118 protein-coding genes and 1 pseudogene (1 of these 119 running past the window's edge) are annotated in these 110,571 nt (G+C 64.8%); 41 read left to right on the forward strand and 78 right to left on the reverse strand.

Annotation, left to right across the window (positions count from 1 at the left end; translation table 11 throughout):
* Positions 1-363 precede the first annotated feature (363 nt).
* The 7 genes from shn_RS18195 to shn_RS18220 all read right to left on the reverse strand — a co-directional run bounded on the left by shn_RS18195 (position 364) and on the right by shn_RS18220 (position 10,311).
* The gene (locus tag shn_RS18195; RefSeq protein ID WP_064331665.1) at positions 364-738 is read right to left on the reverse strand and encodes a hypothetical protein; all 375 of its coding nucleotides are present in this window, start codon (positions 736-738) and stop codon (positions 364-366) included.
* A 728-nt stretch (positions 739-1,466) separates the two neighbouring features.
* A complete protein-coding gene (locus shn_RS36460; protein WP_168168928.1) occupies positions 1,467-1,613 on the reverse strand; it encodes a hypothetical protein in 147 nt (48 codons plus the stop codon).
* 329 nt (positions 1,614-1,942) lie between these two features.
* Entirely contained in the window at positions 1,943-2,347 is a 405-nt protein-coding gene (locus shn_RS18200) for a single-stranded DNA-binding protein (protein WP_064331666.1), read from the reverse strand.
* 712 nt (positions 2,348-3,059) lie between these two features.
* Positions 3,060-3,476 carry a hypothetical protein gene (locus tag shn_RS18205; RefSeq protein WP_064331667.1) on the reverse strand — a complete coding sequence of 139 codons (417 nt, stop codon included), beginning with the start codon at positions 3,474-3,476 and terminating at the stop codon, positions 3,060-3,062.
* Between the two features lie 163 nt (positions 3,477-3,639).
* A complete protein-coding gene (locus tag shn_RS18210; protein WP_064332690.1) occupies positions 3,640-4,578 on the reverse strand; it encodes a DUF2493 domain-containing protein in 939 nt (312 codons plus the stop codon).
* Positions 4,579-4,906: 328 nt separating this feature from the next.
* Entirely contained in the window at positions 4,907-5,953 is a 1,047-nt protein-coding gene (locus shn_RS18215) for a toprim domain-containing protein (protein ID WP_064331668.1), read from the reverse strand.
* Positions 5,953-10,311, reverse strand: coding sequence for a strawberry notch family protein (locus shn_RS18220; protein WP_064331669.1), 4,359 nt, complete (start codon positions 10,309-10,311; stop codon positions 5,953-5,955). Before shn_RS18220 ends, shn_RS18215 begins: the two co-directional genes overlap by 1 nt.
* Positions 10,312-10,574: 263 nt before the next feature.
* Here shn_RS18220 and shn_RS18225 point away from each other — a divergent pair, with 263 nt between their 5' ends.
* Positions 10,575-10,970, forward strand: a complete 396-nt coding sequence (locus tag shn_RS18225) for a hypothetical protein (protein ID WP_064331670.1) — start codon at positions 10,575-10,577, stop codon at positions 10,968-10,970.
* 54 nt (positions 10,971-11,024) lie between these two features.
* Here the strand turns inward: shn_RS18225 and shn_RS18230 are convergent, their stop codons facing one another.
* From shn_RS18230 to shn_RS18285, 14 genes are all read right to left on the reverse strand, one after another.
* The gene (locus shn_RS18230) at positions 11,025-11,441 is read right to left on the reverse strand and encodes a hypothetical protein (RefSeq protein WP_064331671.1); all 417 of its coding nucleotides are present in this window, start codon (positions 11,439-11,441) and stop codon (positions 11,025-11,027) included.
* Positions 11,442-11,609: 168 nt separating this feature from the next.
* Positions 11,610-12,032, reverse strand: a complete 423-nt coding sequence (locus shn_RS18235; RefSeq protein ID WP_064331672.1) for a hypothetical protein — start codon at positions 12,030-12,032, stop codon at positions 11,610-11,612.
* Between the two features lie 69 nt (positions 12,033-12,101).
* A complete protein-coding gene (locus shn_RS18240; protein ID WP_064331673.1) occupies positions 12,102-12,296 on the reverse strand; it encodes a hypothetical protein in 195 nt (64 codons plus the stop codon).
* Between the two features lie 9 nt (positions 12,297-12,305).
* Positions 12,306-12,707: a hypothetical protein gene (locus tag shn_RS18245; RefSeq protein WP_064331674.1), complete on the reverse strand. Its 402-nt coding sequence runs from the start codon at positions 12,705-12,707 to the stop codon at positions 12,306-12,308.
* A 289-nt stretch (positions 12,708-12,996) separates the two neighbouring features.
* On the reverse strand, positions 12,997-13,161 hold the full coding sequence (locus tag shn_RS35895) for a hypothetical protein (RefSeq protein WP_168168929.1): 165 nt from the start codon (positions 13,159-13,161) through the stop codon (positions 12,997-12,999).
* Between the two features lie 277 nt (positions 13,162-13,438).
* Entirely contained in the window at positions 13,439-13,567 is a 129-nt protein-coding gene (locus shn_RS37450) for a hypothetical protein (protein ID WP_256388478.1), read from the reverse strand.
* A 153-nt stretch (positions 13,568-13,720) separates the two neighbouring features.
* On the reverse strand, positions 13,721-14,143 hold the full coding sequence (locus tag shn_RS18250) for an antirestriction protein (RefSeq protein ID WP_064331675.1): 423 nt from the start codon (positions 14,141-14,143) through the stop codon (positions 13,721-13,723).
* Positions 14,144-14,234: 91 nt separating this feature from the next.
* Entirely contained in the window at positions 14,235-14,534 is a 300-nt protein-coding gene (locus shn_RS18255) for a hypothetical protein (RefSeq protein WP_064331676.1), read from the reverse strand.
* Entirely contained in the window at positions 14,531-14,800 is a 270-nt protein-coding gene (locus shn_RS18260; RefSeq protein WP_064331677.1) for a DUF6117 family protein, read from the reverse strand. Before shn_RS18260 ends, shn_RS18255 begins: the two co-directional genes overlap by 4 nt.
* Before the next feature lie 69 nt (positions 14,801-14,869).
* The gene (locus shn_RS18265; RefSeq protein WP_064331678.1) at positions 14,870-15,346 is read right to left on the reverse strand and encodes a hypothetical protein; all 477 of its coding nucleotides are present in this window, start codon (positions 15,344-15,346) and stop codon (positions 14,870-14,872) included.
* Between the two features lie 101 nt (positions 15,347-15,447).
* Positions 15,448-17,616 (reverse strand): hypothetical protein, encoded by a 2,169-nt coding sequence (locus shn_RS18270; protein ID WP_064331679.1) that lies wholly within the window; start codon positions 17,614-17,616, stop codon positions 15,448-15,450.
* A 107-nt stretch (positions 17,617-17,723) separates the two neighbouring features.
* On the reverse strand, positions 17,724-17,888 hold the full coding sequence (locus shn_RS37090; protein WP_245337324.1) for a hypothetical protein: 165 nt from the start codon (positions 17,886-17,888) through the stop codon (positions 17,724-17,726).
* A 172-nt stretch (positions 17,889-18,060) separates the two neighbouring features.
* Positions 18,061-19,014, reverse strand: coding sequence for an ArdC family protein (locus tag shn_RS18280; RefSeq protein WP_064331680.1), 954 nt, complete (start codon positions 19,012-19,014; stop codon positions 18,061-18,063).
* 167 nt (positions 19,015-19,181) lie between these two features.
* Positions 19,182-20,603: an IS1182 family transposase gene (locus tag shn_RS18285; protein WP_064331681.1), complete on the reverse strand. Its 1,422-nt coding sequence runs from the start codon at positions 20,601-20,603 to the stop codon at positions 19,182-19,184.
* A 205-nt stretch (positions 20,604-20,808) separates the two neighbouring features.
* On the opposite strand from shn_RS18285, the gene shn_RS18290 reads away from it, so the two are divergent.
* The 9 genes from shn_RS18290 (at position 20,809) to shn_RS18335 (ending at position 27,736) form a co-directional block, all read left to right on the forward strand.
* Positions 20,809-21,180 (forward strand): helix-turn-helix transcriptional regulator, encoded by a 372-nt coding sequence (locus shn_RS18290; protein WP_046845536.1) that lies wholly within the window; start codon positions 20,809-20,811, stop codon positions 21,178-21,180.
* Positions 21,173-21,700 (forward strand): arsenate reductase ArsC, encoded by a 528-nt coding sequence (locus shn_RS18295; protein ID WP_064331682.1) that lies wholly within the window; start codon positions 21,173-21,175, stop codon positions 21,698-21,700. The genes shn_RS18290 and shn_RS18295 overlap by 8 nt, the downstream gene beginning before the upstream one ends.
* 8 nt (positions 21,701-21,708) lie before the next feature.
* Positions 21,709-22,134 (forward strand): arsenate reductase (glutaredoxin), encoded by a 426-nt coding sequence (gene arsC / locus shn_RS18300; protein ID WP_064331683.1) that lies wholly within the window; start codon positions 21,709-21,711, stop codon positions 22,132-22,134.
* Positions 22,135-22,143: 9 nt separating this feature from the next.
* Positions 22,144-23,199: an ACR3 family arsenite efflux transporter gene (gene arsB, locus shn_RS18305; protein WP_064331684.1), complete on the forward strand. Its 1,056-nt coding sequence runs from the start codon at positions 22,144-22,146 to the stop codon at positions 23,197-23,199.
* Complete coding sequence (arsH, locus tag shn_RS18310; RefSeq protein ID WP_064331685.1) at positions 23,199-23,915, forward strand: arsenical resistance protein ArsH; 717 nt, start codon at positions 23,199-23,201, stop codon at positions 23,913-23,915. Before arsB ends, arsH begins: the two co-directional genes overlap by 1 nt.
* Positions 23,916-23,981: 66 nt before the next feature.
* Positions 23,982-25,181, forward strand: a complete 1,200-nt coding sequence (gene chrA, locus shn_RS18315) for a chromate efflux transporter (RefSeq protein WP_064331686.1) — start codon at positions 23,982-23,984, stop codon at positions 25,179-25,181.
* Between the two features lie 291 nt (positions 25,182-25,472).
* Positions 25,473-26,072: an SOS response-associated peptidase gene (locus tag shn_RS18325; protein ID WP_064331688.1), complete on the forward strand. Its 600-nt coding sequence runs from the start codon at positions 25,473-25,475 to the stop codon at positions 26,070-26,072.
* A gap of 177 nt (positions 26,073-26,249) precedes the next feature.
* Complete coding sequence (locus tag shn_RS18330) at positions 26,250-27,212, forward strand: hypothetical protein (protein WP_064331689.1); 963 nt, start codon at positions 26,250-26,252, stop codon at positions 27,210-27,212.
* The gene (locus tag shn_RS18335; protein ID WP_064331690.1) at positions 27,209-27,736 is read left to right on the forward strand and encodes a hypothetical protein; all 528 of its coding nucleotides are present in this window, start codon (positions 27,209-27,211) and stop codon (positions 27,734-27,736) included. Before shn_RS18330 ends, shn_RS18335 begins: the two co-directional genes overlap by 4 nt.
* A 134-nt stretch (positions 27,737-27,870) precedes the next feature.
* Here the strand turns inward: shn_RS18335 and shn_RS18340 are convergent, their stop codons facing one another.
* From shn_RS18340 to shn_RS35900, 11 genes are all read right to left on the reverse strand, one after another.
* Positions 27,871-28,692 carry an AbiJ-NTD4 domain-containing protein gene (locus shn_RS18340; protein WP_064331691.1) on the reverse strand — a complete coding sequence of 274 codons (822 nt, stop codon included), beginning with the start codon at positions 28,690-28,692 and terminating at the stop codon, positions 27,871-27,873.
* A 12-nt stretch (positions 28,693-28,704) separates the two neighbouring features.
* Complete coding sequence (locus shn_RS18345) at positions 28,705-30,450, reverse strand: DUF2326 domain-containing protein (protein WP_064331692.1); 1,746 nt, start codon at positions 30,448-30,450, stop codon at positions 28,705-28,707.
* On the reverse strand, positions 30,447-30,674 hold the full coding sequence (locus shn_RS18350) for an ABC-three component system middle component 6 (protein WP_003497278.1): 228 nt from the start codon (positions 30,672-30,674) through the stop codon (positions 30,447-30,449). Before shn_RS18350 ends, shn_RS18345 begins: the two co-directional genes overlap by 4 nt.
* A complete protein-coding gene (locus shn_RS18355; RefSeq protein ID WP_064331693.1) occupies positions 30,671-31,414 on the reverse strand; it encodes an HNH endonuclease in 744 nt (247 codons plus the stop codon). Before shn_RS18355 ends, shn_RS18350 begins: the two co-directional genes overlap by 4 nt.
* The gene (locus shn_RS18360) at positions 31,404-31,787 is read right to left on the reverse strand and encodes an XRE family transcriptional regulator (protein WP_145925959.1); all 384 of its coding nucleotides are present in this window, start codon (positions 31,785-31,787) and stop codon (positions 31,404-31,406) included. The genes shn_RS18355 and shn_RS18360 overlap by 11 nt, the downstream gene beginning before the upstream one ends.
* A gap of 1 nt (position 31,788) precedes the next feature.
* On the reverse strand, positions 31,789-32,157 hold the full coding sequence (locus tag shn_RS18365; RefSeq protein ID WP_064331694.1) for a type II toxin-antitoxin system RelE/ParE family toxin: 369 nt from the start codon (positions 32,155-32,157) through the stop codon (positions 31,789-31,791).
* Between the two features lie 12 nt (positions 32,158-32,169).
* Positions 32,170-32,472 (reverse strand): helix-turn-helix domain-containing protein, encoded by a 303-nt coding sequence (locus shn_RS35125; RefSeq protein ID WP_084438150.1) that lies wholly within the window; start codon positions 32,470-32,472, stop codon positions 32,170-32,172.
* Positions 32,462-33,877: a site-specific integrase gene (locus tag shn_RS18370; protein WP_064331695.1), complete on the reverse strand. Its 1,416-nt coding sequence runs from the start codon at positions 33,875-33,877 to the stop codon at positions 32,462-32,464. Before shn_RS18370 ends, shn_RS35125 begins: the two co-directional genes overlap by 11 nt.
* 879 nt (positions 33,878-34,756) lie before the next feature.
* Positions 34,757-35,347 (reverse strand): PIN domain-containing protein, encoded by a 591-nt coding sequence (locus shn_RS18375; protein WP_064331696.1) that lies wholly within the window; start codon positions 35,345-35,347, stop codon positions 34,757-34,759.
* A gap of 2 nt (positions 35,348-35,349) precedes the next feature.
* The gene (locus tag shn_RS18380) at positions 35,350-35,802 is read right to left on the reverse strand and encodes a helix-turn-helix domain-containing protein (protein WP_064331697.1); all 453 of its coding nucleotides are present in this window, start codon (positions 35,800-35,802) and stop codon (positions 35,350-35,352) included.
* 143 nt (positions 35,803-35,945) lie between these two features.
* Positions 35,946-36,458, reverse strand: a complete 513-nt coding sequence (locus shn_RS35900; RefSeq protein ID WP_145925960.1) for a hypothetical protein — start codon at positions 36,456-36,458, stop codon at positions 35,946-35,948.
* A 120-nt stretch (positions 36,459-36,578) separates the two neighbouring features.
* On the opposite strand from shn_RS35900, the gene shn_RS18385 reads away from it, so the two are divergent.
* Positions 36,579-37,220 (forward strand): hypothetical protein, encoded by a 642-nt coding sequence (locus shn_RS18385; RefSeq protein ID WP_145925961.1) that lies wholly within the window; start codon positions 36,579-36,581, stop codon positions 37,218-37,220.
* A 106-nt stretch (positions 37,221-37,326) separates the two neighbouring features.
* Here the strand turns inward: shn_RS18385 and shn_RS18390 are convergent, their stop codons facing one another.
* Entirely contained in the window at positions 37,327-37,587 is a 261-nt protein-coding gene (locus tag shn_RS18390; protein WP_064331699.1) for a hypothetical protein, read from the reverse strand.
* A 47-nt stretch (positions 37,588-37,634) separates the two neighbouring features.
* Here shn_RS18390 and shn_RS35905 point away from each other — a divergent pair, with 47 nt between their 5' ends.
* Positions 37,635-37,934: a hypothetical protein gene (locus shn_RS35905; RefSeq protein ID WP_145925962.1), complete on the forward strand. Its 300-nt coding sequence runs from the start codon at positions 37,635-37,637 to the stop codon at positions 37,932-37,934.
* Positions 37,935-38,053: 119 nt separating this feature from the next.
* Here the strand turns inward: shn_RS35905 and shn_RS18400 are convergent, their stop codons facing one another.
* A complete protein-coding gene (locus tag shn_RS18400) occupies positions 38,054-38,764 on the reverse strand; it encodes a hypothetical protein (protein ID WP_064331701.1) in 711 nt (236 codons plus the stop codon).
* Between the two features lie 146 nt (positions 38,765-38,910).
* Complete coding sequence (locus tag shn_RS18405) at positions 38,911-39,195, reverse strand: hypothetical protein (RefSeq protein WP_064331702.1); 285 nt, start codon at positions 39,193-39,195, stop codon at positions 38,911-38,913.
* Between the two features lie 394 nt (positions 39,196-39,589).
* On the opposite strand from shn_RS18405, the gene shn_RS18410 reads away from it, so the two are divergent.
* Positions 39,590-39,853, forward strand: a complete 264-nt coding sequence (locus tag shn_RS18410) for a BON domain-containing protein (protein ID WP_064331703.1) — start codon at positions 39,590-39,592, stop codon at positions 39,851-39,853.
* Positions 39,854-39,929: 76 nt separating this feature from the next.
* Complete coding sequence (locus shn_RS18415; protein WP_064331704.1) at positions 39,930-41,573, forward strand: AMP-binding protein; 1,644 nt, start codon at positions 39,930-39,932, stop codon at positions 41,571-41,573.
* Between the two features lie 41 nt (positions 41,574-41,614).
* Here the strand turns inward: shn_RS18415 and shn_RS18420 are convergent, their stop codons facing one another.
* The 3 genes from shn_RS18420 to secA all read right to left on the reverse strand — a co-directional run bounded on the left by shn_RS18420 (position 41,615) and on the right by secA (position 47,270).
* Positions 41,615-42,883, reverse strand: a complete 1,269-nt coding sequence (locus shn_RS18420; RefSeq protein ID WP_084438152.1) for a GNAT family N-acetyltransferase — start codon at positions 42,881-42,883, stop codon at positions 41,615-41,617.
* Positions 42,873-44,300, reverse strand: coding sequence for a lipopolysaccharide biosynthesis protein (locus shn_RS18425; RefSeq protein ID WP_064331705.1), 1,428 nt, complete (start codon positions 44,298-44,300; stop codon positions 42,873-42,875). Before shn_RS18425 ends, shn_RS18420 begins: the two co-directional genes overlap by 11 nt.
* A gap of 243 nt (positions 44,301-44,543) precedes the next feature.
* A complete protein-coding gene (gene secA, locus shn_RS18430) occupies positions 44,544-47,270 on the reverse strand; it encodes a preprotein translocase subunit SecA (RefSeq protein WP_064331706.1) in 2,727 nt (908 codons plus the stop codon).
* 237 nt (positions 47,271-47,507) lie between these two features.
* Between secA and shn_RS18435 the strand changes: the two genes are divergently transcribed.
* The 6 genes from shn_RS18435 (at position 47,508) to shn_RS18460 (ending at position 51,605) form a co-directional block, all read left to right on the forward strand.
* Positions 47,508-48,407, forward strand: a complete 900-nt coding sequence (locus shn_RS18435; RefSeq protein ID WP_064331707.1) for a peptidylprolyl isomerase — start codon at positions 47,508-47,510, stop codon at positions 48,405-48,407.
* Positions 48,408-48,455: 48 nt separating this feature from the next.
* Positions 48,456-49,688 (forward strand): bifunctional glutamate N-acetyltransferase/amino-acid acetyltransferase ArgJ, encoded by a 1,233-nt coding sequence (gene argJ / locus shn_RS18440; RefSeq protein ID WP_064331708.1) that lies wholly within the window; start codon positions 48,456-48,458, stop codon positions 49,686-49,688.
* 67 nt (positions 49,689-49,755) lie between these two features.
* The gene (locus tag shn_RS18445) at positions 49,756-50,535 is read left to right on the forward strand and encodes an N-acetyltransferase (protein WP_064331709.1); all 780 of its coding nucleotides are present in this window, start codon (positions 49,756-49,758) and stop codon (positions 50,533-50,535) included.
* A complete protein-coding gene (gene mutT / locus shn_RS18450; protein ID WP_064331710.1) occupies positions 50,532-50,954 on the forward strand; it encodes an 8-oxo-dGTP diphosphatase MutT in 423 nt (140 codons plus the stop codon). Before shn_RS18445 ends, mutT begins: the two co-directional genes overlap by 4 nt.
* 112 nt (positions 50,955-51,066) lie before the next feature.
* Positions 51,067-51,384 (forward strand): hypothetical protein, encoded by a 318-nt coding sequence (locus tag shn_RS18455; RefSeq protein WP_064331711.1) that lies wholly within the window; start codon positions 51,067-51,069, stop codon positions 51,382-51,384.
* Positions 51,385-51,422: 38 nt separating this feature from the next.
* Positions 51,423-51,605 carry a Flp family type IVb pilin gene (locus tag shn_RS18460; protein ID WP_064331712.1) on the forward strand — a complete coding sequence of 61 codons (183 nt, stop codon included), beginning with the start codon at positions 51,423-51,425 and terminating at the stop codon, positions 51,603-51,605.
* A gap of 4 nt (positions 51,606-51,609) precedes the next feature.
* Here the strand turns inward: shn_RS18460 and shn_RS18465 are convergent, their stop codons facing one another.
* Positions 51,610-52,479 carry a methyltransferase domain-containing protein gene (locus shn_RS18465; protein WP_064331713.1) on the reverse strand — a complete coding sequence of 290 codons (870 nt, stop codon included), beginning with the start codon at positions 52,477-52,479 and terminating at the stop codon, positions 51,610-51,612.
* Between the two features lie 62 nt (positions 52,480-52,541).
* Between shn_RS18465 and shn_RS18470 the strand changes: the two genes are divergently transcribed.
* The 5 genes from shn_RS18470 to shn_RS18490 are packed head-to-tail and all read left to right on the forward strand — an operon-like array spanning position 52,542 to position 55,497.
* The gene (locus shn_RS18470; protein ID WP_064331714.1) at positions 52,542-53,333 is read left to right on the forward strand and encodes a ComF family protein; all 792 of its coding nucleotides are present in this window, start codon (positions 52,542-52,544) and stop codon (positions 53,331-53,333) included.
* A 35-nt stretch (positions 53,334-53,368) separates the two neighbouring features.
* Entirely contained in the window at positions 53,369-53,626 is a 258-nt protein-coding gene (gene grxC, locus shn_RS18475) for a glutaredoxin 3 (protein ID WP_064331715.1), read from the forward strand.
* Positions 53,627-53,636: 10 nt separating this feature from the next.
* Positions 53,637-54,494 carry a carbon-nitrogen hydrolase family protein gene (locus tag shn_RS18480; protein ID WP_064331716.1) on the forward strand — a complete coding sequence of 286 codons (858 nt, stop codon included), beginning with the start codon at positions 53,637-53,639 and terminating at the stop codon, positions 54,492-54,494.
* On the forward strand, positions 54,491-54,919 hold the full coding sequence (locus tag shn_RS18485) for a DUF1178 family protein (protein ID WP_064331717.1): 429 nt from the start codon (positions 54,491-54,493) through the stop codon (positions 54,917-54,919). The genes shn_RS18480 and shn_RS18485 overlap by 4 nt, the downstream gene beginning before the upstream one ends.
* On the forward strand, positions 54,919-55,497 hold the full coding sequence (locus shn_RS18490; RefSeq protein WP_064331718.1) for a DUF3291 domain-containing protein: 579 nt from the start codon (positions 54,919-54,921) through the stop codon (positions 55,495-55,497). The genes shn_RS18485 and shn_RS18490 overlap by 1 nt, the downstream gene beginning before the upstream one ends.
* Before the next feature lie 24 nt (positions 55,498-55,521).
* Here shn_RS18490 and ubiG read toward each other — a convergent pair whose 3' ends face one another.
* The 4 genes from ubiG to shn_RS18510 form a co-directional block, all read right to left on the reverse strand.
* Positions 55,522-56,271, reverse strand: a complete 750-nt coding sequence (gene ubiG, locus shn_RS18495; protein ID WP_064331719.1) for a bifunctional 2-polyprenyl-6-hydroxyphenol methylase/3-demethylubiquinol 3-O-methyltransferase UbiG — start codon at positions 56,269-56,271, stop codon at positions 55,522-55,524.
* A gap of 94 nt (positions 56,272-56,365) precedes the next feature.
* Complete coding sequence (locus tag shn_RS18500) at positions 56,366-57,490, reverse strand: mandelate racemase/muconate lactonizing enzyme family protein (protein WP_064331720.1); 1,125 nt, start codon at positions 57,488-57,490, stop codon at positions 56,366-56,368.
* Positions 57,491-57,515: 25 nt separating this feature from the next.
* Positions 57,516-59,015, reverse strand: a complete 1,500-nt coding sequence (locus shn_RS18505; protein WP_064331721.1) for an aldehyde dehydrogenase — start codon at positions 59,013-59,015, stop codon at positions 57,516-57,518.
* 8 nt (positions 59,016-59,023) lie between these two features.
* Positions 59,024-60,166: an iron-containing alcohol dehydrogenase gene (locus shn_RS18510; protein WP_064331722.1), complete on the reverse strand. Its 1,143-nt coding sequence runs from the start codon at positions 60,164-60,166 to the stop codon at positions 59,024-59,026.
* Positions 60,167-60,257: 91 nt separating this feature from the next.
* Between shn_RS18510 and shn_RS18515 the strand changes: the two genes are divergently transcribed.
* The 4 genes from shn_RS18515 to shn_RS18530 all read left to right on the forward strand — a co-directional run bounded on the left by shn_RS18515 (position 60,258) and on the right by shn_RS18530 (position 63,524).
* Complete coding sequence (locus shn_RS18515) at positions 60,258-61,181, forward strand: LysR substrate-binding domain-containing protein (protein WP_245337325.1); 924 nt, start codon at positions 60,258-60,260, stop codon at positions 61,179-61,181.
* A gap of 145 nt (positions 61,182-61,326) precedes the next feature.
* Positions 61,327-62,088: a DUF6030 family protein gene (locus tag shn_RS18520; protein WP_064331723.1), complete on the forward strand. Its 762-nt coding sequence runs from the start codon at positions 61,327-61,329 to the stop codon at positions 62,086-62,088.
* A 23-nt stretch (positions 62,089-62,111) separates the two neighbouring features.
* On the forward strand, positions 62,112-62,717 hold the full coding sequence (locus shn_RS18525; RefSeq protein WP_145925963.1) for a thermonuclease family protein: 606 nt from the start codon (positions 62,112-62,114) through the stop codon (positions 62,715-62,717).
* Between the two features lie 57 nt (positions 62,718-62,774).
* A complete protein-coding gene (locus shn_RS18530; protein WP_064331725.1) occupies positions 62,775-63,524 on the forward strand; it encodes a metallophosphoesterase family protein in 750 nt (249 codons plus the stop codon).
* Here the strand turns inward: shn_RS18530 and shn_RS18535 are convergent.
* From shn_RS18535 to shn_RS18575, 9 genes and pseudogenes are all read right to left on the reverse strand, one after another.
* The gene (locus shn_RS18535) at positions 63,521-64,948 is read right to left on the reverse strand and encodes a mannose-1-phosphate guanylyltransferase/mannose-6-phosphate isomerase (protein WP_064331726.1); all 1,428 of its coding nucleotides are present in this window, start codon (positions 64,946-64,948) and stop codon (positions 63,521-63,523) included. The genes shn_RS18530 and shn_RS18535 overlap by 4 nt on opposite strands.
* Positions 64,949-65,170: 222 nt before the next feature.
* On the reverse strand, positions 65,171-65,578 hold the full coding sequence (locus tag shn_RS18540; RefSeq protein WP_064331727.1) for a F0F1 ATP synthase subunit epsilon: 408 nt from the start codon (positions 65,576-65,578) through the stop codon (positions 65,171-65,173).
* 97 nt (positions 65,579-65,675) lie between these two features.
* Positions 65,676-67,205: a F0F1 ATP synthase subunit beta gene (atpD, locus tag shn_RS18545; protein ID WP_084438154.1), complete on the reverse strand. Its 1,530-nt coding sequence runs from the start codon at positions 67,203-67,205 to the stop codon at positions 65,676-65,678.
* Between the two features lie 26 nt (positions 67,206-67,231).
* On the reverse strand, positions 67,232-68,113 hold the full coding sequence (locus shn_RS18550) for a F0F1 ATP synthase subunit gamma (RefSeq protein ID WP_064331729.1): 882 nt from the start codon (positions 68,111-68,113) through the stop codon (positions 67,232-67,234).
* 115 nt (positions 68,114-68,228) lie between these two features.
* Entirely contained in the window at positions 68,229-69,758 is a 1,530-nt protein-coding gene (atpA, locus tag shn_RS18555; RefSeq protein ID WP_064331730.1) for a F0F1 ATP synthase subunit alpha, read from the reverse strand.
* Positions 69,758-70,324, reverse strand: a complete 567-nt coding sequence (locus shn_RS18560; RefSeq protein ID WP_084438156.1) for a F0F1 ATP synthase subunit delta — start codon at positions 70,322-70,324, stop codon at positions 69,758-69,760. Before shn_RS18560 ends, atpA begins: the two co-directional genes overlap by 1 nt.
* Before the next feature lie 262 nt (positions 70,325-70,586).
* Positions 70,587-70,970: a hypothetical protein gene (locus tag shn_RS18565; protein WP_064331732.1), complete on the reverse strand. Its 384-nt coding sequence runs from the start codon at positions 70,968-70,970 to the stop codon at positions 70,587-70,589.
* Between the two features lie 103 nt (positions 70,971-71,073).
* Positions 71,074-73,277 (reverse strand): annotated as a pseudogene (locus shn_RS18570) (primosomal protein N').
* Between the two features lie 61 nt (positions 73,278-73,338).
* Positions 73,339-74,475 (reverse strand): AAA family ATPase, encoded by a 1,137-nt coding sequence (locus shn_RS18575; protein ID WP_064331733.1) that lies wholly within the window; start codon positions 74,473-74,475, stop codon positions 73,339-73,341.
* A 146-nt stretch (positions 74,476-74,621) separates the two neighbouring features.
* Between shn_RS18575 and shn_RS18580 the strand changes: the two genes are divergently transcribed.
* A complete protein-coding gene (locus tag shn_RS18580) occupies positions 74,622-75,557 on the forward strand; it encodes a tyrosine recombinase XerC (RefSeq protein WP_064331734.1) in 936 nt (311 codons plus the stop codon).
* Between the two features lie 190 nt (positions 75,558-75,747).
* Positions 75,748-76,830: a TraB/GumN family protein gene (locus shn_RS18585; RefSeq protein ID WP_064331735.1), complete on the forward strand. Its 1,083-nt coding sequence runs from the start codon at positions 75,748-75,750 to the stop codon at positions 76,828-76,830.
* A 3-nt stretch (positions 76,831-76,833) separates the two neighbouring features.
* Here shn_RS18585 and shn_RS18590 read toward each other — a convergent pair whose 3' ends face one another.
* The 17 genes from shn_RS18590 to sdhC all read right to left on the reverse strand — a co-directional run bounded on the left by shn_RS18590 (position 76,834) and on the right by sdhC (position 94,253).
* A complete protein-coding gene (locus tag shn_RS18590; protein WP_064332694.1) occupies positions 76,834-77,331 on the reverse strand; it encodes a DUF2867 domain-containing protein in 498 nt (165 codons plus the stop codon).
* A gap of 83 nt (positions 77,332-77,414) precedes the next feature.
* Complete coding sequence (gene lpdA / locus shn_RS18595; RefSeq protein ID WP_064331736.1) at positions 77,415-78,821, reverse strand: dihydrolipoyl dehydrogenase; 1,407 nt, start codon at positions 78,819-78,821, stop codon at positions 77,415-77,417.
* A 24-nt stretch (positions 78,822-78,845) separates the two neighbouring features.
* Positions 78,846-79,598, reverse strand: a complete 753-nt coding sequence (locus tag shn_RS18600; RefSeq protein WP_064331737.1) for an SDR family oxidoreductase — start codon at positions 79,596-79,598, stop codon at positions 78,846-78,848.
* Positions 79,595-80,083 carry a hypothetical protein gene (locus shn_RS18605; protein WP_064331738.1) on the reverse strand — a complete coding sequence of 163 codons (489 nt, stop codon included), beginning with the start codon at positions 80,081-80,083 and terminating at the stop codon, positions 79,595-79,597. Before shn_RS18605 ends, shn_RS18600 begins: the two co-directional genes overlap by 4 nt.
* 3 nt (positions 80,084-80,086) lie before the next feature.
* Positions 80,087-80,731: a LysE family translocator gene (locus shn_RS18610; protein ID WP_064331739.1), complete on the reverse strand. Its 645-nt coding sequence runs from the start codon at positions 80,729-80,731 to the stop codon at positions 80,087-80,089.
* Positions 80,732-80,745: 14 nt separating this feature from the next.
* Positions 80,746-81,159, reverse strand: a complete 414-nt coding sequence (locus shn_RS18615; RefSeq protein WP_064331740.1) for an MAPEG family protein — start codon at positions 81,157-81,159, stop codon at positions 80,746-80,748.
* A gap of 12 nt (positions 81,160-81,171) precedes the next feature.
* Positions 81,172-82,410, reverse strand: coding sequence for a 2-oxoglutarate dehydrogenase complex dihydrolipoyllysine-residue succinyltransferase (odhB, locus tag shn_RS18620; RefSeq protein ID WP_064331741.1), 1,239 nt, complete (start codon positions 82,408-82,410; stop codon positions 81,172-81,174).
* Between the two features lie 51 nt (positions 82,411-82,461).
* Complete coding sequence (locus shn_RS18625; protein ID WP_064331742.1) at positions 82,462-85,458, reverse strand: 2-oxoglutarate dehydrogenase E1 component; 2,997 nt, start codon at positions 85,456-85,458, stop codon at positions 82,462-82,464.
* 137 nt (positions 85,459-85,595) lie between these two features.
* Positions 85,596-86,498, reverse strand: a complete 903-nt coding sequence (gene sucD, locus shn_RS18630; RefSeq protein ID WP_064331743.1) for a succinate--CoA ligase subunit alpha — start codon at positions 86,496-86,498, stop codon at positions 85,596-85,598.
* A gap of 17 nt (positions 86,499-86,515) precedes the next feature.
* Positions 86,516-87,709, reverse strand: coding sequence for an ADP-forming succinate--CoA ligase subunit beta (gene sucC / locus shn_RS18635; protein WP_064331744.1), 1,194 nt, complete (start codon positions 87,707-87,709; stop codon positions 86,516-86,518).
* 67 nt (positions 87,710-87,776) lie between these two features.
* Positions 87,777-88,739, reverse strand: coding sequence for a malate dehydrogenase (mdh, locus tag shn_RS18640; RefSeq protein WP_064331745.1), 963 nt, complete (start codon positions 88,737-88,739; stop codon positions 87,777-87,779).
* Positions 88,740-88,905: 166 nt separating this feature from the next.
* Positions 88,906-90,099, reverse strand: a complete 1,194-nt coding sequence (zapE, locus tag shn_RS18645) for a cell division protein ZapE (RefSeq protein ID WP_064331746.1) — start codon at positions 90,097-90,099, stop codon at positions 88,906-88,908.
* A gap of 38 nt (positions 90,100-90,137) precedes the next feature.
* The gene (locus tag shn_RS18650) at positions 90,138-90,680 is read right to left on the reverse strand and encodes an AprI/Inh family metalloprotease inhibitor (protein WP_064331747.1); all 543 of its coding nucleotides are present in this window, start codon (positions 90,678-90,680) and stop codon (positions 90,138-90,140) included.
* 143 nt (positions 90,681-90,823) lie between these two features.
* Positions 90,824-91,603, reverse strand: a complete 780-nt coding sequence (locus shn_RS18655; protein ID WP_064331748.1) for a succinate dehydrogenase iron-sulfur subunit — start codon at positions 91,601-91,603, stop codon at positions 90,824-90,826.
* A gap of 18 nt (positions 91,604-91,621) precedes the next feature.
* Entirely contained in the window at positions 91,622-93,463 is a 1,842-nt protein-coding gene (sdhA, locus tag shn_RS18660) for a succinate dehydrogenase flavoprotein subunit (protein ID WP_064331749.1), read from the reverse strand.
* Between the two features lie 6 nt (positions 93,464-93,469).
* Positions 93,470-93,850 (reverse strand): succinate dehydrogenase, hydrophobic membrane anchor protein, encoded by a 381-nt coding sequence (gene sdhD / locus shn_RS18665; protein ID WP_064331750.1) that lies wholly within the window; start codon positions 93,848-93,850, stop codon positions 93,470-93,472.
* Positions 93,851-93,860: 10 nt separating this feature from the next.
* Positions 93,861-94,253, reverse strand: a complete 393-nt coding sequence (gene sdhC / locus shn_RS18670) for a succinate dehydrogenase, cytochrome b556 subunit (RefSeq protein WP_064331751.1) — start codon at positions 94,251-94,253, stop codon at positions 93,861-93,863.
* Between the two features lie 300 nt (positions 94,254-94,553).
* Between sdhC and shn_RS18675 the strand changes: the two genes are divergently transcribed.
* On the forward strand, positions 94,554-95,012 hold the full coding sequence (locus shn_RS18675; protein WP_064331752.1) for a hypothetical protein: 459 nt from the start codon (positions 94,554-94,556) through the stop codon (positions 95,010-95,012).
* Between the two features lie 15 nt (positions 95,013-95,027).
* Here shn_RS18675 and shn_RS18680 read toward each other — a convergent pair whose 3' ends face one another.
* From shn_RS18680 to tsaD, 5 genes are all read right to left on the reverse strand, one after another.
* Complete coding sequence (locus tag shn_RS18680; RefSeq protein WP_064331753.1) at positions 95,028-95,690, reverse strand: methyltransferase; 663 nt, start codon at positions 95,688-95,690, stop codon at positions 95,028-95,030.
* A 64-nt stretch (positions 95,691-95,754) separates the two neighbouring features.
* The gene (locus shn_RS18685) at positions 95,755-96,186 is read right to left on the reverse strand and encodes an EVE domain-containing protein (protein WP_064331754.1); all 432 of its coding nucleotides are present in this window, start codon (positions 96,184-96,186) and stop codon (positions 95,755-95,757) included.
* A gap of 5 nt (positions 96,187-96,191) precedes the next feature.
* Positions 96,192-96,485: a YciI-like protein gene (locus shn_RS18690; RefSeq protein ID WP_064331755.1), complete on the reverse strand. Its 294-nt coding sequence runs from the start codon at positions 96,483-96,485 to the stop codon at positions 96,192-96,194.
* Positions 96,486-96,519: 34 nt separating this feature from the next.
* Positions 96,520-97,506 (reverse strand): NAD(P)H-dependent glycerol-3-phosphate dehydrogenase, encoded by a 987-nt coding sequence (locus tag shn_RS18695; RefSeq protein ID WP_064331756.1) that lies wholly within the window; start codon positions 97,504-97,506, stop codon positions 96,520-96,522.
* On the reverse strand, positions 97,503-98,597 hold the full coding sequence (tsaD, locus tag shn_RS18700) for a tRNA (adenosine(37)-N6)-threonylcarbamoyltransferase complex transferase subunit TsaD (protein WP_064331757.1): 1,095 nt from the start codon (positions 98,595-98,597) through the stop codon (positions 97,503-97,505). Before tsaD ends, shn_RS18695 begins: the two co-directional genes overlap by 4 nt.
* A 73-nt stretch (positions 98,598-98,670) precedes the next feature.
* Here tsaD and hemC point away from each other — a divergent pair, with 73 nt between their 5' ends.
* From hemC to shn_RS18740, 8 genes are all read left to right on the forward strand, one after another.
* Positions 98,671-99,600 (forward strand): hydroxymethylbilane synthase, encoded by a 930-nt coding sequence (gene hemC / locus shn_RS18705; protein WP_064331758.1) that lies wholly within the window; start codon positions 98,671-98,673, stop codon positions 99,598-99,600.
* A 5-nt stretch (positions 99,601-99,605) separates the two neighbouring features.
* Positions 99,606-100,331 (forward strand): uroporphyrinogen-III synthase, encoded by a 726-nt coding sequence (locus shn_RS18710; protein ID WP_064331759.1) that lies wholly within the window; start codon positions 99,606-99,608, stop codon positions 100,329-100,331.
* 98 nt (positions 100,332-100,429) lie between these two features.
* A complete protein-coding gene (locus shn_RS18715; protein ID WP_064331760.1) occupies positions 100,430-101,704 on the forward strand; it encodes a COG4223 family protein in 1,275 nt (424 codons plus the stop codon).
* A 13-nt stretch (positions 101,705-101,717) separates the two neighbouring features.
* The gene (locus shn_RS18720) at positions 101,718-103,325 is read left to right on the forward strand and encodes a heme biosynthesis protein HemY (RefSeq protein WP_064331761.1); all 1,608 of its coding nucleotides are present in this window, start codon (positions 101,718-101,720) and stop codon (positions 103,323-103,325) included.
* A gap of 179 nt (positions 103,326-103,504) precedes the next feature.
* Entirely contained in the window at positions 103,505-103,990 is a 486-nt protein-coding gene (locus shn_RS18725; RefSeq protein WP_064331762.1) for a TerB family tellurite resistance protein, read from the forward strand.
* 3 nt (positions 103,991-103,993) lie between these two features.
* Positions 103,994-104,710 carry a glutamine amidotransferase gene (locus shn_RS18730; RefSeq protein WP_064331763.1) on the forward strand — a complete coding sequence of 239 codons (717 nt, stop codon included), beginning with the start codon at positions 103,994-103,996 and terminating at the stop codon, positions 104,708-104,710.
* Positions 104,711-104,834: 124 nt separating this feature from the next.
* Positions 104,835-105,131 (forward strand): YggT family protein, encoded by a 297-nt coding sequence (locus tag shn_RS18735; protein WP_133034532.1) that lies wholly within the window; start codon positions 104,835-104,837, stop codon positions 105,129-105,131.
* Positions 105,128-105,454 carry a DUF167 domain-containing protein gene (locus tag shn_RS18740; RefSeq protein ID WP_064331765.1) on the forward strand — a complete coding sequence of 109 codons (327 nt, stop codon included), beginning with the start codon at positions 105,128-105,130 and terminating at the stop codon, positions 105,452-105,454. The genes shn_RS18735 and shn_RS18740 overlap by 4 nt, the downstream gene beginning before the upstream one ends.
* A 4-nt stretch (positions 105,455-105,458) precedes the next feature.
* On the opposite strand, the gene ppa is transcribed toward shn_RS18740, so the two are convergent.
* Entirely contained in the window at positions 105,459-105,995 is a 537-nt protein-coding gene (ppa, locus tag shn_RS18745; protein ID WP_064331766.1) for an inorganic diphosphatase, read from the reverse strand.
* 135 nt (positions 105,996-106,130) lie between these two features.
* Between ppa and shn_RS18750 the strand changes: the two genes are divergently transcribed.
* The gene (locus shn_RS18750) at positions 106,131-106,736 is read left to right on the forward strand and encodes a hypothetical protein (RefSeq protein WP_064331767.1); all 606 of its coding nucleotides are present in this window, start codon (positions 106,131-106,133) and stop codon (positions 106,734-106,736) included.
* A 3-nt stretch (positions 106,737-106,739) separates the two neighbouring features.
* On the opposite strand, the gene shn_RS18755 is transcribed toward shn_RS18750, so the two are convergent.
* The 3 genes from shn_RS18755 to shn_RS18765 all read right to left on the reverse strand — a co-directional run.
* Positions 106,740-107,246, reverse strand: a complete 507-nt coding sequence (locus shn_RS18755) for a GNAT family N-acetyltransferase (RefSeq protein ID WP_064331768.1) — start codon at positions 107,244-107,246, stop codon at positions 106,740-106,742.
* 215 nt (positions 107,247-107,461) lie between these two features.
* On the reverse strand, positions 107,462-109,291 hold the full coding sequence (gene typA / locus shn_RS18760) for a translational GTPase TypA (RefSeq protein WP_064331769.1): 1,830 nt from the start codon (positions 109,289-109,291) through the stop codon (positions 107,462-107,464).
* 134 nt (positions 109,292-109,425) lie between these two features.
* Positions 109,426-110,571 carry the 3' portion of an alkaline phosphatase gene (locus shn_RS18765; protein ID WP_064331770.1) on the reverse strand. The gene runs 417 nt beyond the window's last position, so the window shows 1,146 of its 1,563 coding nt (coding positions 418-1,563); the start codon falls outside the window, past its right edge — the gene reads right to left on this strand; the stop codon is at positions 109,426-109,428.

Below are 110,571 nucleotides of genomic sequence, written 5' to 3' on the forward strand. Positions count from 1 at the left end.
CCCATTCGGACCTACGCGCACGCCAGAACTACGACTATTTTAGTCGCCTGCGCTCGATATTGCGACCGAAATTTACCGATAGCACAAGCTTCAAGGGAAATCCTCGGCAACTGATTCGGTCGCCACCAAAGCCGGGGGCCTTACCGGGAGAGGGAAAGGGGTTTGGGGAAAGGGAGGAGGGAACCGTCCTCTTTCCCCAAGGGAGGATGTTTGAAGGAGGGCTTGCCCTTCCTTCATGGGGTGAGTTTGAGAGGGGCGGCTTGCCCCCTTTCATAAGCCAGGACAGTCGGTCGAACCGGCTGCCCTGGCTCCCGGCACAGAGATAAAGGCGAGAGGCGGCCGTGGCCGCCTCTCGCCTGGACCTTAATCGGTGTCGGGACCCCAGAGCGGGTTGCTCGCGGGGTCCTCGATGTCTCCGTCGTCGGGCGCCAACTCGCGGACCACCGCCCTGATCTCGTAGTCGCCGATCTTGGTGCGGCCCTGCGCGACGAGGATGCTAACCGCAGTCTCATTCGCCTCGATCGCCCGGATCGCATCCTCCATGTCGTCATACGGCCCGAGGTTCTCGATGGCGATGACGTCTCCGTCCTCGTCGTAGCCGCCGTGAAGGTACATCGGCGCGTCATTCAATCGTTCGAGAGCCCGCTCCGCGTCGTGGATAAGGCGAAAGCCCTCCGTTCGCTGCCTCCAATATTCCGCGCTGCCGCCATCGATGGTGATGATCTTGCGATGTGTCATGGAAAATCTCCTTTTCGTCTCTGACGAAAGGTGTCCACGCTGTAGCCCAGAGGGGTCAGGGACCGCCTTAGCGGCCGCCGTGCGGCAAGCGGAGGAACCGATTTTCTGGTTCGGCCCATCGGGTCGGAGCGGAAAATTGGAGGGGCCGCGCTGTCCTTGACGCCGGATGGGCTGGCGTACACTGGGAAGTCAGAGAGAGAGAGGAGTAGCCACGGCGTCGACCAGACGCCGTGTCCGAATAGGAATGGGGATGGTTTGGAAGGGGGTGTGACACCCCCTTCCATGGGAGGATGTTTGAAGGAGGGGCTTCGCCCTTCCTTCATGGGGAGAGATTGAGAGGGGCGGCTTGCCCCCCTTTCATAGGGCATCCGGCCGGTCGATCCGGTCGGAGACCCTGCGCTACGTCCCCCGGCAAACACTGCGGTCGAAAAGAATGGGAAGGTGGCCGCAACCACCTTGCCGGATACCCAAGAGATTGGCGCATCGGGATCAAACGGCGTCATCGGCCGCGCTGCAGGTCGGCCGGGATCGGGCCAGTAGTAGATGACGGCGGTCGGGATGTTCAGCCCGGTTTCCTCGGCGAGCCGGTCGAGGATCGGTCGTAGGCCGCACAGTTCGTTGTCCGTGCGCGTGGCGACTCCGTCCGAAGTTCTCGTGAAGGCCGCGAGGCGGCCCGAGATCCCGCCCATGCGATCCGCGGCCGCCGTCGCCGACAAAAAAGAGGGAGCTTAAGCTCCCTCCCTCGCCCGCTCCCGGCGCTCGGCCTCCGCGCGCGCGGCTTCGAGGCGTCGCAGCGTCTCGGCGCGCTCCTCGCGGGTGAGGATGCAGTGGTCGAGCTCGGCGATTTCGGCGTAGATGTCGAGAACCTGCGTCATGTGAACCTCCTTTGTCTCGATGACGGAGGCGATTGTCCGGGCGTTGGAGGGATGGGTCAGGGATCGCGAAGCGACCGGAGAATCCGGCGTCTGGGGGAGCCGATTTTGTCGTTGCGTAGCGGCGGCAAAATTGGGGGCACCGGGCGTCCTTGACGCGGCCCGACTGCCGGTATGATCGGCTTCTCATTGAGAGAAAGACGGTTGGGCACAGCGCTGCAACCGCGTTCAGCGACAGATGCGCGACGGTGGGGAAGCCCGGCGCGGCCGCGCTCCGCCATGAGCATGAAGGAACCCGGCGGCTCGCGCCGCCGGGTCTTTGGACCTCCCGCTCAGAACGGGATGTCGTCGTCGTAGTCGGGAAGCCCGCCGTTTTCGTTTTCGGTTTGCTTCGCCCGGCTCAGGAAATCGACCGTCTCGGCGATGATCTCGCATCCGTAGCGATCGTTGCCCTCCTGGTCCTTCCACTTCGAGTAGTGGATGCGACCGCGAACCAGAACCTTCATGCCTTTCTCGCAATAGTCCTGGATCGTCTTGCCGAGGCCGTTGAAGGCGGTGATGCGGTGCCATTCGGTGTCCTGGACCCGGTAGCCCTTCTCGTCCCGGACGACCTTGCCGTCCGAATAGCGGGGGCGCGAGGTGGCCAGCGTGAAGTGGGTGATCCGGGTGCCGCCCTGGGTGGTGCGGGTTTCGGGGGCCTGACCGATGTTGCCGGCGAGAATGACGATGTTCTGCATTGTAAGTCTCCGTTGCTTCTCGGAGAGACCATCCCTCCGACGAGACCCGGCCAAGGCCGTCGGGAGACTCCTGCACTGACGCCTTCGGCGGCAGCTTGACCCCCAAGGCCCCAGGTGGAGCGGGCAGCCGCGCCTGCGCGGCAACACGGGTGGGAGCTGCGGGGGTTGCCGGAGGAAACAGAACGGACTTAGGGGATCAGTCAGTCGGAGGGATTGGTGCCTCTGAAAGCACGAACACGGGGACACACAGCAGAACCATCGTCCTTGCCGGCAACAGCGAAGAGGCAGGCCCCATGGACCTGCGCCGCCTTCGAAAGACACCCGTTCATCTCTCCTTCCGGCCACCCGCGCCCTTCCTCGGACAGGCTGGACGGAACGAGAATAAAGAGGCTACCGGGCTCGTAGACGCGGAACAGCGCCGCGTCGCCACTGTCGATGGCAGAAGGCTCGATCCACTCGACCTGCGGAAAGGTTCGTGAAGGTCTCCGCGGCCGTATCCACTTTACGAAATGAATGAGCTGGCTGGCACGGCCTGTCTACGGCCTGCAGACCTCACGCCAACGACAGACTTCCTGAGCCGGGCGAAGCAAACCGAAAGCGAAGTATGGTGTGGGCAGCAGTGTCGTGGCAGCGCGTCAGTGCGGGAAATCCAAGCCCGGCGGCGCGAGCCGCCGGCTTTCTTCGCTGAGACCGGCGGGTCGCCGCCGGCCCATCACCGAGAAAATATCGACACGCCGAGGGCGTTCAGATTGACCATGGCCGCGATGCCGATGAACAGACCGGCGCTGGCGGAAAGTAGATTGAGCATCAAGCCGGGGTCGATCGCGTTTTTCGCTACACCATGGATGAGCGCATAGCCGGCGATGACGGCCGGTACGGCGAAGACGGCGAGAGCGATCAGCCGCAGCGCCGGATTCCTGGCAAAGCCGAGAACCGCGAGTACGAGACCGATCGACAGCAATGCCGCGCTGACGGCGGCCAGCCCCGACAAGAAGATGCCGGCTCCAGCGCCCCAGGCATATTGGGCGGCCGACAGGCCAACCATGAACGGCAAAGCGTAGATCGCGAGATTGTAGGCGAAGACGCAGAAGGCGATCGTCAAGGAGATGGCGAGAAGGATGAGCGACATGGAAACCTCCACATGATCGGTTGAGGATCACGACAGGCTGCCTGTAGATACGCTCCGCCTGCGACTATGCGACTTTTCCGGTTCTGCAAGGATGTTTCATAAGAGCCATCAACCTCTCCGATAGTCAAGTATTGGCGGCTGGAATAGCCGCCAGCGGCGGCGCTTACGCGCCGCCGTCGAACTGCATGGTGGGAATGCCGAGCTTGCGGGCCTTGTCCGCGAGGTTTCCCTGAATGCCTCCGCCGCCGAAGACGAGGACGCCGACCGGCAGCACCTCCAACATCGTGTCGTTACGCTTGTATGGAGCCTGCTTCGCCGGATACTTCTCGAAGTCGGGCGTGAAGGCGATCTGCGGCACCTTGCGGTTTTCTGCCCAGCGGGCGGCTATGCGTTCCGCGCCAGTCTTCGCGCCGCCGTGAATGAGCACCATGTCGGCGTGCTTCGCACGGACCTGATCGAGCTTCGCCCAGATCAGGGTGTGGTCGTTGAAGTCGGTTCCGCCCGAGACGGCGACTTTCGGACCGGCGGGCAGCAGCACCTCTTTCTCAGCCCGGCGCTTCGCGGCAAGGTAGTCTCTGGAGTCGATCATCGCGGCGGTCAGATTGCGATGGCTGACCTTCGAGCCGGTGCGGGGCCGCCAAGCGCTGCCGGTGTGGTGCTCGAAGGCTTCAGCGGCGACGTCGCGGAAGAGTTCCATGCTGTTGCGCCGTTCGATCATGGTCTGGCCCTCTGCCGTGAGGCGTTCGAGCTCGACCGACTTCACCTCGCTGCCGTCCTGTTCTTTCTGAAGCCGGCGCTGCGCCCGCTCGTTGTCGTCCAGCTCGCGCTCCACCCGGCCCGTGGCGCGGTGGAAGAGATTGACGGTTCCCCAAAGCAGTTCTTCGAGATCGGGTTCGAGGCGGGTGTCGCCGAGTGTCGCGACGAGGGAATCGAAGATATCTGCGACGGCTGCGGCGACGGCGTTGCCCTCCGGAAGCGGCCTCGGATCGGGTTCGTCCTGATACGGCCGCCAGCCGTAGAGCTGGAGTTCATTGAGGACATGATCGGTGGGAGAAGAGGTGTGGATCGGCTCGTAGCCTGCGATTTCGTCTTCGTTCGTCATCGTGAGCGTCCTTGCTTGGAGACCGCGCCCATCGCGGCCTTCGCAGGCGTCGACGCCCACAGGCGGCCCGGACTGGCAGCCCTCGCCTCTCGCGAGGGCCTCGATGGCCAAGCCCGGCTATTTTGCTTCGCGCTGCAAAGGCGGGGCTCGCCCCGCCGGCGGAAAATAGCCGGGCGCCGCGCCATTGCCCGACCGGGCCGTTTGTGGGCCGATCGCCCTTTCAGAAGGCCGTGGGCGTGGGCTCTCCGACAGCAAAGGTCGCTTGCGGTGATGAGAGGAGACGGCAGGTGAAGACGCCTGTACCGCGCCGCGTCCCCTGCCGATCGCCTCAGCCCTCCACGAAGCGGCGGACGTCAGCGGGATGAACCTGCTCCAACAGGGTCGCCCGGAGGGCGTCGACGCCGCGCCAGCGCAGATCCTCGTTGAAGTCCTCAAGCTTCGGCGACAGTGAAATCGCCTCGATTCCGAGGCTCGTTGCTCTGGCGACCAGGCTGTCTCGCGCACCGTCCCCTGCCGGATCGCGATCCCGGAGGACATAGAGCCTGCGAAGGCTCAGTGGGAACAGGACGGCAGCGAGATGTGCGGCCGAAAGCGCCGCCATCATCGGCATGTGGGGCAAGACCTGACGGGGCGACAGCACGGTCTCGATGCCTTCGCCGGCCGCCAGCACCTCACCGGCGACGCCGAAGCGGACACCGTGCCCGAGAAGATCGCCCATCGCCCGCCGCGGTGAATCGACGGGCGCCTTGCCCGAACCGTCCGGTGAAAGCCAGGTGCGGTGCGCGCCGGTCTGCCTGCCGTCGAGATCGGTGACGGACGCGACGATCGCCGGCCAGATCTCGGTGGGCGAATGCGCGTCCGGTTTATAGTAGCACCGCCCATGGTAGCGCAGCGCGGCGACGCCGGAGAGGGACGTGATCGCCCGCCCGTTGAGGTAGATTTCCGCAAGCGTGCCGTCGATCGGCTGCGACATCGCGAAAAGCCGGCGGGAGGCTTCCGGCGATCCCGACGGCGCGGGGCTGGAGGTGCTGCCGGTCGGCGTCCCCGTCTCCTCCGGCTCGGGATGCGGGAGCGAGAGGAACCGGCGTGCTTCCTCGGCCACGTCCTTGAAGTCGACGAGGCCGAGCGCCTCGCGGATCACGTCAAGCAGATCGCCATGCTCGCCCGTCGATGCGTCGGTCCATTTTCCCGCCGCGCCCTTGCCGGTTTCCGGCCCGGTCAGGCGCACGAACATCGAGCGTCCGGGGCTGTTGCGCGCATCGCCGACCTGCCAGTAGCGTCCGGCGCGCCGGCCAGACGAAAGGTATTCGCGGCAAACCGCTTCGGCGTGATGGCCGAGACGGACCGCCAGCTCGGAGGCGTCGTGACGGGGCATCACGCCGCCTCCCTCTCGCCGATGCGCTCGACCGGCCAGCGGTCGAGCACCCTGGCGAGCACGTCCGGGCCGTTGGCGTCGGTCGGCACGAACATGCGCAGCTTCCACGAGATGATCTCGTGGAACAGGCCGTAGGCCGTCAGGCGCTCGCGCATCGTGTCGTCGAAGCCCGACAGTTCGATGCGGTTCGCGCCCATGACGCGCGCCCGGCGAAGCTGAAGCCCCTCGGTGAGGTCGAGGATGGTGCGGCCGTCCATCAAGGCCGTGAAGGCGTCGTCGGGCGTGATCGACGCGGCGCTGGTCGTGGTCGCGGTCGCCGCCCATGCTGGGGATACCTGGCGGCCGATGATGCGCTCACCCTCGTCGGTCTGGAGCCGGTAGACGCGCGTCGAGTCGTTCGGCAGCCGCTTCCAGATCGGGAGAAGCAGGCCCGTGACCATGTGGAGCGTCGCGTCGGTGAACTCCGGCACCTCCGCGATCTCGGCGCTCCAGGCCGAGGTGAAGGTCTCCCGGTCGGCTTCGACCCAATGGGTCTCGCCCATGAAGCGCACCGGGATATTGTGCGCCTCGGTCGGGCGGATCAGGCGGACGCGCCGTTCGACCTCGCCATCATCGAGCATCACGCTGCTGGCCGGGATTTGCACGGCGGCCCGGCCTGAGCGCTCATTGACGAGGAGCTTCGCACGCGGATCGCCGAGTTCGGCGAGAGCCGTGTCGAGCGTCACCGGCCGGTTGCGCCTGCGCTCGTTGATCGTCAGCAGGCTGGTTTCCGCGCCGGTGCGCGGATGGGTGTAGATCGTCTGGCGATCGACGACGACGAAGCTTTCGGCGCGCAGCGTCTCCAGCCCGGCATCATAGATGCCCGATGCGATCGCGCCCTCGATGCGGGCAGTCAGGAGCTGCTCGAAAGCCGTGAAGAGGATGCCCTGAAGCTCGATGGTGAGCGCGAGCAGCCGGTTGAGGAACGTCGTGATCGGCGGCAGCTCGTCCTTGATGCCGGTCGAGTCCATCAGCTTCAGGCCGGTGGCGGACTCGAAGCGGTCGAGCGAGCAGCCCTCGACCTTGCCGCGCACCAGCAGCATATAGAGCTGACGTAGCGCATCGCGGGCGTAGTGGCTCTCCAGATTATCCTCGGGCCGGAACAGTCCTTGGCCGCCGGTCTGGCGCTGGCCGCGCGTGATCGCGCCCAGCGTGTCGAGGCGGCGGGCGATGGTGCTGAGGAAGCGCTTCTCCGCTTTCACGTTGGTCGAGATCGGCCGGAAGAGCGGCGGCTGCGCCTGGTTGGTGCGGTGCGTGCGGCCGAGGCCCTGAATGGCGGTGTCCGCCTTCCAGCCCGCCTCGAGCAGATAGTGGACGCGCAGTCGCGTGTTCTTCGCCGCCTTCTCCGCATGGTAGCTGCGGCCGGTGCCGCCGGCATCCGAGAAGACGAGCACGCGCTTGGCGTCGTCCATGAACGCCTGCGTCTCCGCGAGATTGGCGGCCCCGGCGCGCGTTTCGACGACCAGCCGGTCGATGGTGACGCTGCCGCCGCGCTTGCGGACGATGCGCCGCGAGCGGCCCGTTACCTCGGCGACCATGTCGGCGCCGAAATGCTGGACGAGTTGGTCGAGCGCGCCGGGAACCGGCGGCAGGCTGGCGAGCTTGGCGATCAGCGCGTCGCGGCGGGCGACGGCTTCGCGGCTTTCGACCGGCTGACCGTCGCGATAGACCGGGCGCGACGACAGGTTTCCTTCCGAGTCCGTGAACGGCTCGTAGAGCTGGACCGGGAAGGAATGGGCAAGATAGTCGAGGACGTATTCGCGCGGGGTGATATCCACGCGCACATCGTTCCACTCCTCGGTCGGCAGTTCCGCCAGCCGCCGTTCCATCAGCGCCTCGCCGGTCGAGACGATCTGGATGACGGCCGAATGGCCAGCTTCCAGATCGGCGGCGATCGAGCGAAGCAGGGTCGGCGTCTTCATCGAGGTCAACAGATGGCCGAAGAAGCGCTGCTTGGCGCTCTCGAAGGCCGAGCGGGCGGCGGATTTCGCCTGCCTATTGAGCGTGCCCGACCCGCCTTCGCCGCCGCCGGTGATGTTGGCGGCCTGCATCGCGGCATCCAGATTGTTATGGATGATGGCGAAGGCCGCGGCATAGGCGTCGTAGATGCGGACCTGCTGGGGCGTCAGCTCGTGCTCGACCAGCTCGTATTCGACGCCGGCGAAGGAGAGCGAGCGGGCGGTGTAGAGACCGAGCGCGCGAAGGTCGCGGGCGAGTACCTCCATCGCCGCCACGCCGCCGGCCTCGATCGCCTCGACGAACTCGGCGCGCGTCGCGAACGGGAAATCCTCGCCTCCCCAAAGGCCGAGCCGCTGCGCATAGGCAAGATTGTGGACGGTGGTCGCGCCGGTGGCGGAGACATAGACGATCCGGGCGTTCGGCAGCGCATGCTGGAGACGCAGGCCGGCGCGGCCCTGCTGCGAAGCGGCCACATCGCCGCGTTCTCCCTTGCCGCCAGCGGCATTCTGCATCTGGTGCGCCTCGTCGAAAATGATCACTCCATCGAAGTCGGAGCCGAACCATTCGACGATTTGCCTGACCCGCGAAACCCTTTCTCCGCGGTCGTCGGAGCGCAGCGTGGCATAGGTTAGAAATAGGATGCCCTCGTTCAGCGTGATCGGCTTGCCCTGCGGGAACCGCGACAGCGGCGTGACCAGCAGGCGCTCCATGCCGAGCGCGCCCCAGTCGCGCTGCGCGTCCTCCAGGAGCTTGTCCGACTTCGAGATCCAGACCGCCTTGCGGCGTCCCTGGAGCCAGTTGTCGAGGATGATCGCAGCCGATTCACGTCCCTTGCCGACGCCGGTCCCGTCGCCGATCATGAAGCCTTGACGGAGTCGGACGGCGCCCTTGGCGTCCTCGGCCGCGACGGTCAGCTTGTCGAAGGTGTCGTCGACCGTCCACGCGCCGACGAGGAAATCGGAATGCGCCTCGCCGGCATAGATGACCGTTTCTAGCTGCGCGTCCGAAAGCAGGCTGAGCATGTTCCCCGGCAGCGTCGGGCGATAGCTCGGCCGCGGCGGGGCGACGCTCGCCATCGACGCCGACTGCACGAGCTGGGTCGGATGCGCCTGCGCCCCTGTGATCCGGATGGTCTGGAGGCTGTATTCTTCATAGATCGCGTCCGACAGACGCCCGACCTCGGCGGGCGTCCAGTCGACAGTCTCGTAGAAGAGCGGAATGCCCTCCGGTTCGGTATGCGGCACAGCCGGCGCGGCCCTGGCCGCCCGGTTGATATAGGCGCGCACGGTGCGGGGCGCGGCTGGCGCGGCAACCGGCACTGCAATAGCGGGATCGATAGGCAGGCGGGCCGGAAGATGCTCGGTCAGCCATCCGATGAGCGTGGCGACGTCCGGCGCGACGCCGGGCGCGGCCGGGAACACGTACGGATCATCGGCCGGAAGCTTGTCGATGACGGTCAGCCGCGTCGGAATGGTCGTGCCATGCTTGGCATAGACCGAACCGTCGATCGCGGCGGAGAACACGACGCGGCCGTGTTCCTGCAACCGGGCATAGGCCGAGGACCAGGCCGGAGCGTCGGGCGCGAAATTCGCCCCGGTGATCGCCACGAGCCGGCCGCCGGGCGCAAGGCGCGACAGCGCCGAGGCGACATGGCGGAATGCGGCGTCCGCCATGCGGCCCTCGACATTCGCCATGACCGAGAATGGGGGGTTCATGAGAACGACGGTCGGGTGGAGGTCCCGTTCAAGGTGATCGTCGATCTGGGCCGCGTCGAAGCGCGTGACGGCAAGGGCCGGAAAGAGGTGGGAGAGAAGATCCGCGCGAGTTTCGGCCAGCTCGTTGAGCAGCAGCGAGCCGCCGGCGATCTCGGCCAGGATGGCGAGGAGGCCGGTGCCGGCCGAAGGCTCCAGCACGCGGTCGGCCGGCGTGATGGCCGCGGCAAACGAGGCTGCCAGGCCGAGCGGGATCGGCGTCGAGAACTGCTGGAAGGTCTGCGCCTCCTCGGAGCGGCGCGTATGCGTCGGCATCAGGCCGGCGATCTTGACGAACTGCGGCAGGATCGCAGCGGGTGATCCGGCTTTGCGGAAAAGCGGCTTTCCGTATTTGCGCAGCAAGAGGACAGTCGCCGCCTCGCAGGCGTCATAGGCCGTCTTCCAGTCCCAGGCACCGGTGGTGTCGGACGCGCCGAACGCGGATTCCATTGCAGCGCGCAGTGTGGCGGCGTCGACGCGCTGGCCGCGTTCGAGATGAGGAAGGAGGAACTGTGCCGCCGCGAAGACGGCGGCGGAGATATCGGTATCGGCGGCGAGCGCGATCGGCGCGGTGGCGGATGCCGCCGCGGACACGGAGATCATGGTCATCGGAGAAGCCTCGGGAGAGCAGGGCGGGATCGAGCCCGCGCAGCGCTCTCTCTCGACCGCACCGGCTCAAACCCGTCCCGGCCTCGCTCTCCCTCTCATGCCATCAACCAGATCGCCGAACGCCGCCGATCGCGGCCCGCGGTGCTCTACCGTGACGTCGTCGCGGCGAAGCCTTTGGTTTACTATTGGAAGAAAGGATTTGAGGCGAATTCGGCCTCGCAGATCTGGAGAATATGAGAGTATTTGAAAGGAATACGCGCGTGATGAAGTCACTGCTCCCGCGAGCGCCGAGATTCTATTGGCTGGTTATCCTTGCGTTCGCCGCGTCGGTGATCATGTCCGACCTGCCGGGTTTCGGTGACGAGCATTGGTCGACCTCGGTCGCGTTCCGTGGGAGCGTCATCGCGGTTGCGGCTATTCTGGCAGTCCTGTCCGAGGTCTGGGACATCGCGCCCGCGGTCATTGTCAACGCGGAGGCCCGTTACCAGAACCGGCAGGCTTGCGAGGTCTACACGATCCCGGTCGCTTTCGAGGCAGCACGGACTTTCATGCCGGGGATATCGCGGCTGCGCGTGACGCGGACGGATGACCATCGGGCGATCCGACCGTGGACTTTGCGCTTCGAACACGCCGCAGAGGGACGAAAGGGTGAGTGGTAGCGCGGCCGATACCCGGTAAGGTAGCCATCACGAGCATGACGAGAGGCGCTCGGGTCAGGCATCGTGATCACCATCTCCGACAGCCTGATCGAGCCAGCCATCGGTATAGGTCCAGGCGACGGTCTTCCCCGTGGCAAGATCGAGCACATGTGCGCCGCCGCCGAACGCGCCGACGCGCGGCCGGTCGCAGGTATTGGCATATTGAAAGCCCCAGCGGCCGGTCAGACCGAAGTTGGTGGCGCACAACCTGACGAACTGGATCAGGCGCTCGGGGTCGCCGGTGCCGTTGTCGCGCATCCAGAGTTTGGTGCCGCCGTGCTCGGGTTGGATCGACAGGAGGAAGCCGTCGGACGGGGGCTCTTCCGAAGCGCCCTCTAGGGAAAGCTGATTGTAGAGGTCGAGCGCGCGAGCGGCGTTGTCGGGTGTGCCGACGTCGAGCAGGCAGGAGAAATGGGTGAAATAATTGGCCATGTCAGGCTCCTGAAACAGGAAAGCCCGGCGCGAAGCCGGGCGGAACGAATGAAGGGGAACGGCGGTCAGGCCGCTGGTGGGGGATGGATGCGGTCGTCGTCGATCGCGACGACCTCGGCAATGGGCTCGCGGCAATCTGCCGTGATCAGATCTTGAAGAAGGCATGGCTCAAAGCCGATCCCCCTCGCCGGGAGCGTCAGGATCGCGAGCGCCCGCGATGATCGCCTCGCCGCGCGCGACGGCCCAAATGGCGCGGCCGATCCATTCCTCCGACGATGCTCGGCCAGCCTGTACGTCCGCGAGCATCAGCTTCAGTAGGCCAAGCAAAATCTCGAAATGTCCGGCCTTGCGTTGGACCGTCTCGGCGAATTGCGAGGGAACGGGAGCAGCCTCGCCGGCATACGCAGCATCGGCACCCTGCCAGATGCCGGTGACATAGGTCTCGCCGGACGTGTCGACGTCCTCCTTGGCATCTTCCCAGCCATCGTCATCGATGGCTTTGCGGCATGCCTCTGCGATCGTCTCGGCGCTGTAGGTTCGCGAACGGTAAACCGGCAGGTGGTAGGTGGTCTCAATGGTGTAGTCGGGCATATCAGGCTCCTGAAACGACAAAGCCCGGCGCGAGGCCGGGCCGGGATGGGGAATGGGACGCCGACGGCGTCAGAGGCGGAAGTGCGCCACGAGCCGCTGGGCAGCGGCATGGTGGCGGAGCATGTCGCGGTAGAAGCGTTTGCGGGCCTCCCGCCTCGCGGGATCGCGGCGCGCCGATCGAGCGAGCCTGCGGCGCGCAGCGCGGATCACGGTCCGGTCGCTGTCCCACACCATGATGTCGAGACGCAGATAGGTCGCGTACATTGGCGCCTCCTAGACGTTGATGCGTTCGCACAGGACGTCGATCTCGGGCAGATCGAGGCCCGCATGCGCGCCGTCATTGGTGAGGATGGTCATGAAGACCGGATCGAGAGGCCCATTCACGAGAGCGAGCTGAAGGGTACGAAGGCCAGCCAGCAAGGCATCGCGTTCATGGGCCGTCACAGTGACGGTGTGAAAGGCCTCGACCGTCTCGCCGCGTTCGAGCAGGCGCACGCCGCTGTGCTCGTCGATTTCGTAGTCGTCGAACTCCTGCACATATCCGGTGGCGAGCCATTCGCCATCGTAGTGGACGCTCTCGGCAAGCTTCTGCGCCTCTTCGGGCGTATCGGCCTCGACGACGGTTTCGTAGTAGACGAAGGCGTCGTGGCCTTTGCTGACGACAAATTTCGGCATGGGAATCTCCATAGGAAACGCGTCCGGCGCGCGGCCGGTCGAGCTGGTGGGAACAAGGGTGAGAGATCAGGCGGCTTGCGGCAGCCGAAGCAGCTCGGCGGCGGTCTCGCGCCAGACGGGCGCCGAGAGCCTCTCTCTCAGCTTCGACCCGTCACCCGGCCAAGGGCCTGCCCTCGCCCTCTCTTGTGGGGGCTGCCGGCGCGGCGATGTTGCCGGCGCCGGAGCCGCCGACAACAAGGGAGGCCCGGTCGCTCCGCGCTCCGGGCCGTTGATGTGAGGCGCCTGCGCCTCACTGGAAGGGATCGATTTCGAGTTCGATCATGTCCTCGTCGCCGTCGAATTCCCCGGCAGGCATGGCGACGTGGGTTCCGTCCCCGGCCTGGAACACGACGATCGACACCATCAGCGTGGTGGCGAGGCTGGCGGCGAAGGCGGTGGCATCTGCATAGGACATGGGTTCCGGCTCCTGTCTTGGGAGGCGGGGGACCATCCCCCGCGCGACAGGCGCCCGAAGTGTCCGAACGGATCGGCAATCACCCTTGCGGTTCGGGCATGTCCCGATCCGCGAGGGCGGCACGCTGGCGTAAGCCGACCCCTCGTGGGTTGATTGATAAGGAGACGGCTCGGACCAAGGTCGGCGAATGGAAGCGGGGGTGGTGTTCTGCCTTCGACAGCATGCCGCTAACCCGACGCAGATGACGCGCCGCGCCAGCCTTGCCGCTACTCCGATGTCAGCCTGACGGGAGTTTCGGGCCGGGGGTGGAATCCATCTCCGTTTCCAGGCCGGCGGAGCGACGAAGGGCGTCGTCCAGCGAGGCGTACGCGTCCAGTTCGATGATGCGGGTGAAGCAGTCGGCCATGTCGGCTTCTCCGCGACGGGCGGCGGAAGCCACTCTCCCGATCCCATCCCGTCACGGCTCAGCCGGCCTTTTGCTCGCTCTCCAGCCGCCGGCGACGGCGGCGATGGCCGCATAAAAAAAGCGCCCCGCCATGCGGAGGGGCGCTTGCGTCGATCAGTCGATGGCCGCGTAGATCGCCGAGGCCTCGGAATGTCCGTCGACATAGGCATGGAGGCGATCATAACCGAGCGGCAGCAAGTCGGAATCGGTCTGGAAAGCGAGATGCGAGAAGGTGAACAGCGTGGCGATGATGCCGGCAGCCTCCGCTGAGACCTCACCCCGGAACTCGGTGATGTCGCTTTCGATCCGGAAGCGCCGATCTGAGGCCGGTGCGAGGAACAAGGGGTATCCCCGGCGCTCGTAGAAATTCCAGAAGCCGCCGCCGTAGTCGCGCGGGCTGAGCCGGTCGATGAAGGTGTAGACCGTATTTTCGGCGACGATCAGAAGCCGGATGCCGAACAAGGTCGGCAGGAACATTTCGCGACGGTCGTCCGGAACAATCGTTGCGGCATCGGGTCGGTTGGTTTCGAGTGTCATGGCCTGGTTCTCCAGAGAGGATGAGGACAGGTCCGGACGGCTCTCTCTCCATCTGTCCGGACCATCCTGGCCCGGCAGCGCTCTGCCTCTCTCAGGCCCTCCAGAGGCCACGCGCGATTTCGCGTTCGAGCATGGCGCGCGCACTTGCCATCACGTCGTCGCCTCGCGTCTCGGGATGTTCGAAGAACCGCGCTTCGGGACCGTGCTCGATCCAGTCGGCGTAGTAGCAATACGCCCGATCGCCGAGCCGGAAGGCCGCCATGTCGGCGGCCCAATGCGGCTTCGGCTCGACGACGACGGTAACGCCGTCGCGGGTTTCCTGCCATGGCAGCGAGCGTCTGGAGGGAGGGCAATGGAGATCGGCGGCGAAGATCTCTTCGACGGTGATCATGACGCTGCTCCTCCCTCCGATCTCGCGACGAAGCCGTTCGGATCGTTGGGATCGGGCGGCAGGTAGGCGTCGTAGGGGTTGCCGTCGGCCAGATGGCCGAACGGCGTCATGACGTAATCGCCGTCATCGGCGCGGCCGACCGCGCAAAGGACATAGCGACGCTCGCCGGTGACGGCGTCCAGGCACTCCATAAGTGCGAGACTGCCGTCGCCAGCGGCGCGCAGCAGCGTATTGAAATTGGCGCGGGCATGATCGGGAATGGCCATGGTGGGCTCCTGAAACGAGATGGCCCGCCGTCGGGCGACGGCGGGCCGGGTGGATGGTAAGCGGGGTGATCAGGCGGCGGCCCGGCCTTCGACGACATCCGTGCCGACCTCGTCGGCCGTGACCTCCTCGAGGCGGGCACGGCTGTATCCTTTGCTGGCCACCCAGAGTTCGGCCGCCTCGCGGTTTTCGGCGAGGTGCAGCAACTCGGTATCGTCGCCAACATCCTGCATGACGCGGAACTGGCCGATCTTCGGCCGCTCGACCACCTGGAAGGTCAGGTCGCTATCGATGCCGTAGGTCCGCATGACCGTGATGAGGATAATGCCCCCTTGGCCGAAGTCGCCCTCATGCAGGGTGAAGGACGGCGGGCTCGTGTAGGTCGGACGCTCCCGGCCCGGCGCCTTGCGCACGAGGCGGCCGACGCCGTTGCGGGATTTCCACGCGGCGAGCTTCTTCGTGAAGCGTGCGGGAGGTTTCGGCTGGCCATCGCTGTAGGCCACAAGCGAGCCGAGCGGCGCGATATCGAAAATCAGGGAAGCAGACATGAACGGGGTCTCCTGAAACGCAAAAGGCCCGGCGGGATGCCGGGCCGTGAAGAGGAAGGGGAAGAAATGCGGGGCGGCCGGAGCCGCCCCGCCGGTGCGCGCTATTCCGCGGCGACGAGAGCCACGGGATCGTCATCGGTCTCGGCGACGACCTCCTCGTCGTCCCCGGCGAGGAAGTCGGGCAGCGCCACCTCGGGCTCGGCCGCTTCGGACGCAACCTCGACCGCGGACTCCTCGGTGACGAGACGCAGCGGTTCGGGCAGCCAGGCGGTATTCGCGAGCCGCTCCTCCGCTTCGGACGCCATCCACATCTTGTCCTTCTTCTGGTGGTCGAGGAGATTGGCGGTGCTCTCGCCGACGGCCTCGGCGATCGCTTCGAGGATGCGCTGCTTGGTCACGCGACCGAAGTAGTTCGCGACGGTCGGCCGGAATCCGGCTTCCGCCATGTCGAGATCGGTCACGCGGGCCAGGCGATCGGCTTCCGCCATGCGCGCCTGGAGCTGCGTTTCGGAGATGCCGCTGGCGCTGAGGGGATTGGGCCGCTCATAGAGCGCGTTGATGCCGAGCGACATGCAATGAGCCAGCAGCGCCATGCGGTTCTCGTCGTCGAGGGCAACGAGCCAATCCCAGAGCGCATCGTCGTCGGTGGGCACCTTGGCCTTCCATGCGGCGTGCCGCTCATCCACGGCCTTCGCGTAGGGCGTGGTCTTGAGATCGGTTCCCTGACCGCTGCAATAGACCTCATGAACCGAGACCTGGACGGTCGCGCCGCGCGTGGACCGCCTGAAGGCGTCACGAACGAGCTTGTGCAGCAGCGCCGTCATGGCGACATGCGGGTTGTTGCCCACGGCGTTGCGCAGCGCGATGGTACGATGCGCCGACAGCTCGATCACCAGCTTCTCGGGGAGAGGTCTGATGACGTCCACATCCTCCTCGCGCTCGACCGGCTGGCCATTGACCGTGACGACGGTGCGCGGTCCCTCGGGCGAGAGGTCCTCATCATCCTCGCCATCGATGTCGGCGTTCGGGTCCAGCGCTTCGGTGTCGACGGTCTCGACCGGCTCGTCCTCGGGACGCACCCAGCCGCGATCGACGATAAGCTCGCCGTCCTCGTCGACGGTGATGAAGACGCCGCCGATGGCGATTTCAGCCGGATGGAAGACGGTCGGCCTGCGCTCGAAGGCTTCGAGCTGCTTTTCGATCTCGCCCAGGCGCCGGTCGATGTCCTCGGGCAGCTCCTGATCGGCCGGATACTTTGCCTCAAGGCGCTCCTGCTCCTTGCGCAGCTTCTCGCGATCGCGGCGTTCCTTCTTGGACAGCTCGGCCGGCGTGCCGACGATCCCGCGCAGGTCGTGATCGTAGCCGTAGGGAAGTTCGAGGTCGGCTTCGACCCACTTCCAGCCTTCGGCGGCCACCGCGTCGGCGGTTGCCTTCAGCTTCCCGGCGACCAGCCGGTCGAGAAGCGGCACGTCCTCGAGCCAGCCCTCCTCGTCATCGTCGAAGAGGTAACGCGGAAGGACGGGGCCGCCCGCCGCCAGATAGGCGTCGAGGCCGATGAAGCGCGCGCGCTTGTCGGATGCGGGCACCTCGGTCTGGGTGAGCATGTCCCGGATCTGCCAAGGCTCATTGTTGTGGGACTGCCGGACGGCATCCCACACCTGCTCCTGGCGTTCATGATCCGGATGGGCGGTGAACGCCTCCAGCATCCTGAGCGTCATGCCGTTCGCAGCATAGACCTCGTGCAGCTTGGGCGAGACCTTGGCGAGCACCAGGCGCTGCTCGACATAGCGCGTCGTCGTGAAGTAGGCGCTGGCGACCTCCTCATGGGTCATTCCGCCATCCACCATCCGCTTGAACGCGCGGAACTGGTCGAGCGGGTGAAGAGCGACGCGGAAGGTGTTCTCGGCCAGCGAGTCGTCGACGGCCGAGGTCTTGGCGTTAGCCTTCTTGACGAGGCAGGGGACCAAGCCGTCCTCGGGGAAGCGGCCCTTTGCCACCAAACGGGCGATGACGCGATGGCGCCGGCCGCCGGCCGGGGTCTCGAAATCACCGGTCTCGTTGCCGTCGGCGTCGAGAATGGCGCGCACATTGATGCCGAGGATCAGGTCCTCGCGTCGCTCGACATCGAACTCAAGTTCATCGAGGCCGGCATCGGCATCGACTTCGCGAACATTGTCGCTCGACAGATGGATGCGGTTGAAGGGAATGTCGCGCGACCGCGAGAACTCGATCATCGCGAGGGCGGGCTTCTTCTTGGCAGCTCGGGCCATGGTGGGGTACTCCGTGACGGGCGCCGAGAGCCTCTCTCTCCGCTATCAACCCGTCACAAAACCCCATCCCCTCTCTCACTCTCTCGACGTCGATGCGGGCGCTTCCCTCAACGGACGGGGAACGACGGCCGCGGCTCGTTCACCCGGTATTTCCGCCGCAGCGCCTCGATCGCCGCTTCCTGCCGGACGATCCTGCGGCGAAGCCGGTCGAGATCGGGACCGGCCGCCTTGAGCAGATCGTCCAGAATGCGGCGGTATTCCGCCTCGTCCACGCCGCTCCACCGGCTCATCGCGCGACGGTAGTGCCGCGCTTTCGGCCGCCCGCGGATCGTCTCCGCGTCGGCCCGGCGGGACACCGCGTGTTCGGCCAGCGCGAGATTGCGCCGGCTTTGGGCGAGGCTGCTTCCATGCGCCGGAGAGCCGCGCGCAGCCCCTCGCGCTGCATCACGCCGCCCGCCTGTGCGGCTCGGCGTCCACCGGGTGCAGTTCGTCGTCCGGGGCGAAGGACAAGATCCAGTCGGCCGCCTTGCTCGCCTGCGAGGCCGCGCGCACGATGGCGCGGGAATCCTCGCGCATGACGTCGAGCCAGCTCCCGATATAGTCGGCGTGGCGTACGGTCGGCACGATGCCGAGCGCGGCGCAGGCGAAGGCTGAAATCTGCTCGGCTATCAGCTCTTCGAAGGCATATTTCTTCGTACCGAACGAGCCGGTCAGGTCACGGTTGAGCCGGCTATGATGGCCGCTGGCGTGACCGAGTTCGTGCAGCGCCGTACGGTGCCAGTTGATCGGCTCGAAATAGGCCTGGGGCGGCGGGACCGTCACATAGTCCTGCGACGGGACGTAAAATGCCCGATTGCCGCCGATACGGAAATCGACGCCGGTCGCCTTGATGAGCGCTTCGACCCTCGGCTCGATCAGGCCGGGCGGCGGCGGAGCAACGGTGACGATGTCATCGGGCAGTCCTTCGCATTGCGCGACGTTGAAGACCGTAAAGCGCTTCAGGAAGGGAATGGCATGTGCCTCCTCGCCGGTCTCGCGCGCCCGGCGCTTCTCGTCCTCGGGGACGAAACGGTCGGCATAGACGACAGCGGTGCCGTGCTCGCCCTTGCGCACATTGCCGCCGAGCGACAGCGCCTGTCGGAATGTGAGCCAGCCCTGTCCGGGGAAGCCATGCTGAACGACGGCGCCCCAGAGGATCAGGATGTTGATGCCACTGTAGGCGCGGCCGGTGCTGGCGTTCTTCGGCAGGCCGAGCGGTGCCTTGGTGGCCGCCGTGCCCCAGGGCTGCACCCACGGCACCCGGCCGGCCTCCAGCTCGGCAATGATCTTGCTGGTGATCTCGTCGTAGAGGTTCGCCCGGCTCGAGCCGGCGCGAACGCTGCGATCGTGTCTGGACATCGCGGTTCTCCGCGACGGGCGCCGGAAGCCTCTCTCCCAGCCCTCAACCCGTCACGGTAAACCCCGTCCGCACTTTCACTCTAGGGGGCGTTGCGGGGCAGGCTGTGCAGAAACTCAGCGAGGACTCGATGCGGCCGCGATGACGCAAACCGAATAGAGCGGGGTTCTCAGCCCCGCGACATCAGCGCTCCGGTTCCGAAGGCGTTCGAAGCGCGGATAATGTTGAATGCCAGGACCGAGAGGGCAGCTTCGGCTTTCACCCGCCGCAAACCGCGGGTCAGGAAGCGACCTCCGCCAGACATTCGCTTGATGGTGCCGAAGGGATGCTCGACCGTGCAGCGCCGGATCGTCATAAGATCAGGTTTCTCCTGAACCCGACGTTCCATCCGATCGAGCGCGCCCTGATCCACGAGCCTGTGAATGGTGCGCTGATATCCCGGCGTACACTGCTGTTTGATCTGGCAAGTCTGGCAGGCGGGCGTTCTGTAACGGATCGCCCGATTTCGGGTATGCTTGCCCTTGGGATACATGGTTTCACCAGCAGGGCAGCGGATCGTGTCGGTCTGCTCGTCATGGACGAATTGCACGGGGCGGAAGTATTGCGCGCTCATGGCCCCGCGCTTGATCGGCGCTGCCACGCGGACACCGTCCTGTTCGCAACGCGCGACTTCCTGCGCGTTCGAGTAGCCTCCGTCCGCCAGCACTTCGAGCTGGTCGACGTCGAGCACTTCTTTTGCCGCTATCGCCATTGGATGCAGCAACTGGCTGTCGTTGGCTTCGTTGGCGACATCGTTGTGAATGATCAGCCCGCTTTCGATATCGACGACACTTTGGAGATTATAGGCCGGGAACTTCGGCGCCCGACCATATCCCATTGGTCGTGCATCCGGCTCTCCGAAGACCACGACGTTGGTATCATGCTCAGCAAGTTCGGCCTGCCGCTTTTCCAAGCGCTGCTTACGGCGTTCGAGTGACGCGATCGCGCTGGCAAACGCAGCGCGATTGACCGTCTGATCGCGCGCGCCCGCCGAGTGTTGATCTGCTATGTTGAGGCGGTCGAGATAGTAGGCGATTTCTGTTTCGGTATGAGCGATGTCGCGTGCCAGACGATCCGCTCCTGCAATATTCTTCGCGCTGGCAACCGCCCGCATCTTTGTTCCGTCCAGCGCCACCTTGCCAGGAGTGACCAAGCCGTTCTCGCGACAGAAGCTGATGAATGCGGCCCCCGTGCGGACGATCGCTTCGGGGTTGTCGTGCCGGAACGCCGCAATGGTCCGATAGTCCGGGGTCATGCGCCGCATCAGCCAGATGGCCTCCAGATCGCGCTGGCAGGCGCGCTCCAATTGTCGCGATGAACGCAACTGGTTCAGGTAGCCCCAGATGTAGAGCCGCAGCATGTCGCCGGGGTGATAGCCAGGTCGTCCTGTCGGGGCAGAGACGGTGCGCTCGAAGCCGAGCGCCGTGAGATCGAGGGTTTCGACGAAGGCATCAATGACGCGGACGAGAGAGTCCTGCGACACGTAATCTTCAACACAGGCGGGCAGCAGTAACGGCTGGCTCCGGTCATATCCCTCAATAAAGCGTCCCATCGTGCCCCCGTCCCGCAAATAATTAAGTGTACCATCCGCAGGTGAATAACCCCAGTAAATGCTTGGTAATACGAGCAATATCTACTGAGCGCGCTTGGGCTTCCCGTCCTCACTGTTCGGCGGCGCTGTCCAGCTACCCGACCAGGTGGAAACTTCGGATCGTCCCTGCCTAGACTCTCGCCCATATGTCGATTAGTCTCGACATATGGAATCAGATAATGCCATCCTCGCTTTCGCCGCGCTCGCGCAACCGACCCGACTCGACGTGTTCCGTCTACTGATGGAGCATGAGCCGGACGGGTTGCCCGCAGGCGAGATCGCCCGCAGGTTAGATGTCCCCCACAATACGATGTCCACACATCTGGCGACGCTGACGCGCGCCAGCCTGATAGAGGCGGAGCGGCATAGCCGGTCGATCATTTATCGGGCAAGGCTCGACGCCGTTCGCGCGCTTGCCAGCTTTCTCGTCAAGGATTGCTGCGGCGGCCGACCCGAGATCTGCGCGCCGCTGATCGCCGATTTTTCCCCTTGCTGCTCACCGCAAACCCTCACCGCAAAGGAGGCCACTCATGACTGACCGCATCTTCAACGTCCTGTTCCTCTGCACCGGCAATTCGGCGCGCTCAATCCTCGCGGAAAGCATCCTGAACAAGGATGGCGAAGGCCGATTTCGTGCCTTCTCTGCCGGGTCGCAACCCAAGGGGGCGGTCAATCCCTTCGCGCTGAAGGTGCTGAAGAGCTTCGACTACCCCTCTGAAGGCTTCCGCTCGAAGGGTTGGGAAGAGTTTGCTGGGCCTGATGCGCCTGTTATGGATTTCGTGTTCACCGTCTGCGACAACGCCGCCGGCGAAACCTGCCCTGTCTGGCCTGGCCAGCCGATGACAGCTCATTGGGGCATCGAAGACCCTGCCGCCGTCGATGGGCCGGATATCCAGAAGGAAGCCGCCTTCGTTGCGGCCTTCCGCTACATGAAGAACCGCATCTCGGCGTTCACGTCCCTGCCGGTTGCTAGTCTCGACAAGGCGTCGCTGCGCACGAAGCTGACCGAGATCGGCCAATCAGATGGCGCGTCGTCTCCCAGAAACAGCGCGGCGTGAGGCAAGCCATGGATGCCATCATCTATCACAACCCGGATTGCGGGACTTCGCGCAACACCTTGGCGATGATCCGCAATGCGGGCGTCGAGCCGCATGTCATCGAATATCTGAAGACGCCGCCATCTCGGGATATGCTGACTCGGCTTATCGCGCGCATGGGTATATCTGCGCGAGAGCTGCTCCGTGAGAAAGGCACGCCTTATGCCGAACTTGGCCTTGGCGACCCGGCTCTGAGCGAGGCGCAATTGCTCGATGCCATGATGGCGCATCCTATCCTGATCAACCGACCCATCGTCGTCAGCCCTAAGGGCGTCCGGCTCTGCCGACCGTCCGAGGACGTGCTCGACCTGCTGCCGCCGCAACGCGGCGCGTTCGTCAAGGAAGACGGCGAGCGCGTGATCGACGAACACGGCCAGCGTGTCGCAACGGCCTGAGGGAATTGCATGTCCACCTTTGAACGCTACCTGACCCTCTGGGTCGCGCTGTGCATTGTCGTCGGCATCGCGCTCGGCCATTTTCTGCCGGGCGCATTTCATGCCATCGGCGCGATGGAAATTGCCAAGGTCAACCTGCCGGTGGCGGTACTGATCTGGCTGATGGTCATCCCTATGCTTCTCAAGATCGACTTCGCTGCGCTTGGTGAGGTCGGCCGCCACTGGCGCGGCATCGGCGTAACGCTGTTCATCAACTGGGCGGTAAAACCGTTCTCGATGGCGCTACTGGGCTGGTTGTTCATCGGCTGGGTGTTCCGGCCCTATCTACCTGCTGACCAGATCGACGGTTACATTGCCGGCCTCATCATCCTTGCAGCCGCGCCATGCACGGCCATGGTGTTTGTCTGGTCGAACCTGACCAAGGGTGAACCGCATTTCACATTGAGCCAGGTCGCCCTCAACGACGCGATCATGGTCGTCGCCTTTGCGCCGATTGTCGGCCTGCTGCTGGGCCTGTCAGCCATCACCGTGCCGTGGGGCACGCTGGTCCTGTCGGTCGTCCTCTATATCGTCATGCCCGTCATCATCGCGCAGATCATCCGTCGCCGGATGCTGACAAGTGGCGGGCAGGCAGCGCTTGACCGGCTGCTTGCAAAGCTCGGCCCGGCTTCTCTCGTCGCTTTGCTGGCGACGCTTGTTTTGCTGTTCGGATTTCAGGGCGAGCAGATCATCGCGCAGCCGGCCATCATCGGCCTGCTGGCAGTGCCGATCCTGATTCAGGTCTATTTCAACTCCGGCCTTGCCTATCTGCTCAACCGGCTTGCCGGCGAACAACATTGCGTTGCCGGTCCCTCGGCGCTGATCGGCGCGTCAAATTTCTTCGAACTGGCGGTTGCCGCCGCCATCAGCCTGTTCGGTTTTCACTCGGGTGCGGCGCTCGCCACCGTTGTCGGGGTGCTGATTGAAGTGCCGGTGATGCTCTCGGTCGTCTGGATCGTGAACCGCTCCAAAGGCTGGTATGAGCGTGGCGGCAAGGTGTCCGAACTCGCGAAAGAGCAGCGTTGATGCCGGACGATCTTCCCAATCTTGATGCCGGCTGCGTTGATACTCCCAGCCTTGGTCGGCTGCGCGTAACCCACCCTTCTACCCATCCGCCGCGTATCCTGCTGCTTTATGGCTCGCTCCGCGAGCGATCCTACAGCCGTTTCCTGACATTCGAGGCCGAGCGCCTGCTGAAACACTTTGGCGCGGAAACACGCATCTTCGATCCGCATGGCCTGCCATTGCCGGACGGCGCCGAGGTCAGGCATCCGAAAGTGCAGGAACTGCGAGAGCTCTCGCTCTGGTCGGAAGGCCAGGTCTGGACCAGCCCGGAGCGGCACGGCGCAATGAGCGCGGTGATGAAGGCGCAGATCGACTGGATTCCCCTTTCGGTCGGCGCGGTAAGGCCAACGCAGGGCCGGACACTCGCGGTGATGCAGGTCTCCGGCGGCTCGCAGAGCTTCAACGCCGTCAACCAGATGCGTGTGCTCGGCCGCTGGATGCGCATGGTGACGATCCCCAACCAGTCCTCCGTCGCCAAGGCCTTTCAGGAGTTCGACGATGCGGGCCGGATGAAACCGTCTTCATATTATGATCGAGTGCTCGACGTAATGGAGGAACTGATGAAGTTTACGCTTCTGACGCGCGACGTCTCACCCTACCTGACCGACCGCTATTCCGAGCGCAAGGAGAGCGGCGAGGCCCTGATGCAGCGGGTCAATCTGACGGCTGCAACCTGAGAATCTATCCCGCGCCGATCGCACGTCATCGCTCGCAAGAATGCCCCAACCAACGAGGTCCCTTGAATGGATCATAGCCGGCAACAGTCGCAAGGAAGCGTCTCCGAGGTATTCCGCGCATTCCTGAAGCTGGGGCTCACCTCCTTCGGTGGACCGATCGCACATCTGGGCTATTTCCGGGACGAGCTGGTGACGCGGCGAAAATGGCTGAGCGAAAGCGCATATACCGATTTGGTGGCACTGTGCCAGTTCCTGCCCGGTCCGGCTTCCAGCCAGGTCGGCTTTGCTCTTGGTCTGACGCGGGCGGGATGGCTCGGCGCGTTCGCAGCTTTCCTCGCCTTCACCCTGCCATCGGCCATGATCCTTCTTGCGCTTGCCATGACGGCTACGCGGCTGGAAAGCCCGTTAGCGCTTGGCGTCCTACATGGTCTCAAGATCGTCGCCGTCGCCATCGTGGCGCAAGCCGTGTGGGGCATGGCAAAAAACCTGTGCCCCGATAAGGAGCGCGCCACGATCGCGGTCGTGGCCGTGCTTCTGCTTGCCTGGGCGCCGGGAGCGATCGGGATGATGGCGGCCATACTGCTGGGCGCACTTGCCGGGCTGGCTCTTGGCAAAGGACAGGTCACGATTGGCGAGCATCTGCCTGTGCCGGTTTCACGCAAAGCCGGACTGATGGCCTTCGCGCTGTTCGTCGCCCTACTGATTGGCCTGCCGGTCCTAGCGGGGCAAGCGCAAGGATGGGCGCTGGCGGACAGCTTCTTTCGTGCCGGCTCGCTTGTCTTTGGTGGCGGACATGTCGTGTTGCCGCTGTTACAGGCTGAAACGGTCACGCCAGGATGGGTGTCCGATGATGCCTTCCTTGCGGGTTATGGCGCAGCGCAGGCGGTCCCCGGACCGCTCTTTACCTTTGCCGCCTGGCTCGGAGCGGTCATGGGACCGGCGCCGAACGGCGTGGCCGGCGCGACGATCGCTCTTGTCGCACTTTTCCTGCCGGGCTTCCTAATCCTGATCGGGGCGTTGCCCTTCTGGGATCAACTGCGCCGTAAGACGTGGGCGCAGTCGGCCATGCAGGGCGCCAATGCCGCAGTCGTCGGAATCCTCGGCGCTGCGCTTTATTCGCCTGTCTTCACCAGCGCGATCGGAGGCATGCCGGATTTCGCACTGGCCTTGATTTGTTTCGTGGCGCTGATGGCCTGGAAAGCTCCGCCATGGGTCGTCGTGTTGCTGGCGGCCGTGGGTGGAGCTGCGCTTAGCCTGTTGATGTAAGGCGGTTTCGAAAGCTATCGGGCTCACTCTGTCAAACCCGAGGTAGCACGATGCTGAATTGTGTCGCGCCACGCCAACGCTAGCCGGCGAGATCCAAGCCCAGCGACATCAGGGAGAGTTTCTGCACAGCCTGGGGGTCTCCCCGCAGAAGGGGGTGCGTCGGCAACGAAGTGCCGACCAGGGGGAAGGCTTTCCCCCAAAAGCGTAAAGCCGTGAAAGCGCAAATACGGATGTGGCCCTCCTGTTTCCGCATCCTCGAAATCATGAGGGTTTCGCCCTATCTTGGCTTCCATGTGCAACGCCTATGAACAGCATGTGAAATGGGTCGAATACTGCAAGATGATGCAGGCGCTGGAGCTCGGGATACCGACCAGCCAGAGCGAACTTGACCTTCCCGAACAGGATGACATCCGCATCAACCAGATGGGGCCGGTGATACGGGCGACGGCGAACGACAGGCAGGTCGAGCTGGAGCCGATGAATTTCGGCCTGCCGTCGAACCGGCCCAAGGGCGGCCCGGTGTTCAACTTCCGCTCCGAGGGGCGCGATTTCTCGAACACCCATCGCTGCCTTGTGCCCGCCTCGGCTTTCTTTGAGTTCACTGGCACGAAATATCCGAAGACCAAACACCGCTTCACGCTGAACGGGGCACCCTTCATGGCGATCGCTGGCATCTGGCGCGAGACGCAAGGCAACCATCCGGCGTCATTCGCCATGCTGACGACGGATCCCGGTTCCGACGTGAAGCCGATCCATGACCGACAGATCGTCGTGCTGCGGCCGGAGGATTGGGCGGCCTGGCTGTGGCTGAGCAAGGCGGAGGCGGAGTTACTGCGCCCATTGAAGCAAGGCTCGCTTTCGGCCGAGACGGTGCGGCGGGGCGTTGACTAGCTCTGTTGTTGGCAGGACTGGTCCCCGAGACGATAGTAAGACAGGTTTCGGGCGCCCATGTCGAAAAGCGGAGATTGGACGACCCGCATACACTCGGCGGCTTTTTGGTCGAGATGACGCCTCGTTTTATTCGGTTTAGAGTAGAATCATCAAAGCTGCGGGGCTGTAGGCGGGGGCATGGCGGACATATTTGACAATGCAGTGACGTCGATCGTGCTCGGGATTGAAGACTTCCGGGAAGGAACGGACGAAAGAATGCTAAGTGCGGCGCGCAACTACTACGCGGGCCTGTTATTACTGGGCAAAGAATGCCTCATCCGGGCCGCGCCCGAAGCCGATCCGATGGAGATCATTGGCGCGAAATTCGAGCCCGTTCCCGACGGTGACGGCGGTGTCGATCACGAAGTCGTCGGCTATGCGACCGTGGATCTCGCCCAGCTCAAGAGCCGGTTCAAGAGGTTCGGATTATCATGGCCGGACGTAAACATCGAAAAGCTGCAACGGTTTCGAAACAATCTTGAACACTATCACCTGGCCGAACCCGTTGGTGCACTGAAGGAGGCGATCGCCTCCTCATTCCCTATGATTATCGACTTCCTGGAAACGCTGAAGGAAGATCCTCAAGACGTATTGGCAGATGTCTGGGACACGATCATAGAAGAGACGAATGCCTTCAACAGGATGCAGAAAAGCTGCGTCGACAGCCTCCTCCGCCTGAACTGGCCTGGTGAGGTCCAAAATCTCGATGGCATGTCGTGCCGCAACTGTGGCTCGTCGCTTATCGGCCAAACCGATCGCGACAATACCAAGACCGAAGCGGCCGACGGCAAGTGTTTTCAGTGTGGCCAGGAATACGATCAGCAGCAGCTTGCTGAAATGGTCGTGGCGGCCAGCTACGAGATTGACGCCTACTATGCCGCCAAGAACGGTGACTCGTCACCGATCGCGACCTGCCCCGAATGCAGCGCAGAAGCTTATGTTGAGAACGGAGAGGTTAGCGTTTGCTTCTCCTGTAAGGAAACGGTCGCTGGTGAATGCAGCCGCTGCAGCGCCGATATCACGGTCCACGAGTACAATCCCGACTATCCTGGTCTGTGCAGCTACTGCGCGCATACTTGGGAAAAGGTGATGCGGGAGTGACGAAAGATATCGTCATCCGGACCACCGAAGAGGCCGATGATTTAATGGCGATCGTGCGAGCCTCCGCGGCACGGGACCAGGAGTGGATTGCAGCGCAATCGGGTGATCCTCTCGCCCTTCTCCGGCGGATGAAGTTCGACCCGATCGGATTCCACCCCCTTGAAGATCGACCGCTTAATCTGATCGAGCAGATCAACCAGACATGGAGCTTCGCCGTCGCCCTCGCGGCCGCCCGCCAGTTGCTGGAATTGCATCCGGATGTGGGCGGGCTCCGGCTCGCCCCTGGGGCACATGCATCGCTTGAGCTCGACATCATGAGTCAGAAGGTTGGCTATGTCGGCGCCGAGACCTTCGCCGCTGTCAATCCGCGCAACAACGGCAAGTTGGCAGCGGATCTGGCTAAACTCGCAGGCCGTCAGGAGCGGCATCGATACGTGTTTTTCATGTCTCCTCTGTTCCCTGGCAACGAACGCCGACCACAGTTCGAACGCCATGGGGTTCAGGTCTGGTCTGTCGACTTCTGATCCGGGACGAAACTGTGCGATGATCGGAGATGGGGTTGAAAGCGGCTCGTCGGCTTCAGACCACAGAAACTTGAAAGCGGACAATCCAAAAGGGGAGCGAACTCGGCGACGAGGGCGACCCAGGCATATTACCCTCAAACTATGATTGGCGATTGGGATCGCGCTCGGTGTCTGAGAAGATAGACGCTCACGGCCGATGCCACGGTGACAACCAGCTCGGCCTCCGCGAATAGCGGCGCTCGCCCCTCTTGGATGTGGCGACCTTGTTGAGACGCGAATCCCCAAAGCCGGTGGAGCGCGCCGTCAAGCGGCGCGGGCAGCGGAAGGCGATTGATGATGCTCCCAAGCGTATCGTTGCTGCTGTCGATCTCTCGGGCCACGCATTCCAAGGCCGCCATTGCGTGTTGGATGGCTCCGGTGACGTCTGCCTCGGGACGACGGGATATGTCGCGAAGCGCCTCATGCACTTCGTTCGCTGCTGTCGGCGTGCCCGCGACGCGCATCGTCTCAACCGCATCTCGCGTCGCTAGGGCGAATGCCTCGGAGCCTCGTACGACGATGCGGCCGTCTTCGAATTGCCAGCCGATTCCGTGCTCGCGAAAAAGCCGATCCAAGCGGCGGGCGAAATCTGTTTGGAGGGTACCCGAATAGTCTTGGCGTCCGATCTGCTCATGCAGTCGTTCCGCGAGATCGTAAATCTCGTACCACGGCGCCTCGGAAACGAGGTCATCGACTTCGCGAGCGACATTCTCCGGCGACCAGTTATTGGGATCGGGCCGTTTCAGAAGCACTGCGCAAACGATCTCTCGAAGGCCTTTTGCACTCAGGCCCGCCCCGTATGCCAACTGAGTCACGCCGACGCGCAACACCTCGGGCGCATCTTCCCGAATAGTGATCTCGGCGTCAGGTGCGCGGTAACCGAAACGTTCCGAAAATGAAGAGCCGGATTCGACCATGTGCGTCCCCAATCAGTACCGGAAGCCGAGCAGACTGCCGCTTGGGTCGGTATCCGTCAGACGCAGCCGAACGAGCGCCTCATAGTCGAAGCCCGGCGAAAAGTCGCTGACCGGGACCATGTCGGTATTGAGGGTGCAGATATACTGGAAGTCGTATTTTGCGGCCATCGCCGCCGCAAGTTCGAGTGCATGAGCCCGCTGACGGGGATCGACGCCGTCAAAGATCGTGCTGTCGTGAATCAGGAAGTCGATCCCGAGACCGCGCTGCCGCGCGAATGAGATCAGCATGAGATCATAGCAGAAGATTTTCATCTTGCTGATGCCCTCGCTCGGGCTACCGGCAATCTCGACGTCGAATTTGTAGCCGGTGTCATCGATATCAATGACCAGGCGGCCGGGCGACTTGTAGAGGCTTTCTGAGAATTCCGAGAAGAGGCTGAGCGCCTGTGACCAGAGCGCACGCCGTTCTTCATAATCGAGTGTTGTCGCGCGCTTCAGCTCCACGGTCTCGACCTTGATCGTGTCCGCTTTTGTGGTCATCTGGCGAAGCTGGGTGATCCTGTTGGTCAGTTCATCGACCTTTAGCCGGGTGGCGGCATGCAGTTCCTGTAGCTGCGTCAGTTCCTCGAGCGCGCCCTGTCCGGCAAGCGCGCTAAGGTAGCCGGCGCGGCGATCCGTGAGGGTCGCGATGTTCGCCTCGCGCTCGCTCACAGCAGCCTCCAGCGCGGCAATCTCGCTGGCGATAAACTCGCGGCGGTTGGCGATGATCTGCGCATTGAACGCCCGCGCATCCTCCAGCGTCTTCTTGACGGCGCCTGGTAGGGCGACGCCCGCCTCACCATAGAGAGCTTCCAGCCGGTCTTCGGTCGGTGCGTCTTCGCTGACCAGCGAGTCACGGTAGCGGTCGAGCCGGCGCTTATCCACGATATTGGCGTTGACCAAGCCGTGGATTTCGCCGGTCAGGAAGTTCGCTTGGCCTTCGATCTCGCGATACTGCGGGAGCACGCGGAAGCTTGAAAGAGCGTCGCGCTCGCGTTCGAGCTGTGTCGACAGGCGAAGACGTTCGGCTTCGAGTTCACCGAGGGACGCCAGTTCGCCGTCGACCGCTCCGGTCTTGATCGCCTGTTTGAGCGCGTCGAGCGCGTTCTTTTGGTCCTTGAGCTGCTGCCAGGTCGCGGCCTTCTCCCAGTTCAATCCGAGAAGGAACGCATTATGGACCTGAATGTCCCAAATCTTCTGATTATCGAAATGCTTGAAGGGGATGTTGTAGGCGGCTGTCTGGTTACGGACAAAATAGGAAAGCAGTGACCGCGCCGAGGGCTTGTAACCCAACTCGGCAGACAGCTCGCTGATGCCGAAGAGAGACCAGGCGAGAACCGCTCGCCATTTCTTCGCGTCGAGACCGGGCACGCCTTCCTTGTTTGGCGCCGGCCGAACAGGCCAGTCATCGGTGGCGCCTTCGATAGCAAAGAAACCGGGCGTGTCGGTGGCTCGCGTTACCGCGACGTCGTGGCCGGACAGGGAGAGCTCCAACGTGAATGCCCAACCCTGCAAAGCCTCGATGCGGAGGCCCTTTCCGGGTGAGGTATTGCTTGCGAGGCAGAAATCGATGATTTCGATGAGCGTCGATTTGCCAAGCGCGTTCGTCGTGTCCTTGTCACCGGCCGAGGTGGATCGGTCGGCCAAGATGAGATTGACCCCAGGCTGAAGGAGCGCGGTGTGGAAGCCTTTCTGATTGGCGCGGACAGCTCGGATCATGAGGCGGTCCTGACGATGAGGCCGTCTCGAATATCGATGGCGCCGATGAGATAGAGGAGGTTGGAGGCCAGCACGAACCGCTCGAAAGTTCCGACGTTCGGCTCCGTGCGCAGACGTTCCCAAAGACCCGAAACGGTCATGGGCATGCTGAGATGGGCAAGCAGCGTCGCGCCGACACCGATCAGCGCCTCGTTCTGCGGGATATGTTTGGTCGGAAGAATCATTTCTCAAACACGTCGCAGATTTCGAAAAGATAGATCAGCACCGCGATGCCCGCGGTCTTGTCCGCCTGCCGACGCAACCCACGTTGGGCGAAGGCGCACATCAGCTCGAACAGCTCGTCGCCCTTATGGCCCTCCTTCCGACGCGCGTAATATTCTTCAAGGAAGCCGGCTTTCAGGCGCTCGGGAAAGTCCGGATCGAGCTGTGCTTCGGCCTCGACATAGTCGCCAACGGTAGCTCGCGAGGTGAGACCGGCAGCGATGATATGCCGAGATCCGTTCGACAGCGCGTTCTTCTTGATCTTCTCGTCAGGCGCGGTGAGATCGAACGATCCATTGCCCGCAGGGGCCTGGCTGGCGACCCACGACACAGCGTTCTGCAATTCGGGAAAGGCGACGTCCGCGAAAGCCGCCTCCATCGCCTGGCGAACCTGCTTTTCGTGGCTGTCCTTCAGTTGCTGCAACGTCGCGGTAGGCCAATCAGCTTCGACCTTGTCGATGATCGTATGGTGGTCGGTGCAGAGATAGATAAGATTGCGGACGTTATCGCGCTCCGCATCGGTCATGGCGGCGTCGTAGCGGGCGGCGGTCGGTTTCTCACCCCGAATATGTGCCGCCTCGCCTATATAGGTGTCGTCTCCCACCTGGGCGTCGTAGGTGAGATGTTTGCCGCATTTCGGAAAGGCGCAGACGCCGCCGCTTCGAAACGCCAGGATAATTCTCGTCGGATAATTAGCGCCCACGCCGACCGCCCATCTTCGCGCGCGTGCCAGGACGGCGGGTCGTTATCTGTGGAGGAGCGCCGGCATCGCCGAGCTGGTGAATCCGCAATGCGGGCCGCTGAGGCAGCTTGACCGTCAATTCGAGCTCGCCCCCCACAGCTTCCACATAGCTGCGGAGAGTGGAGAGATACATATCGGTTTGCCGCTCGATCTGAGAAACCGAGGGCTGCTTGATGTTGAGCGCTGATGCGATCTCAGCCTGGGCCTTACCCGCAATCTGCCGCAACTCGCGAAGGCCCTCGACTTCGTGCTTCAAATCCTGATAGCGGGCGTCGATCGCTGCCTGCTCTTCGGCAGGGAGCGCGGCAATGATGTCATTCAGGCTCCGACCCATCTCATTTGCCCTTCTTTGCGGATTTCAGGCTTTCCAGATGCTCTGAAAACCGTAGATCCGCCTTTGCGATCAGCGTTTTGTAGAAGCGCTTCTGACTGACGCCCGATTTGTCACCCGCTACAAGAACGATGGCCTTGCGCTTGGGATCGAAAGCGAAGGCCGCACGCCATTCGCCATCGCCGCCCTCGAAGCGCAGCTCCTTCATATTGGCGTGCTTCGACCCTTTGAGCGTGTCGGCGTGAGGCCGGCCAAGCTGCGGTCCGTAATCGGACAGCAGCCTGGCGGCGGCGATCAACGCGACGCGGACATCACGCTCAAAAGTCAGAACCTCAGCCTCGAAGGCGGGGTGGAATTCGACCTCCCATTCCATATAGGTTAGAACCTATATCCGGTCAATGGGAAGGATCCGGGGCGGTTCTGGCGATGCCGTCGTGGTGCGACGGCAGCTTTTAGCCCAAGCGTCCAGATCATCGACTGCGTAGCGGACCCATTTGCCGAACTTATGATAAGCGGGGCCTCCTCCGCGCGAGCGGTAGCACTCCAACGTATGTCCTTCGAGGGCGAGGTAGCGCGCCGCCGCCTCAGTATCGACGAAACGAATTGGTCCAGCCTCGTCGACGAACCTGGCGCGCTTGAGGATGTCCGGCGTCGGCCAGCGGCGATCCGGCTTTACTCTATCGGACATGGCCGGCCTCCTTCGCTTCGGTGCGCTTCGAGCCAGGCGGAACCGAGCGGTTTTCGCCGCTGCGGTGGCGATAGGGTCGATAATTGCCGAGACGGGTGCGCGAGGTATAGGCGCCATCTTCGAAGCCGAGTGGCTTCCCATCGAGGCCAACAGCAGGTTCTGCGAGTTCGACAACCGGAGCGACAGATGGCGGCTCCGGCGTCATCACCGGCTCGCGCGCGGGAGGCTGGATACCTCCAACGATGGACATACGCCGCTGCGCAACCGTTTCGGCCGCCGCCCTTACCGGATCATCCTCGGTGTGAACGTACTTCATGAACATGGTGACGGTCTTGTGCGCCGTGAGCGCCATACCGACCTTCACCGGGATACCCGAGTTGGCGATGTCGGTGGCGGAGCGATGGCGAATGCCGTGGGTGCCGATGTGCGGCAGCCCGGCGCGCTGAAGGATGCGCCGCCAGCCCTGATAGTATGTGTGCTTCGACATTGGCAGGTTCGGGTCGAAGACCGACGGGCACACGAATGGTGACTTCTCCAGCCGCGGCGCTGTCTTGAAGAGCCGAAACGCCTCCGCGCTCATCGGCTTCGACATGCCGCCCGTCTTGCTGTCGGGCCAGACCACACGGCGGTTGTCGAAATCGATCCACGCCCATTGGAGCTGAAGGATTTCCGACATGCGCGCGGCGAACTCGAACTGAAGCCGGATGGCCAGAAGGATGAAAGGATGCTCCAATCCCTCGGCGTCGGCGCGGTCGAGATATTCGAACAGCTTGCGCAGTTCGACGTCAGTGATCAGGCGGGTCTTGCCGCGTTCAGGGTATTTCGGGACGTGTCGGCAAGGATTGGAGCCATCGGGGCGCAGCCCCCAGACCTCCGCCATGTTGAACATCTTACGGACAGCCGCCAGGACCCGATTGGCGTTCGTCGGGCTCTTGCCCATCTTCTTCATGAGATGAGCGATGTCCGCACGTGTGACGTCGGGCACCTTGAGTTGGCCCAGAATCGGGATGATGTAGCGCTTGCCATAACCTCGGTTGGACTCGACCGTCGTGGGCTTGTTGCGGCTTTCGGAGTAGTCGGTGATGAAGCGATCGAACAGCTCCTTCACTGTGAGCGCCTGTCGGGCCGCCGCACGCTCCGCGCTCGGATCAACACCTCGGCGCACCTCCGCGAGCCAGTCCTGGGCGATGTTGCGCGCCTGCTCGACAGTGATCTCGCCGTAGCGACCGATCGCGGGCTTTCGGCGCTGCCCATTGTGGGCGACGTAGGCCACCATGAAAATCTTGCGCCCGGTCGGGGTGACCTTGACAAGAAAGCCGGGTATGATCGTATCCCGGAGTTCGTAATCGCGCTCCTGCGGGGTCGCGGCATCGACAGCGGTCTTCGTGAGTTTGATTTTGGGCATTCCTAACCTCCTTTGAGGTCGGATTTCAGGTGCAATATAGGTGCACCTAGAAAGCCAACCGTGGCGTATCCCCGGCTAGGTATGTGTGCTCTGAAAACCGAAAAAAGCTAGTGCTGACAATCGGTTATCGAGAAAACGGATACTGCCGGATACACAAAGGATAGGGCATATCCGATCTCTCAAAATCGAGTTCCGAAAGGAGTGCTGGTTCGATTCCGGCATGGGGCACCATAATTTTTCGGGAAACGCTGGCTTCTCAAGCTATACAGCCGGTGAAGGGGATTTCGGTCCACCTTTTAGCCCACCTTTGCGAGCGCGGTAGCCTGGGCCATCACAGCACCGGACGACATGTGACCATGCTGGCAGAGCTTCGACCGAAGTCAAGATAGAGCGCAACCGCCAATTGGCGGAACATAATCTTGAATTGCTCTCCTCCACCGATCCGACACCTACCGCCCGTGATCAGGTATTGATGCTGGATTAATCGACTCTTGACCATTTACGGCTTCCGAGAATTCCCTCCCGGGACTGAGGCTGGCAAAGACCCCCGCGCGCGCGTACTGGCCCGCGAACTCGCGCTTGGCCCCAAGGAGACCTTACAGTAATCGGCAGAGTCTTGCTGGTCTCGATCATGCGAAGTAAACCCCGGCGACAAGAAAGGCCCGCACGGGATCAGGAAAAACGAAAATGTAATCCATCGCGCGATGATATTGCCCGCGCGCTTCTTTATTGGTCGATCACCGGATCGGCTGCGAAAGGACAGATGGAAACCCTGTTCCGGGTCGAGGATGAGATTGTCGCTTGGCTCGCTGGACAAGGATTCGATGAAGGCAAAGCTACGAGGTCTTTGACGAATCGAATTCTGCAACACGCTTCGACTTACAGCGAGAGGGCGTGCGGCCGGAGAACGTCAACCGTCTCGGTTAATCCTGCCGCCTCCATATCGAGGAGTAATGCATCAGCCGTTTTCTCAGGCTTTTTCAAACGCTCCCGCATCCGCCTAATCGCGGCAACGGCCCTACCCGTTTCGAGGGCAACGGTATCCGCTATGAATGCGTCGGCTGATCTGACTTCAAGTCCGAGAGGAGCCAGCATATCTTTTGGGAAATCCGACAAGTTCTCGGTTACGATGATTGCAGCCTGCGTTTTAAGAGCGGCCGCCACAACATGAGTATCCTTTGGATCCGGAAGTCCTGGGCATACGCATTCGAAAGCCTCGAATTCCGCGACCATTGCATCCTCGAAAGCAGCCTCCATTGCTTGCCTGTGGCGGAGCGCCCTCGCCGCTGGGTCATCGGAACCTCGCTCCGCCAGCATCTTTTCAATTGCCTTTTGCGTCTCGTCCAACACAATTGCTGACCAGCGAACTCTGAAGAACTCTGCTTCGGCCAGCGAGAGCAGAAGATTTCGCCGGAGTACGCTGGCCAACGTGCAGGCGTCAATAAAGGCTGTGAAGCGATTGGCGAACAAGTTTAAAGAAGCTCCCCGTCCAGTTCGGCGAGGTCCTCAAGCGCCTTCCCGCGCTTATCGTCTCTTTGCTTCTTATAAGCAAACAGGGTCTCAGCCTTAATTCTTCGATGCCGCCCAACTAGAGTATGCTCTATCTCACCGCGGTCTATCAGCGACACGAGATATGGTCGGGAAACATTCAGGATGTCTGCCGCCTGTTGGGTAGTGAGCATTTGACTTACGGGAACCAACGTCACCGCATCTCCCTTGCCGACATGCCGCAAGACATCCATGAGTAGACTGGAAAGGGCTGGGGTTAGCGTTATTTCAGCCGGCTTGCCATCATCCATGACGCGCAGCTTCGTTTCCCCGGCCGCCTGGGCAGCGAGGATTTTACGCAGTTGGTTCGCTGCATCTCGTTCTTGATTAGATGGTAACCGTCCACCCAACTCCTGAGCCGTTGCTGGAATGGTCATGACACATCTCCCCTAATTAATACGCTTGGCATTAAGGTAGTCATTATTCGCAATAAACGCAACAGACGAAACAAACGAAAGCCGCCAAAGTTCCGATTAGCCAATTTCATTACTCACCATCAGACGGAGTTGAGCGTCACTCATTACCTCTTGCGGCTTGGTTTTTTAGGCGTCCTCTTCACCGGCTTTTTCATCATCGCCGCGCGGTTTTCCTCACGCTGTCGTTCTATGATCCGAAGACCATCAAATATCTCTCTTTCGCCCGCACGCTCCTGTGTTAATTGTCCGAGAAGCTGAGAAGCGGCAGCCTGGAGACCTCCGGCAATCATCTGCTGAACTGCATCCTCCCATTCCATGGCGCGATCAGTAGCGGCCCGATTTTCTCGATGCCGGATCGATAGGATTTCTCCCACGGAATAAGAAGAGGGCCACTCTCCAACTCGGTCTCGATAGTCGTGGTACGCTTTGACGACATCGGCACACTGCCGGCCCAATTCATATGGCTTTCCGGCTCCTCGGACCACTCGAATGAGATTTGCGGCTAGCTCCTTCAGAGGCCATTGCAGATCGACCTCGGCGCGATGTCGATTTATATCTCGCTCGTGATTTTTGACCGCCAAGCGGATACGCGGCTTCTGGTCGTCCCCGTCTGTCATTGACCCCTCCCCACATCTGAGAAGATCATTCAAGAACAGCGCTGAGTCGTCAAACGCAATAAAGGGAACCTAACCAGCCCTGAAGCAGAGCAGGTTTCCAAATGATGAGGACATGAACCCGTGATAATCGATTGGAGCACGTTCAGGGAGCTTGCACGTCAAGGGCACCGTGACGGCGTCATTTGCCTAACAACGATTGCAAGCATTAATCAGTATTTTTTGAGCCGAGAAATCGCTTCACAACTTATGCTAACGGGTGCAGACAAAGCCGCTGATGTGTTGTTCCAAGGCGCGTGCGTCCGATTGCACCTCATCGTATCGCGCGCCTTTGCAACCACCAAGAACAACGGTGATCGGCATCTTCGCGTTGCCATAAACTTTCTAGTCAAGGATCGACGCTTGGATGAGGAGCCCAATCCGGTTCTTCGCAAGCATCTAATCGAGGCTGTCGAACAGTTTCAGGCTTTGGAGGGCGACCCAAGACTGAAGCGTATTGTCCATATGCGCAACAAGCTTCTGGCCCATTGGGCGACGTACGATCCTTCAATAGGGTTGCCCGACCTATTTGAGATATTTGCTGTTGCAAGAGAAGCCACAAAAATATGGGAGAACCTCGCCATCGGCTCGGGTGCAGACCTTCCACATATGGTGGAGGAAGAGGAAGCCCACCGCAAAAGCGCTGACGTCTTCTGGTCAGCTTGGAATCTTCCGGCCGGACATCCCGGCCACAAGATCATAGCAGACTACGAGCAGCTTCGATAATTGCCGCTTTGCCACTTTTGAACTTCGTCTCCAAATATCACAGATATCCGTCACTAAATTTGCCGCTGTCTCCAACCGGCCAACGGTCGGGTAGGAAAAGAATCCGTCATACGCCGGCACCTCCCATTAACATGCCGGAGTTGTAATCCATATCATCGCCGCTCAGCTCGTAGTCGTCGGTTTCGAATTCCAGATCGTTTTCGATCCTGTTGCCGATGGCGATGGCGGGGCTTGTGATGGATGGCTCATCATCTCCGCCGTCTTCTAGGTCGGTATCGCCGTCCATAAGGTCGAGGAGCGCAATCATCTCCTCAATGCAACGTTCCAACTCGGCGCGGCAGAAGCTTTCGGTGGCGGTGCTTCTCATGACGGCCACCCCTCTTTCTCGAAATGCTCACGCCTCGGATGCGTCAGGTGAAACAGCTCTTCGACGTGACCGTCTATCGCATTCATTGCCTCGTCCGCAGCCTTGATTGCCTCAGCTTGGCTGGCCTTGGCGCGCTCTTCCGCCGCAGCCTGTTCCGCAGCGGTGCGGGGCGCGTGTCCGCCCTGGGCACGCTCTCCGATCACAAGCCAGGAATCGACTGTCAGGATGGCCAGCACAATGGCACCAACGATGATGGCGATGAGCCCGAGGAAAATCCGCAACGTTCAGCTACCCTGGAGCAATTCCAGCAAAAGTGCGAAGCGGTTCTGCGTCTGGAATTGCGTTAAAACAAAAAATTAGAGCGTTTTCGCGGCTCGAAGAAAAGCGGAAATGCTCCGATACGTCGTCCTCTTCCGTCTTGCGATGGGTTCGGCGTTCACGCTTCTCTCTCCCATATGATCGCGCATCATCTTACTCCGTGCCGACCTGGTGCCGTGTGATCATCGTCGGCATCGCCACCCATACCGGATCCTCCTCCTCCCGTTCCGCCGCCCATTCCCATGCCGCCGCCGCCTCCGCGGCCCCCTTCCTTCCCGCGCTCCCCTTTGGCGCGGCCTCCTCCAGATGAGGGGCGTGCAGGGCCTTGCATCGGGATGGCCACGTCGGCCGGAACCGGATCGAGATCGAGCGCCTCACGGATGAAGGCGCGAAGGGACACGACGAGATCTTGGGTATGCACTGGCCGGCCGGCAACGAGTTCTCGCGCCGCCTTTTCCGCAAGTCTAACCTGCTCTTCGGTCCCAAGAAGCATGATATCGGAAAGAGCCGCCTCGACGTCATCCCTGATGCGGCGGCTACGTTCCGAACTGGCGATTATGCCCTCGGCCGGAGATTCCGCAGTTTCCGGCTCGCTCATCGGCGCCGAGCGCTGGCGCAGGTCGCGCAGATGGGTGGGATTGACGGCAAGGTTGCCCGTGAATGAGCCGCCTAACGTCTTGTAGGCGGCAATGAGGGTTTTCAGGCGCTCGTTGATCTGGCGGTTCACCCGTTCCCTGCGCTGCTGGATGGTGAACATCATGATCAGGCGGATGCCTATGCTGATCAGGGTGAAGAGAGCGAGCCCGATCAATGTCACAAGGACGCTGTGCCATGAACTGAAGTCGAGGTTACGCAACACGTCAGATAGCCTCCGCGGCCCGGCACAGCTTGAAGGTGAAGTCGATCCTTTGGCTCATGGCAACCCGATCGAGAGACCGATTGCGAGCATGGCACCAAGCAGCAAACCAACGGCCAGCCAGCGGCGAGGAGAAGAGTGGAAGGCTCTCAATTCCCTGCCTTTCTCAGCAGGGCGGCGATCTCCAGCCCCACCCGTTCACAGACCGGAAAGCGGTCCGCCTCGTCTGACGGCGCGGTCGCTTTCAATTCCTCGATAAGGTCGAGAATGTCGGCCGACCGCATGCGCTCGCCTTTGGCCTGGGCGACATACAGGTATTTCATCCAGTATTGCGTAGCCCAGAGTTCAAGCTGGAGGGCGTCGATGTCGGCCTTAGTGCTCATGCCCGTGCCGTCCTCACGCCTGTCGTAGCGGTTTTCTGGTTTCTTCGTCATCAGGCAACCTGCCACGCGTCCTCAAAGAGTCAAGAATGAAGCATCGTTTAGGTCGCACGAGGAAGGGCACGTCCTGCGAGATCGATCCGCTGCATTCGCCGCTGCACTGAACAAGGAGAGGCCGCCAAAGGTTGCCTGTAACACGTCTAGCCCTTCAAAAAATTTGCTTTTTAGCAGGAACAAATTTTGCACGGCCGCATTTACGCGATGCAACGACAGACACCCCCGGATGTGGTTGCGGAGGGGGACCCGAGAGCGATGTGCACGCTCTTGGGTCTCAACCATTTGGGGGCAAGGCCGTCGATGTCGAGCGACGCCCGTCTTCCTTCAGCGACAAAGAACAAATAGGCTCACCCTGCGTTTCCCTGCGGAAGCCGAGCAAGAGGAGTGCGACATGGTCTTCAAGGAAGGTACGTTCAAGGGCGAACCGCCCGAGCATTTCGACGGACCCCACCCGGCCTGGCTGGAGACGAAGGTGGCGGACGCATTGTCCGTCGCCGGCGACGTGGACGCCTCCGACATCACCGTGACCTGCAAGGGCACACGGATCATCCTTTCCGGCAGCGTCGGCTCCGCTGAGGAGGCGGAACGGGCAACGACGGTCGCCGCCGCGATCAAGGAAGTCAGCGAGGTGGACAACCGCCTCTCCTGGCTCTGACTTCAGCGAAAAGCCGCCATTGCCGGCGGACCCTCCGGAATGCTAGGTGCAATGCAGCAAACTGGAGTGACGTCGGATGCTCGCCGAAAGATCGACCTATGATGCGCTGTACCGGGATTTCCGCTGGCAGATCCCCGAGCGCTTCAACATCGGCACCGCGGTTTCCAATGCCTGGGCGGCACGCGCGCCGGACCGGATCTGTCTTGAGCATTTCCGGCCGGACGCCCCGCCGCTCTCCCTCACCTATGGCGCGCTCGCGGCCCGGTCGGACGCCTTCGCCGCCGCGCTTGCTGCGGAAGGGGTGAAGGCCGGCGACCGTGTCGCCATCCTGCTGCCGCAGGGTTTCGAGACGGTCGTATCCCATCTGGCCATCTACAAGCTCGGCGCCATCGCCCTGCCGCTCGCCTTGCTCTTCGGCGCCGATGCGCTCTCCTTCCGGCTGAAGAATGCCGAGGCGAAGGCGATCGTCACCAATCGCTTCGGCCTGGAACGCCTGCAGCCGATCCGGGCGGAGCTGCCGACGCTGGCGCTGGTGATCACCACCGAGCCGGGTACGGACGCCGCGGCAAAATCCTTCGAGGACCTCGTCGCCCGCCATGCCGGCCCCTTCGCGGCCGTCGACAGCGGCCCGGACGATCCGGCCATGATGATCTACACGTCGGGCACGACAGGCCCGCCGAAGGGCGCGCTGCACGGCCATCGCGTGCTGCTGGGCCATGTGCCGGGCTTCCAGATGCATCACGAATTCCTGCCGCAGCCGGGCGACCGCATCTGGACGCCCTCCGACTGGGCCTGGGCCGGCGGGCTTCTCAACGTGCTCTTGCCGGCGCTGCTGCTCGGCGTGCCCGTCGTCTCCTCGCCGGGTCAGAAATTCGACCCCGACATGGCCTATCGCATCATGCAGGACATGGACGTGCGCAACGCCTTCATCCCGCCGACGGCGCTGCGGCTGATGAAAACGGTGGCGAACCCTCGTGAAAAATACCGGCTCAACCTGCGCACCATCGGCTCGGCCGGCGAATCGCTCGGCCGCGAGACGTGGGAATGGGTGCGCGACACGCTGGGCATCACCATCAACGAGTTCTATGGCCAGACCGAGTGCAACATCGTCCTCGGCTCGATCGGCAAGCTCGGCGTGTCCCGACCGGGGCCGATCGGCAAGCCGGTGCCCGGCCATGTGGTGGCGATCATCGATGCGAACGGCCGGGAAATGCCGCGCGGCACCGTCGGCCAGGTCGCGGTGAAGCGGCCCGATCCCGTCATGTTCCTCGGCTACTGGAAGAACGAGAAGGCAACGGCGGAAAAATTCATAGGCGACTGGATGACGACCGGCGATCTCGGCCGCATGGACGAGGAGGGCTACGTCACCTTCTTCGGCCGCGACGACGATGTCATCACCTCCTCCGGCTACCGCATCGGGCCGAGCGAGATCGAGGATTGCCTGGCCGGCCATCCGGCCGTGCAGCTTGCCGCCGCCGTGGGCAAGCCCGATCCGGTGCGCACGGAAATCGTCAAGGCCTATGTGGTGCTGCGCCCCGGCAACACGCCTTCGGACGCCCTGGCCAGCCATATCCGCGACTGGGTGAAGTCGCGTCTCTCCATGCACGAGTATCCGCGCGAGGTGGATTTCGTCGATGCTTTGCCGCTGACGACCTCCGGCAAGGTCATCCGCCACCTCCTGCGCAAGCGGGCGGCGGAGGAAACGCCGTTCGCCGCCTAGTTCTTTAGCGCCTTCGAATATTGAACCGGGCCGGAATGGCCTCAGCGGCGCGCGAGCGCGCGGATCTTCTCGCGTAGCAGCCGCGCGACATTGCGCGTGTTGCGATAGAGGTGAAGCTGCGTCGCCACCTGGCGCACGTCGCGGTCACGGTTCTGCTGCAGGCCGACGACGAGCGTGCCCATGTCCTCGCGCTCTTCCCAGAAGCGGCTCATGACCGGATGATCCGGCACCGCACAGGAATCGGACCGCGTGATATTGGCGTCGTCGAGATGCCACTCCGTCAGTTCCGCCACCAGCAGCTTGCCGGGCGAGAACTTTGCATATTCCTCGTCATAGGCCGTCTTCCACGTATAGGCCTCGCCGCCCATCATGAAGACGATCATCGAGGCGATGGCGCGGCCGTCGAGGTCGAGCGTGTGGATGCGCACGCCGTCGGTCTCGGCAAGGTTGCTGACCGCCTCGCGGGCGAAGGCGGCACGGTAGCGATCGTTGATCATCGCCGTGCGGCCGCGGCCCTTCCAGCCGGAAGCCTCGAGCAACAGGAACTCCTCCATGCGCAGCCGGATATCGGCGGGCTGGCGGGCGACGTTGTAGAAAAGCGCGCCCATCGCGTCGAGCTTGCGCCATTGCCGGCGCAACTCGCGGAAATGTTCCGGCGAGATGGCCTGCTGCAGATAGGTCTGGCCGTCGAGCAGGCTCTCCAGCATCGGCCGGCGATAGGTATCGGTGACGGTGACCGGCAGGTTCCGGCCAATGGCGACGGCGCGCATCAGTTGCGCGAAGGCGCCGTTGAGCCGCAGGTCCGGCAGGACGAGGATGCCCGGCAGGCCGCTGCCGGTGCCGCCGAGGGCTTCCAGCACGTTGTCGAGCGTCTCGGCGGCATCCTCGGCATCGACGAGCGGCGTGCCGAGCGGCCCGAACGGGTTCGACCAGGCGCGCAGGATGCTGGAGCCGATGGAAAAGCCCGGCTTCTCGATGGAGAAGGGCATGAGGAAGCGCATGCGGCTGCGCCCGGCGCCCTCGTCGCGCAGCACGGAAAGGCGCACGGTGCGGTCTTCCAGGCGCGGCATGGCGGGCGCCAGGAAGCGGCCGGTGAAGAAGACGTTCGGCTCCATGACGCGGTTCGACAGGAAATCGAGTTCCTGCTGCAACTCATAGCCGGCCGTCGCCGGATAAAGCGCCAGCGACCGGCCGGGGCGGCCGACGGCGAGGCGCTGGTCCGCCGGCGGGGCATGCGGCAGGGCGGGCGGAATGGCGGCCTGGGCGCGGCCTGCCGCGATCGTGTGGTCGAAGCCGTGGCTATCGGTCATGGCGGTCCATCCCGTTGGCAAGGCTTGCCTGCACCGGATTGGCGAAGGCGAAGAGAATGATGGAGAGTTTCCGGCGCACGACGAGGTGCAGCAGCAGCGCCTCGACGATCATGGCGCCGGCGGTGGCGGCCGCCGCGCCCGTCAGGCCGAAAAGCGGAATGAGCGTGACGTTGAAGCCGATGTTCGCCGCCAGCGCCACGGCATAGACGACGACGCAGAGTTTCTGCTGGCCGGCCATGGTGAGCAGCACCTCGCCCGGCCCGATCAGCGCCTTGGCGAGAATGCCGACGAAGAGGATGAACATCAGGCTGTAGCCGGCCGTGAAGGCGGCGCCGAACAGCGACAGCAGGAAATGGCCGAGCGCCAGCACGCCGAGCCCGACGGCCAGCGACGGCCAGAAGCTCCAGCGCACCGTCTCGCCGGCAAAGCGCGCCAGCGCCAGCCGGTCGCCGGCCGAAAACAGCGCGGAAAAGCGCGGTGCGGCCGCGGCCTTCACCGAGAAGAAGACGAAATGCACGAGTGCCATGGTCTTCGCCGCGGCGAAATAGATGGCGACGCTTTCCGGGTCGAGATAAAGGCCGACGACGATGACGTCGGAATTGGTGAGCAGGAAGCCGAAGCCCTCGATCACGAAGATCGGCAGCGCCGCCTTGATCCACAGGGAGAATTCCAGCTTGCGCGGCCCCTTGACGTAGCGCTTGCTGAGCCGTCGCAGGATGTTGAAGAACTGCACGACGGTCGTAAGGTAGGTGGCGGCGAGCGCGGCGACCATGGCGGTGAGCGCGGTGTGCGGCGCGTCCAGGAAAACCGCCAGCACCATGAAGACGAGGATCAGCAGCGGGCGGATGATATAGGTCGGGCTGAGGGCCACCACCGCCCAGCTATGGGCGCGCGCCGTGCTGTCGAGCACATCTCCGAGCGCGATCATCGGCATGCAGAAGAGACCGACGAAAAGCGGCACCACATAGTAGTCGGCGAAACCGTCATGGAAGAACCAGAGGGCGAGGAGGCCGATGGCCGCCAGCGCCGTCGAGGACAGCATGGCGAAGACGCGGGCCGTCGAGGTGAGGCCGCGGATTTCCGCATGCGCGCTGCGCCCCGCATAGTCGGGCAGGAAGCGCACGACGGTGGTGTGGATGCCGAGGCAGGACATGTCGCCGAAAATGACGACGAGCGCCCAGACGAAGACGAAGATGCCGTATTCGAACTCGCCCATCATGCGGGCGAGGATGATCTGCGAGAGAAAGGCGATCGCCGCATTGATGACGCGGATGGCGAAGGTGACGAGCGCCATGCGCTGGGCAAGGTTGCGGGGATCGTCGCTGACGAGGATCGTTCCGAGCGCGCGCACCAGCGGCTCCGCCTTGCCGCGCAGGGCCGATGGCAGCAATTTCTCCGCCGACTGAATGACCGCCATCAACACAGGAACCCGTACGCAACGCAGAACTGAACGAGGATCAGTCTTGTCAGATCAGGGTTAACAAACGGTTGGATGGCGGGGGCCGCGCCCTTAAAGAAAATGCCGCCCGGGGGCGGCATTCAAAGGGAGCGAATCAAGAGCCGCATACCTCTCTTCCGTCGCGCTCGGGCCTGACCCGAGCATGACGTTGGAGGATGGGCGACGGCTCATAGCCCATCCGCCATTTGCTCCCGCAGCCGGTCAGGCCTGCTCGAAGGCGCCGTGGCAATGCTTGTATTTCTTGCCCGAGCCGCAGGGGCAGGCCTCGTTGCGCGATACACGGCCCCAGGTCGCCGGATCGTTCGGATCGCGATTTTCCGGCGACACGCCGACGGCCATGAAGCCGCCGCCATTGCCGTCGCCGAAATCGTCCTCGCCGGTAGTGCCGTCGATATGATGGCCCTCCATCTCCGGCGGAACCGGCGCGGGAGCATCGGCGGCCTGGCGCACCAGTTCGACGCGCATCAACTGCGCGGTGACCGTCTGGCGCAGGTTCGCCAGCAGCGCCTGGAAGAGCTCGAAGGCCTCGGCCTTGTATTCCTGCAGCGGATCGCGCTGGGCATAGCCGCGGAAGCCGATGACGGAGCGCAGGTGGTCGAGGTTGACGATGTGCTCGCGCCAGAGATGATCCAGCGTCTGGAGCAGCACGGAGCGCTCGACATAGGTCATGATCTCGGGGCCGAAACGCTCCGCGCGATCGGCGGCAGCCTGGTCGGTCGCCTTGTGCAGGCGCTCCAGGATGTCCTTCTCGTCGATGCCTTCCTCGGCCGCCCAGGCGTCGATCGGCAGGTCGAGATTGAGCTGTTCGAGAACACCCTTCTTGAGGCCCGCGACATCCCACTGTTCGGCATAGGCGTTTTCCGGGATGTGCAGGCGGACGAGGTTCTCCACCACTTCGTGGCGCATGTCGCCGACGATTTCGGAGAGGTTCTCGCCGTCCATCAGCTCGATGCGCTGCTCGAAGATGACCTTGCGCTGGTCGTTCAGCACGTCGTCATATTTCAGCAGATTCTTGCGGATGTCGAAGTTGCGCGCCTCGACCTTCTTCTGCGCGCGCTCCAGCGCCTTGTTGATCCAGGGATGGACGATCGCCTCGCCTTCCTTGAGACCGAGCTTTTGCAGCATGGAATCCATGCGTTCGGAGCCGAAGATGCGCATCAGGTCGTCCTGCAGCGACAGGAAGAACTTCGAGCGGCCCGGGTCGCCCTGGCGGCCGGAACGGCCGCGCAGCTGGTTGTCGATGCGGCGGCTTTCGTGGCGCTCGGTGGCGAGGACGTAGAGGCCGCCGGCGGCGAGCGCCTGGTCCTTCAGCTTCTTCACCTCGGCGACGATGGCATCGCGCTTGGCATCGCGCTCCGGACCCGGCTCCATCTCGGCAAGCTCGCGCTCCAGGCGCATTTCGAGGTTGCCGCCGAGCTGGATGTCGGTACCGCGGCCGGCCATGTTGGTGGCGATCGTCACGGCACCCGGCACGCCGGCCTGCGAAACGATATAGGCTTCCTGCTCGTGGTAACGGGCGTTGAGGACCTGGAAATCCTTGAAGCCCGACATCTTCAGCCGCTCGGCGAGATATTCGGACTTCTCGATCGAGGTCGTGCCGACGAGAACCGGCTGGCCCTTCTCCTTGGCGTCCTTGATCTCCTGGATGATCGCCTTGTACTTCTCCTCGACCGTCCGGTAGACCTCGTCGTCCTCGTCGAGGCGCTGGATCGGCAGGTTGGTCGGCACTTCCACGACGTCGAGGCCGTAGATGTTGCCGAACTCCTCGGCTTCCGTGGAGGCCGTGCCGGTCATGCCGCCGAGCTTGGAATACATGCGGAAATAATTCTGGAAGGTGATCGAGGCCAGCGTCTGGTTTTCCGGCTGGATCGTGACCTTTTCCTTGGCTTCCAGCGCCTGGTGCTGGCCTTCCGAATAGCGCCGGCCCGGCATCATGCGGCCGGTGAATTCGTCGATGATGACGATCTCGTCGTTGCGGACGATGTAGTCCTTGTCGCGGGTGAAGAGCTTGTGGGCCTTCAGCGCGTTGTTGATGTGGTGGACGATCGCGACGTTCTCGACGTCGTAGAGCGATTCGCCCTTGAGCAGCCCCGCCTGGCGCAGCAGGTTTTCCAGCTTCTCCGTGCCGACTTCGGAGAAGTTGGCGGAGCGCTGCTTCTCATCGATCTCGTAGTCCGCCTCCTCCAGCATGGGAATGAAGGCGTCGATCGTCGTGTAAAGGTCGGAGCGGTCGTCGAGCGGGCCGGAAATGATCAGCGGCGTGCGCGCCTCGTCGACGAGGATCGAGTCCACTTCGTCGACGATGGCGAAGAAGTGGCCGCGCTGCACCATCTGGCCGCGCTCGTACTTCATGTTGTCGCGCAGATAATCGAAGCCGAGTTCGTTGTTCGTTGCGTAGGTGATGTCTGAGGCGTAGGCGGCGCGGCGCTGGTCGTCGTCGAGACCGTGCACGATGACGCCGGTCGTCATCCCCAGGAAACCGTAGATCTTGCCCATCAGCGCGCTGTCGCGCGTCGCGAGGTAGTCGTTCACAGTCACGACATGCACGCCCTTGCCGGCGAGCGCGTTGAGATAGACGGGCAGCGTCGCCACCAGCGTCTTGCCTTCGCCGGTCTTCATTTCGGCGATCGATTTTTCGTGCAGGATCATGCCGCCGATGAGCTGGACGTCGAAGGGACGCAGGCCAAGGACGCGGAAGGCCGCTTCGCGGGCGACGGCAAAGGCCGGAACCAGGATGTCGTCGAGCGTCTTGCCGGCCGCGAGCTGTTCGCGGAATTCCACGGTCTTTGCCCGCAACGCATCATCGGAGAGCGCCTTCATCTGCGGTTCGAGCGCATTGATGGCATCGACGCGGGGCTTGTAGGAGCGGATGCGACGATCGTTCGAGGAACCGAACAACTTGCGGGCTATGCCGCCGAGGCTGACCATCAGGATGGTCCTTTCTTTATGGGCACCCGGCGCGTGACAGGTCGCACGATATTTGCGCGCAAAGCCTTGAGACGCCCGGAAACTGTTCTGGACGCGGGATTGCGTGACAGATAAGAGGGGGGTCGAATGATGTCAACGGCTCAGGCGGTTGCACAACTGCCACATTCTGGTGGTGTTGAGCCGTCTGGCACCGGATATCGGCCCGATTCCGGCGAGGATGTGAAAGGTCTCTTCGATATGTTCAAGTACAGCAAGCTCGCAGCAGTCGCCCTCATCGCGATTGCCGCCGCAAGCACCAGCGTCCGCGCTGAGGATGCGGCGGCCGATCCCGTCATCGCCAAGGTCGGCGCGCTGGAAATCCGCGAATCGGAGCTGAAGCTCGCCATCACCGGCCTCGATCCGCAGCTCGCCAACCTGCCGGACGAGCAGAAGCGCGTCGCCGCCCTTTCCTCGATCATCGACGTGAAGCTGCTCGCCGCCGATGCCGGCAAGGAAGGCCTGCAGGATACGCCCGACTTCAAGCAGCGCCTCGCCTTCCTCACCGATCGTGAGCTGCACAATGCCTATTTCAAGAAGCACGTCGTCGACGCCGTGACCCCGGAAGAGGTGAAGGCGCGCTACGACAAGGAAGTCGCCGCCATCGAGCCGGAAGACGAGATTCGCGCCCGCCACATCCTCGTCAAGACCGAGGAAGAGGCCAAGGCCATCATCAAGGACCTCGACGCCGGCAAGGACTTCGTCGAGATCGCCAAGGAAAAGTCGACCGACCCGAACAAGTCCGAAGGCGGCGACCTCGGCTATTTCGGCAAGGGCCGCATGGTTCCGGAATTCGAGACTGCCGCCTTCGCGCTGGAGAAGGGCGCCTATTCCAAGGAGCCGGTGAAGAGCCAGTTCGGCTTCCACGTCATCAAGATCGAGGACAAGCGCAAGCAGCAGCCCCCGGCGCTCGACCAGGTCGAAAGCCAGGTTCGTCAGCTCGTCATGCGCGACAAGTATCTGGAGCTCCTGGAAAAGGCCAAGGCCGCAGCCCCCGTCGACATCCAGGACGCCGCGCTGAAGACCGCCTATGACGCGGTCAACAAGCCGGAAGCCGCGGGTGAAGGCGAAGCCGCGCCGGAAACCGAAGGCCAGCAGTAATCGACAACGGCCCGGCAGCAGCCGGGCCTTTCTTGACAGGAAAGCACGATGTCCGGTTCCCTCTCTCCGCTCGCTCCCAAAACCTATGCCGAGATGCCGCCGGTGCGCGGCGTGCGCATGGCGACCGCCGCCGCCGGGATCAAGTACAAGGGCCGGACGGACGTGCTGATGATGGTGTTCGACCGCCCTGCAACCGTCGCCGGGGTCTTCACCCGCTCCAAGTGCCCCTCGGCGCCGGTCGATTTCTGCCGCGCCAACCTGCCCGGCGGGATCGCCCGCGCCGTGGTGGTCAATTCCGGCAATGCGAACGCCTTCACCGGCCGCAAGGGCCGCGAATCGACGAAGATGACTGCGGAAGCCGCCGCAAGGGCCGTCGGCTGCAGCGAAGGCGAGGTCTTCCTCGCCTCGACCGGCGTCATCGGCGAGCCGCTCGACGCGACGAAATTCTCCGGCGTGCTCGACAGCCTCGCCGCCTCCGGCACGGAGGACTTCTGGTTCGAGGCCGCCAAGGCCATCATGACGACGGACACCTATCCGAAGGTCGCCACGCGCACGGCCGAGCTCGGCGGCGTCACCGTGCGCATCAACGGCATCGCCAAGGGCGCCGGCATGATCGCGCCCGACATGGCGACCATGCTTTCCTTCGTCGTGACGGATGCGGATATCCCGGCACCGGTGCTGCAATCGCTGCTGTCGGCCGGCGTCGGCCCGACCTTCAATTCCGTCACCGTCGACAGCGACACCTCGACCTCCGACACGCTGATGCTTTTTGCGACCGGCGCAGCCGAAGGCCAAGCGCCCGTCACCGCGGACGATGCCGCGCTCGATGATTTCCGCGCGGCGCTGAACGACCTCTTGCGCGACCTCGCGCTCCAGGTCGTGCGCGACGGCGAGGGCGCGCGCAAGATGGTGGAAATCACCGTCGAGGGCGCCGAAAACGACGCGGCGGCCAAGCGCATCGCGCTCTCCATCGCCAATTCGCCGCTGGTCAAGACCGCGGTTGCCGGCGAGGACGCCAATTGGGGCCGCATCGTCATGGCCGTCGGCAAATCCGGCGAGATGGCCGACCGCGACCGCCTCGCCATCTGGTTCGGCGACGTGCGCGTCGCCGTCGACGGCGAGCGCGACCCCGCCTATTCCGAAGAGGCGGCCACCGCCGTCATGAAGCGCCAGGACATCCCTGTCCGCGTCGAGATCGGCCTCGGCACCGGCAAGGCGACCGTCTGGACCTGCGACCTCACCAAGGAATATGTCGAGATCAACGGCGACTATCGCAGCTAAAGCGGTTCCAGCGGAAGTGTGCAGCGATTTTGCGCCCGGTACCGCGCATAAATAGAGGCCTGGCAGCGTGACGCCATCAGAAGAAAACATCAGCGATCTGCCGAAAGTCCGCCGGCTCGAGGCCGTCGGCTTCCGCGCCTGGCCGGCCGCGTCCGTGCATTATGACGGAAGCTGGCTCTTCCGCCTGACCGCCGGCCACCCCTCGCGCCGGCTGAATTCGGTGAACCCGCTCGACCCGTCCGACACCCGCGACCTCGACATCCGCCTCCAGAAGGCGGCAAAGAAGTTTTCCGACTACGGCCGCCCGCTCCTGGTGCGCCAGACGCCGCTGACGCCGCCGAAGCTTGTCGCCCATATGGATGCGGCCGGCTGGGCGGAGGCGGGCCGCACCATCGTCATGATGGCGGACCTAGCGACGCTGCCGCGCGACGAAGGCCTCGACCATCTGCCGAGCCGCGACGTCGGCCGCTTCGTCGACGCCCGCATCCGCGTTGCCGGCGACGACCCGGCGCTGAAGCCCGGCCTCACCGAGATCATCAACGCCATCAAGCCGGAAACCGGCCTCTTCATCTTCGAGGAGCCCGATTTCGGCCCGACGGCCGTGGCGATCGCCGTGCATGACAACGACCTCGTCGGCATCCTCCAGCTCGGCGTCGCAAAAGAGCGGCGCGGCAGCGGCCTCGGCACCGCGGTCCTCCACGCCGCCCTGCGCTGGGCGAAGCTGAAGGGCGCCCGCCAGGCCTGGGTGCAGGTCGAGGCCGACAACGCCGCCGCCATCGCGCTCTATCGCCGTGCCGGCTTCAAGGACGTCTACCAGTACAGCTACCGGGGGCCTGCCGCGGCATGAGCGAGATCGAAACGAAACCCCGCCGCATCCTGCTCGTCGCCGCCTGCGCGCTCGTCGATGCCGATGGCCGCATCCTCCTGGCGCAGCGTCCGGAAGGAAAGGCGCTCGCCGGTCTCTGGGAGTTTCCCGGCGGCAAGGTGGAGCCCGGCGAAACGCCGGAGGAGACGCTGATCCGCGAGCTGGACGAGGAGCTCGGCATCCGCACGAAGGTCGCCTGCCTCGCCCCGCTGACCTTCGCCAGCCACACCTATGACGACTTCCACCTCCTGATGCCGCTCTATATCTGCCGCCGCTTCGAGGGCACCGCGCATGGCCGCGAGGGACAGGCGATCAAGTGGGTGCGCCCGAAGGCGTTGCGCGACTACCCGATGCCCCCGGCCGACGAGCCGCTCATTCCCTTCCTGATGGACCTTCTCTGAACGGAACGGCAGGGATTTACCCCGTCTTTTTCAGTCTCCGTTAAGCAATCGTTTAGCACCATGGTTCAAAGATTGGGTCTAACGTTGCAATGAATGCCTACGAGACCCTCAGATGCGTGACGAAGACTTCTGGAAAACCGTTCAGGAGAAGGATTTCACGCCGGCCGGCGACAGCCGGACGGGCGCGCTCAACCTTGCCCTGCTCTTCGGCACCGCCGTCATCGCGCTTGCTCTGGTTCTGACCCCGGTCCTCTCCGCAAAGACCGACAAGCGCATGATGGCGAATGTGCCCGATGAATTCGACATGATCTCGACGGGCTCGATCCCGTCGGAAGGCGGAAAACGCTATACGGTGCGCCGCAGCGTCCTGCAGGAAATGCCCGGTGCCGTATGCATCGTCAACGGCAACGGTATCAGCAACGGCTGCTGAAGAGACATGGACATGCGCAACGGGCGCGGGAGAGTGGAATGGTGCCGAAATTGCTGAAATCATTCTGCTCCGACCGCGCCGGCGGCACGGCCATCGAATACGGGCTCCTGCTGGCGCTCATCTCGATCGGCCTGCTGGCCGGCCTCGAAGCCTTCAGCAACGGCCTCTCCGATACCCTCACCACGATCTCGAACAGCATGGACTCCGCCGGCAAGAAATAGCCGGTCAGCCGCGGCCGCCCTGCTTCAGCGCATCGGCAAGGCGCATCCTCGCCGAGCCGGGCTTCAGCGGCTTCTGCTGGCTTTCGTGCGGCGCCCAGCCCGATACATAGATGACCGAAAAGCTCGCGCGGATGCGTCCGTCCGGATCGGAGAAGCGCTCCGCATAAAGCTCCGCCGCGCGCAGGAGGACGCCGCGCGTGAGCGGCCGGCGGCTGCGGCCGGCGAGCGGATTGGCCATGCCCATGGCGCGCAGGTCCTTCATCAGCGGAAAGATCGAATCGTAGCGCACCGTATAGGTCTCCCGGTCCGTCACCGGCAGGGCGAAGCCGCCGCGCTGGAGAAGCGCGCCGACATCGCGCACATCCGGGAAGGGGATGACCCGCGGGCTCGCCCCGCCCGTCATCTCGCTTTCCGCCGCAAGCAGCACCTCGCGCAGTTCCTGCAGGGTGCCGCTGCCGGGGATGGCCGCAAGGAACAGCCCGTCCGGCTTCAGCGCACGGCGGATCTGCACGAAGACACCCGGCGTGTCGTTGGTGAGGTGCAGCGCCAGCGGCGAGACGACGAGGTTGGCCGACTGCGGCTCCAGCGGCACCGTTTCGAGCGGCGACACCGTCAGCGCCTCGCCCGGCGCGGCGAACCGCGCGTCGCTTTCCACCCGCTCCATCCCGTCCACCTTGCCTGTCGCGACGATCGCCCGCGCGGCGGCACCGGTGTGGCCGTGCAGCTCGACGGCCCGCTCGAAGCGGCGCTCGATGACGCTGAGGCGCTCGGCAAGCTCGCGCGCCACCACGTCGAGCAGGAAATCCGCCGGCTGGCCGGCAAGCGCGCGCCGCCGGTTCGTGTCGATCAGGGATTGGTCGAAGAGCGTTTCCATGGGAGAGGTCCGGTTCGCAATTCCATTCGCTTTGGCCGCTTGGACCGACTATTGTCAACCGCATGGGCGAAATCGAGGCCGAGGCAGCGCCGGCAGTCCCGCTCCGGCAGGCCCTTGCCCGCCGGCTGCGCGGCCTTGCGGGCAGCGCCCTCGACCTCGTCTATCCGCCGGCCTGCGCGGGCTGCGGCGTGCTGCTCGGCAGCCGTGCAGGCCTCTGCCCGCGGTGCTGGTCGAAGCTCGCCCTGATCGAGCGCCCCTATTGCGAGGTGCTCGGCACCCCCTTCTCGCACGATCTCGGCCCGGGCATCCTCAGCGCCGACGCCATCGCCAACCCGCCGCCTTTCGACCGGCTGCGCTCCGTCGCACTCTACGACGACTTTGCCCGCGTGCTCGTCCATTCGCTGAAATACCGCGACCGCACCGATCTCGCGCCGATGATGGCCGGGTGGATGCTGCGGGCCGGCGACGGTACCGTGGAGGCCGCGGACGCCATCGTCCCCGTTCCCCTGCATCGCTTCCGCCTCCTCTGGCGCAAGTTCAACCAGTCGTCGGAACTTGCCCGCGCGCTCGGCGGGCTTTCCGGCCGGCCCGTTCTCGTCGATGCCGTGCGCCGCACGAAACGCACCCGCCGCCAGATCGGCCTCGGGCCCCGCGCCCGCGAGGAGAACGTGCGCGGCGCCTTCACCGTCACGCCGGAGGGCCGCGAGGCGCTGTTCGGCCGCCGCGTGGTGCTCGTCGACGACGTCTATACGACCGGGGCCACCGTTTCGGCCGTCACGCGCGCGCTGAAACGGGCGGGCGCCGCCGACATCACCGTTTTGACCTTTGCAAGGGCGCTTCCCGGACCTATATGAAAGACAAGGTTTTCCAAGCTTTGGAGCAGGAGAATATGGCTTCGGTCGTCATCTATACGCGTCAGTTCTGCGGCTATTGCAGCGCCGCCAAGAAACTTCTCGAAACCAAGGGTGTGGCCTACCAGGAGCATGACGCGACCTATGCGCCGGAGATCCGCCAGGAGATGATCAAGCGCGCCAACGGCCGCAGCACCTTCCCGCAGATCTTCATCGACGAACGCCATGTCGGCGGCTGCGACGACCTGCATGCGCTGGAGCGCGCCGGCGAGCTCGACGCCCTGCTCGCCGCCTGAGGACCTTTTCATGACCGCAACGATCGCCGCCCTCCAGATGTGCTCCGGGACCGATCCCGTCCGCAATGTCGAGACGATGCGGCGCCTCGTGCGCGAGGCGGCCGCCAAGGGCGCCGTCTATGTCCAGACGCCGGAAATGACCGGCGCGCTCCAGCGCGACCGCGCGGGGCTGCGCGCCATCCTGCGCACGGAGGCCGACGATCTCGTGGTCGCCGCCGCGGCCGAACTTGCCGCCGAGCTCGGCATCCACGTGCATGTCGGCTCCACCGCCATCGCGCTTGCAGACGGCAAGGTCGCCAATCGCGGTTTCCTGTTCGGCCCCGATGGCGGACAGGTCTGCACCTACGACAAGATCCACATGTTCGACGTCGATCTCGACAATGGCGAGAGCTGGCGCGAAAGCGCGGTCTATTCGCCGGGCGTCGTCGCGCGCATGGCGGACCTTCCCTTCGCACGGCTCGGCTTTGCCATCTGCTACGACGTGCGCTTCCCCGAGCTCTTCAAGATACAGGCCCAGGCCGGCGCCGAGATCATCTCCGTTCCCGCCGCCTTCACGCGGCAGACCGGCGAAGCCCATTGGGAAACGCTGCTGCGCGCCCGCGCCATCGAGAACGGCGTCTACATCATCGCCGCTGCGCAGGCCGGCGTGCACGAGGACGGCCGCGAGACCTTCGGCCATTCCATGATCATCGACCCCTGGGGCCGCGTCCTGGCCAGCGCCGGCGGCACGGGCGAAGCCGTCGTGCTCGCCGAGGTCGACAGCGCCGCCGTCAAGGCCGCGCATGACAAGATCCCCAACCTGCGCAACGGGCGCACCTTCACGCTGGAAACGGCGAAGGCGCCTGCGAAGGGAGGCGTTGCCGCTTGATCCGCTACGAGCTTTCCTGTGACAACGGGCACGCCTTCGAAGGGTGGTTCGGCTCGGCGGACGATTTCGACCGCCAGCAGAAGCGGGCGCTCGTCTCCTGTCCCACCTGCGGCTCCACCCATGTCGCCAAGCGCCTGATGGCGCCCTCCGTCTCGACCGCCCGCAAGAAGGAGCGCCGCCAGGAGCTCGTGGTGCAGGCCGGCCAGAAGGAGATGATGAACAAGCTTCGGGAGATCGTCTCGACCATCCGTGCCAATTCGGAGGATGTCGGCGAGCGCTTTCCGGAAGAAGCACGCAAGATCCATTACGGCGAGGCCGAGCAGCGCGGCCTGATCGGCCGGGCCTCGGCGGACGAGGTGCGCGAGCTACTGGAGGAGGGCGTCGAAGTCGCGCCGCTTCCCGTCCTGCCCGACGAAACCAACTGATGCGCGGGCATCATCTCGCGATCTACAATTTCGGCCTGCATGTCGACGACTACGAAAGCCCGCGCGTCGAAGGCTTCCGCCTGCGCGAACCGCTGAATTTCGAGGCGGCGAATCGGGCGGAGGGGTTCGTCGGCCGTTCCGGCTATGAGGGCGAGCCGGGGCCGGAAAGCTGGGGCGAGAAGGTCTATCCCCGCTTCATCGCCGACAGCGGCTTTGCCGATGCCCCCTCCTCGCTCTCGCTGTGGAGCGGGCTCGAGGCGCTGATGGCCTTCACCTACAATGGCGTGCACGCCGACGCCCTGAAACACGCCCGCAACTGGAACCAGCGGCAGGCCTGGCCTGCCCTCGTGCTCTGGTGGGTGGCGGACGGCGCCCGGCCTCTCTGGGCTGATGGCGCCGAGCGGCTGGAGCATCTTGCCGATCACGGCCCGACGCCGCGCGCCTTCACCTTCAAGACGGCCTTTTGCCCCGACGGCAACACCGTCGACATCGACCGCGAAAGCGTGAAGACGATAGCCGCGCGCAATGCGACCGGGCAACAGGACCTGCTGGCCGTCGTGAAGACGTTGAAGGCGTGACCGGAGCTTCCGTGCGGACCGGCTTCAGGCGGAGGCGCGGCGCGCCACCATCATGTAGTTCACGTCCATGTCCTTCGACAGGTTCCACTGGTTGGACAGCGGGTTGAAGAACACGCCGGTGCGATCGGTCACCGTCAGCCACGAGGCCATCAGCGGCTTTTCGATCTCCTCCGGGCGCACCAGCTTTTCATATTGATGGGTGCCGCGCGGCAGCCAGCGCAGCACGTTTTCCGCCGCAAAGATCGCCAGCGCCGCCGCCTTCAGCGTGCGGTTGATCGTGGCGACGAACATCATGCCGCCCGGACGCACCATGGAGGCGCAGGTGGTGAGGAAGAAATCGACGTCGGAGACGTGCTCGACCACTTCCATGTTGAGCACGACGTCGAAGGTCTCGCCGGCTTCCGCCAGCGCCTCGGCGGTCACGGCCCGGTAGTCGACCGGAACGCCGCTGCCCGCCGCATGGGCCTTGGCGATGCCGATGTTCTTTTCCGAGGCATCCGCACCGAGCACATCCGCCCCCATGCGCGCCATCGGCTCGGAGAGCAGGCCACCGCCGCAGCCGATATCGAGGATGCGCAGGCCCTCCAGTGGGCGATGCGCCGCGGGGTCGCGGCCGAACTGGGCGGATACGAGATCGCGGATATAGGTGAGGCGGACCGGATTGAACTTGTGCAAGGGCCGGAACTTTCCGGCCGGATCCCACCACTCGGCCGCCATCGCCGAAAAGCGGTCGACTTCCGCTTGGTCGATCGTCGTGCGGGCTGCCTCGCTCATGGCTCGTCTCCTTCGCGTCCGTGTCCCCCGTGAAGTCGGCCTCCCGGCGGCGGATGTCAAGGGTCGAATGCGCAGGGAGACGAAGTGAAGCGGTTCAGCCGAGCCGCGTCGCCCGGAGCCGGTCCTCGTCGAGGACCACGCCGAGGCCGGGCGTTTCGCCCAGCACCAGCCAGCCGTCCTCGTGCCGTAGCGGCGCCTGCAGCGGATAATCGCGGCGCGCCTCGCTCCATTCCGGCCCGTCATAGGGATATTCGAGGAAGGGCGCATCACCCGCCCCCGCCGTCAGATGCGCATTGGCGAGCACGCCGATGCCGTTCGTCCAGGAATGCGGAGTGAAGGCGACGCCCGCCTCGCGCGCCTGGAAGGCGAGCCGCCGGCATCCCGTGATGCCGCCGACCAGCGCCACGTCCGGCTGGATCACGTCGAAGGCGCGCTCCTCGATGATGTCGCGGAACTCGTAAAGCTCGCGCGTCATCTCCCCGCCCGCGATGCGCACGCTCGTCGCCTCTTTCAACGCCTTCATGCCCTTGCGGTCGGAGCGGTGCAACGGCTCCTCCATCCAGTAGATGCCGAGCCGTTCCAGCTCGCGCGCGACGACGAGCGCATCCTTGAAGGTCCAGGAGAGCGTCGTGTCCCAGGGCATGCGCCAACCCTGGTTGCAGTCGACCATCAGCTCCAGCCGGTCGCCGACACGGGAGCGGATCGCCTCCAGCGCCTTCACGTCCTCGCGCCAGCCGTTGCGCCCGCCGGCGGAGGAAGAGAACCGCACCTTCATCGCCGGAAAGCCTTCCGCGATATAGCGCTCGGCCTGCTCAGCCATGGCGGCAGGTTCTCTCAGCACGCCGGAGGACGCATAGAGCCGCACCCGGTCGGCACGGCCGCCGAGCATGCGCCAGACCGGCTCGCCCGTCACCTTGCCCGCAAGGTCCCAGAGCGCCAGATCGAGCGGCCAGCAGCGGCCATAGTGGAAATTGATGTGCGAGAGCACTTCGTAATGCCGTTCGAGATGGCGCGGGTCCGCGCCGATGAACAGGTCCTCATGGCCCTCGAACCCCTTCATCAGGTCGCCGGAGCCGATGCCTTCGCGACCTTCCTCGTCGCGCACGCGCACGATCGTCGCGTCGAAATGTCGGCGCGGGCGCCCGTCCCAGCTCGCCTTGAACGGCGGATCGAGCGGCAGCCGGTGATGGCTGATACCGATGGAAACGATCCTGCTCATGCGCTCCTCCCCTGGACTTGAGCCTTCAACCGAACTGCTGCCAGATCGTCTTGTAGTCGCAATATTTGTCGATCGCATGCACCGAGCGGTCGCGGCCGAAACCCGATTGCTTGAAGCCGCCGAAGGGCGTCGCGAAATTCGACATGTCGTAGGTGTTGATCCAGACCGTGCCGGCATGGATGCCCTCGGAGAACCGGTGCGCCCGGTCCATGTCGCGGGTGAAGACGGCGCCGGCAAGCCCGTAGATGGTGTCGTTGGCGATGGCGAGCGCTTCCTCCTCCGTGTCGAAGGCGATGGCCGCAAGCACAGGGCCGAAGATCTCCTGCCGGGCGATGCGCATGTCGTTCGTCACATCCGTGATGACACCCGGCGAGACATAGCAGCCCCCCGTCTCGGACAGCACCCGCTCCGCGCCGAAGACGCGGCGCCCGCCGTCCGCCTCCCCCGCCGCGACGAGGCCGAGGACCTTGTCCATGTGCTCCGCCTCGATCAACGCGCCGATCTGCGCCGAAGGTTCGAAGGGATGCGCCAGCACGATCTCGCGCTTCACCACCGTCTCGATCTTCTCAATCAGAGCATCCTGCACCGGGCGCTGCACGAGAAGGCGGGTCGCGGCATGGCAGGTCTCGCCGGAATTGTAGAAGCAGCCCCAGGCGGCCGCGCTCGCCGCCGCGTCGAGATCGGCATCGGCAAAGACGACGAGCGGCGACTTGCCGCCGAGTTCCAGCGCCACGCGCTTGAGATTCGATTGCGCGGCATAGCCCATGATCAGCCTGCCCACCTCGGTCGAGCCGGTGAAGGCGACCATGTCGACATCCGCGTGGAGCGCCAGCGGCTTGCCGACCTCCTCGCCGAAGCCTGTGACGACGTTGAAGACGCCGGCGGGCAGGCCCGCCTCGACGGCAAGCTCGGCGAGCCGCAGCGCCGAGAGCGAGGACTGCTCGGCCGGCTTCAGCACCACGCAATTGCCGGCCGCGATCGCCGGCCCGAGCTTCCAGGCATCGATGATCATCGGATAGTTCCACGGCGTGATCGCCGCGACGACGCCGAGCGGCACCTTGCGGACGAGGGCGCGCGCCTTCGGCCCGGTCGGGGCGATCTCGTCATACATCTTGTCGATCATCTCGCCGTAATACTGGATGCCCTCGGCACAGAGGCGCACGTCGACGCCGAGCGAGGCCTGCACCGGCTTGCCGACATCGAGCGTTTCGAGAAGCGCCAGCTCTTCGCCATGGGCGCGGATCAATTCCGCCCAGCGCAGCATGATCCGCTTCTTCTCCAGCGGCTCCTTGCCACGCCACACACCACTGGCAAAGGCCTTGCAGGCGGAGGCCACGGCACGGTCGACATCGGCGGCGTCGCCGCGCGCCAGCACGGCGCCGGGCTGGCCGTCCATGGGCCGCGTTCGGGTAAAGGTCCGGCCGGAAACGGCGGGCTGTGCCCTGCCGTCGATGAAATGCCCGCGGGCAAGCGAGAGGCCGGCAAGGCGTTCTTCCCAATAGGCGCGGCTGTACTGTTCGGTCATGGTCGTCCTCAGAGCGTCCGGGGCAGGGCCATCATGCTGGCGGCGAAGGCATCGATATCGGCATCCGAAACCGCCCGGATCGTCGAGCGGCGCATCGGCTGGTTCTCCGGCGCGCGCATTTCACGGGCGAGGTCTTCGGCGGTGAAGGCGGCAAAGGCGGCCGGCAGGGCGCGGACGATGCCGCAACGGTCCATCAGGCCGGCGACGAAGCCGGGCAGCATCGCCGCATCCTGCAGGCCGCAGGCCCGCGCGGCCGCGGCAAGGTCGGCCGTGTCGGCCTCGACGAGCCAGCCGAGCGTCGCCTCGAAGCCGAGTGCCGTGGCGAGCCCGTGATGCACCGGCGCAAGGCCGGCGAGCGCATGGCTGATCGTATGGGCGATCGCCGTGCCGCAATTGTCGATCGCGATGCCGGCATAACAGGCGCCGAGCAGCACCTTGCCGCGCGCGCCCTTGTCCGCCGGGTTGTTGACCGCCGTTTCCAGCGCCTCCACGAGGAGGCCGAGGGCGGCATGGGCATAGAGCGCGGCGCCGGCATGGGCGTTGCGGTTGGTCGCCGCCTCGAAGGCATGCACGAAGGCGTCGAGGCCGCACCAGGCGGTAAGATTTGCCGGAAGCGTCACGGTCAGCGCCGGATCGAGCAGCACGAGGTCCGCCTTGGTCTCCGGCCCCCAGATCCACAGCTTCTTGCCTTCCGGCCCGGTGAAGATGGTCGTCGCCGACGTTTCCGAGCCGGTGCCCGCCGTCGTCGGCACCAGGATCTTGCGCAGCGGCCGGCCCGGCAAAGGGTGGGCGGCAAGCGCATAATGCATCGGGCCGTCCGCGCCCGCCGCCACGCAGGCCGCAATCTTGGCGATATCGAGCGCCGACCCGCCGCCGAGACCGACGACGAGGTCCTTGCCGCGGGCGGCAGCCGTGGCGGCCTCGACCGCGGCCAGCTTCGGCTCGCCGGCAAAACCGGAGAAGAACGCCACCGCCACGCCCTCGGTATCAAACTGGCCGGCCAGGCGCTCGCCGAGCCCGCCGGCCGCAAGGAAACCGTCGATGACGACGAGCACGGAGCGGGCACCGAGCGCACGGGCGGATGCGGCGATGGTCTCATGGACCCCTTCGCCGAAACGGATCTCGGGCACGAAAGACGTTGTGAACGGCACGGAACCTCCCGAACGGATTTGTCGAACCGTGCATCACAATTTCAGATTTTCAAATCCTTGGATTTTTCAGTCTTTTTGATAACTTCAGATCATGAAGGACGCCATGCTCGCCCATATCCCCCTCGAAGCCTTCCGTGTCTTCGACGCCGCCTGCCGGCACATGAACTTTTCGCGCGCCGGGCGGGAGCTGAACATCACCCAGGCGGCCGTCAGCCGGCGCATCAAGGGACTGGAGGATCATCTCGGCACGCAGCTCTTCGCCCGAAGCGGCAAGAACCTGGCCCTGACGCCCCGCGGCGAAAGGCTGTTCCAGCGCGTGCGCGCCTCGCTCGATTATCTGGAGGAAAGCCTGGAGCCGTTCCGCACCGGTGCGGGACAGAGCATCTCGCTCGCCGCAAGCGGATCGGTCTCCCATCTCTGGCTCGGCCCGCGCCTGCGCGATTTCTCCCGCGACAATCCCGACGTCGCGCTCCGCCTCGTCACGTCGGACAGCCCGGCCGACCTCGCCTCCGAAAACAACGACCTCGTCATCCTCTACAGCGCCGGCGAGCACCCCCGCTGGACGCTGACGCCGCTTCTCGCCGAAACGCTCGCCCCCGTGGCCTCGCCGGACTATATCGCCCGCAAGGGCCTTGATGCTGCTGCCATCGTCCCGGCCGATCTCATCGCCCTCGACCTCATCGACTACGAGCGCTTCAATGCCAACTGGATCTCCTTCCGCCCCTGGCTGGAGCGGGTCGCGCCACAGGCGCTGCGCAAGGCGCCGCCGCGACCGCACCTCACCTTCTCTACCTATGCGCTCGCCATCGACGCGGCCATCAGCGGCGATGGCGTGGCGCTCGGCAGCCTCGATCTGCTTGCCGCCGCGCTTGCCGAGGGCACCCTGGTGCAGCTCGGGGAGACGCGCCTCGTCACCGGCTACGGCTACCATCTCGGCCTGCCGAAATTCCGCACCTCGCCGCCCGAAGCGCTCCGGCTGCACGACAGCCTGCTCGCCAGCCGCGCCGGGCCGTAAGGCTCCCGCGCTTGCAGGCATCCGGGGAGTAGCCTATCAGGAGCGGGAGATCGATGGATCCGGCCCGGCATGGGTCCGGCACACCGCATCGACACGGGCAACGGCGCGGTTCGGCATGACGGAGCGGAAGCAAGGCAGATCCGGCTTGGTTGTCTTCGGGCTTTTGGCCATCGTGCTGCTCGGGGCCATCGGCGCGACCGTGCTCTTGGCCAACGACTACCGCAATCTCAACCGCTTGCTCGCCCGTTTCGGCTACGATCCCGTCGCCGTGACGCCGCAGACGCGCGCGCTGCGTCCCTATGAGATGAAGGGCAACCGCGTGCCACGCGCAAAGGGCCTCATTCCGGAACGGCTCCTGACGCCCGTCACGCCGATGCAGACCCGGTTCGTCCGCACCATCCGCAAGGCACCGGAAATGCTCTGCGAGGCGCTGCGCCGCAGCGGCTTCGAGACGGCCGGCTGGAAGGCCGGGCTGTTCGACCAGCAGAGCTGGGAATGCCAGTCCTACCGCGAATTCCCGGACGCGAACGACGGCACGAATCCGCCCTCCTCCGCCTTCCTGTCGATCAGGGGCAATGCGGAAACGCGCGTCTCCTCCTTCCGCATCAAGCTCAACATCGAGAACACGGCGACGCAGAACCGCGTGACGGATGCCGTCATCGCGGCGATCGAGGTCTTCCTCGACGAGGTGCGCTGGGAAGAGGCGCCCGACATCTTCACCGATATCCGCGCCCTCAAGGAATTCGACATCATCCGCTTCGGCAACCGCATCCAGCTCAAGAAGGAGTTCAGCGAGACGCCACGCTACAATTTCATCATCACGCCGGACCGCACGCGAAACCGCGGTTCCTACCTGCCGGATTATTTCGACCGCGGCCGCTGGCTGCCGCTGCCCGACAAGCTGTGACAGGTGGCAAGATGAAGCCTGCCATGAAAAGACCGGCAAAGCGCACAGGGTTGGCACAGGTGCTCGTCTTCCTCCTCTCGGCGGCCACCGCCCAGGCTGCCGGCCTCGAATCCGGCCCGGTTTCGGACGATCCGATCTGGACCGACAAGCCCGTGCGCATCGACCGGAAGGCGCAGGCCTATGAGCGGCTGGCCGTGGAGCCGATCGTGCTGCCGCTGCGTCTTCATCCGACCGCCCGCGTCACCGTCTTCGACAGCGCCTCCTTCGCCGACGGCGGCCGGCTCTATGTGCTGACGGACGCCGTGCCGGTCGATCCGAAGCGGTTCTGCCGCGATGCCGACGGCACGGTCGCCGTCTGCGGCCAGCAGGCGCGGATCGCCCTCAGGCGGCTGGTCGCCGGCAAGAGCCTGACCTGCGCGGAGGATATCCGGTTTTCCGGCGTGTCCTTCCTCACCTGCTCGGCCGGCGGCAGGGATCTTGCCGAAACGCTCGTCGCGACCGGCGCGGCCTCGGCCGCCACGCCGAGGCTTGCCGGCACGCAGGAGGACGCCATGCGGCGAAAGACCGGCATCTGGATCGACGCGGAATGCCGCGCGCTCGGGCGATGCCCGCCGGGGCGGCGGCGCTGAGGGCGATGGCGCCACTTTGCCGGTTCCCTCCCCGCTCCATCCCCGCTATGACAGGCCATGACCCTTCCTGCCCAACCCATCTTTCGTCAGCGTCTCACGCTTGCCGCCGACCGGCCGCTCATCTACGCCATCGGCGATGTGCATGGCTGTCTCGACGCCCTGCTGGCGCTGGAGGAGAGGATCCGCGCGGACGCCGCGCCCCGCATGGCCGAGCGGCCGCTCATCCTCTATCTCGGCGATTATGTCGACCGAGGCCCTGCCTCCCGGGCGGTCATCGAGCATCTGGCGAAGCCCGACCATGGCGACGGCATGGAGCGCATCGCGCTGTGCGGCAACCATGACGACACGTTCCTGAAATTCATCTTCAATCCGCACCAGCACCTGCGCTGGCTGGACTACGGCGGCGACGCGACGCTGCGCTCCTACGGGCTGGACCTTGCGGACTATACCGACCGAGACGAGGCGGTGCACGCGCTCGGCGCGGCCCTGCGCCGGGCGGTCCCGCAGCACCATATCGATTTCCTGCAGGCCATGCCGATCGCGCTGACGAGTGGCGACCGGCTCTTCGTCCATGCCGGCATCATGCCCGGCATTCCGCTCGCCCGGCAGGAAGACCAAGACCTGATCTGGATCCGCGAGCCCTTCCTCAGCGAAGGCCCCGGCCTGCCGCTGACGGTCATCCACGGCCATACAGCCGGGCGCGAGCCGGTCTTCGGCAAGGGCCGCATCTGCATCGACACGACCTGCTACGCCACCGGCCGCCTGACCGCCCTCAGGGTGACCCTTGCGGGCGCGGACTTGGTTTAGCCCCGCCCGAATTCGTCCTCGATCCGGATGATGTCATCCTCGCCGAGATAGGAGCCGGTCTGCACCTCGATCAGTTCGAGCAGGATTTTTCCCGGATTGGCGAGGCGATGCACCTCGCCCTGTGGAATGTAGACGGACTCGTTCTCGCGCAGCGGGATCGTCCTGTCGCCGATCGTCACCTCGGCCGTGCCCCGCACGACGATCCAGTGTTCCGAGCGATGATGGTGCTTTTGCAGCGACAGCCGCTTGCCCGGCGTCACGAACAGGCGCTTGACCTGGAAACGCTCGCCGTTCAGCACCGAGGTATAGCCGCCCCACGGCCGGTAGGAGGTCGGGTGTGTCTCGGTCAGCTTCGCCGTCTTCGGCAGGCTGGCGAGATGCTTCACCAGCTTGCCGACATTCTGGCTGTCCTCCATGCGGCCGACATAGACGGCGTCCTCGCTGGCGATGACGGCGACATTGTCGAGGCCCTGCACGGCGACGTGGATGTCCCGCGAGATGACCAGCGAGTTGCGCGTGTCGAGCACCGTCGTGCTGCCATCGGCGACATTGCCGGCCTCGTCCTGCCGGCCGGTCTTCCACACCGAATCCCAACTTCCGAGATCGGACCAGGTGATTGGCGAAGGCACGACGGCGGCGATCGGCGTCTTCTCGAAGATGGCATAGTCGACGGAGATATCGGGCGCGCGCGAAAAGGCCGCCTCGTCGAGCCGCTCGAAGTCGAGGTCGTGCTGGGCCTTGGCGACCGCTTCGCCGGCCGCCTCCAGCACGTCCGGCGCATATTGCCGCAGTTCGCGCAGGAAGAACCCGACCGGCAGCATGAACATGCCGGAATTCCACAGATAACCGCCGGCCGCCAGCATGGCCGTCGCCTTCTCGTGGTTGGGCTTCTCGACGAAGCGGCGCACCGCATTGGCGCCGTTGCCGAGGTCCTCGCCGATCTCGATATAGCCGTAGCCGGTCGCAGGCTCGCTCGGCGTGATGCCGAAGGTCACGAGGCGGCCGGCCCGTGCAGCCGCCGCCGCCTTGGCGATGCAGTCGAAATAGGTCGCGTTGGCATCAATCTCATGATCGGAGGCGAGCACCTGCATGATCGCGTCGTCGCCATGAAGGCCGGCGATGAAGGCCGCGGCGGCGGCGAGCGCCGGCGCCGTGTTGCGGGCAACGGGCTCCAGCAGGATCGAGGTCAGCGCGACGCCGGCCGCGCGGGCCTGCTCGGCGACGAGGAAGCGGAAGTCGCTGTTGGTGACGACGATCGGCGCCGCATAGACCCCCGCATCGGCGACGCGCGCCAGCGTCTTCTGGAAGAGCGTGGTTCCCCCGAGGAATTCGAGGAACTGCTTTGGCGCGGAGGCGCGCGACAGCGGCCAGAGACGGGTGCCCTTACCGCCGGCCATGATGACGGGTACGATCTTGCTGCTCATCCTGCTCGTCCTGATGCGTTGGTCCGCCCTCATGGCGCACGCCTTGCGCGCCACTCTCGCCCGGCGTCGTAAAGAAACAGCAAATTACCACAACCTGGCGTTCCGGTCGGGTACGCAATGTTGCGGATAGGGTAAAGAGGACCTTCTCCGAAAGCGGTAAATCGCAGGCAACAAAAAACCCGCCGGAACGGCGGGTTTGACAGGCGGAAACGCGTACCGCAATCAGGCCGGTACGACGATCCCCTGCAGCGTGGTGAGTTCGGCGAGATAGGTCTCGATGCCGAACTTCTGGTCGTCCGACTTGGCATGGTTCAGCTCGGCACGGGCGGCTTCGATGCGACGAACGATGTCCTCGCTCTTGAAGTCGTCGACATGCACGGCCGATTCGGCCAGCAGCGTGCAGCCGGTCGGGACGATGTCGGCGAAACCGCCGAAGACCACGTAGCGGTCCTTCTTGCCGTCCGCGAACTTCACGGTGACGATACCCGGCTTGATCGTCGTCATGGTCGGCGCGTGGTTGGCCATGACGGTCATCTCGCCCTCGGTCGCCGGGATGACGACTTCGCTGACGCTGCCGGAAACCAGCAGGCGCTCGGGGGAAACGAGTTCAAAGTTGAATTCTGTTGCCATGACCATCTTAGCGAATAGCGAATAGCGAATAGCGAATAGAATTCGTATTCGAAGTTCGCGTTTTCCCTATTCGCTACTCCCTATTTCCTATTCGCTGTTAAGCCGCTTCGGCAGCCAGCTTCTTGGCCTTCTCGACGGCTTCTTCCATGGAGCCGACCATGTAGAAGGCAGCTTCCGGCAGGTGGTCGTACTCGCCGTTGACGAGACCCTTGAAGCCCTTGATCGTGTCTTCGAGCGCGACGAGCTTGCCCGGCGAACCGGTGAAGACTTCGGCGACGAAGAACGGCTGGGACAGGAAGCGCTCGATCTTGCGGGCGCGGGCAACGGCCAGCTTGTCGTCTTCCGACAGTTCGTCCATGCCGAGGATGGCGATGATGTCCTGGAGAGCCTTGTAGCGCTGCAGGGTCGTCTGGACCTTGCGGGCGACTTCGTAGTGCTCTTCGCCGACAACCATCGGGTCGAGCATGCGCGAGGTCGAGTCGAGCGGGTCCACGGCCGGGTAGATGCCCTTTTCGGCGATCGAACGGGACAGAACCGTCGTTGCGTCGAGGTGGGCGAACGAGGTTGCCGGCGCCGGGTCGGTCAAGTCGTCGGCGGGAACGTAGATGGCCTGGACCGAGGTGATCGAGCCCTTGGTCGTGGTGGTGATGCGTTCCTGCATCTGGCCCATGTCGGTCGCGAGCGTCGGCTGATAGCCCACGGCCGACGGGATGCGGCCGAGCAGAGCCGACACTTCGGAACCGGCCTGCGTGAAGCGGAAGATGTTGTCGACGAAGAACAGAACGTCCTGACCCTTGTCGCGGAAGTCTTCAGCGATCGTCAGACCGGTCAGAGCGACGCGCGCGCGTGCGCCCGGCGGCTCGTTCATCTGGCCGTAGACGAGGGCGGCCTTGGAGCCTTCGCCGCCGCCGTGCTTGTTCACGCCCGATTCGATCATTTCGTGATAGAGGTCGTTGCCTTCGCGGGTGCGTTCACCGACGCCCGCGAACACCGAGTAACCACCGTGCGCCTTGGCGACGTTGTTGATCAGTTCCATGATGAGAACGGTCTTGCCGACGCCTGCACCGCCGAAGAGGCCGATCTTGCCGCCCTTTGCGTAGGGAGCCAGCAGGTCGACGACCTTGATGCCGGTGACGAGGATCTGCGCTTCCGTGGACTGCTCGACATAGGCCGGAGCGTCCTGGTGGATGGCGCGCTTCGCCTTGGTGACGAGCGGGCCGGCTTCGTCGACGGGCTCGCCGATGACGTTCATGATGCGGCCGAGCGTCTCGTCGCCGACCGGAACGGAGATCGGGGCGCCGGTGTCGGTCACGGGCTGGCCGCGGACGAGACCTTCGGTCGAGTCCATGGCGATCGTGCGAACCGTGTTTTCGCCGAGATGCTGGGCGACTTCGAGAACGAGGCGGTTGCCGTTGTTGTCGGTTTCCAGCGCGTTCAGGATGAGCGGCAGGTCGCCGTCGAAGGCGACGTCAACGACGGCGCCGATAACCTGGGTAACGCGACCGGTCGCGCCGGCTGCGACCGGAGCCGCCGCCTTGGTTGCAGCAGCAGTCTTCGCTGCCGGCCTGCGCGCTGCCGGCTTCTTTTCCACTGCGGCGGTTTCCTTCGGGGTAGCTGCCTTAGCCATGTCTCTTACCCTCTTTGTCCTGGTCCTTAGAGCGCTTCAGCGCCCGAGATGATTTCGATGAGTTCCTTGGTGATCTGAGCCTGGCGCTGACGGTTGTAGTTGAGCGTCAGCTTGTTGATCATCTCACCAGCATTGCGGGTCGCGTTGTCCATGGCGCTCATCTTGGCGCCCATTTCGCCGGCGACGTTCTCGAGCAGGGCCCGGAAGATCTGGACGGAAATGTTGCGCGGGATGAGGTCCCCGAGGATCGCGCCAGCATCCGGCTCGTAGTCGTAGATCGCGGTGGCGCCCGTCGTCTCGGCAGCGACCGCCGGAGCGGAGGCCGGGATGAGCTGGAGCGCGGTCGGAATCTGCGCGATGACCGACTTGAACTCGGAATAGAACAGCGTGCAGACGTCGAATTCGCCTTGCTCGAACAGGCCGATGACCTTGTGGCCGATCTGGTCTGCATTGGCAAAGCCGATGCGCTTGACTTCGCGCAGGTCGACGCGGTCGATGATCAGCGACGCGAATTCGCGGCGCAGGATATCGAAACCCTTCTTGCCCACGCAGATGATCTTGACCGTCTTGCCGCTCGCCAGAAGCTTGCGGGTGTGGTCACGCGCAAGGCGCGCGATCTGCGAGTTGAAGCCGCCGCACAGGCCGCGTTCGGCCGTGCAGACGACGAGCAGGTGAACCTGGTCCTTGCCCGTGCCGGTCATCAGACGCGGCGCCGAATCGTCCTGGCCGACGGCCTGGGCGATGTTGGCGAGAACGGCGCTCATGCGCTGCGAATAGGGCCGGGCGGCCTCGGCCGCTTCCTGGGCGCGCCGAAGCTTTGCCGCGGCGACCATCTTCATCGCCTTGGTGATCTTCTGCGTCGCCTTGACGGAGGCGATCCGGTTTTTCAGATCCTTAAGTGAAGGCATCCGTTTTCCGTCCTGTAACACGATCCGGGAGAGGTCTCCTCAGCGGATCATGCGTCAATCAAAGTTCCCGGGCTGCCTGCGCGCCGGGGGCGCGCAGGGCTCGAACCGTTAGGTCTCAGCCGAAGCTCTTGGCGAAGGCGTCGAGGGCGGCCTTGAGCTTGCCCTTGGTGTCGTCGCTGATCGCCTTTTCGGTGCGGATCGTGTCGAGGATCGCCTTGCCTTCGGAGCGCATGTAGCCGAGCAGGCCCTGCTCGAACTTGCCGACCTGGGCGACCGGCAGCTTGTCGAGATAGCCGTTGACGCCGGCGAAGATCACGACGACCTGCTCTTCCGTCTTCAGCGGCGAGAACTGCGGCTGCTTCAGGAGTTCGGTCAGGCGTGCACCACGGTTCAGGAGGCGCTGCGTTGCGGCATCGAGGTCCGAGCCGAACTGGGCGAAGGCGGCCATTTCGCGATACTGGGCGAGTTCACCCTTGATCGAGCCGGCGACCTGCTTCATCGCCTTGATCTGGGCGGAGGAGCCCACGCGGGAAACCGACAGACCGACGTTCACGGCCGGGCGGATACCCTGGTAGAACAGGTCCGTTTCAAGGAAGATCTGGCCGTCGGTGATCGAGATCACGTTGGTCGGGATGAACGCCGAAACGTCGTTGCCCTGGGTTTCGATGACCGGCAGAGCCGTCAGCGAGCCAGCGCCCATCTCGTCGTTGAGCTTTGCAGCACGTTCCAGCAGGCGCGAATGCAGGTAGAAGACGTCGCCCGGATAGGCTTCGCGGCCCGGCGGGCGGCGCAGCAGCAGCGACATCTGGCGGTAGGAAACGGCCTGCTTGGACAGGTCGTCGTAGCCGATGAGGGCGTGCTTGCCGTTGTCGCGGAAATATTCGCCCATCGCGCAGCCGGCGAACGGTGCGAGATACTGCATCGGCGCCGGGTCGGAGGCGGTTGCAGCGACGATGATCGAGTACTGGAGCGCGCCGCGCTCTTCGAGCACCTTAACGAACTGGGCGACGGTCGAGCGCTTCTGGCCGATGGCGACGTAGACGCAGTACAGCTTGTCGCCGTCCGGGCCGTTGTCGTGGATCGCCTTCTGGTTCAGGATCGTGTCCAGGATGATGGCCGTCTTGCCGGTCTGGCGGTCGCCGATGACCAGCTCGCGCTGGCCGCGACCGACCGGGATGAGGGCGTCGATGGCCTTGAGGCCGGTCGACATCGGCTCATGCACCGACTTGCGCGGGATGATGCCCGGAGCCTTGACGTCAACGCGGGCGCGCTGCTTGGCATTGATCGGGCCCTTGCCGTCGATCGGGTTGCCGAGCGCGTCGACGACGCGGCCGAGCAGTTCCGGACCGACCGGCACGTCCACGATGGCGCCGGTGCGCTTGACGGTGTCGCCTTCCTTGATGTCACGGTCGGAACCGAAGATAACGACACCGACATTGTCGCTTTCCAGGTTCAGCGCCATGCCGCGGATGCCGCCGGGGAACTCCACCATTTCACCAGCCTGGACATTGTCGAGGCCGTAAACGCGGGCGATGCCGTCACCGACGGAGAGCACCTGGCCGACTTCCGAGACTTCCGCCTCTTTGCCGAAATTTTTGATCTGATCTTTGAGAATTGCGGAAATTTCCGCGGCGCGGATATCCATCAGCCGACCTCTTTCAGTGCAAGCTTAAGGGTAGAGAGTTTGGTGCGAAGGGAGGTGTCGATCTGGCGGGACCCGACCTTGACGATCAGACCACCGAGAATGGACGGGTCGACGGTGACGGCAATCGCCACGTCTTTGCCGGTGACGCCTTTCAGCGCCGCCTTCAATTCTGTTTCCTGCGCTGCGGTCAGCGCATGGGCCGAGGTGACGTCGGCCGTGATTTCGCCGCGGGCGCGGGCCGCGATGACGCGGTATGCCTTGATCATGCCGGGAACGGCGAAGAGGCGGCGATTTGACGCAACCACCTTGAGGAAGTTTGCCACGAGACCCGTGATGCCGGCCCTTGCGGCAACGGCGGCAATGGCCTTGGTCTGATCTTCGGCGGAGAAGACGGGGCTGAGGATCAGCCGCTTCAGGTCGTCGCTTTCATCGATCAGTGCCTGGAAACGGGCAAGATCGGCACCGACACTGTCAGCCGAACCGGCTTCCTGAGCGAGGTCGAAAAGCGAAGACGCGTATCTTTCTGCAACACCGGAAACAAGCTGGGATGTGTCTGCCACGGGCACAAGCTTCTCTTCTTTTCATTCAAGAGGCCGGGCAGTAGCGAAGCTACGGTCCTAACCACTTGAAATCGTTGCGGTAATCTTCAGTCCCTACAGGCTTTGGCGCCCGCTTTTTCTGAATTTCGCGGTTCGTCTAGCATACGAAACCGGGACTCGCAACACGCCGGACGCAGGAATGCGCCATAAGTCGGCCACAGTCGGGGCAAAAGTTGACTGCGCGCACTCTGTTCTGTTGCTTTTGGACGCCAGAGAGCGGTTTTTACGCTCAGAGGAAGCCGAAGGCGTAGCCGAGCGGCAGGGCGGCAAGCACCGCCTGCACGGCGAGCACGGCAAGGTTCTTGAGCGTGAAGGAACCGTCCGACATCAGCGACAGGATGCGGCCGAACGCGGCCAGCGCGAAACCGCCGCCGATGGCCATGTAGATCCAGCTCTGCGCCATCAGCAGCGCGACGATGGCGATCCCCGCATAAAAGCCGCCGGCCGAGCGGGCGAAGGCATATCCTTCCGAAGTGCCGTCCCGGACCAGGAGACCGGCGAGCTTCAAGGCCGTGCCCGGCGCAAAGAGGGCGAAGAGGCCGAAAAGCATGGTCACGATGGCGGCGCAGAACGCCAGGAACTCGCCCGTCTCGGTGGGGATGTAGAATTCCATCTCGGCGCCTCTCCTTGCCTGCCCGCCGCCCTCTATCGCACAGGCCCGCGACGGGCAGAAGCGCACCGGGAAAGTTCGCACAACTCTTTGTTAACCACGCACGTCAGAGGAAACTCTGCGGATCGATGTCGAGCTGCACCTGCAGCGAGGCCCGCTCCTTCGGCCCGTTGGCCAGCATGGCGCGCAGGAAGGCCTGCATGTCGCTGCCCCGCCGGCCGTGCACCAGGAGGCGGAAGCGGTGGCGGCCGCGGATCAGCGCCAGCGGCGCCTCCGCCGGGCCGAGGATGGAGATGCCGGAGACCTGCGGTGCTGCCTGCCGCAGCCCCCGCGCATGCGCCTCCGCCTCGCCGCGCGTATCGGCCGAGACGATGACCGAGGCGAGCCGGCCGAACGGCGGCAGCAGCGCCTTCTCCCGCTCGCCGATCTCGCGGTCGTAGAACGCCGTCGCATCGCCGGAGACGATGGCCTGCATGACGGGATGGGCCGGCTGGTAGGTCTGGATGAGGCCGTGGCTCTTCAGGCCCGAGCGCCCGGCACGCCCCGTCACCTGCGAAAGAAGCTGGAAGGTCCGCTCGGCCGCCCGCGGGTCGCCGTTGGAGAGCCCGAGATCCGCATCCACCACGCCGACCAGCGACATCAGCGGGAAATTGTGCCCCTTGGCGACGAGCTGCGTGCCGATGACGATATCCGCCTCGCCGCGGGCGATCGCCTCCAGCTCCAGCCTGAGCCGCTTCACGCCCATCAGGTCGGAGGAGAGCACGATGGTGCGCGCCTCGGGAAAATGCCGTTCCACCTCCTCTGCGATGCGCTCCACCCCCGGCCCGCAGGCGGCGAGGTGATCGAAGGTGCCGCATTCCGGGCAGGCCTCCGGCGTGCGCTCGGCATAACCGCAATGGTGGCATTGAATCTGCCCGCGAAAACGGTGCTCGACCAGCCAGCTCGAACATTGCGGGCACTGGAAGCGGTGGCCGCAGACGCGGCAGAGCGTCAACGGCGCATAACCGCGGCGGTTGAGGAAGAGCAGCGCCTGCTCACCCTTCTCGATGGTGCGCTGGATGCCGCGCAGCATGACCGGCGACAGGAAGCCGCCGCGCGCCGGCGGATGCCGCCGCATGTCGACGAGGTGCAGGTCCGGCAGCGCCGCATCGCCGTAACGCGTCGGCAGGTGCAGTTTGCGGTAGCGGCCGACATCGCTGTTGACCCGGCTTTCCACCGAAGGCGTCGCCGAGACCAGCACGGCCGGAAAGTCACCGATGCGCGCCCGGACCACCGCCATGTCGCGCGCATTGTAGAAGACGCGGTCCTCCTGCTTGTAGGCCGGGTCGTGCTCCTCGTCGACGATGATGAGGCCGAGATTTTCGAACGGCAGGAAGAGCGCCGAGCGCGCACCGGCCACGACCCGGACATCCCCCGTCGTCACCTGCCGCCAGACACGCTCGCGGGTGCGGGGGGCGAGATCGGAATGCCACTCCGCGGGCTTGGCGCCGAAACGATCCTGGAACCGCTCCAGGAAACTCGCCGTCAGCGCGATTTCCGGCAGGAGGATGAGCACCTGCCGCCCCCGCCGCAGCGTCTCGGCGATCGCCTCGAAATAGACCTCGGTCTTGCCCGAACCGGTGATGCCATCGATCAGCGAGACGGAGAATTCACCCTTCCGCACGCTCTCGACCAGTTCCGCGGCGCTCTCCGTCTGCGGCCCTTCGAGCCGCGGCGCGACATAGTCCGGATCGGGCGGCGCCACGACCGGCGGCGGCGGCAGGAAGACCGTCTCGAACGTGCCCTGCTTCACGAGCCCGTCGATGACGCTCGTCGAGGTGCCGGAGGCATGCGCAAGGCCGGACCGCGTCCAGGGAACACCGTCCTCGATCAGCTCCAGCACGCGCTCGCGCGCGCTCGTCAGCCGCTCCGGCCGGTGGCCGGTGAAGCGCAGCCCCTCGATCATCGGTTCGGGATCGAAGGCGGTGGGCGCGCGCAGCGCCATGCGGGCGACGAGGCCCGGCGGCGTCACCGTATAGGCGGAGACCCAGTCGAGGAAATCGCGCATCTCCTTGGAGAGCGGCGGGCAGTCGAACACCTTTTCGATCGGCCGCAGCTTCTTCGGATCGACCTTGCCGTCGTCGCCACCGTCCCAGACCACGCCCGGCACCAGCCGGGGCCGAGCGGCACCTGCACGATCGAGCCCGGCTCGACCGCCATGTCCTCCGGCACCGAATAGGAATAGGGCAAGGGCGTCGGCACCGGCACCATCACGGGCACCGTGCGCGGAAAAAGTTTCTCCCCGAAAAGGTCGGTCGAATCGCTGGTCATCAGGCGCGAAGATGCCCCCGCGGCGACGCGAAGAAAACCGCAAAGATCGCCGCCGGCCTGCTCATTCGTCGTCCCCGGCCATTTCGCCCGTCAGCCGCATGCCGTCGATCCAGGTCGCCCCGTCATTGCGCACGACCCGCTTCGCCCGGACGCCGCAGCGCGTCTCCACCTCCTGTGCCAGCCGCTCGGAATGGGTGACGATCCAGAGCTGGCTCGACTGCGCGGCCCGCGCGATCATGTCGGCAAGCGGTGCCAGCATGTCCGGATGGAGGCTTGCTTCCGGCTCGTTGAGCGCGATCAGCGGCGGCGTGCGATAGGAGAGAAGGGCCGCGCCGAGCGCCAGGAAGCGGATCTGCCCGTCCGAAAGCTCGCGCGGCTGGAAGACACGCTGGGGAAACTGCGGGAACACCAGTCCATAGGAGGCGAACTCCTCCGGCTCCGGCACGGAAAGCCGCGCCCCGCCGAACGCGTCCGCCACCGCCCGGTCGAGGTCGAGCGTATCTTCCCGCGTCCAGGTGAGCGTCGCGAAGACGGCGGCCATATTGGCTCCGTCCTGGTCGAGCAGCGGCGCGGTGACGGCAAGGCAGGGCTGGCGCAGGGCCGAATCGCGATCGGAGCGGAAGCCGTGGAAGAAGCGCCATTGCGAGACGGCGCGGCGGAAAGTGCCAATCTCCGGGTAATGCCCGGCATCGCCGAGCAGCGCGATGGCCGTCTCCGAGGTCAGCGCCTGTTCGGGATGCTCGACCATGCGGCCGGTCTCGTCGCGCACTAGGATGCCCGGCCCGGCGCGCTTCATCACCGTCACCGGCCGCCGCCCGGTCTCGATGGTCAGTTCCTCCACCTTGACCTGCGGCTCGAAGGCAAAGCCCGCGGCGGCCTTCGGCGGGCGCAACCCGGCCTCCACGCGGTAACGGAAGGTGATCGCCCGGTCCTCGTCGAGAAGCTCGGTCTCAAGGCGGATGCGCACGGGCTCGTTCGCCCGCCGCCTGCCCGTCCAGAGCGCCGAAGCCATGCCGCCTTCCGCCGCGATCTCATGGGCGAAGCTGCCGCGCACCGCGGCCTGCACCAGTTGCAGCGAGCGGTAGAGGTTCGATTTCCCCGCCCCATTTGCACCGACGAACAGGTTCACACGCCCGAGATCCATGCGGATCGAGCGCAGCGAACGATAGTTTTCGGCAGACATGGAACGCAAAAGCATGATGGTCCCGGAATGGAGGAAGACCCTCTCTATACCAGCCACCGTGTCTAGAGGAAGGCGGGCCGCTTTGCCCAGCCCCGACGCGAACGTTAGCAAAACCTTAAGCGGAAATCGCCCATGCTCCGGCAAACGCCAAAGGGCAGGACATGACCGATCTCCTCATCATCGCCGACCCGACACTGATGGCCGAGCGCCAGGGCTGGCTCGCCGCGCTGGCGGAGGAGCGGCGGCTTTCCGACAACACGCTGGAGGCTTATGAGCGCGACACCCGCCAGTTCCTCGCCTTCCTGACGCAGCACCTTGCGGCCCCCGCCCGTATCAAGGACATCGGCGACCTACGGCCGGCAGACCTGCGCGGCTTCCTCGCCGCCCGGCGCCGCGACGGCGCGGGTGCGCGCACGCTCGGCCGCGGCCTTGCGGGCCTGCGTTCGTTCCTGCGCCACCTGGAGCGCAAGGGCCTTGCCAATGCCGCCGGCGCTTCGGCGGTGCGCTCGCCGAAACAGCCGAAATCGCTGCCGAAGCCGCTCTCCGACCGGCAGGCGATCGCCGTCGTCGACGCCCATGAACAACTGGCCGAGGAACCGTGGATACGCCTGCGCAACGCCGCTGTCCTGACGCTCCTCTACGGCTGCGGCCTGCGCATTTCCGAGGCGCTGTCGCTGACGCCGGCCGATTTCGCCGGCACGCCGACCGCGCTGCGCATCACCGGCAAGGGCGACAAGACCCGCATCGTGCCGCTGATCGCCCCGGCCCTTGCCGGCGTCGAGGACTACATGAAGCTCTGCCCCTTCCCGCTGGCAGAGGACAAACCGCTCTTCCGCGGCGCGCGCGGCGGCCCCTTGCAACCGGCAATCATCCAGCGGGAGATGCAGAAGCTGCGCGGTGCCCTCGGCCTGCCGGACAGCGCGACGCCGCACGCGCTGCGCCATTCCTTCGCCACGCACCTGCTGGCCGGCGGCGGCGATCTGCGCACCATCCAGGAACTGCTCGGCCATGCCAGCCTTTCCACCACGCAGGTGTATACCGGTGTCGATTCCGCCCGGCTGCTCGAAATCTACGACCGCGCCCATCCGCGGGCATGAGGCCGCTTCGTCAAGGGCACAGGCCGTTAAGGGATTGTGAGGGGCAACCGGGCTAGAGCATGTCGCACACAAAAGTGCCCAGCGGTTTTGCGAGAACGACAGGCGTAAAATCAAGGCCCTGAAGCGCAGGGGGCGAATCCAGAGGATCGCGACGCGTTTCAGGGCCGCCGAAAAGACAGGGAGTTCGACCATGACAGTCCTTCTTCGCAGACAGCGCCAAGCACTTGCCGACCGGCTGGCCGATGCCGGCCTCTGGGGGCTGGCTGCCGTCCATGTGCTGGTCGCCCTCTCCTTCCTCTTCGTGCTTGCTGGCCTCTCGCCGGCCCGCGCGGAGGAGCCGCCGGTCTGCGGCGGCGTCAATCTGCTCGAAAAATTCGAAAAGGACGATCCGGCCGGCTATGCCAAACTGCGGGCCGAGGCCGATGGCGTGCCGAACGGCAAGGGCATCTTCTGGAAGATCGAGAAGGACGGCCAGCCCGCCTCCTGGCTGCTCGGCACCATGCATGTGACGGACCCGCGCGTGCTCGCCATGCCGGAGGCGGCACGTACCGCCTTTGCCGCGGCCGCCACGATCGTGGTCGAATCGGACGAGATCGCCGACGAGAAGAAGGCCGGCGCGGCGATGCTCGCCCGCCCCGACCTCACCATGTTCACCGACGGCAGGTCCATCACCGACTTCCTCGACAAGGAAGGCGCGGAGAAACTGGCGGAAGGCCTGAAGAGCCGCGGGCTCTCGCTCGCCGCGGTCGGCCGCATGAAACCGTGGATGATCGCGAGCTTCGTGGCGCTGCCGGCCTGCGAGATCGCCCGCAAGACGGCCGGCGCCGCCTTCCTCGACCAGCGCCTCGCCAAGGATGCGCTTGCCGAGGGCAAGACGCTGAAGGGTCTCGAAACGCTCGTCGAGCAGATTTCCGCCCTCGATTCCCTGCCGCTCGAACCGCAGGTCCAGGGCCTCGTCCAGACGCTGGAACTCGGCGACACGCTGAAGGACGTCATCGAGACGATGAGCCAGCTCTACCTTTCCGGCGATACCGGCATGATCATGCCGATGATGCGCGCCGCCGCGCCCGAGACGGACGCGGACATTCAGGCCTATGCCGATTTCGAGCAGCGCATCATCATCGACCGCAACCACACGATGGCGGAGCGCGCCGCGCCGATCCTCGCCGGCGGCAACGTCTTCATCGCCGTCGGCGCATTGCATCTTGCCGGCCCGGAAGGGGTGGTGGAGTTGCTGCGCAAGCAGGGTTTCAGCGTGACCGTTGTCCCCTGAGCCTCATGGCTCTTGCGTGCGTGAGATCCTGCGGCCGATGCCGGCCAGCATGGTGCGCACGATCAGCTTGTGGAACGGCATGACGGCTGCGAGATAGAGCCGGCCGAGCAGGTTGTTGCGGTGGACGAGCGTCATCACACTGAGCGTCTGGCCGCTCGGCCGGTCCTGCCGGACATCGATGACGATGCGGAAATTGAGATGCCTGTCGTCGAAGCCGAGCACCACCCGGTCGTCGCTCGCGCTGACCACCGGAAAACCGCCGATCTCCGTCTCCGACGCCGCGACCTTCTCAGCCGCCCCCTTCAGGCCGAAAGGCCGGACGAGCGCATTGCGCAGCGCCATGAGCCGGCGCACCCAGGCCGGCGGGTGTTCGAGCGCCAGCCGCGCCGCCTCCCGCGCCGTGAGGTTCTCGACGGGCAGGCCCAGCGTGAAGCGATCCGCCCAGTCGGCGGCAGGCAGAAGCGGATGTGGAAGCGAGACGGGTCTCGAAACGGGGGACATGAAGGCCATCCTTTAAGGCCTCCATGGTGCGCCTCTTCGCCGGGCGAAGACAGGCGGCCGGTTGTCGCAGCCGCCTGACCGGATCACATGTGGATCGGCTTGAAGAAGGTCGCGAGCGCGGCTTCCTTGACGGCTTCAGACATGGTCGGGTGCGCGTGGCAGGTGCGGCCGAGGTCTTCGGAGGAGCCGCCGAATTCCATCAGCACGGCCGCCTCGTGGATCATCTCGCCGGCGCCGAAGCCGACGATGTGCACGCCGAGCACGCGGTCCGTCTCCTTGTCCGCCAGCACCTTGACGAAGCCGTCCGTCGCCAGCATGGCGCGGGCGCGGCCGTTCGCGGTGAAGGGGAACTTGCCGGCCTTGTAGGCGATGCCTGCGGCTTTCAGCTCCTCTTCCGTCTTGCCGACGGAGGCGACTTCCGGCTGGGTGTAGACGACGCTCGGAATGACGTCATAGTTCACGTGGCCGGCCTGGCCCGCGAGGATCTCGGCAACGGCGACACCCTCGTCTTCCGCCTTGTGGGCGAGCATCGGGCCGCGCACCACGTCGCCGATGGCATAGATGCCGGCGACGTTCGTCTGGAAGTGGTTGTCGATCTCGACGCGGCCGCGATTGTCCAGCACGACGCCGGCTTCCTTGAGGCCGAGGCCTTCGGTATAGGGCTTGCGGCCGGTGGCGATCAGCACGACATCGGCTTCGACCGTCGTGGCCTCGCCGCCCTTGACGGGCTCGAAGGTCACCTTGGCGCCGGAACCCGCCTTTTCGACACCCGTCACCTTGGCGCCCAGCTTGAACTCCATGCCCTGCTTGACCAGCATGCGCTGGAACTGCTTGGAGACGTCGCCGTCCATGCCGCCGAGGATGGTGTCGAGATATTCGATCACGGTGACCTTGGCGCCGAGGCGGGCCCAGACGGAGCCGAGCTCAAGCCCGATGACGCCGCCGCCGACGACGATGAGGTGGCCCGGCACCTTGTCGAGCGCGATGCCGCCGGTGGAGGAGACGATGACCTTTTCGTCGATCTCGACCGGGACGCCCGGAATGCCGGCGACGTCGGAGCCCGTGGCGATGACGATATTCTTCGTCTCGAGGACCTGTTCCTCGCCCTTGTCGTTGGTGACGGAGACCTTGCCCGCGCCGAGCACCTTGCCGGTGCCCTGGATGCCGTCGATCTTGTTCTTCTTGAAGAGGAAGGCGACGCCGTCGACATTCGACTTCACCGTCGCATCCTTGTGCGCCATCATCTTGGCGAGGTTCAGCACCGGCGTGACACCCTCGATGCCGAGCGCGTCCAGGCCGTGGGCGGCGTGGCTGTAGGTCTCGGAGGCATGCAGCAGCGCCTTGGAGGGGATGCAGCCGACATTGAGGCAGGTGCCGCCATAGGTGGCGCGCTTTTCGACGACCGCGACCTTGAGGCCGAGCTGGGCCGCCTTGATGGCGCAAACATAGCCGCCGGGGCCGGAACCGATAACGATGAGATCATATGCCATGACAAGTCCTTCCTGCGCGGGGGCCTAGCGCCCGCCGCTGACGTTGAGGGCGGCACCCGTCACATAGGACGCCGCATCGGAGAGAAGATAGAGAATGGAATGGGCGACTTCATCGGCCGTTCCCGGCCGCTGCATCGGGATGAGCGACGCCATGTCGCGCGCCCGGTCCGGCAGGCCGCCGGAGGCGTGGATGTCGGTATCGATGATGCCGGGGCGCACGAGATTGACGCGCACGCCCTCCGCGGCGACCTCGCGCGCGAGGCCGACGGTGAAACTCTCGATGGCGCCCTTGCTGGCGGCATAGTCGACATATTGCCCGGCCGCGCCGAGGAGAGCCGCAACGGAGGAGATGTTGACGATGGAGCCGCCCTTGCCGCCGTGACGCGTCGACATGCGGCGGACGGCCTCCTGGGCGCAGCGGATCGAACCCATCACGTTGACGGCGAACATGCGCTCCAGCCGCTCGGCGGACATCTCGTCGACGCGCTGCGGCAGCGCGACGATGCCGGCATTGTTGACGAGCCCGTCGAGCCGGCCGAACGTGCCGTCGATGGCGGAGAAGATGGAGGCGAGGCCGAGTTCCGTCCCGACATCGCCCGCAACCGGGATCGCCGAGCCGCCGAGCGCCCTGATGTCGGCGACCACGGTCTCGGCCGCGTCGCGATTGGTGGCATAGTTCACCGCGACCTGCCAGCCGGCGGCGCCCGCCATGCGGCACACGCTGGCGCCGATGCCCCGGCTGCCGCCGGTGACGAGAAGAACGGGAGCTTCCGTCATGTCGCACATCCCTTCCGCCTGAAGACATCCCATAGCGCGACGCGCGCCTTGCCGTCGTCCCAAAGCTTCGAATAGCGCACCGACGGCCCGAAGCCGGACAGGAGCAGGGTCTCGGCCGCCGCCGCACCCTCCTCCGGCAGGAGGCCGGCATCGCCGGCGCCGTCGAGCGCGTAGATCACGCCTTCCCAGATGGTGCAGGCGGCGATCTCCTCGCCGGTCACGTCGCCTTCCGGACAATCGTGCATGACCATGCCATTGGAGCGGGCCGGCTCGCCCGGCATGACGACGCCGTCGAGCACCACGCCGCTCGCCAGGACCTTCAGCTTGAAATGATGGCTCGTCGCTGCCGCGTCGGAACCGACAGGCTCGAAGGTGAGCTCATAGCCCCCGTCGCGATCCGCATAGAGCGCGCGGTCCTGCCGGCACTCCGTCGCCGAGGCGGCGGTTGCGGCAAGAAATCCGGCAAGGACGAGGGCGCCGCGCATCGCTCAATGGGCCTTTTCCGTGGCGAGCTTGATGCCGAGCGCGATGAAGACGAGACCGCTCGCCCGGTCGATCCACTGGCTCATGCGCGCGAAGGCCGCACGCATCTTCGGCGTCGTCATGAAGAGCGAGACGCCGACGAACCAGGCGATGAGGCAGGTGGCCATGACGAGGCCGTAGCCGAACTTGATGGCGATCGGCGTATGGGCGCTGACCACGGTCGAAAAGATCGACAGGAAGAAGAAGACCGGCTTGGGGTTCAGCGCATTGGCGAGGAAACCGAGGCCGAAGGCGCGGACGGCCGATTGTCCGCCCTTGCCATCCTCGCCGCCCTTCACCGCCTCGACGGAAAGGTCGGCCTTGCCGGCCCTGAGCGCCTTGATGCCGATATAGACGAGGTAAGCGACGCCGCACCATTTCACGATGTTGAAGAGGTAGATCGACTGGGAAATGATGAGGCCGAGGCCGAGGATCGTATAGGTGACGTGGAACATCAGCGACGTGCCGATGCCGAAGGACGTGACGATCGCCGCGCGCCGCCCATGCACGATCGACTGGCGCATCACCATGGCGAGATCCGCGCCGGGCGAGACGATGGCGAAGGCGAAGATCGCCATCAGCGAGGCGAGTTCGAGGAGATAGTTGCTCATGGGATGCCTGCCTCCTAGAGGATGATCACGCCCGCCATGACCGCGAGTCCCGCCAAAGCAACGGTCCAGACGAGCGAGCGGATATAGGGTATGCCTGCCAGATAGAGCGGAAGATAGACAAGCCGGGCGACGAACCACAACCATGCGCCGGCAAGCCCCCAGCCCGCCGGATCGCCCGCGATGGCGAGCGCCAGGGCGAGCGCGACGAAGGCCGGATAGGTCTCCCGGAAATTCGCCGACGCACGCGCGGCGCGTCCGGCGATCAGGCCGGCCGGCTGCCGCGGCTCATCGCGCGGGCCGGCGTTCCAGGCGGAGCCGAGCTCCCGTGTCGAGAGCATGCCCTGGAGCAGGATATGGAAGACGAGCAGCGCCACGCTCAATGCCAGAAGCACGAGCATGGGCGAAGACGCTGACGCTGCCGCCTCCATGGGGTTCTCCGCTCAGAGATCGAGAACGAGGCGTTCCGGATCTTCCAGGCTGTCCTTGACGCGCACGAGGAAGGTCACGGCTTCCTTGCCGTCGACGATGCGGTGGTCGTAGGAGAGGGCGAGATACATCATCGGACGGATGACGATCTGGCCACCGACGACGACCGGACGATCCTGGATCTTGTGCATGCCGAGGATGCCGGACTGCGGGGCATTGAGGATCGGCGAGGACATCAGCGAGCCGTAGACGCCGCCGTTCGAGATGGTGAAGGTGCCGCCCTGCATGTCGGCCATGGAGAGCGCGCCGTCACGGGCGGCCTTGCCGAGGCGGCCGATTTCCTTCTCGATCTCGGCGATCGACATCTGGTCCGCATCGCGCACGACCGGGACGACGAGGCCCTTGTCCGTGCCGACGGCGACGCCGACATGGCAGTAGTTCTTGTAGATGATGTCGGTGCCGTCGATCTCGGCGTTGACGGCCGGCAGTTCCTTCAGCGCGTGGGTCACCGCCTTGGTGAAGAAGCCCATGAAGCCGAGCTTGACGCCGTGCTTCTTCTCGAAGAGCTCCTTGTAGCGGTTGCGCAGGTCCATGACGGCCGACATGTCCACCTCGTTGTAGGTGGTCAGCATGGCGGCGGTGTTCTGGGCGTCCTTGAGGCGCTTGGCGATCGTCTGGCGCAGACGCGTCATCTTCACGCGCTCTTCGCGCGGCGCATCCGCCTCGGAGGACGGGGCGCGGGCGGCGGCCTTGACCGGCTCGGCGGCAGCGGCGGTGGAGGCCGTGGTGCCCTTGGCGACGGCAGCGATGACATCACCCTTCAGCACCTGGCCGCGCTTGCCGGAGCCGTCGACCTGATCGGCCGAAAGGTTATTTTCGGCGAGCATCTTGGCAGCAGCCGGAGCGGCCGGCATGGCGGAGGCGCCGGCAGCAGGCTTGGCCTCGGCGGCGGGTGCTGCAACAGCGGCCTTCTCGACCTTTTCGGCAGCGGCCGGCGCCGCAGCACCGGCGGAAGCGCCTTCGGCGATCTGGCCGAGCAGGCCGCCCGGGGCAACGGTCTCGCCGGCGGCGGCGGTGATTTCCGACAGGACGCCGGCAGCCGGCGCAGGCACTTCGATCGTTACCTTGTCGGTTTCGAGCTCACAGAGCGGCTCGTCGGCCTTGATGACGTCGCCGACCTTCTTGAACCAGGTGCCGACGGTCGCTTCGCTGACGGATTCGCCCAGAGTCGGGACGCGGATTTCGGTAGCCATGAGTGTGTTCCGTTCGTGATTCTTATCGTGGTTACTGGGAAGCCGGGCGGATCAACCGCCCAGCGCGTCCTCGAGGAAGGCGGCGAGCTGCGCCATGTGCTTCGACATCAGGCCCGTCGCCGGCGAGGCAGCGGCCGGACGGCCGGTGTAGCGCACGCGCTGGTACTTGGCGTCGATATGGGCGAGCACCCATTCGAGATAGGGGTCGATGAACGCCCAGCCACCCATGTTCTTGGGCTCTTCCTGGCACCAGACCATCTCGGCATTGCGGAAGCGCGACAGTTCGTTGATCAGCGCCTTGGCCGGGAACGGATAGAGCTGTTCGAGACGCAGCAGGTAGACATCGTCGATGCCGCGTTTTTCGCGCTCTTCCAGAAGGTCGTAATAGACCTTGCCCGAGCACATCACGACGCGGCGGATCTTAGCGTCCTTCTGCAGCTTGATCGGGCCGTCCTTGATGACCTCGGCATCGTCCCAGAGCAGGCGGTGGAACGAGCTTTCGCCCGCCATTTCCGACAGCGAGGAGACGGCGCGCTTGTGGCGCAGCAGGGACTTCGGCGTCATCATGATCAGCGGCTTGCGGAAGTCGCGCTTCACCTGACGGCGCAGGATGTGGAAATAGTTCGCCGGCGTCGTGACATTGGCGACCTGCATGTTGTCCTCGGCGCACATCTGCAGCCAGCGTTCGAGGCGGGCGGAGGAGTGTTCCGGACCCTGGCCTTCATAGCCGTGCGGCAAGAGGCAGACGAGGCCGGACATGCGCAGCCACTTGCGTTCGCCCGACGAGATGAACTGGTCGAAGACGACCTGCGCACCGTTGGCGAAGTCGCCGAACTGGGCTTCCCAGAGGGTCAGCGCGTTCGGACGGGCCAGCGAATAGCCGTATTCGAAACCGAGCACCGCTTCTTCCGAGAGCATCGAGTTGATGACCTCGTAGCGCGCCTGGGTCGGCGAGAGGTTGGCGAGCGGGATGTAGCGGTCCTCGGTCTCCTGGTCGTAGAGCACCGAGTGGCGCTGCGAGAAGGTGCCGCGTTCGCAATCCTGGCCGGACAGGCGGATCTTCGTGCCCTCGACACAGAGCGTGCCGAAGGCCAGCGCTTCCGCCATCGCCCAGTCGATGCCCTCGCCCGTCTCGACCATCTGCAAGCGGTTGTCCATGAACCGCTGGATGGTCTTGTGCGCCTTGAAGCCTTCCGGGATCGTCGCGATCTTGCGGCCGATCTCCTTGAGCTGCTTCATCGGCACGGAGGTCTTGCCGCGACGCTGTTCGTCCTGGTTGTCGGCCGAGCGCAGGCCCGACCAGGCGCCGTCCAGCCAGTCGGCCTTGTTCGGCTTGTAGGACTGGCCGGCCTCGAATTCCTGTTCGAGATTGGCGCGCCAGTCGGCCTTCATCTTCTCGAACTCGCCCTCGCTTATCACGCCCTCGCCGATGAGGCGCGAACCATAGAGGTTGACCACGGTCTTGTGCGCGCGGATCGCCTTGTACATCTTCGGCTGGGTGAACGCCGGCTCGTCGCCTTCGTTGTGGCCGAAGCGGCGATAGCAGAAGATATCCAGCACGACGGGCTTGTGGAACTTCATGCGGAATTCGGTCGCGACCTTCGCGGCATAGGTCACCGCTTCCGGATCGTCGCCGTTCACATGGAAGATCGGCGCCTCGATCATCTTCGCCACATCCGACGGATAGGGCGAGGAGCGCGAGAAGGCCGGGTTCGTGGTGAAACCGATCTGGTTGTTGATGATGACATGCACCGTGCCGGCGACGCGGTGGCCGCGCAGGCCCGACAGGCCGAGGATTTCGGCAACGACACCCTGGCCCGCGAAGGCAGCATCGCCATGCAGCAGCAGCGGCATGACCTTGACGCGCTCGCGCAGCGGAATGATGTCGCCCTCGAAGACGGTCGCCATCTGGTCCTGCTTGGCTCGGGCCTTGCCCATGACGACCGGGTTGACGATTTCAAGGTGCGAGGGGTTGGCGGTCAACGACAGGTGCACCTTGTTGCCGTCGAACTCGCGGTCCGAGGAGGCGCCGAGATGGTACTTCACGTCGCCCGAGCCTTCCACGTCGTCCGGCGCGTAGGAGCCGCCCTTGAACTCGTGGAAGACGGCGCGATGGGGCTTGGCCATCACGTTGGTGAGCACGTTGAGGCGGCCGCGGTGGGCCATGCCGAGCACGATTTCCTTGAGGCCGAGCTGGCCGCCGCGCTTGATGATCTGCTCCAGCGCCGGGATGAGGGACTCGCCGCCATCGAGGCCGAAGCGCTTGGTGCCCTTGTACTTGACGTCGATGAACTGCTCGAAGCCTTCCGCCTCGATCAGCTTCTGCAGGATCGCCTTCTTGCCCTCGGGCGTGAAGTCGACGCCCTTGTCCGGGCCCTCGATGCGCTCCTGGATCCAGCCCTTCTCTTCCGGGTTGGAGATGTGCATGAACTCGACGCCGATCGTCGAGCAATAGGTGCGCTCCAGGATCTCGACCATTTCGCGCACGCTCGCATATTCGAGGCCGAGCACGTTGTCGATGAAGATCTTGCGGTCGAGATCCTTCTCCTCGAAACCGTAGTTCGAGGGCGAAAGCTCGTTATAGTCCTCGACGGGAACGGCAAGGCCGAGCGGATCGAGCTTGGCGTGCAGGTGGCCGCGCGCGCGGTAGGCGCGGATCATCATGATGGCGCGCACGGAATCGCGCGTCGCCTGGTTGACGTCGGCCTGGTTGACGGGCGTGCCGGTCTGGGCCGCAACGGCCTCGGCCTTTGCCTGCACCTTCTTTTCCAGGACCTTCTCGACAATGCCCCAGTTGCCGTCGAGCGCCGAGACGAGCTCGCCATTGGCCGCGATGGGCCAGTTCGCGCGTTTCCAGGAGGCACCCTTGGCGGCCTTCACGATGTCGGAGGGCTGGTCTTCGAGGGCCTTGAAGAAGGCCTGCCATTCCTCACCGAGCGAGGCGGGATCGGCCTCGTACTTCGCGTAGAGCTGCTCGATATAGGCTGCGTTCGCCCCGTCGAGGAAGGACGTGGCCAGGAATTGTTCGTTGGCGTCTTGCCGTGCCATGGTGTTTCGCGGGCGCCGCGCCCGCCTCCCGAACGATCGTGTTGACCGGGCCTCCCCGGCTTGCCGCCCGGCGCGCACCGCGCCGGGAAGAGACGGATCGGCCGGCATTTTCAGCCGGCCCACCCCGTTTTCGTTTCTCAGCCCTTGAGGACTTCGACCAGCGTCTTGCCAAGGCGCGCCGGCGAAGGCGAAACGCGGATGCCCGCCGCCTCCATCGCCGCGATCTTGGATTCCGCATCGCCCTTGCCGCCGGAGACGACGGCGCCGGCATGGCCCATGGTGCGGCCCTTCGGGGCCGTGCGGCCCGCGATGAAGCCGGCCATCGGCTTCTTGCGGCCCTTCTTGGCTTCGTCGATGAGGAACTGCGCCGCATCTTCCTCGGCCGAGCCGCCGATTTCGCCGATCATGATGATCGAGGTCGTGGCGTCGTCGGCCAGGAACATCTCCAGCACGTCGATGAACTCGGTGCCCTTGACCGGGTCGCCGCCGATGCCGACGGCCGTGGTCTGGCCGAGGCCCTCGTTGGAGGTCTGGAACACGGCTTCATAGGTCAGCGTGCCGGAGCGCGAGACGATGCCGACCGAGCCCTTGCGGAAGATCGAGCCCGGCATGATGCCGATCTTGCACTCTTCCGGCGTCAGGATGCCCGGGCAGTTCGGGCCGAGCAGGCGCGAGGCGGAACGGTCGAGGCGGGCCTTGACGCGCACCATGTCGGCAACCGGAATGCCTTCGGTGATGCAGGTGATGAACGGGATTTCCGCTTCGATCGCCTCGATGATCGCATCCGCGGCGCCTGCCGGCGGCACGTAGATCACCGATGCGTCCGCGCCGGTCTTTTCCTTGCCTTCGGCAACGGAGGCGAAGATCGGCAGGGTTTCGCCCTTCGAGCCGGTCCAGGTTTCGCCGCCCTTCTTCGGGTGGATGCCGCCGACCATCTGCGTGCCGTAATAGGCGAGCGCCTGCTCGGTGTGGAAGGTGCCGGTCTTGCCGGTCAGGCCCTGAACGAGGACCTTGGTGTTCTTGTTGACGAGAATCGACATGAGGTCAGGTCCTTCAGTTAGCCGTTGATCGCGGCAACGATCTTCTTGGCGGCGTCGTCCAGATCGTCGGCGGCGGTGATCGCCAGGCCGGATTCGTTCAGGATCTTCTTGCCAAGCTCGACATTCGTGCCTTCGAGGCGAACGACCAGCGGAACCTTGAGGCCGACTTCCTGCACGGCCGCGACGACACCCTCGGCGATGACATCGCACTTCATGATGCCGCCGAAGATGTTGACGAGAATGCCCTCGACCTTCGGGTCGGCCGTGATGATCTTGAAGGCCGCCGCGACCTTCTCCTTGCCGGCGCCGCCGCCGACGTCACAGAAGTTCGCCGGCTCCTTGCCGTAGAGCTTGATGATGTCCATCGTGGCCATGGCAAGGCCAGCACCATTGACCATGCAGCCGATATTGCCGTCGAGCGCGACATAGGCGAGGTCCCACTTGGAGGCCTCGATCTCCTTGGCGTCCTCTTCGGTCTCGTCGCGCAGCGCCTTGATGTCGTCATGGCGGAACAGCGCGTTGCCGTCGAACGAGACCTTGGCGTCGAGAACGCGCACGCGGCCGTTCTTCATGACGATCAGCGGGTTGATCTCCAGGAGGCTCATGTCCTTCTCGACAAAGGCCTTGTAGAGGATCGGGAAGAGCTTTTCCGCGTCGGCCTTGGCTTCGCCTTCGAGCTTCAGGGCCGCGGTCAGCTTGGCAAGGTCGTCGGCGGTGACGCCGGCTTCCGGATTGATCGCGACGGTGAGGATCTTTTCCGGCGTGTCATGGGCGACGGCCTCGATGTCCATGCCGCCTTCCGTCGAAACGACGAACGCAACCTGGCCGACCGAGCGGTCGACGAGCAGCGAGAGATAGAGTTCGCGGTCGATGTCGGCGCCGTCCTCGATATAGAGGCGGTTCACCTGCTTGCCGGCTTCGCCGGTCTGCGCGGTGACGAGCGTGTTGCCGAGCATTTCCCTGGCATGCGCCTTGGCTTCGTCGATCGAGAAGGCGAGGCGGACGCCGCCCTTGGCGTCGGGGCCGAGCTCCTTGAACTTGCCCTTGCCGCGGCCGCCGGCATGGATCTGGCTCTTGACCACGTAGAGCGGGCCGGGAAGCGACTTGGCGGCCGCTTCCGCCTCGTCGGCGGAGAAGATCGCGACGCCCTCGGCGACCGGAGCGCCATAGCTCTTCAAGAGAGCCTTGGCCTGATATTCATGAATGTTCATGGGATAAATCCTGTCTGAGCAATTCCAGCAGGGCCTGCTGGAATTGCGTGAAACAAAAGAGCCGGGATTACTTCAGCGCGGGCGCGATGTTGATGCAGGCTTCGCAAAGGCCGGCAACGGCAGCAACCGACTTGTCGAAAGCTTCCTGTTCGGCCTTGTTGAGGTCGATCTCGACGATGCGTTCGACGCCGCCGGCGCCGATGATCGTGGGAACGCCGACATACATGTCCTTGACGCCGTACTGGCCCGAAAGGTGGGCAGCGACGGGCAGGACGCGCTTCTTGTCCTTGAGGTAGGACTCGGCCATCTCGATCGCCGAAGCGGCAGGGGCATAGTAGGCCGAGCCGGTCTTCAGCAGGCCGACGATCTCGGCGCCGCCGTCACGGGTGCGCTGGATGATTTCTTCCAGGCGCTCCTTGGTGACCCAGCCCATCTTGACGAGGTCGGTCAGCGGAATGCCGGCGACGGTCGAGTAACGGGCGAGCGGCACCATGGTATCGCCATGGCCGCCGAGAACGAAGGCGGTGACGTCCTGCACGGACACCTTGAATTCTTCGGAGAGGAAGAGGCGGAAGCGGGCCGAGTCCAGCACGCCGGCCATGCCGACGACCATGTTCTTCGGCAGGCCGGAGAACTTCTGCAGTGCCCAGACCATCGCGTCGAGCGGGTTGGTGATGCAGATGACGAAGGCGTTCGGCGCGTACTTCTTGATGCCGGCGCCGACCTGTTCCATGACCTTGAGGTTGATGCCGAGCAGGTCGTCGCGGCTCATACCCGGCTTGCGGGCAACGCCGGCGGTGACGATGCAGACATCGGCGCCTTCGATGGCGGCGTAGTCGCTGGCGCCCGTCAGCGAGGCGTTGAAACCCTCGACCGGCGAGGACTGGGCGATGTCGAGGCCCTTGCCCTGCGGAATGCCGTCGGCAATGTCGAAGAGGACGATGTCGCCCAGTTCCTTCAGGCCGGCGAGATGCGCCAGCGTGCCACCGATCATTCCAGAACCAATAAGTGCGATCTTCTTGCGGGCCATGAAAGCTTCCTCTTGCTCCGATCAACAGGCCCCCAATGTCGCAATTGCGGGACCTTTCGGCGCAAGGGCTTACGCTTGTCAGGTTAAAAATTCAACACATACTTTTGGACTGAAGCTTTTCAATCGGTTAGATACAAAAATTCTTACGTAAACGTAAGAATTTCCGTCACGCTTTCGTCACATCCTCACTATAGCGGGCCTTGTGATCGGCGAGATATTCCGTGCTGCGGATCTCGATGAGGCGCGAGACCGTGCGATCGAATTCGAAACCTTCCGTGCCCTTGCGGGTCACGAGCAGGTTTTCCGGCGCCGCCGCGGCGGAGGCGAAGAGCCGGGCGCGATGATCGTAGATCGTATCGACGAGATTGATGAAGCGCTTCGTCTCGTTGCGCTTCTCCGCCCCGAGGAAGGGAACGTGGTCGACGAAGAGCGTGTCGTAGTGCGCAAGGATTTCCAGGTAATCGGCGGCGCCCAGCGGGCGCTCGCAGAGATCGGCGAAGGAAAACCGTGCGATACGGCCCACGGCCTGCGGCACCGGGATGCTGCGGCCCCGGAAGGAGATCGTCTCGGCCTTGGCCGCCCCGCCCGCCGTCTCGCGCCGCCAGGCCGCATCCATCGCCATGTCGGCCTCGACGCCGAGCGGATGGCGGAAGACCGGCAGGCCGCTGTCCTTCTCCATGCGGTAGTCCGTCAGCGAATCCAGCGGCACGATCTCGACATGTTTCTTCAGGAGATCGACGAAGGGCAGGAAAAGGCTGCGATTGAGGCCGTCCCTGTAGAGATTGTCCGGCTCGACATTGGAGGTCGCGACCAGAATGCAGCCGCGCTGGAAAAGCTCGCCGAAAAGCCGCGACAGGATCATCGCATCGGCGATGTCCGTCACCGAAAACTCGTCGAAGCAGAGCAGCCGCGCCTCCTCGACGAGGCTGGCGGCGACCGGCGGCACGGGATCGGCCTGCTTGGTCTCGCCGGCCTTCAGCTTCTGGCGGTGCTTGTGGATGCGGTCGTGCACATCGGCCATGAATTCATGGAAATGCGCCCGCCGCTTGCGCTTCACCCGCGCCAGCTCGAAGAACATGTCCATCAGCATGGTCTTCCCGCGCCCGACCCCGCCGTGGATGTAGAGGCCCCTGGGCGCGCTGACGGTTTCTGGTTTCCGCGAAGCGAAGAGCCAGCCGAGCGCGCTGGACTTGCGGGCCGGACGCTGGGCATGAAGATCGGCGAGCAGCCGGTCGAAACGCGCGGCCATGGCCTTCTGCGCCGGGTCCGGCTTCAGCTCGCCGCTCTGGACAAGGGCCTGCAGCCTATCCGAGACGCCATGGTCCGGATGTGTCGATCCACTGTCCCAGTCCTTGCCCATGGGCGGCTTTTATCCGTTTCGGTGTCGCCAGGGCGGGTTCAGCGCGAAAGGCTGACGGGCTGGCCGGAATTGGTCGAACCGTCGAAACGGGCATCGGCCGTCTTGTAGAGGCGGGCGATGGCATTGCCGTTGCGGTCCTTCAGCACGACCTGCTTGCCGGCGACTTCCCAGGAGCCCATCGTCGTCAGCTCGCCCGCGCAGCCGCGCGTGCCGCCGCGCGAGCCGCTGCCGAGATTGGTGAGCGTCAGGAACATGTCGCAGGAGGACGCGCCGCTTGCCACGCGCCAGTTGCCGACCATGGATTCCTTGGTGACGTCGAGCGCCGTCGCGGCTGCCGCATCCGCCGCGCCGCCGGCAATACCCGTGCCGGTCGCCATTGCCGTGTCGGTCGACGGCTTTTCGGGGAACTGCGAGGTATCGGTCGTCGGATCGGGCAGCTGGCTGGAGGAGACGCTGCCGATCGGCTGGGCCTGCAGCGGCGTGATGTTCTGCTGGGTATTGACGCTGTCCATCGACGTGCGCTGGCAACCGGCCAGAGCAAGCGCCATCATCAGCCCGCCTGCCACATGGTGAATCCGCATGTCGTTACTCCCGATATCTGCCCGATACTGCTGCTGTGCAGCAATTTCCGCCGAATTAACGTGAATCGCCCGCACGAATCAAGACGAAACGGCCCGAATAACCGGGCCGCCTCCTCACGTTTCATGAATGCCTATCATATGGGTCAGAGCCGGCGCTCGACCAGCATCTTCTTGATTTCGCCGATCGCCTTGGCCGGGTTCAGCCCCTTCGGGCAGGCCTGGGCACAGTTCATGATCGTATGGCAGCGATAGAGGCGGAAGGGGTCTTCCAGGTTGTCGAGGCGTTCGCCGGTGGCTTCGTCGCGGCTGTCGATCAGCCAGCGATAGGCCTGGAGCAGCACGGCCGGGCCGAGATAACGGTCGCCGTTCCACCAGTAGCTCGGACAGGACGTCGAGCAGCAGGCGCAGAGAATGCACTCGTAGAGGCCGTCGAGCTTGAGGCGGTCCTCATGGCTCTGCTTCCACTCCTTCGCCGGCGTCGGCGACACGGTCTTCAGCCAGGGCTCGATCGAGCGGTGCTGAGCGTAGAAGTTCGTGAGGTCGGGAACGAGGTCCTTGACGACCGGCATATGCGGCAGCGGATAGACCTTCACCGCACCCGTGATCTCGTCCATGCCCTTGGTGCAGGCGAGCGTGTTGGTGCCGTCGATGTTCATGGCGCAGGAGCCGCAGATGCCCTCGCGGCAGGAGCGGCGCAGCGTCAGCGTCGGGTCGATCTTGTTCTTGATGTAGAGCAGCGCGTCGAGCACCATCGGGCCGCAATCGTCGACGTCGATGTAGAAGGTGTCGATCGACGGATTCTTGCCGTCATCGGGGTTCCAGCGGTAGATGCGGAACTCACGGGTGTTCGTGGCGCCTTCCGGCTTCGGCCAGACCTTGCCTTCGGTCATCTGCGAGTTTTTCGGGAGAGCGAGTTCAACCATGTCCTGTTCTCCTCGGGATCAGTAGACGCGGGCCTTGGGCTCGATCTTCTTGGGATCGATCCCGTCCGCGATAAGGTCGGTGTGAACAGGGCGATAGTCGAGCGTCACGTCGCCCGCCTCGTTCACCCAGGACAGCGTGTGCTTGCGCCAGTTGACGTCGTCGCGGCCGCCGAGCGGGCCGGTCGCATAGTCCTCGCGGGCATGCGAGCCGCGGCTCTCCTTGCGGGCCTCGGCGCCGTAGACGGTGGTGATGGCGTTGGCCATCAGGTTTTCCAGCTCCAGCGTCTCGACGAGATCGGAATTCCAGATCATCGAGCGGTCGGTGACCTTGATGTCCGGCAGTTCCTTCCAGATGTCCGTCATGCGGCGGCAGCCGCTTTCCAACGACTCCTGGGTGCGGAACACGGCGGCGTCTTCCTGCATGGTGCGCTGCATCTTGTCGCGCAGGATCGCCGTCGGCGTGCCGCCATTGGCGTTCCTGAGGCGATCGAAGCGGTCCATGATCCGGTCGCAGGCGGCGACGTCCAGCGCCGGCACCGCCTCGTTGCGGTCGATCACCTGGCCGGCGCGGATCGCGGCGGCCCGGCCGAAGACCACGAGGTCGATCAGCGAGTTGGAGCCGAGGCGGTTGGCGCCGTGCACCGAGGCGCAGCCCGCCTCGCCCACCGCCATCAGGCCGGGCGCGATGCGCTCCGGGTTCTGGCTGTCGGCGTTCAGCACCTCGCCCCAGTAATTCGTGGGAATGCCGCCCATATTGTAATGGACGGTCGGCAGGACCGGGATCGGCTCGCGCGTCACGTCGACGCCGGCGAAGATCTTCGCGCTCTCGGAAATGCCCGGCAGGCGCTCGTGCAGAACGGCCGGATCGAGATGGTCGAGATGCAGGAAGATGTGGTCCTTGTTCTTGCCGACGCCGCGGCCTTCGCGGATTTCCATCGTCATGCAGCGCGAGACGACGTCGCGCGAGGCGAGGTCCTTCGCCGACGGCGCATAGCGCTCCATGAAGCGCTCGCCCTCGGAATTGACGAGATAGCCGCCTTCGCCGCGGGCACCCTCGGTGATGAGGCAGCCAGCGCCGTAGATGCCGGTCGGGTGGAACTGCACGAACTCCATGTCCTGCAGCGGCAGGCCGGCGCGCGCGATCATGCCGCCGCCGTCGCCCGTGCAGGTGTGGGCCGAGGTGGCCGAGAAATAGGCGCGGCCGTAGCCGCCGGTCGCCAGCACCACCATCTTGGCCGCGAAGCGGTGGATCGTGCCGTCGTCGAGGTTCCAGGCGACGACGCCGGTGCAGCGGCCATCGGCCGACATGATCAGGTCGAGCGCGAAATATTCGATGAAGAATTCCGCGTTGTTGCGCAGCGACTGGCCATAGAGCGTGTGCAGGATGGCGTGACCGGTACGGTCGGCGGCCGCGCAGGTTCGCTGCACCGGCGGCCCCTCGCCATAGTTCTGCATGTGACCGCCGAACGGGCGCTGGTAGATCTTGCCTTCCGCATTGCGCGAGAAGGGCACGCCGTAGTGCTCCAGCTCATAGACCGCCTTCGGCGCTTCCATGGCGAGATACTGCATGGCATCGACATCACCGAGCCAGTCGGAACCCTTGACGGTGTCGTAGAGGTGCCACTGCCAGCTGTCCGGCGTCATGTTCCTGAGCGAGGCCGCGATGCCGCCCTGGGCGGCGACGGTGTGCGAGCGCGTCGGGAAGACCTTGGTGATGCAGGCCGTCTTGAGGCCCTGCTCGGCCATGCCGAGCGTGGCGCGCAGGCCCGCGCCGCCGGCACCGACGACGATCACGTCGAAGGAATGGTCCACGTAATTATAGGCCTTGCCGTTGGCCGCCGGGGAGGAGATCGCTGCCATGATGGATTATCCTGCGAAAGCGATTTTGAGGACGGCGAAAAGACAGAGCCCGCCGACCAGGATCGCGAAGAAGGTGTTGAGCATGAGGAGGGCGATCTTCACCCCTTCCGCATGCACGTAGTCCTCGATGATGACCTGCATGCCGAGCTTCATGTGGATGAGGCCGGAGACGACGACGAGGCCCATGAGGACGGCGACGATCGGGTGCGACAGCGCGGCCGTCACCTCCTGATAGGAAGCGCCGTTGTAGCAGATGAGGAAACCGACGAAGAACAGGAGAAGCGGAACGTTGGCGACGGCCGTCAGGCGCTGGCGCCAGAAATGCTCCGTGCCGTCCTTTGCCGAGCCGAGGCCGCGAACCTTGCCGAGGGGAGTGCGCATATCCATGAAACTCTCCTCAGCGTGCCAGATAGCCGGCAACCCAGACCAGCACCGTCAGGGCGACGGAGACGAACGGGGTCACGATGGCGAGCTTGGTGTTGAAATGCTTCTCGTAGCCGCGGCCCATGTCCCACATGAAGTGGCGAAGACCGCCCAGCATGTGGTGCATCAGCGCCCAGGTATAGCCGAAGAGCACGAGACGGCCGATCAGCGTGCCGAAGAACCAGTTGACCCAGTCGAAATAGGCCTCGCCCGAGGCGGCGGCGATCAGCCACCAGGCGACGAGCACCGTGCCGAAGTAAAGGGCGGCACCGGTTATGCGATGCACGATGGACATGACCATCGTCGGGATCGGCTTGTAGACTTGGAGATGCGGCGAGAGCGGCCGGCTTCGAGTGACATTCGCCATCTGAACCTCACGGAACCCCGGAGAGCCATAAACTGGACAAATTTTCTCCGGAATTGCAGTATGTTGTGCACAATGCAGTGATTGCGACGTTTAATCACCGGAAAGCGGAACCACAAGCCTTCTTGCAGTGCAAAATGAATTTAATCGATTAAGCGACCTGCCGCGTTTGTGCCATTCCGGGACGCGCCGCGCCAATTAACGATAACGGGAAAATTCATAACCAAATCCGTGACTTTTGCCGGGCGCTGCCCCATCTTGCCGTTAAGGATCTGTTAAGCGTAATCCGGAAGGCAGGACAGAATGACTCTGTTTTCAGCGTCCCATGCGACCAAAGTTCTAGCGCTTGCGGTCGCCCTTGCAGCCGGCGGCATGACGGCCGCCGCGGCCCGCGACCGCAGCCCCGATATCGGCTGGTCGGACAAGTCCGATGCGGACTGGTCGAAAGGCCGCTTCATCGGCCGCAGCATCGAGCGGCGCGAGCACCGCGACTGGCGCCCGCGCGACCAAGACGACCGCCGGGTGGAGCGGCATCGCGACCGCCACTGGCGCAAGGACCGCAATTTCTACGGCGGCGCCCTCTCGGCCTATCGCGACCCCGGCAACGGCATCTATTTCTATATCGACCGGGATCGCTATTACGACGACCTGATCGATGCCCCCCTCGTCGAAAACCGCGGGTCGAAGGTCATCGTGGTGACGCCGGGGCAGAACGGGTGTTCCTGGGAAGCCGGCGTCTGCGTCATCCGCCCGGGCCCCTGACGGCAACGACAAGCGTTATGCTCTTGCCGGGCTTTCGCAAAAACGCCAGACCGTCGTCTTCTTGACCTCGCTGTCCTCCAGCGCCCGCGTCACCGGCACCGTATAGATGGCGAGCGCCTCCATGCGCTCGCGCGGGCAATAGGCCCGGCCGGGATCGCCGACGAGCACCAGCGCGCCCCGCGCCGCAAGCGCCGAGAACCAGGGAATGAGCATGTCGGCAAAACCGCGGTCATAGAAGACGTCGCCGGCCAGAACGACATCCCAGCCCTCGTCCCGGCCGACCATGTCTTCGGCAGTATAAGTGAGGTCGACGCCGTTCAGGGCGGCGTTCAGGCGGATCGCGGTCCTGCTCCAGGGATCGATATCCGCCGCCAGCACCGCCGCAGCGCCGGAAAGCCGCGCCGCGATGCCGACAAGGCCGGAGCCGCTGGCAAAATCCAGCACCGACGTGCCGGCCACCAGCGCCGGATGATCCAGCACATGGCGGGCAAGCCCCTGCCCGCCCGCCCAGGCGAAGGCCCAGAAGGGTGGCGGCAGGCCGATCTCCTCCAGTTCCTCCTCGGTCTTCAGCCAGAGGTCATGCGCCTCGGTGGCAAGATGCAGCGTCACCTCCGGCACATGCGGCGGTGAGAGCACATCGGTATTGTCGCGGATGAAGACCTCAGGATCCGTTTTCACAAGGGGATCGCTCCTAGCGGCGGAAGCCGGTTTTCCCAGGAAGCGATGCGAAAAACAGACGGCATCAGCGCGGCGGCTTGTCGAGACCACCCATGCGGCAGACCTCGATCCATTCGTCCTCGGTCACCGGCTGCACCGACAGGCGCATGGAGGTGACGAGCGACATGTTGGCGAGCTTCGGGTTGGCCTTGACGTCCTTCAGCGAGACCGGCCTCGGCATGTCGCACACGGCGCGGATGTCGACGCAATCCCAGCGCGGGTCCTCGCCGGCCGTCGAATCGGGATGCGACAGGCCGCAGACCTCGGTGATGCCGACGACCTCCAGCCCCTCGTTGGAGTGGTAGAAGAAGCCCTTGTCGCCGATCTTCATGGCCCGCATGTTGTTGCGCGCCTGGTAGTTGCGCACGCCGTCCCATTCTTCGCCGGCCTCCCCTTTCGACTTCAGCTTCTCCCAGGAGAACTTGAAGGGTTCGGACTTGTACAGCCAATATGCCATGCGGATCAGGCCTCCGGATTGTTGAAGACCCAGTTCCAGGCCTTCACCTCGACAGAAGCGAAGAGGCCGGTCTTGGCATAGGGATCGTTCTCCGCGATCTGCCGCGCCTCTTCGATCGTCTCGGCCTTGACCACGACAAGGCTGCCGGTCGGCTTGCCGTCATCGCCGAGGAAGGGGCCGGCGAAGACGAGCTTGCCGTCGGCATTGAGGCCGTTCAGGTAGGCGAGGTGATCCGGGCGCGTATCGAGGCGCACCTGCAGCGCGCCGGGCTTGTCCTGGCAGAGAAATGCGAAATGCATGAAACGATCCTTCCTTCTGTTCCTGGCCGCTGTGTCATTCCTGGGTGATCGGGCGCGTCATCAGTTGCCCGATGGCGGTCTTCACGTCGAGGCTGCCGTCGATGATGCGGGCGACCGCATCGGTGATCGGCATGTCGATGCCCTTCTGCGCGGCAACGCCCGAGGCGACCGAGGCGGCAAAGGCGCCCTCCACGAGATCGCCCGACCAGCCGGCGGCGTCGCCATCACGGCCGAGCGCGATGCCGAAGCGCAGGTTGCGCGACTGGTGGCTCGTTCCCGTCAGCACGAGGTCGCCGAGGCCGGAGAGCCCCGTAACCGTGGCGCCCTCCCCGCCATGGGCCGCGACGAAGCGCGACAGTTCCGCAAGCCCGCGTGAAATCAGCGCCGCCCGTGCCGAATCGCCAAGCTCGGCCCCCTCGATGATGCCGCAGGCGATCGCCAGCACATTCTTCAGCGCACCGCCGAGCTGCACGCCGATGCGGTCGGTCGAGGGATAGAGACGGAAGGTCGGCCCGGAAAGGGCCTGCGCCAGCCAGGCGCCGGTCTCGGCCGTGCGCGCGGCGATCACCATCGCCGTCGGCAGGCCCTTCGCGATGTCGGCGGCAAAGCCGGGGCCGGAGAGCACGGCGATCTCGCGGCCCGGAAGCTCTTCTTCCAGCACCTCCGTCAGCAGCCGCCCGGTGCCCTTTTCCATGCCCTTGGCGCAGATCACCACGGCCGTGCCCGGCGCGAGCAGGGGCGCAAGGGAGCGTGCCGCCTCGCGCTGGGCCTGCGAGGGCATGGCGAACAGCACGATGCCGGCGCCGCGGATCGCCGCCGCATCGGCGCTGAAGGAAAGGGTCGGCGGCAGGTCGATGCCGGGCAGCGCCTTTTCGTTGCGCCGCGAGGCGCGCATCAGGTCGACGGCCGCCGCGTCGCGGCCGATCAGCGTGACGTCGCCGGCACTTGCCGCGGCCACGCTCGCCAGCGCCGTGCCGAAGGCACCCGCGCCGATGACGGCGATCCTCGGAGTGCTGCTCATGCCTTGGCTCCCCGCTTGCCGGATCCCAGGACCGTCGCCGCCTCGCGGTCGAGCGGCCAGCGCGAGCGCGGCGCGACGGCAAGGTCATCGGGCGCGAAACCGGCCGCCATGCGCTCCAGGCCCGCCCAGGCGATCATGGACGCATTGTCGGTGCACAGCGCCAGCGGCGGGGCGATGAAGCGGAATTTCTGCTTGTCGCACAGCGCCTGCAGGGTCGCGCGCAGCTCCGCATTGGCCGCCACCCCGCCGGCAACGACCAGCGCCGGCGTCTCGACATCCGGAAAAAGCGTGCGGAACCGTTCGAGGCCGCGGCCGATGCGGTCCTTCAGCGTGCGCGAGACGGCGCGCTGGAAGGAGGCGCAGATATCGGCGATGTCCTGCTCCGTCACCGGCTCGATCGACTGCGCGGCCTGCCGCACCGCCGTCTTGAGGCCGGAAAAGGAGAAATCGAGCCGCGCCTCGCCGACGAGCGGCCGCGGGAAGGTGAACCGCTCGGGGTTGCCCGTCTTCGCCATGCGCTCCACCGCCGGGCCGCCCGGATAGGGCAGGCCGAGCAGCTTGGCCGTCTTGTCGAAGGCTTCGCCGAGCGCGTCGTCGATCGTCGTGCCCCAGCGCTCATAGTCATCGACGCCGCGCACCAGGACGAGCTGGGTATGGCCGCCGGAGACGAGCAGCATCAGATAGGGAAAGGAGAGCCCGTCCGTCAGCCGCGCCGTCAGCGCATGGCCTTCCAGATGGTTGACGGCATAGAGCGGCTTGCCCGTCGCCCGGGCGATCGCCTTGCCGGTCATCAGCCCGACGATGAGCCCGCCGATCAGCCCCGGCCCGCTCGTCGCGGCAATGGCATCGACATCGTCAAGTGAGCGCCCCGCCCGCAGCAGCGCCTCGGAAATCAGGCTGTCGAGCGCTTCCACATGGGCGCGTGCGGCGATCTCCGGCACCACGCCGCCATAGGCGCTGTGCTCTTCGAGCTGGCTCAGCACCACCTCGCCGAGGATATCGCCCCGGCCCTCCGCATCGCGCGCGACGACGGCCGCGGCGGTCTCGTCGCAGCTCGTTTCGATGCCCAGAATGGTCAGATGGGACGACATGAAGCACTAGGATTGATTGCGATGGGCCGGAAACCCGGTTACGAGACATCCCGGTAACAACGGATCAAGGCGGATGCAAACAAAACCTTTCAGGATCGGCACGCGGGGCAGCCCGCTGGCGCTCGCCCAGGCCTACGAGACCCGTTCGCGCCTGATGGCGGCCCATGGCCTGCCGGAAGACATGTTCGAGATCGTCGTGCTCTCGACCAAGGGCGACCGCATCACCGACCGCTCGCTGGCGCTGATCGGCGGCAAGGGCCTGTTCACCGAGGAGATCGAGGCGCAGCTCTCCTCCGGCGAACTCGATTTTGCCGTGCACTCTTCCAAGGACATGCCGACGAAGCTGCCGGAGGGACTGCACCTCTCCGCCTTCCTGCCGCGCGAGGACGTGCGCGATGCGTTCATCGGCCGCAGCGTCGCGCGCCTGCTCGACCTGCCGCAGGGTGCGACCGTCGGCTCCGCCTCGCTCCGCCGCCAGGCACTCATCCGGCGTCTTCGGCCCGATCTCAACGTCATCGTCTTCCGCGGCCAGGTCGATACCCGCCTTGGCAAGCTCGCCGAAGGCCAGGCGGATGCGACGCTGCTCGCCTATGCCGGCCTGAAACGCCTCGGCAAGCTCGACGTGCCGACGGAAATCCTCGATCCCGTCTCCTTCCCGCCCGCCCCGGCGCAGGGCGCGATCTGCATCGAGAGCCGCATCGGCGACAAGGGCACGGAAAGCCTGCTTGCCGCCATCGACGACCGCGCGACGCGCGCGGCGGTCTCCTGCGAACGCGGCTTCCTTGCCACGCTCGACGGCTCCTGTCGCACGCCGATCGCCGGCTATGCGACGGTCGAGGGCGGGCATCTCCAGTTCCGCGGCATGATCCTGACGCCGGACGGCAGCCGGTTCCACGAGATCGAGACGAGCGGCCCGGCAAGCGAGGCCGGACGGCTCGGCGAGGCGGCGGGACAGGCGATCCGCGAGAAGGCGGGAGCGGACTTCTTCGAAAGCTGGGGCTGAACCGCGTGCGCGTCCTCGTCCTTCGCCCGGAACAGACGGCGGCCCGCACCGCCCGCAAGCTCGCGGCGCTGGGCCACGAGACCGTCTGCCTGCCGCTGTCGAAGCCCGAGCACGATCTTGATGCGGTGAAGGCGGCGCTCGCGGAGCGGCACTCGGCCATCGCCATTACCAGCGCGGAGGTGGCGCGCCTCTTCGGCCGTCTCGGCGATGCGATCGACCGCCACCTCCTGACCACGGTCTTCTCGGTCGGGCAGGCCTCGGCGGATGCCGCCAGCACGGCCGGCTTTCGCACCGTGCTCACCCCCGGCGGCGACGGCAGGGACCTTGCCGACATGATCGTCGCGCATTGCCGGGATTTCGGCATGCCGGCCGAACCGATCCTCTATCTCGCCGGCGTGCCGCGCGCGCGCAGCTTCGAGGCGCGCCTCGCCGAAGCCGGCATTCCGTTCCGCACCGTGGAGGCCTACCGCATGGTGCCCGTCGTCCCGCGCCGCACGGAGGCGGAGGCCGCGCTTCTCAAGCCGGTGCCGGATGCCGTGCTGTTCTATTCCGGCGAAAGCGCGCGGGCCTTCTTCACGCTTTCCCCGCTCGTGGAGATTCCCGAGCGCTTCCTCTCGACGCTGATGCTCTGCATGAGCGCGAATGTCGCCAAAGCCGTGCCGCAACGCTTTGCCGCATCCACCGTCATCGCCTCGTCGCCCAACGAGGAGAGCCTGCTGGATCTGCTCTAAGGGCAGACGGCGGCGGAGGAATTTGCCGCAAGGGTCTTTCCCTCGCTGGCTTCCCTGTCTACGTTTAATGCAATGCACATGAACGCCAGGAGGTCGCCATGGAACCGGAAACCCCGTCCCGTCGCAAGAAGGCAGGCGACGAACCCGTGACGATCGACCTCGAAGCGGTTCCCGCCTCCGTCAGCGACGAGGCGCTGGCGGCCGAGGACGCGGCGACAACCGAAACGCCGGAAAACCAGGTACCGGAAACCTCCGAAACGGTAACGGCGGACCCCGCGGCGGCTGAAACCGCCGCCGAGCCCGCCGAGGAAAAGGCCGAGCCGATCGAACCTGCCCGCACGACCTACGAGGAGCCGGTGCGCGCCGAAACGCCACCACCACCGCAGCGCAGCAATGCCGGTACGCTGGCAGCCGGCATTCTCGGCGGCCTGATCGCGCTCCTGGGCGCCGGCAGCCTGCAATATGGCGGCTACCTGCCGACGCTCGGGCCCGACCGGGCAGGCGAATCCGACGCCGTCTCCACCCTGTCGAACGAGGTGGAGGCCCTGAAGACGCGGCTTTCCGAAACCTTGGCCGAAGCCCCGGTCGCAAACCCGGTCGATCTCCAGCCGATCGAGACGCGGATCGCCGCGCTGGAAAGATCGGCAGGTGAGAACACCGACGCCGCCGGTGCAAGCCCGGAAGCCGTCAGCAAGCTCGAAGGCGACGTGACCCGGCTGACGACGGAACTTGCGGCGCTGCGCGAGGCCATCGCGCGCACCACCGAGGCGGTCAGCGCGACGGAAAGCCAGCTTGCCGAACGCATCGCCGCCGCCGAGCAGAAGCTCGACGAGCCGCGCAGCGACATCGAGATGGCGCGGGCCGTGGCCGCCAGCGCGCTGAAGACCGCGATCGATCGCGGCGGCCCCTATCTCGCCGAACTGGAGGCCTTCGCCAGCATCGCGCCGGACGATCCGTCCCTTGCGGGCCTGCGCGAACACGCCGCCATCGGCGTACCGTCGCGCTCGGATCTCGTGCGCGATTTCCAGGCAACGGCCGACGCCATCCTCGACGCCGTGCACCAGCCCGAAGGCGACGAAGGCATCTTCAACCGCCTGATGGCAAGCGCCGCCTCGGCGATCCGCGTGCGCCCCGTCGGCAGCATCGAGGGCGATACGCCGGAAGCGATTGTCGCGCGCATCGAGAACAAGCTGCAGAACGGCGATTTCAAGGGCGCGCAGATCGAATGGCAGACCCTGCCGGAGAAAGGCCAGAGCGCGGCGGCCGACTACAAGCGCAAGCTCGACGAACGTGTCACCGTGGAGGGCCTGATCGGCACCGTCGTTTCCGGCGCCCTGAACGGCACGACCGGCGCCGCTGGCAACCAGGGCTGAGGAGACAGGCTTCATGATTCGCATTCTGGTCTTCGCCCTCTTCGTCCTCGCGCTCGCCGCCGGCTTCGCCTGGCTTGCCGACCGTCCCGGCGAGCTTTCCATCATCTGGCAGGGCCAGCGGGCCGACATGAGCCTGATGGTCGCCGCCACGCTCGTCGTCTCGCTGGTCGCCGCCGTGATGTTCTCCTGGTGGATCGTGCGCGTCGTGTGGACCTCGCCGCACTCGATCCAGCGCTATTTCCGCGCCCGCAAGCGCGACCGCGGCTACCAGGCGCTCTCCACCGGCCTCATCGCCGCCGGCGCGGGCGATGCCGCCGGTGCGCGGAAGATGCTGGGACGCACGAAGGGCCTGCTCAGCGCCGACCAGGAGCCGCTCATCCACCTGCTCGAGGCGCAGGCGGCGATGATCGAGGGCCGCTATGACGACGCGCGCCGGAAATTCGAGCTGATGGCGGACGATCCGGAAACGCGCGAACTCGGCCTGCGCGGCCTCTATCTGGAGGCCCGCCGGCTCGGTGCCAACGAGGCCGCCCGGCAATATGCCGAACGTGCCGCGGAAAAGGCCCCGCAGCTTCCCTGGGCGGCGGAAGCCGCGCTGGAATACCGTTCCGAAGCCGGGGACTGGGACGAGGCGCTGAAACTTCTCGGCGACGGCCGTTCCGGCTCGGCCGAGGAGAAGAAGACGCATGCCCGCCGCAAGGTGGTGCTGCTCACCGCCCGCGCCGCCGCAAGGCTCGATGCCGATCCGAAGGGCGCGCGCGAGGACGCCCAGCAGGCATTGAAGCTCGACGAGACCTTCGTGCCCGCCGGCCTCATCGCGGCCAAGGCCTATCTGCGCGAGGACAACCTGCGCAAGGCCGCCGCCATCCTGGAAAAACTCTGGAAGACCACGGCCCATGGCGATGTCGCGAAACTCTATGTCCGTGCGCGCAGCGGCGATTCGGCGACCGACCGCCTGAAGCGGGCGGAAAAGCTCGAAGCGATGCGCCCGAACAATGCCGAAGCGCTCTATGCCGTCGCGGAAGCCGCGCTGGAAACGCGCGACTTCGCGCTTGCCCGCAGCAAGGCCGAGGCCGCGGCCCGCCTGTCGCCCCGCGAAAGCGCCTTCCTGCTGCTCGCCGACATCGAGGATGCCGAGACGGGCGACCAGGGCCGCATCCGCCACTGGATGAACCAGGCGTTGAAGGCACCGCGCGATCCGGCCTGGACGGCCGATGGCATCACCGCGCCGGAATGGCGGGCCGTCTCGCCGGTCACCGGCCGCCTCGACGCCTTCGAGTGGAAGACGCCGGTCAGCCCGCTCGACGGACCGATCGAGGAAGGCTCGACCGCCGCCGTTGACGAGGCGCTCCGCACCCTGCCGCCGCTTGCCATCGAGGCCAAGCCCGCTGCACGGGTCGAAGAGATCGCAAAGGTCGAGACGGTGGAAGTCGTGCAAAAGCCCGTCGTCGTCGCCACGGTGGTGGAGGCTGCGCCGGTGAAGGCGGCAACACCGGAAAAGGTCAGGGAGACGGTGGCCACGGAGGAAGAGGAGCGCCCCTTCTTCGGCCTGCCGGATGATCCGGGCGTCAAGGAAGGCGCCGTCAAGCGGGACGGGACGAGCGGCTTCCGGCTGTTCTAGGGCATGTCCGGCCGAAGCGGCATCGCCTCGGCGTGGGACAATGCGGTGAAAACAAGAATCTGGAGCAATTCCGGTTCAGCGGGATCGCTCCAGACAAAGGCTGACGGACGAAGGCGGCGTTTTCGCTGATCGGAAAGATGCGGAAACCTTCCAGGGCTTGAGGAACGGGGCGACACTGAATGTTCGAACGCTTGCAGCAGTTTCTGGCGAGCCTTGCCGGTGGTGACAAACCGACCTTTGCTGCCGATGACCCGCGTGTCGCGGTCATGGCGCTGTGCATCCAGGTGATGGAAGCGGACGGCAAGATCCTCGATGTCGAGAAGAAGGCGCTGCGCGCCCGCTTGAAGGAATTCTACGGCCTCGACGAGACCGAGCTCGACGCGCTGGTTGCCGCCGGCACCGATGCGGAGAGCGAGGCGATCGATTTCTTCCGCTTCACCTCGGAGCTGAAGCGCCAGCTTTCCGAGGAGCAGCGCGTCGACCTGATCGGCCTGCTCTGGGAGATCGTCTATGCCGACGGCGAGCGCAGCGAGATGGAGGACCATGCCATCTGGCGCATCGCGGACCTGCTCGGCGTCTCCGGCCGGGAGCGCATCATGAAGCGGCAGGAAGTGGCCGAACGCGTGGGCGCCGCGGCAGGTCCGGAGCAGCCGGACGAAGGCTGAGCCATGCTCGATTTTCCGCACAAGCCGCGCCGCAAGCGCCCCGTCCTGATCGTCCTGCACCAGGAGACCTCCAGCCCCGGCCGCGTCGGGCAGATCCTCCAGGCGATGGGCCATGCGCTGGATATCCGCCGCCCCGTGCTCGGCGATCCGCTGCCCGCCACGCTGTCCCATCATGCGGGCGCGGTCGTCTTCGGCGGGCCGATGAGCGCCAATGACGACGAGGCCTATGTGCGCGCGGAGATCGACTGGCTCTCCGTGCCCCTTGCCGAGAACCGCCCCTTCCTCGGCATATGCCTTGGCGCGCAGATGCTGGTGAAGAACCTCGGCGGCACGGTTTTCGGCCATGCGGAGGGCTGGACCGAGATCGGCTGGTATCCGCTGGCGGCGACGCAGGCGGGCTCGGCGCTGATGGCCTGGCCGGACATGGTCTACCAGTTCCATCGCGAGGGCTTCGACCTGCCGCGGGACGCGACGCTGCTCGCCACCGGCCACCACTACGAGAACCAGGCCTTCCGCTACGGCGACAATGCCTGGGGCATCCAGTTCCACGGCGAACTGACGCTCGCCATGATGCATCGCTGGGTGGTGCGCGGCGCGCACCGTTTCGAATTGCCGGGCGCACAGGCCGGCCGCGCCCATCTCGACGGGCGCCTCCTGCACGATGCGGCGCTCCGCCTCTGGATGACGTCCTTCCTCGAGCGCATCTTCCACGAGGCCTGAGGGCGCTTGCCGCGACGGCGTCAGGCCCGCGCCATTAAACATGTTGCCGCACCGCCCGGCGCCCGGCCTTGCTGGCAGGGCGCGCAATGGCTACATGTCGAGACGAAACCAATTGGAGACATCAATGATAGCGGTCATCAACACCCTATTGTTCATCATCAGCATAGCGTGGTTCCTGGTGATCGCCTCGGCGATCTTCTCCTGGCTCTATGCCTTCAACGTCATCAACGCGAACAATCAGGTGATCGCGACCATCGGCCGCTCGCTCTACCAGCTGACCGAACCGATCTACCGCCCGATCCGCCGCGTCCTGCCGAATTTCGGCGGCGTCGACCTTTCGCCGCTCGTCGTGCTCGTCATCCTGTTCTTCCTGGAGCAGGTGATCCGCAGCGTGCTGGCGCCGGCCCTCCTGGCGCCGTGACCGAACAGGCCGGCCCCGCGCTCCGCCGCCATGGCGATCATGTGCGCCTGACGGTGCGGCTGACGCCGAACGGCGGGCGCGATGCGATCGACGGCTGGGAAACCGGCGCCGACGGTGAGCGCTACCTCAAGGCCCGCGTCAGTGATCCGCCCGACAAGGGCAGGGCGAACAAGGCGCTGGTGGCGCTGATCGCCAAGACGGCCGGCGTTGCCAAGTCCGCCGTGCGCCTTGTCAGCGGCGATACCCAGAGAAAGAAAATCCTCCGGATCGACGGCGATCCGGAGGACATCGTTTCAAGACTTGAAGGCGCCGGAGCGCGCTGAGCGCTTACTTCTTGCTCGCCTGATAACGCTCGACGGCTTCCAGGATCATCTTCTTGGCGACGGTAACGTCCTGCCAGCCGGCGATCTTCACCCACTTGCCGGGCTCCAGGTCCTTGTAATGCTCGAAGAAGTGCTCGATCTGCTTCAGCGTGATCTCCGGCAGGTCGGTGTAGTTCTCGACCTTGTCGTAGCGGCGCGTCAGCTTCGGCACCGGCACGGCGATGATCTTCTCGTCCTTGCCGCCATCGTCTTCCATGACCATGACGCCGATCGGGCGCACGTTGATGACACAGCCCGGAACGAGCGGGCGGGTGTTGGCGATCAGCACGTCGATCGGGTCGCCGTCTTCCGAGAGCGTGTGCGGCACGAAGCCGTAATTGCCGGGATAGGTCATCGGCGTGTAGAGGAAACGGTCGACGACGAGGGCGCCGGCTTCCTTGTCCATCTCGTACTTGATCGGATGGCCGCCGACCGGCACCTCGACAATGACGTTCACGTCGTCCGGCGGGTTCTTGCCAACGGAAATCGCATCGATACGCATGGGGGGCTCCCTCAGGTGGAATGGTTCGGTTCGCGGGCTTCCTAATGCGAATCCCATTGCAGTGCAACATGACTTTCGCCGGAGGCGAATAGACGAGCTCCGTGCCCCGTCTCCATGAAGACCGGAGGATGATCCATGCGCCTGATGCCCCTTCTCTTTGTCGCCGCTCTCGCCGCTTCGGCCGCCCAGGCCAACGAGAGCGCCTATTCCGACCGCAATCTCGACGCCTGCAAGATGCTCTCGCAGGAGGACGAAGGCCCGAGCATCACCCTTGAATGCGCCGGCTACAAGGATTTTCCGGTTTATTTCAAGGAAGGCGACCTCCGCCAGAGCCAGGCCTACGGCCCGGTCGGCAAGGCCTGGCTGGACGAGGCCTTCGAGAGCTTCGGTCCGTTCAACCACACCAATGCCAGGATCGAATGGCGGCTTGCGGCGGATGGAAAACCGGTCGCGGCCATCGTGCGCTGGTTCGTCTCCGACCCGGAGACCACGAGCGACACCGATACACGCTATGGCCAGGTCCTCGTCGTCTCGACGGTCGCGACGGCGCAGAACCCGACAAGCTGCGTCGTCGGCTATGTCGACGCCCTGGAGAACAAGGACGCCAATATCCTCGCCCGCAAGGTGGCGGACGAGGAGGCGCATGACTTCGCCTGCGGCATGGCCGAGCCGCAATGGCACGGCGCGCGCGGCAGGCTGGCCGGCGAACCGATGCGGTATCTGCCGCAGACGGTCGAATAGGGTTCAGGGCCAGACGAAACCGAGCTTCTTCAGCTCCTTGTCGCCGAAATTCTCCATGCCCTCGGCGATGTCGCGCCCGCCGGCGGAGCGGAAGAAGCGTTCGGCATGCTCGCTGTCCTCCAGGCACCAGACGATCAGGCCTTCGCAGCCGAGCGACTTCAGAAGCCGCCGCGCCTCGCCGAAGAGCAGCCGGCCGAGACCGATGCCCTGGTATTCCGGCCGCAGGTAGAGTTCGTAGATCTCGCCTTCCTGCGGCAGCGCCCGGGCCCGATTGAGGCCGAGCGTGGCATAACCCGCCACCGTGCCGGCGACGTCGAGCACCAGCAAGGTCGCAGGACCCCGCGTCGCCTTGCGCCACCAGGTCTCACCGCGGCGGTCGACCATCTGTATAAGCGGCTTGTGCGGGATGAGACCGCCATAGGCCTGCAGCCACGATATCCGATGCGTCTCGGATATCGCGCGTGCATCCTGCGGCTCGGCGCGCCGCACATCGATCGACAGTGTTTTCATAACACGACTCATATTCCGGCACCGATTCCACCGGAATCCCGCGGGGCATGGAGGCTTCCTTTGCCCACAGGCGAGTTCCGGGCGGCACGCCGAAAAGTTAACGCTTTTTTAACAAACGTCACAAGTCGTAAAACGATGACACACACATGAAAAACCCCGGCGCCCCTCTGTCGTGGGCGCCGGGGTTAAAAATCGTCCCGTTTCGGAAAAACCGCTCAGGCCGCGCCGGCCGAGCGCTGCTTTTCGAATCGCTTGCGGTCGTTCGGGTCGAGATAGAGCTTGCGCAGGCGGATGGACTTCGGCGTCACCTCGACGAGTTCGTCGTCCTGGATCCAGGAGAGCGCGCGCTCCAGCGTCATCTTGATCGGCGGCGTCAGGCGGACGGCTTCGTCCTTGCCGGCGGCGCGGATGTTGGTGAGCTTCTTGCCTTTCAGCACGTTGACCTCAAGGTCGTTGTCGCGCGTGTGGATGCCGACGATCATGCCGGCATAGACCTTCTCGCCCGCGTCGATGACCATCGGGCCGCGGTCTTCCAGGTTGAAGAGGGCGTAGGCGACGGCCTCGCCCGATTCGTTGGAGAGCAGCACGCCGTTGACGCGGCCGCCGATCTCGCCCTTGTAGGGCTGGTAGTCGTGGAACAGGCGGTTCATGATCGCCGTGCCACGCGTGTCGGTCAGAAGCTCCGACTGGTAGCCGATGAGGCCGCGGGTCGGCGCGAAGAAGACGAGGCGGACGCGGTTGCCGCCGGAGGGACGCAGCTCGACCATCTCGGCCTTGCGCTCCGACATCTTCTGCACGACGACGCCGGAATGTTCCTCATCCACGTCGATGACGACTTCCTCGATCGGCTCCAGCATCTGGCCGGTCGCCTCGTCCTTGTGCATGACGACGCGCGGACGCGACACGGCGAGCTCGAAGCCTTCGCGGCGCATGGTCTCGATGAGGACGGCGAGCTGGAGTTCGCCGCGGCCGGAAACGAAGAACGAATCCTTGTCGCCCGACTCCTCGATCTTCAGCGCGACATTGCCTTCGGCTTCCTTGAAAAGGCGGTCGCGGATGACGCGGCTCGTCACCTTGTCGCCCTCAGTGCCGGCGAGCGGCGAATCGTTGACGATGAAGGACATGGTGACGGTCGGCGGGTCGATCGGCTGCGCCTTCAGTGCTTCCGAGACGGACGGGTCGCAGAACGTGTCGGCGACGGTGCCCTTGGTGAGGCCGGCGATGGCGACGATATCGCCGGCATGGGCCTCTTCGATCGCCGTGCGCTCGATGCCACGGAAGGCGAGAATCTTCGAGATACGGCCGTTTTCGATGAGCTGGCCGTCCTGGCCGAGAACCTTGACGGTCTGGTTCGGCTTGATCGAGCCGGAATGGATGCGGCCGGTGATGATGCGGCCGAGGAAGGGGTTGGCTTCGAGGATCGTGCCGATCATGCGGAACGGGCCTTCGGCGACCTTCGGCTCGGGAACGTGCTTGAGCACGAGATCGAGCAGCGGGGCCATGCCTTCATCGGTCGGGCCTTCCGGGTTGACGTTCATCCAGCCGTTGCGGCCCGAACCGTAGAGGATCGGGAAGTCGAGCTGTTCGTCGGTGGCGTCGAGATTGGCGAAGAGGTCGAAGACCTCGTTCAGCACTTCCTCGTGACGGCCGTCCGGACGGTCGATCTTGTTGATCGCGACGATCGGCTTCAGGCCGACCTTCAGCGCCTTGCCGACGACGAACTTCGTCTGCGGCATCGGGCCTTCCGAACTATCGACGAGAACGATCGCGCCGTCCACCATCGAGAGGATGCGCTCCACCTCGCCGCCGAAGTCGGCGTGGCCGGGCGTGTCGACGATGTTGATGCGGTGACCCTTCCACTCGACCGAGGTGGCCTTGGCGAGGATGGTGATGCCGCGTTCCTTTTCGAGATCGTTCGAGTCCATCACGCGTTCGGCGACGCGCTGGTTTTCACGGAACGAGCCGGACTGTTTCAGGAGCTCGTCGACAAGCGTGGTCTTGCCATGGTCGACGTGCGCGATGATCGCGATATTGCGGATGGACATGGTTTAATCTCTGAGGTTCGGGGCGCGCGGTATAGGGGGGCGCCGTCTTCAATGGCCGGGCTCTTACATGTTTTTCCGCAAATGCGAAAGAGGCGGGGCGCAACTCTGTTGCCCGCGCCGCACAGGGCCCGGCCTCAAGAGGCGCGCACCGGCGGCAGCGTGATGTTCCAGAGTTCCCGGTCTTCCCGGTCCATCAGGCGCACCGTCATCTCCTCGCTCGTCCCGTTGATGTCGACGAGGCCGAAGAATTGCAGGCCGGCCGAGGGCGGCAGGTTGCTGTCGATGCCGCCCTTGGACGACTTGATGAACCGCACCTCCGGCCCGAAGGTCATGTCGAGCGGCTTCGGCCCGTAGGTGCCGGAATGCAGCGGCCCGGAGACGAACTCCCAGAACGGATGGAACTCCTGGAATTTCGCCCGCGACGGATCGTAGTGGTGCGCGGCCGTGTAGTGCACGTCCGCCGTCAGCCAGACGACGTTGTGGACCGCATTGTCGCGCAGGAAGGAGAGAAGGTCGGCGATCTCCCGCTCGCGCGCCGCCGGCGGACCGTTGAGGCCGTCGGCGACACCCTCGTAGCCGAGGCTGTTGGCATAGTCGTCCCAGATGACGAGGCCGAGCGGCATGTCGCAGGCGATGACCTTCCACACGGCGCGCGAAGCCGCCAGCTCCCGCCGCAGCCAATCCGCCTGCCGCCAGCCGAACAGGCCGTTTTCCGTGCCACCCCGGTTGGGGCTGCGATAGGAGCGCAGGTCGACGAAGAAGACGTCGAGCAGCGGCCCGTAGGCGATCTTGCGGAAGATGCGGCCGGGCTCGGTGGGAAAATAGCGGATCGGCGTCATCTCGTGGAAGGCGCGCCGGGCGCGGGCCTCGTAGACGCCGATCTCCTTTTCCGGATAGCGCCGGTCGCCGGTAAGGTCACTCGATTCCGACCAGTTGTTGAGCACCTCGTGGTCATCCCACTGGAAGAAGGTCGGGCATTGCGTGTTGAAGGACAAGAGGTGCTCGTCGAGCAGATTGTATTTCCACTGGCCGCGAAACTCATGCAGCGTGCGCGCCACGTTGCGCTTCTCGTCGGTGACGATGCGGTTCTTCCAGATCCCGCCATCCCGCAGCCGGATCTCATCGGGGATCGGACCATCGGCATAGACGGTATCGCCGGAATGGATGAAGAAATCCGGCTCGTGCCGCAGCATGGTCGAATAGGTCTTCATGCCGACATCGTCGATGCCCCAGCCCTGCCCGGCGGTGTCGCCCGACCAGACGAAACGCACGGAGCGCTT

The sequence above is a fragment of the Shinella sp. HZN7 genome (assembly GCF_001652565.1).
Classification (GTDB): Bacteria; Pseudomonadota; Alphaproteobacteria; order Rhizobiales; family Rhizobiaceae; genus Shinella; species Shinella granuli.

Excerpts from the sequence above, each read along its gene's own strand:
- shn_RS18195 (WP_064331665.1), bottom strand. The coding sequence starts at position 738 with ATGACACATCGCAAGATCATCACCATCGATGGCGGCAGCGCGGAATAT.
- shn_RS36460 (WP_168168928.1), bottom strand. The coding sequence starts at position 1,613 with ATGACGCAGGTTCTCGACATCTACGCCGAAATCGCCGAGCTCGACCAC.
- shn_RS18200 (WP_064331666.1), bottom strand. The coding sequence starts at position 2,347 with ATGCAGAACATCGTCATTCTCGCCGGCAACATCGGTCAGGCCCCCGAA.
- shn_RS18205 (WP_064331667.1), bottom strand. The coding sequence starts at position 3,476 with ATGTCGCTCATCCTTCTCGCCATCTCCTTGACGATCGCCTTCTGCGTC.
- shn_RS18210 (WP_064332690.1), bottom strand. The coding sequence starts at position 4,578 with ATGACGAACGAAGACGAAATCGCAGGCTACGAGCCGATCCACACCTCT.
- shn_RS18215 (WP_064331668.1), bottom strand. The coding sequence starts at position 5,953 with ATGCCCCGTCACGACGCCTCCGAGCTGGCGGTCCGTCTCGGCCATCAC.
- shn_RS18220 (WP_064331669.1), bottom strand. The coding sequence starts at position 10,311 with ATGACCATGATCTCCGTGTCCGCGGCGGCATCCGCCACCGCGCCGATC.
- shn_RS18225 (WP_064331670.1), top strand. The coding sequence starts at position 10,575 with ATGAAGTCACTGCTCCCGCGAGCGCCGAGATTCTATTGGCTGGTTATC.
- shn_RS18230 (WP_064331671.1), bottom strand. The coding sequence starts at position 11,441 with ATGGCCAATTATTTCACCCATTTCTCCTGCCTGCTCGACGTCGGCACA.
- shn_RS18235 (WP_064331672.1), bottom strand. The coding sequence starts at position 12,032 with ATGCCCGACTACACCATTGAGACCACCTACCACCTGCCGGTTTACCGT.
- shn_RS18240 (WP_064331673.1), bottom strand. The coding sequence starts at position 12,296 with ATGTACGCGACCTATCTGCGTCTCGACATCATGGTGTGGGACAGCGAC.
- shn_RS18245 (WP_064331674.1), bottom strand. The coding sequence starts at position 12,707 with ATGCCGAAATTTGTCGTCAGCAAAGGCCACGACGCCTTCGTCTACTAC.
- shn_RS35895 (WP_168168929.1), bottom strand. The coding sequence starts at position 13,161 with ATGTCCTATGCAGATGCCACCGCCTTCGCCGCCAGCCTCGCCACCACG.
- shn_RS37450 (WP_256388478.1), bottom strand. The coding sequence starts at position 13,567 with ATGGCCGACTGCTTCACCCGCATCATCGAACTGGACGCGTACGCCTCG.
- shn_RS18250 (WP_064331675.1), bottom strand. The coding sequence starts at position 14,143 with ATGACACTCGAAACCAACCGACCCGATGCCGCAACGATTGTTCCGGAC.
- shn_RS18255 (WP_064331676.1), bottom strand. The coding sequence starts at position 14,534 with ATGATCACCGTCGAAGAGATCTTCGCCGCCGATCTCCATTGCCCTCCC.
- shn_RS18260 (WP_064331677.1), bottom strand. The coding sequence starts at position 14,800 with ATGGCCATTCCCGATCATGCCCGCGCCAATTTCAATACGCTGCTGCGC.
- shn_RS18265 (WP_064331678.1), bottom strand. The coding sequence starts at position 15,346 with ATGTCTGCTTCCCTGATTTTCGATATCGCGCCGCTCGGCTCGCTTGTG.
- shn_RS18270 (WP_064331679.1), bottom strand. The coding sequence starts at position 17,616 with ATGGCCCGAGCTGCCAAGAAGAAGCCCGCCCTCGCGATGATCGAGTTC.
- shn_RS18280 (WP_064331680.1), bottom strand. The coding sequence starts at position 19,014 with ATGTCCAGACACGATCGCAGCGTTCGCGCCGGCTCGAGCCGGGCGAAC.
- shn_RS18285 (WP_064331681.1), bottom strand. The coding sequence starts at position 20,603 with ATGGGACGCTTTATTGAGGGATATGACCGGAGCCAGCCGTTACTGCTG.
- shn_RS18290 (WP_046845536.1), top strand. The coding sequence starts at position 20,809 with ATGGAATCAGATAATGCCATCCTCGCTTTCGCCGCGCTCGCGCAACCG.
- shn_RS18295 (WP_064331682.1), top strand. The coding sequence starts at position 21,173 with ATGACTGACCGCATCTTCAACGTCCTGTTCCTCTGCACCGGCAATTCG.
- arsC (WP_064331683.1), top strand. The coding sequence starts at position 21,709 with ATGGATGCCATCATCTATCACAACCCGGATTGCGGGACTTCGCGCAAC.
- arsB (WP_064331684.1), top strand. The coding sequence starts at position 22,144 with ATGTCCACCTTTGAACGCTACCTGACCCTCTGGGTCGCGCTGTGCATT.
- arsH (WP_064331685.1), top strand. The coding sequence starts at position 23,199 with ATGCCGGACGATCTTCCCAATCTTGATGCCGGCTGCGTTGATACTCCC.
- chrA (WP_064331686.1), top strand. The coding sequence starts at position 23,982 with ATGGATCATAGCCGGCAACAGTCGCAAGGAAGCGTCTCCGAGGTATTC.
- shn_RS18325 (WP_064331688.1), top strand. The coding sequence starts at position 25,473 with ATGTGCAACGCCTATGAACAGCATGTGAAATGGGTCGAATACTGCAAG.
- shn_RS18330 (WP_064331689.1), top strand. The coding sequence starts at position 26,250 with ATGGCGGACATATTTGACAATGCAGTGACGTCGATCGTGCTCGGGATT.
- shn_RS18340 (WP_064331691.1), bottom strand. The coding sequence starts at position 28,692 with ATGGTCGAATCCGGCTCTTCATTTTCGGAACGTTTCGGTTACCGCGCA.
- shn_RS18345 (WP_064331692.1), bottom strand. The coding sequence starts at position 30,450 with ATGATCCGAGCTGTCCGCGCCAATCAGAAAGGCTTCCACACCGCGCTC.
- shn_RS18350 (WP_003497278.1), bottom strand. The coding sequence starts at position 30,674 with ATGATTCTTCCGACCAAACATATCCCGCAGAACGAGGCGCTGATCGGT.
- shn_RS18360 (WP_145925959.1), bottom strand. The coding sequence starts at position 31,787 with ATGGGTCGGAGCCTGAATGACATCATTGCCGCGCTCCCTGCCGAAGAG.
- shn_RS18365 (WP_064331694.1), bottom strand. The coding sequence starts at position 32,157 with ATGGAATGGGAGGTCGAATTCCACCCCGCCTTCGAGGCTGAGGTTCTG.
- shn_RS35125 (WP_084438150.1), bottom strand. The coding sequence starts at position 32,472 with ATGTCCGATAGAGTAAAGCCGGATCGCCGCTGGCCGACGCCGGACATC.
- shn_RS18370 (WP_064331695.1), bottom strand. The coding sequence starts at position 33,877 with ATGCCCAAAATCAAACTCACGAAGACCGCTGTCGATGCCGCGACCCCG.
- shn_RS18380 (WP_064331697.1), bottom strand. The coding sequence starts at position 35,802 with ATGACCATTCCAGCAACGGCTCAGGAGTTGGGTGGACGGTTACCATCT.
- shn_RS35900 (WP_145925960.1), bottom strand. The coding sequence starts at position 36,458 with ATGACAGACGGGGACGACCAGAAGCCGCGTATCCGCTTGGCGGTCAAA.
- shn_RS18390 (WP_064331699.1), bottom strand. The coding sequence starts at position 37,587 with ATGAGAAGCACCGCCACCGAAAGCTTCTGCCGCGCCGAGTTGGAACGT.
- shn_RS18405 (WP_064331702.1), bottom strand. The coding sequence starts at position 39,195 with ATGACGAAGAAACCAGAAAACCGCTACGACAGGCGTGAGGACGGCACG.
- shn_RS18410 (WP_064331703.1), top strand. The coding sequence starts at position 39,590 with ATGGTCTTCAAGGAAGGTACGTTCAAGGGCGAACCGCCCGAGCATTTC.
- shn_RS18415 (WP_064331704.1), top strand. The coding sequence starts at position 39,930 with ATGCTCGCCGAAAGATCGACCTATGATGCGCTGTACCGGGATTTCCGC.
- shn_RS18420 (WP_084438152.1), bottom strand. The coding sequence starts at position 42,883 with ATGACCGATAGCCACGGCTTCGACCACACGATCGCGGCAGGCCGCGCC.
- shn_RS18425 (WP_064331705.1), bottom strand. The coding sequence starts at position 44,300 with ATGGCGGTCATTCAGTCGGCGGAGAAATTGCTGCCATCGGCCCTGCGC.
- secA (WP_064331706.1), bottom strand. The coding sequence starts at position 47,270 with ATGGTCAGCCTCGGCGGCATAGCCCGCAAGTTGTTCGGTTCCTCGAAC.
- shn_RS18435 (WP_064331707.1), top strand. The coding sequence starts at position 47,508 with ATGTTCAAGTACAGCAAGCTCGCAGCAGTCGCCCTCATCGCGATTGCC.
- argJ (WP_064331708.1), top strand. The coding sequence starts at position 48,456 with ATGTCCGGTTCCCTCTCTCCGCTCGCTCCCAAAACCTATGCCGAGATG.
- mutT (WP_064331710.1), top strand. The coding sequence starts at position 50,532 with ATGAGCGAGATCGAAACGAAACCCCGCCGCATCCTGCTCGTCGCCGCC.
- shn_RS18455 (WP_064331711.1), top strand. The coding sequence starts at position 51,067 with ATGCGTGACGAAGACTTCTGGAAAACCGTTCAGGAGAAGGATTTCACG.
- shn_RS18460 (WP_064331712.1), top strand. The coding sequence starts at position 51,423 with ATGGTGCCGAAATTGCTGAAATCATTCTGCTCCGACCGCGCCGGCGGC.
- shn_RS18465 (WP_064331713.1), bottom strand. The coding sequence starts at position 52,479 with ATGGAAACGCTCTTCGACCAATCCCTGATCGACACGAACCGGCGGCGC.
- shn_RS18470 (WP_064331714.1), top strand. The coding sequence starts at position 52,542 with ATGGGCGAAATCGAGGCCGAGGCAGCGCCGGCAGTCCCGCTCCGGCAG.
- grxC (WP_064331715.1), top strand. The coding sequence starts at position 53,369 with ATGGCTTCGGTCGTCATCTATACGCGTCAGTTCTGCGGCTATTGCAGC.
- shn_RS18480 (WP_064331716.1), top strand. The coding sequence starts at position 53,637 with ATGACCGCAACGATCGCCGCCCTCCAGATGTGCTCCGGGACCGATCCC.
- shn_RS18490 (WP_064331718.1), top strand. The coding sequence starts at position 54,919 with ATGCGCGGGCATCATCTCGCGATCTACAATTTCGGCCTGCATGTCGAC.
- ubiG (WP_064331719.1), bottom strand. The coding sequence starts at position 56,271 with ATGAGCGAGGCAGCCCGCACGACGATCGACCAAGCGGAAGTCGACCGC.
- shn_RS18500 (WP_064331720.1), bottom strand. The coding sequence starts at position 57,490 with ATGAGCAGGATCGTTTCCATCGGTATCAGCCATCACCGGCTGCCGCTC.
- shn_RS18505 (WP_064331721.1), bottom strand. The coding sequence starts at position 59,015 with ATGACCGAACAGTACAGCCGCGCCTATTGGGAAGAACGCCTTGCCGGC.
- shn_RS18515 (WP_245337325.1), top strand. The coding sequence starts at position 60,258 with ATGAAGGACGCCATGCTCGCCCATATCCCCCTCGAAGCCTTCCGTGTC.
- shn_RS18525 (WP_145925963.1), top strand. The coding sequence starts at position 62,112 with ATGAAAAGACCGGCAAAGCGCACAGGGTTGGCACAGGTGCTCGTCTTC.
- shn_RS18530 (WP_064331725.1), top strand. The coding sequence starts at position 62,775 with ATGACCCTTCCTGCCCAACCCATCTTTCGTCAGCGTCTCACGCTTGCC.
- shn_RS18535 (WP_064331726.1), bottom strand. The coding sequence starts at position 64,948 with ATGAGCAGCAAGATCGTACCCGTCATCATGGCCGGCGGTAAGGGCACC.
- shn_RS18540 (WP_064331727.1), bottom strand. The coding sequence starts at position 65,578 with ATGGCAACAGAATTCAACTTTGAACTCGTTTCCCCCGAGCGCCTGCTG.
- atpD (WP_084438154.1), bottom strand. The coding sequence starts at position 67,205 with ATGGCTAAGGCAGCTACCCCGAAGGAAACCGCCGCAGTGGAAAAGAAG.
- shn_RS18550 (WP_064331729.1), bottom strand. The coding sequence starts at position 68,113 with ATGCCTTCACTTAAGGATCTGAAAAACCGGATCGCCTCCGTCAAGGCG.
- atpA (WP_064331730.1), bottom strand. The coding sequence starts at position 69,758 with ATGGATATCCGCGCCGCGGAAATTTCCGCAATTCTCAAAGATCAGATC.
- shn_RS18565 (WP_064331732.1), bottom strand. The coding sequence starts at position 70,970 with ATGGAATTCTACATCCCCACCGAGACGGGCGAGTTCCTGGCGTTCTGC.
- shn_RS18575 (WP_064331733.1), bottom strand. The coding sequence starts at position 74,475 with ATGCTTTTGCGTTCCATGTCTGCCGAAAACTATCGTTCGCTGCGCTCG.
- shn_RS18580 (WP_064331734.1), top strand. The coding sequence starts at position 74,622 with ATGACCGATCTCCTCATCATCGCCGACCCGACACTGATGGCCGAGCGC.
- shn_RS18585 (WP_064331735.1), top strand. The coding sequence starts at position 75,748 with ATGACAGTCCTTCTTCGCAGACAGCGCCAAGCACTTGCCGACCGGCTG.
- shn_RS18590 (WP_064332694.1), bottom strand. The coding sequence starts at position 77,331 with ATGTCCCCCGTTTCGAGACCCGTCTCGCTTCCACATCCGCTTCTGCCT.
- lpdA (WP_064331736.1), bottom strand. The coding sequence starts at position 78,821 with ATGGCATATGATCTCATCGTTATCGGTTCCGGCCCCGGCGGCTATGTT.
- shn_RS18600 (WP_064331737.1), bottom strand. The coding sequence starts at position 79,598 with ATGACGGAAGCTCCCGTTCTTCTCGTCACCGGCGGCAGCCGGGGCATC.
- shn_RS18605 (WP_064331738.1), bottom strand. The coding sequence starts at position 80,083 with ATGCGCGGCGCCCTCGTCCTTGCCGGATTTCTTGCCGCAACCGCCGCC.
- shn_RS18610 (WP_064331739.1), bottom strand. The coding sequence starts at position 80,731 with ATGAGCAACTATCTCCTCGAACTCGCCTCGCTGATGGCGATCTTCGCC.
- shn_RS18615 (WP_064331740.1), bottom strand. The coding sequence starts at position 81,159 with ATGGAGGCGGCAGCGTCAGCGTCTTCGCCCATGCTCGTGCTTCTGGCA.
- odhB (WP_064331741.1), bottom strand. The coding sequence starts at position 82,410 with ATGGCTACCGAAATCCGCGTCCCGACTCTGGGCGAATCCGTCAGCGAA.
- shn_RS18625 (WP_064331742.1), bottom strand. The coding sequence starts at position 85,458 with ATGGCACGGCAAGACGCCAACGAACAATTCCTGGCCACGTCCTTCCTC.
- sucD (WP_064331743.1), bottom strand. The coding sequence starts at position 86,498 with ATGTCGATTCTCGTCAACAAGAACACCAAGGTCCTCGTTCAGGGCCTG.
- sucC (WP_064331744.1), bottom strand. The coding sequence starts at position 87,709 with ATGAACATTCATGAATATCAGGCCAAGGCTCTCTTGAAGAGCTATGGC.
- mdh (WP_064331745.1), bottom strand. The coding sequence starts at position 88,739 with ATGGCCCGCAAGAAGATCGCACTTATTGGTTCTGGAATGATCGGTGGC.
- zapE (WP_064331746.1), bottom strand. The coding sequence starts at position 90,099 with ATGGGCAAGGACTGGGACAGTGGATCGACACATCCGGACCATGGCGTC.
- shn_RS18650 (WP_064331747.1), bottom strand. The coding sequence starts at position 90,680 with ATGCGGATTCACCATGTGGCAGGCGGGCTGATGATGGCGCTTGCTCTG.
- shn_RS18655 (WP_064331748.1), bottom strand. The coding sequence starts at position 91,603 with ATGGTTGAACTCGCTCTCCCGAAAAACTCGCAGATGACCGAAGGCAAG.
- sdhA (WP_064331749.1), bottom strand. The coding sequence starts at position 93,463 with ATGGCAGCGATCTCCTCCCCGGCGGCCAACGGCAAGGCCTATAATTAC.
- sdhD (WP_064331750.1), bottom strand. The coding sequence starts at position 93,850 with ATGGATATGCGCACTCCCCTCGGCAAGGTTCGCGGCCTCGGCTCGGCA.
- sdhC (WP_064331751.1), bottom strand. The coding sequence starts at position 94,253 with ATGGCGAATGTCACTCGAAGCCGGCCGCTCTCGCCGCATCTCCAAGTC.
- shn_RS18675 (WP_064331752.1), top strand. The coding sequence starts at position 94,554 with ATGACTCTGTTTTCAGCGTCCCATGCGACCAAAGTTCTAGCGCTTGCG.
- shn_RS18685 (WP_064331754.1), bottom strand. The coding sequence starts at position 96,186 with ATGGCATATTGGCTGTACAAGTCCGAACCCTTCAAGTTCTCCTGGGAG.
- shn_RS18690 (WP_064331755.1), bottom strand. The coding sequence starts at position 96,485 with ATGCATTTCGCATTTCTCTGCCAGGACAAGCCCGGCGCGCTGCAGGTG.
- shn_RS18695 (WP_064331756.1), bottom strand. The coding sequence starts at position 97,506 with ATGAGCAGCACTCCGAGGATCGCCGTCATCGGCGCGGGTGCCTTCGGC.
- tsaD (WP_064331757.1), bottom strand. The coding sequence starts at position 98,597 with ATGTCGTCCCATCTGACCATTCTGGGCATCGAAACGAGCTGCGACGAG.
- hemC (WP_064331758.1), top strand. The coding sequence starts at position 98,671 with ATGCAAACAAAACCTTTCAGGATCGGCACGCGGGGCAGCCCGCTGGCG.
- shn_RS18715 (WP_064331760.1), top strand. The coding sequence starts at position 100,430 with ATGGAACCGGAAACCCCGTCCCGTCGCAAGAAGGCAGGCGACGAACCC.
- shn_RS18720 (WP_064331761.1), top strand. The coding sequence starts at position 101,718 with ATGATTCGCATTCTGGTCTTCGCCCTCTTCGTCCTCGCGCTCGCCGCC.
- shn_RS18725 (WP_064331762.1), top strand. The coding sequence starts at position 103,505 with ATGTTCGAACGCTTGCAGCAGTTTCTGGCGAGCCTTGCCGGTGGTGAC.
- shn_RS18730 (WP_064331763.1), top strand. The coding sequence starts at position 103,994 with ATGCTCGATTTTCCGCACAAGCCGCGCCGCAAGCGCCCCGTCCTGATC.
- shn_RS18735 (WP_133034532.1), top strand. The coding sequence starts at position 104,835 with ATGATAGCGGTCATCAACACCCTATTGTTCATCATCAGCATAGCGTGG.
- ppa (WP_064331766.1), bottom strand. The coding sequence starts at position 105,995 with ATGCGTATCGATGCGATTTCCGTTGGCAAGAACCCGCCGGACGACGTG.
- shn_RS18750 (WP_064331767.1), top strand. The coding sequence starts at position 106,131 with ATGCGCCTGATGCCCCTTCTCTTTGTCGCCGCTCTCGCCGCTTCGGCC.
- shn_RS18755 (WP_064331768.1), bottom strand. The coding sequence starts at position 107,246 with ATGAAAACACTGTCGATCGATGTGCGGCGCGCCGAGCCGCAGGATGCA.
- typA (WP_064331769.1), bottom strand. The coding sequence starts at position 109,291 with ATGTCCATCCGCAATATCGCGATCATCGCGCACGTCGACCATGGCAAG.